The organism is Winogradskyella sp. 266wxhm (genome assembly GCF_058964685.1).
Window position 1 is genome coordinate 3339902 of the sequence record NZ_CM179559.1, and the last position, 115343, is coordinate 3455244.

The window sequence follows — 115343 nt, forward strand, 5'->3', positions numbered from 1 at the left end:
AAACAGCAAAATAATTTAAGTTCTAATCTTATAAAAGTTGGACAAAAACTTAAGGTTAGAAATTTTGATGACTCCAATAGTGAGAAATTATACCATTATACAGTCGCTAAAGGTGATACTTTATATAGCATAGCCAATAAAAATGGAGTTACTGTAGAGGCTCTAAAAGAATTAAATAGACTATCGAGTAACCTTATTAAAGTAGGTCAAAAACTTCAATTAAGGAGTAAAGAATAGCCTTTAAAAAAATAAAAAAATCATATCACCGTTTTAAGATAGATTTAGTTATTTTGCAAATCTATGATTAAGAGGATTCTTACCTTACATTTTCTACTATTAGCCGTGCCTTTATTCGCTCAATTAGGAGGTGAATCTACTTATCAATTTCTCAACTTAGTATCCTCACCAAGACAGGCTGCTTTAGGAGGAAAAATTATCACAAATTTCGATCATGATGTAACGGAAGGCCTTTACAACCCAGCTTCAATTAATTACGAAATGGGTAATCAGCTTGCTGTAAATGTTTCAAATTATTTAGGGGGAATAACTTACGGAACTGCAGCTTATGCCTACACTTGGGATAGACACGTACAGACCTTCCATTTTGGTGTCACTTATATAAATTACGGTTCTTTTGATGGTTATGATGTTAATGGTGTGTCCACAGGAACATTTACTGGAAATGAAGCAGCTATTTCATTCGGTTATAACTATAATATCCCTTTTACCGATTTTTATGTTGGAGCAAATGTAAAAATCATAACCTCTTTATTAGAACAATACAATTCCGTTGGAGGAGCTGTAGATATTGGTGCTATGTATATTAATGAAAAGTTAGATTTTCATGCGGCTTTAACCATTAGAAATATTGGAACACAATTTTCAACTTACGCAGGACAAAACGAACCATTGCCTCTCGAAGTTAATTTTGGAATGTCTCAAACTTTAGAAAATGTACCTTTACGCTGGCATTTAACCTTAGAAAATTTACAACGTTGGCCAATTTCGGTGGCTAATCCTGCGAGAGCAACAACGGACTTGGATGGAAACCAAACTCAAGAAAAAGTTAGCTTTTTCAATAAAGGATTAAGGCATCTTATTCTAGGAGCAGAACTCTTTCCTGAAGGAGGTTTCAATATAAGATTGGGTTATAATTTTAGAAGAGCCGAAGAACTTAGGATTGTAGATCAAAGAAATTTTTCTGGACTTTCAGTTGGTGTGGGAATAAAACTAAACAAGATGCGCTTTAGTTATACACATGCCAGATATACTAGCGCTTCTAACACAAGCTTTTTTGGGCTACAAATAGATTTAAGATAAATGAAGAAAATAGTTATTGCTATTGACGGATTTTCCTCTACAGGAAAAAGTACTATTGCTAAGCAATTGGCAAAGACCTTAAACTATGTTTATGTAGATACTGGTGCCATGTATAGAGCTGTAACGTATTATGCTCTAAAAAACGATTTTATAGGAGATGGCTTTTTTCATGAAGAGCAATTAATTGAAAATCTTGATGATGTAAATATTACATTTAAGTTTAATGAAACTTTAGGTTTTGCTGAAGTGTATTTGAATGGAGAAAATATTGAAAAAGACATTAGAACCATGGAGGTTTCAAGTTTTGTGAGTCCTGTTGCTACATTGTCTGAAGTACGACGAAAACTTGTAGAGCAGCAACAACTCATGGGAAAAGAGAAGGGCATCGTTATGGATGGAAGAGACATTGGAACCGTTGTTTTTCCTGATGCAGAATTAAAAATTTTCATGACAGCATCTGCAGAAACAAGAGCAGAAAGACGTTATAAAGAACTTTTAGAACGCGGACAAAAGTTGAGTTATGAAGAAGTTCTTGAAAATGTAACAACAAGAGATTATATAGATTCCACTCGAGAAGATTCTCCTTTAGTAAAAGCTGATGATGCTATAGAAATTGATAATTCAGGTTTAACTATTGAAGCACAAGTTCAAAGTATTCTTAACTTAATTAATCAAATGATAGAAAAATAAAAAGCGACCTAAAATAAATTAGACCGCTTTGTATAAAGATTTTCTTTCTTAATTAAATATTAGGAATCACTAATTCTTGATCAGGATAAATTAAATCCGGACTTTTTAGAATATCTGTATTAGCCTGGTAAATCTTTTGGTATTTTGAAGGATCACCATAATATTGCTTAGCAATTTTCCCTAAAGTTTCGCCAGAACTAACCGTATGTCTTGCATAAACTGATTCGTCTGCAACCTTAATATCAGCCATTATATCAGAAGGATTTTCACCACCAATACGTTTTATTTCGTCCCAAAGTAAGTTTTTTTCATATTGTGTAGCGGCTGTTCCCCAAACTTTTAGTTTTCCGTCAGTTTCTTCTACTTTACCGTTTTGGATGTTCAATTTTTCTCCTAAATCAAGAACATCTTGATATTTTGCTTTAACCATGATTTTATAGTTTTTAGTTTGTTTATATGTTACTCGTAAATATACCAATTTTAGCAGTATTTTTTAATCTACTCAACATCAAATTGATAATGTAACATTAAGACACCTAAAAAATGTTGAAGTCACAATATTTAATGTTTGGTTTTCAGTAAAATATATACTACTTTTGCACTCCTTTTTTAGCGGACTAGAGAAAGTGGAAAAGGAAACACATTTTTTAATTAATAACTTCTGTAAAGTTTTCCGTTAATCTTTCAAACAATACAGAATACAAATTTTTATTCAGCGCATGTCTGAAAAAGAAACAAAACAAGCTGAAGTTGAAGCAACTGAAGCAAAAGTAGCAGAGGCTCCAGTAGTATCTGAAGCTCAAGCAAATCCAGAAAAATTCTTAAAAGAATTCGATTGGCACAATTACGAAGAAGGAATTGAGCAAGTTGAAGACAAAAAATTAGAAGAATTTGAAAAGTTAGTATCTGAAAATTTCGTAGACACTTTAGATGATGAAGTTGTAGAAGGTGAAGTTATTCATATTACGGATAGAGATGCTATTATTGACATTAACGCTAAGTCTGAAGGTGTAATTTCTCTTAACGAGTTCCGTTACAATCCAGATTTAAAAGTTGGTGATAAAGTAGAGGTGTTAATTGACGTACGTGAAGACGCTACAGGTCAGTTAGTATTATCTCACAGAAAAGCTCGTGTAATTAAAGCATGGGATAGAGTAAACAAAGCTCACGAAACTGGTGAAATCGTAAATGGTTTCGTAAAGTGTAGAACTAAAGGTGGTATGATCGTTGACGTTTTCGGAATCGAAGCATTCTTACCAGGTTCTCAAATCGATGTGAAGCCAATTAGAGATTACGATCAGTACGTAAATAAAACTATGGAATTTAAAGTTGTGAAAATCAACCACGAATTCAAAAACATAGTAGTTTCTCACAAAGCGCTTATCGAAGCTGATATCGAAGAGCAAAAGAAAGAAATCATTGGTCAGTTAGAAAAAGGACAAGTATTAGAAGGTGTTGTAAAAAATATTACTTCTTATGGTGTGTTTATCGATCTAGGTGGTGTAGATGGTTTAGTTCATATTACAGACTTATCTTGGTCTCGTATCAACCATCCAAATGAGATTGTTGAGTTAGATCAAAAACTTAACGTTGTAATCCTTGATTTTGATGAAAACAAATCAAGAATTCAATTAGGTCTTAAGCAATTATCTAAGCATCCTTGGGAAGCTTTATCAGAAGAGGTTAAAGTTGGAGATAAAGTAAAAGGTAAAGTTGTAGTTATTGCTGATTACGGTGCATTTATTGAAGTTGCTGATGGTGTAGAAGGTTTAGTACACGTTAGTGAAATGTCATGGTCTACACATTTACGTTCTGCTCAAGATTTCGTATCTGTAGGTGATGAAATCGAAGCAGTTATTTTAACATTAGATAGAGAAGATCGTAAGATGTCTCTAGGTATTAAGCAATTAACACCAGATCCATGGACAGACATTACAACTAAATACCCTGTAGGTTCTAAGCACACAGGTATTGTACGTAACTTTACAAACTTTGGTGTGTTTGTAGAATTAGAAGAAGGTATTGATGGATTAATTTATATCTCTGATTTATCTTGGACTAAGAAAATTAAGCATCCATCTGAGTTCTGTAACGTAGGTGACAAGTTAGATGTTGTTGTATTAGAGTTAGATGTAGAAGGTCGTAAGTTATCTCTAGGTCATAAACAAACTGAGGAAAACCCTTGGGATAAATATGAAACTGAGTTTGCTGTAGGTACTTCTCATACTGCTGCTATTACAGAAATGGTAGATAAAGGAGCAACAATAGAATTTAATGAGGATATTGTAGCATTTGTACCAGCACGTCATTTAGAAAAAGAAGATGGTTCTAAACTTAAAAAAGGTGAAGAAGCAGAATTCAAAATCATTGAGTTCAACAAAGAATTCAAGCGTGTTGTAGCATCTCATACTGCTGTATTTAGAGAAGAAGAAGCAAATATCGTTAAGCAAGCTGTTAAGAAAGCTGAAGCACAAGCTGCTGAAGCTAAACCAACATTAGGTGATGCAAACGATGCTTTACAAGCTCTTAAAGATAAAATGGATGGAAAATAAAATCAGCTTATAGGCTGAATTTTCAACCTAAAATGATTAAAGCCTTTCAGAAATGAAAGGCTTTTTTTTGTAACAAACTGTTATTCAGAAGACTATATTTGTAGTACAATTCGTAAAATTGAGTTTGAAATGTTAAAAAAAAGTGTATTTCAGCCAAATAATTAGTATTTCATTAAAAATAAGTGTTAAATTTAAGTGAATACCAATAACCCAAAATATAATTTTAGAAATATGAACTAAAGCATCTATAACCCAAAATTTCAATAATATAAACCCTAAGATTTAACTAATAAGGCTCATTTTAACCCTAGTCTTAATAACAGTATAACCCAATAACCCAAAATCTTTATATTATGAAAAAAACTTTACTCTGTGTCGGGTTGTTTGTTGCTTTTGCAATAAATGCCCAAGATGGTAACACTATTGAAAATGCCATCGAAATTAATGGAACCAGTGTTTCTGTTAATATTCTAAATTACAATTCTGCCACAAATTCAGGTTTAACACCTGCTTGTGATACATCTGAAGATGTTTTTTATAAACATGTTGTTAGTCCTGGTGATAACAAAGTTCAGATAGGCATGGCAAGCCTTGGTCTTACATTAGTGGCAAATATTGATTATCAGATTTTCTTAGCTCCTAGTGATGATTTAGGGCAATTGCAAGAATTAGAATGTGATTCTTACAATATTGTTGCCTTAGTTGGAGGTAGCTTTGAGGTTGTTTTAGACAATGTTACTCCTTCTGATGCTTATTACCTAAGGGTTTATAAGAATAATCAAGCGCTTATTAATTTATCATCCTTATTAAGTGGTACATCAATTACTATGAATAGTGTATTTGATGCAACGCTTTCAAGTGTAGATGTTGAAGAGAATAATGTAAAAGTATTAGTTAGTCAAGATCAAATAAGATTGGTTAATAATACAAGCTATAACTCTTATCAAATCTATGGTTTAGATGGAAAAATAGTTCAGATAATAGAGACAGATGAAAACATTGCAGCTATAGACACATCTTATCTTAGTGATGGTTTCTATGTATTAAATTTAATTAATGAAACAGAAAATTACACTTACAAGTTTATTAAGTACTAATTAATAGTCAACTCAACAAAGTGTGTGAGAGGAAGTTCTATAAAAAAGAGCTTCCTCTTGTTTTATAGCTTACAAATCTAATTGGAAACCCTAACTTTTTGTTTTAACTTTGCTAATTAGTAACGTCCTGTAAGCATATGAGTAAAAAAGTCTTACTTAATTCTAAAGAAGTAAATATTACCCTTCACAGATTGGCTTGTCAACTCATTGAAAATCATGATGATTTTTCTCAAACAGTGTTAATAGGCATTCAGCCTAGAGGTACTTTTTTAGCAGACCGTTTGGCATCAATGCTAAAAGAAGAGTATAAAATAAAGGATATAAAATTAGGTCATTTAGACATTACCTTTTTTAGAGATGATTTTAGAAGGGGAGATAAACCTTTAGAAGCCAATACTACCGAAATAAATTTTATAGTTGAAGATAAAAACGTTGTCTTTATAGATGATGTATTGTATACTGGCAGAAGTATAAGATCTGCTTTAACAGCAATACAATCATTTGGAAGACCAAAGAATGTAGAACTTCTTACATTAATTGACAGACGATTCAGTAGACATTTACCAATACAACCAAATTATAGAGGAAGACAGGTAGACGCTATTGATAATCAAAAAGTGAAAGTCAATTGGGTAGAAAATGAAGGTGAAGATGCTGTATATTTAATTGATAAATAAAATTAACTGAGACTTCTAATTAAACAATTATGAGCGAATTAAGTGTAGACCACTTATTAGGAATAAAATATCTTACAAAGCAAGATATAGATCTTATTTTTGAAACTGCAGATCAATTTAAAGAAGTCATTAATAGGCCTATTAAGAAAGTCCCTTCGCTTAGAGATATCACTATTGCTAACTTATTCTTTGAAAATTCTACAAGAACAAAACTTTCATTTGAATTAGCAGAAAAAAGGCTTTCTGCAGATATTATTAATTTTTCAGCAGCTCAGTCTTCAGTAAAAAAAGGAGAAACTCTTATTGATACGGTTAATAACATTTTATCTATGAAAGTAGACATGGTTGTTATGCGTCATCCTAATCCTGGTGCTGGAATATTTCTATCTCAGCACGTTAATGCAAGTATAGTCAATGCAGGTGATGGAGCGCACGAGCATCCTACACAAGCCTTATTAGATTCTTATTCCATAAGAGAAAAGCTAGGAAGTGTTAAAGGTAAAAATGTTGTTATTGTTGGTGATATTCTTCATAGTAGGGTAGCACTTTCAAACATTTATGCTTTACAACTTCAAGGTGCTAATGTTATGGTTTGTGGACCAAAAACATTACTGCCAAAATATATAAAGGAATTGGGTGTTAAGGTAGAGACAAATCTTATGAAAGCCCTAGAATGGTGTGATGTGGCTAATATGCTTAGAGTTCAAAACGAACGAATGGATATTAGTTATTTTCCATCGACAAGAGAATATACTCAGCAATTTGGTGTCAATAAGGAGATTTTAGATAGTCTAAAAAAAGAGATTATAATCATGCATCCTGGTCCAATAAATAGAGGTGTAGAAATAACTAGTGATGTAGCAGATTCTAAACAAGCCATAATTTTAAACCAGGTTGAAAATGGTGTAGCTATTAGAATGGCTGTAATCTATTTGCTGGCGTCTAAAATAAAAAAGTAAGTTATGATTATAGATAGAGATGGAAATATTACAATCATTACTCAAGAAAAAGCTTCAGTAAAAACGTTGGTCAACAATATAGAACAGGCTTACGATAAGTATAAGAATGACCATCTTATTGTGAATTTATCGAGCTTGGATAAAATTTCTTTAGAAGATATTATTGAGTTTTTACGCCTATCTAACAATCATCGCGGTGATAAAAAATCGTTTGTTGTTGTTTCAGATAAAGTAGATTTAGATGAAATGCCAGATGAAATCATCGTAGTTCCTACCATGCATGAAGCTTACGATGTTATTGAGATGGAAGATATTGAAAGAGATTTAGGGTTTTAGTTTGAATAATGAGGCTATCATACTAAAAGAAGAGAAAATCTTAGATTTCATTTGGTTTTTTATTCTATTGATTGTTTTTGGCATAATTTCTATTCCATTCGAAGGGCTTTTTGAAAAAGAGGTTCATAATAAAGCTTTCGATTTTATAATGGCTTTTTTGTTTTTTTCGATTCTTTACATGACTCGTATAACTTTTATAGAAGGAGGATATATAGTTAAAGGAATAAAATTATCGTCATTTATCTTAAACAAACAAAAAATTCTAATTGCAGAGATAAAAGATGTAATAATTACCCAAGATCTTGAAAATTATTATGTGATTTCTGCAATTCATTATAATAATACTAGCTTTGAAATAAAGAAAATACCTAATAAGAATCCAGCACTCAAAGAGTTGGATTTAATTAGAACATATTTGAATTTAAATTCACATAAAAATTGAAACTCACCATTCTCGGCTGTCATAGCGCCACACCACGTACCAATACCAATCCTACATCTCAGGTTTTAGAGATAAAGAATCATATGTTTCTTATTGATTGTGGTGAGGGTACGCAAGTAGAGCTACGCAGAAATAAGATAAAGTTTTCAAGAATAAAGCACATTTTTATATCGCATCTTCATGGTGATCATTATTTTGGTTTGGTAGGTTTAATTAGCACATTTAGGCTGTTAACAAGAGAAACCGAACTTCATATATATGCTCCAAAAGGTTTAAAGGAAGTTATAACGTTACAAATGAAACTTTCGGATAGTTGGACTAATTATCCCTTAATCTTTCATGAATTGTCTTCCAAACAATCCGAATTAATTTATGAAGATGACAACGTTGAAGTACACACTATACCTTTAGACCATCGCATTTATACCAACGGATTTCTTTTTAAAGAAAAGGAAAATGATAGAAAAATTGATATTGAAGCAGTCACAGAAGCCAATATTAATGTGGCATATTTCAGAAAGCTAAAACAAGGAGCTGATGTCTTAAATGAAGATGGTGTTTTGATTGATAACAATACTGTTACAATGGATCCTAATCCTTCATTAAGTTATGCATTTTGCAGCGATACCGTTTACAACGAAGCAATTATTCCTATAATAAAAGAGGCTACAGTTCTATATCACGAATCTACTTTTTTAGAAAAGAATAAAATACTTTGTGCACCAACAAAGCACAGTACGGCTATCCAAGCTGCAACTATTGCAAAAAAAGCTAATGTAGATCATTTAATTCTTGGTCATTATTCTACGCGCTACAATGGTTACGACGAATTTAAACAAGAAGCACAGACGGTCTTTGAGAATGTACTTTTAGCCAAAGACGGTAAGTCTTTTGAGTTTAATTAAACTCACTAAGTTTTTGTACCCAGTCTATAGCTTCATCTAAACTTAAAGCTCTTTTTATTGGTATTGAGGCGAGTTGCTTTTCAATATTAGCATTTATAAATGTAGAATCTCTATAACTAACAATAGAAGCAGCTACTAAAATACTATCATCTTTATCAAAATACGACCATAAAACAGGGTCAATAGAGTAGGCATTTACTCTGTTAGCTATATAGGCAAGGGTTTTATGATGTCCATAATGTGCTCTAAGCGAAATAAGAACCTCTCCTAATTTGTTCCAATTAAAGTGTTCACCCTCATTAACTTCCATTATAAAAAAGTTGTCACATAAGTAGTAAGAACCAAAGTCAAGAATGACTTTTTTGTGTTGTATTGATTTGGAATAAGGGGAATCTTCAAATCGCATTTGTAAAAATTTTCTCTAAAATAGTCTTTTTTTTATCTAATCAAAAAATTGAAGTATCTTCGTAATACCATGGAAAAAGACCTCAGTAACTATAGAAAATCTTACGAAAAAGGCGAGTTATTACTTGATAATGTGCCAGATAACCCAATAGAGTTATTTAGAAATTGGTTTGTAGAGGTGGAGTCTAATTTTGATGTTGAAGAGCCTAATGCTATGACGGTATCTTCCATAGGATTAGATGGTTATCCAAAAAGTAGAGTAGTATTATTAAAAAAATATACTCACGAAGGATTTATTTTTTATACCAACTATAATAGTGAAAAAGGAAAAGCTATTGCAGAAAACCCACATGTATGTCTATCTTTCTTTTGGCATTCAGCAGAAAGACAAATTATAATTAAAGGTAAAGCCGAAAAAATTGCTGAAAATTTAAGCGATGGTTATTTTGAGTCTCGTCCCAGAGGTAGCCAACTTGGTGCTTTAGTTTCTAACCAAAGTGAGGTGGTAAAAAATAGAGAAGAACTAGAATCTAAACTTAAGGATTTAGAACTAGAATACGAGGGTAAGGAAATCGAACGACCAAAACATTGGGGAGGCTATATCATAAAGCCTGTAGAACTCGAATTTTGGCAAGGTAGACCCAATAGACTTCACGATAGAATACGATACAAACTACAAGAAGATTTCGATTGGAAAATTGAAAGATTAGCCCCTTAATTTTTTAACTAATATTCTGTGTTTTAATAGTCGTTGAAATGTTGTTTTTTAACGGTTAAACGCATTTTTATTATCCTGAATTATGTATTTCGTCGATGTTTTACATTTAAAATCGACGAAATGCATGTTTTTAATCGATTTTAACTTTTCTTTAACAATTTAGCAAATTTCCGCTGTTAAATTAGTAATCCCAAACCTAAATAACCTACTTATGAAAGTGACTAAACTATTGCCATTATTGGCTATTGTTGCCCTCTTAGGCCTTACATCTTGTTCTTCAGAAGATACTTTAGACGACCAAATGAATGCTATAGAAGTATCTGAAGCTCCTCAAGCCAAACAAATTGAAATTGAGATTATGGAGCTAATTAATAATTACAGAATTACCCAAGGATTAAATGCCTTAAATCAACATACCATAGTTAAAGCTGTAGCTTATACTCATACTGATTATATGATTGAGGTAAACAATGTATCTCATGATAACTTTTTTCAAAGAAAGCAAAGTTTAGAAGTTAATGCACATGCCAATTTAGTTACCGAAAATGTAGCTTACGGATTTAATTCGGCTGCTTCTGTGGTTAATGCTTGGTTAAATAGTCCAAGTCATAAAGAGAACATAGAAGGCAATTACACAGATTTTGACGTATCTGCCGAAATGAATAGCGAAGGAAAATGGTTTTTCACAAATATTTTCATTAAGCGATAAACCGCTATAAAAGTTGATTAATAGCCCCAACAGCCACAATGTGATTGTGGCTTTTTTATTTCTAATGAAATAAATAACTATGCTATTAAGATTGTAGACTTAATTAAAATTTATTTAAATTTCTTCTTTTAAAGTAGATGAAGATTTCAGATAGATTTAAAGGCTGTATTATGGGAGGAGCGATTGGCGATGCTTATGGGAGTTGTCATGAGAATGTTTTGCCTATTCAAAATTCAAAAGAAACATATTTCCTTTATGGTAAGCCTGAATCAGAAGATATGATTTGGGGTATTACAGATGATACTCAATTAACAATTGCTACTTGTGAGGCAATAACTGAAAATGAAAGTTTAGATGCAGAGATTTTTGCAAAAAAATATCTAGAATTTTATAAATCAAGAAAGCTAACAGGGTTAGGTGCTAGTACCCTTAAAGCCATGCAAGAGTTAGAGGTTGGTGGCCATTGGAGTCAGGTAGGTAGAAAAGGTGAATACGCAGCAGGTAATGGTTCTGCTATGAGAGTAGCTCCTTTAGCTTTTGAAACAAAAGTATCTAGAGATTTCATTAGAAATTTTTCAATTATAACTCATCATAATGATGAAGCTTATGTAGGAGCTTTATCTGTGTTTTTAGCAATTCAAGCCATTATAGAAGGAACTTGGACAGGCTTAGAAAATTTGTTAGAAATAATTATTGAGCAAATTCCTGATACGAGAGTAAGAGATAGGTTAATTACCATAAATAAATTGAACTGTGACGTAAATGAAGTAGGCAAATTAGGGAGTGATGGATATGTGGTAAACTCTATTCCATTAGCTATTGCTTATGCAAGCATGGTTCCAAAATTAGGTTTACATAATGTGTATAAACAGATTATTAGTTTAGGTGGTGATACAGATACTAATTGTTCAATTGCAGGTCAAATAGCAGGTGCATTTATTGGATATAGCAATATTCCTAGAGAACTCTTATTTAACCTAAAAGAGCTTAAAGAATATACATGGATAGATAAGACTATAGAAGCTTATCTTTCAAATAAAAATTGGTCATAACAAAAAAGCAAGCTCATGGCAAGCTTGCTTTAAAAAAACTAATTTGAGGAAGGTTATTAATCTTCCAAAATATAGAAGTAAGATCTTCGGTTGAGCTGGTGCTCTTCTTCCGTACATGTTACTCCGTTAGCACATTTATTTAATAATTGAGTTTCTCCGTAACCAATAGCACTTTCTATTCGCTCTGAAGCAATTCCTCTAGAGATGATATAGTCTCTTGTAGATTTTGCTCTTCGGTCAGATAATTTAAGATTGTAGTTATCTCTTCCTCGACTATCAGTATGCGATTCTATTTTAATCACCATTGTAGGATGCTTACGCATAACATCAACAATATTCTCAAGCTCATATTCTGCATCGGTTCTAATATTAGATTTATCAAAATCGAAGAAAATAGGGTTAATTACAATTTGATTGCTGACAATTAATGGCTCAAGATTTAAGTCAACATTATTAGATTTTTCGTTTTCCTCCGAAGTGGTAATTGATTTTTGATCATCTTTATAATCAGGCTTACTTCCAACTACAGTATAGGTTTTGCTACAGTCTATTTTAGGGAAAATATATTCGCCATTACTATTAGTGGTTACTTCATCAATGACCTTACCGGTTTCATCAATGAGTCTAACAGTAACTTCTTCTAATGGGTTATCAGTTCTTAAATCTCTGGCAATACCTTTTAATTTTTGTTGACATAAGTGTGAATTAAAGCTATAGATATCATCTCCACCTTTACCATTTGGTCTATTTGAAGAGAAATAACCAGATTGTTTGTCAGAATCTATAAAAAATGCAAAATCATCATAACCACTATTATAAGGTGCGCCAATGTTTTCAGGTTCTGAGTTGTCTCCTTTTAGGATATTAGATTTAAAAATATCTAACAAACCCAGATTAAGATAACCATCTGAAGAAAAGTATAAGGTACTGTCTTTGCTAACAAAAGGGAACATTTCTCGTCCTTCGGTATTGATTTTATCGCCTAAATTTTCAGGCTCTCCATAAGAACCATCATCATTTATTTTTACAGAATAAATATCGGTTTGTCCAAAACCACCTTCTCTGTCAGATACAAAATATAAGGTCTTATTATCGGCACTCAAAGCAGGATGACCTGTTGAGAAAACATCATCATTAAAAGGTAATTCTACAACATTAGACCAGGTTTTATTCACTAAGTTTGCTTTATATATCTTAAGGTGTGTTGTGCCTTCTTTGTCGTAATTTAACCTTTTGCGTTTGTTAACATTATCTCTGGTAAAATACAAGGTTTTACCATCATTAGTTATGGCAATAGAAGCTTCGTGATATTCAGAATTTATAGCTTCAGCTTCAAGCTCTGTAGGTGAACCATAGTTAATACTTTGACCATTTTCATTAACATCAACGACATATAAATCTAAAAAAGGTTCTTTATTCCAGTCATAAACTTTTCCATCACCTCTTGATGATGCAAAGTATAATTTTCCATCAGCTTGAAAAGAACCGAAATCTGAATTTTCAGAGTTAAATGGTAAGTTTTCTATATTTACTAGAATCTCATTTTTTGCTGTTAGCTTACTGTATATATCTGTCTCATCTGGGTTATAACCTTTTAGTCTACTATCACCTTGTTGAGCAGCACTTAACTCTTTAAACCATTTATCTGCCTCGTCATACTTACCAATACTTCTTAAAGATTGGATGTATTTAAACATATGTTCAGCATCTATTTTTTTATGTTTTTTTATGGCTTCACCATACCAATAAGCAGCTTTATCAGACTTGGAATTATTGTAATTTGCATCACCTAATCGAGTTAGCACGTGTTCACTGTCATCACCATTTTCTAAAGCTTTTTCATAAAGTTCTATGGCTTTTACATAACCATAGTTATCAAAAAACTTATCAGCCAATTTCGTTTGTGCAAAAGAAACTGACGAAGCAATAATTAGAAGTAAAGCTAATAGTCTTGTTTTCATAATCCGTTTCAATTTAGAAGTATCTTGGCGATTTAATTCGTTTGCTTTTAAAGACTTCAAACATTAAAAGAACCTCATGTGTTCCACCTGTGTAAGGTCTTATATCAGAAATAGGATATTCATATGCATATCCAACTCGTAGTTGTTTTGAAATTTGAAAATCAGCAATGCCTCCAATAGCACCAGCGTTATTATCAAATCTATATCCACCACCAATCCAAAACTTTTCATAGAACAAAAAGTTTGCCGAAGCATCAAAAGAAAGTGGCGCACCATTGGTTGCTTTTAATAATACCGAAGGTTTCAATTTTGTGTTTTCGCTAAGCGTGAAAACGTAACCACCAGTAAAATAATAACTGATTCTTTCTAAAGCCACATAGTCAAGAGTTCCGTTTTCACCTTTGTTGTAATCGGTATTTAATATTCTGGGAGCAGATAAACCAATGTACCATAATTGGTTGTGTAAATAAATTCCAGCTCCAAAATTTGGACTCCATCGATTAGATACATCTGCAAAGAATGGATCATTAATAACACTAGGGTCGTTTAGTAATTCTTCATCTAGAGTATAATGTGTAACACCACCTTTAATACCAAAAGCTAATTTTGTTTTTTCACTAGTCTTTATGGTATAAGAGTAATCAGCATATAAATAAGAGAAATTTTCATAACCTAGTTGATCATTTATAAAAGAAATCCCTAAACCCATATTTTCATTTCTCATAGGAGTATGTATAGATAGGGTTTGTGTCTCTGGGCCTCCTTCTAAGCCAACCCACTGGCTTCTATGTAAACCAACGATACTTAGTGTTTCTCTGCTTCCTGCATAAGCGGGATTTATAGAAATAGTATTAAACATGTACTGTGTAAATTGTGGAAGCTGCTGTCCGAAAACTGCAGAAACACACAAAAGGAGCAATACACTACTTATTAATTTATATAACTTCATCGGTTAAGTTTTAATTTGTTGCTACATAGATAGGACCTGTAAAAGGAGCCAATCCACTATTCTTTATATTGATGATATAATAGTATGTTCCAGTTGGGACTTTTCCAGAATTTCCTACAGATGAGCTATGCGACTCACCTCCCCAATCATTTTGATAATTACCAGACTTGTAAACTTCCGCACCCCAACGATTGAAAATCTGAACTTCAATTTCGAAACCACATTCTTCAATGGCAGAAACAGTAAAGAAGTCATTAAAGTTATCACCGTTAGCGGTAACAGTTTTAGAAATAACAACATTATCTGCAGAGCTACACGGTAATACTAAACACTCGTCATCTACACTAACAGTTACTTCAACTTCTGTCGGACATGGACCTTCAGTAATCGAATACCTAAAGATGTAATCACCAACATCAACAGAATTAGGATCAAAGTAGCTACCGTTTAATGTAGCATTTCCAGAAACTACTGTCCATGCTCCATTCATATCAAAATCTCCAGATAAGAGATTGAATAAATCAAATTCAATATCAAGAACACAACGTTGAGCATTCTCAGCTTGTATAACATTACTTATTTCAACAGTAATATTTTGTACAAACTCAGATTGATTTCCACAATCATCGGTAACAGTCCACATTCTTGTAATACTGTAATCTTCAAAATCATTAGTTTGAGTAGATGTTTCGTTATAATCAACATCAATATTATTAGAACAAGAATCTTGAAATACTAAACTTGGTACATTTGGAATTTCATCACATGAAACTGTAATATCTGAATCAAATGTAGATACCATTGCTGGTGGTGTAGTATCTTGAACTGTAATAATTTGAATATGAATTAACTCATTTCCACAGCTGTCACTTGCTATCCAAATGCGTTCTATAATATATTCGCCAATACAAGATGAATTTGAATTATCTATATTCTCAGAGAAATTCACAGTAGCAGATCCACAACTATCTGTTGCTGTTAAATTTGCAGCAGCTGGTACATTGTCGCATTCAACAATGATATCTGTAGGTAAATTTTCATTAAAAGTTGGCGCAGTAGTATCTTGAACAGTTATATTTTGCGTATGGCTAGTTTCGTTACCACAAGCATCCTGAGCAACCCAAGTTCTAATCAAAGTATAATCATTATCACAACTTCCAGAATTGATAGTTTCAGTCAATGTTACAGTAGCATCACCACAATTATCGGTAGCAGTTAAGTTTTCAGCATTTAATAAATCTTCACACTCCACAGTAATATCTGCTGGTAGACTTTCATTGAAAGTTGGAGCAGTAGTATCTTGAACTGTAATGGTCTGTACCAGAGCAGTAGTGTTTCCACAGTCATCAGATAAAGACCAAGCACGGTTAATTGTAAAGCTTCCAGGACAAGCGCCATCGACTATAGTGTCTGTAAATGTAGCCTCAAGATTAGAAGAACAGTTATCATTTTCATCGGTAACGTCACCTGTAATAACAAGGTCGTTGACATCCTGATCACATTCCAAGGTTAAGTTTGCAGGAACCGAGAAAGTAGGAGGCGTTGTATCTTCAGTAGTTATGGTCTGATCAGCAGAAGTAGTATTTCCACAAGCATCAGTAGCAGTCCAAGTTCTGATGATAGTTTTGGTATTTCCACATGCAGCGGTTTCTACGTCTGAGTATGAAATAGTTGGTGTAGCACAATAATCTGTAGCTGTAGCTTGACCTGTATTGGCAGGAGAAGTATCTTCTGTACATTCTATAGTTACATCTGTAGGAACAGTAAGAACAGGCGCAACGGTGTCTACAATAGAATATGTAGCCGTAACCGAGTCTGAATTTCCACAGTCGTCTGTAGCAGTAAATGTTACTGTAATAGCACCATTGGCACAATCCACAGAGGTACTGTTGTTATAGTTATTGGACCAAGTTACGTTACCACAACTGTCAGAAGCTGTAGCTCCAGCATTATTGGCAATCCAAGTCTCAAGCGTACCATCAGGTGTAACACCACACTCTATATCGATATTCTCGATATTTGAAGCATCGATAATAGGGGCAGTAGTGTCTTGAACACTTATGGTTTGCGTATGGCTAGTTTCATTACCACAAGCATCCTGAGCAACCCAAGTTCTAATCAAAGTATAATCATTATCACAACTTCCAAAATTGATAGTTTCAGTCAATGTTACAGTAGCATCACCACAATTATCGGTAGCAGTTAAGTTTTCAGCATTTAATAAATCTTCACACTCCACAGTAATATCTGCTGGTAGACTTTCATTGAAAGTTGGAGCAGTAGTATCTTGAACTGTAATGGTCTGTACCAGAGCAGTAGTGTTTCCACAGTCATCAGATAAAGACCAAGCACGGTTAATTGTAAAGCTTCCAGCACAAGCACCATCTACTATAGTGTCTGTAAATGTAGCCTCAAGGTTTGAAGAACAGTTATCACTTTCATCAGTAACGTCACCTGTAAAGACAAGATCGTTGACATCCTGATCACATTCCAAGGTTAAGTTTGCAGGAACAGAGAAAGTAGGAGGCGTTGTATCTTCAGTGGTTATAGTCTGATCAGCAGAAGTAGTATTTCCACAAGCATCAGTAGCAGTCCAAGTTCTGATGATAGTTTTGGTATTTCCACATGCAGCGGTTTCTACGTCTGAGTATGAAATAGTTGGTGTAGCACAATAATCTGTAGCTGTAGCTTGACCTGTATTGGCAGGAGAAGTATCTTCTGTACATTCTATAGTTACATCCGCAGGAACAGTAAGAACAGGCGCAACGGTGTCTACAATAGAATATGTAGCCGTAACCGAGTCTGAATTTCCACAGTCGTCTGTAGCAGTAAATGTTACTGTAATAGCACCATTGGCACAATCCACAGAGGTACTGTTGTTATAGTTATTGGACCAAGTTACGTTACCACAACTGTCAGAAGCTGTAGCTCCAGCATTATTGGCAATCCAAGTCTCAAGCGTACCATCAGGTGTAACACCACACTCTATATCGATATTCTCGATATTTGAAGCATCGATAATAGGGGCAGTAGTGTCTTGAACACTTATGGTTTGCGTATGGCTAGTTTCATTACCACAAGCATCCTGAGCAACCCAAGTTCTAATCAAAGTATAATCATTATCACAACTTCCAAAATTGATAGTTTCAGTCAATGTTACAGTAGCATCACCACAATTATCGGTAGCAGTTAAGTTTTCAGCATTTAATAAATCTTCACACTCCACAGTAATATCTGCAGGTAGACTTTCGTTGAAAGTTGGAGCAGTAATATCTTGAACTGTAATGGTCTGTACAAGAGCAGTAGTGTTTCCACAGTCATCAGATAAAGACCAAGCACGGTTAATAGTAAAACTTCCAGCACAAGCACCATCTACAATAGTGTCTGTAAATGTTGCCTCAAGGTTTGAAGAAGAACAGTTATCACTTTCATCGGTAACGTCACCTGTAATTACAAGGTCGTTGACATCCTGATCACATTCTAAAGTCACATTAGCAGGAACAGAGAAAGTAGGAGGCGTTGTATCTTCAGTGGTTATAGTCTGATCAGCAGAAGTTGTGTTTCCACAAGCATCAGTAGCTATCCAAGTTCTAACAATGGTCTTGGTGTTTCCACATGCAGCGGTTTCTACATCCGAGTATGAGATACTTGGTGTAGCACAATCATCTGTCGCAGTAGCCTGGCCTGTATTGGCAGGAGAGGTATCTTCTGTACATTCTATAGTTACATCCGCAGGAACAGTAAGAACAGGTGCTACGGTGTCAACAACAGTTATTGTTTGTACACCTGTTGTTATATTACCACAATTATCTGCAACAGTCCAAGTTCTTTCAATAACTTGTGTGTTTCCGCAAGTGTTGGTAATGCTATCAGATTCAGAAATAGTTACACCACTACATGAATCTTCTCCTTTTGCTAAACCAGTATTATCACTGGAAGTATCATCTCCACATTCTAAAGTAATATCTTCAGGTAAAGTTAAAATTGGAGGAGTGGTATCTTCGACAGTAATAACTTGATCAGCAGAAGTGGTATTTCCACATTCATCAGTAGCAGTCCAAGTTCTAACTATAGTTTTTGTATTCCCACATGTACCAGGTGTTTCATTATCAATTTGTGTGATAGTAACAGTACTACAGTGATCATTACCTGTAGCTTGACCTGTATTATTACTTGATGAATCGTCTGTACATTCAATAGTAATATCAGAAGGAATATTGATAATAGGTGCAATTGTATCTTCTATAGTTATGGTTTGTACAGCACTAGCAGTATTATTACAGCTGTCAGTAATTGTAAATGTTCGAGTTACAATTATTGGGCAATTATCAGTTGAAGTTATAACATCAATATAAGTTATATTTTCAATGCTAAAATCATCAGAGGCATTGTAATCTGAATTAGACTGAAATATAGATTGAACATCTGCTGATTCCACTGAACTATATGTGAATAAAGCATTGCTTTCTGTGATGTCTGAAGTGCTGCAACCTTCTATTGTGATTGTAGATGGTACAGATATTTCTGGGTTTTCTGTATCGTCAGCAGAAATAGTTATATCTAAACTAAACGTACAGTTATTAGAGTCTGTAACAAGAACAGTGTAATTTGATGCCGATAAATTATCAAAAATCCCATCAGATTGAGATGTTATACCATTATCAATAGAATACGAATACGGAGAAACTCCACCAGATGCTTCAATTATGAAATTTCCTGTATCATTTCCAGAACAATCTACATTAACTGTTTGTGTAACGGATGCAGAAAGATTTTCAGAAGGTTCACTAATTGTATTTTGAGCTGTAGTAATACAACCATTAGCATCAGTTATGGTAACAGAATAAGTACCAGCTGACAAGTTATTAATATCCTTACTTGTAGCTCCATTATTCCATGAATAAGTATAAGGTTGTGTTCCGCCAGAAACTGTTAAATCTATGGATCCTGTACTATCTCCTTTACATAATACATGAGATGGGTTAGTAGAAGCACTCAAAGTATCAGGTTCTGAAATAGTGATGGTTGTAGATTCTTCACATAAAGTAGTTTCATCCGTAACTGTTACAGTATAATCTCCAGCTGGTAAGCCTGAAACTGAAGGTGTTGTATCGGTTAAAGAATCCCAAGTATAAGTAAATGGTCCAGTTCCATTAGAAACTATAGCAGTAGCAGTACCATTACTTTCACCATTACAAACTACAGGTGTCGATGTACCAGAAATAGATAAATCATGGCAAGTACCTGAGTCTACTGATGCAGATTTTGATAATGTACAACCATTAGCGTCCGTTACGGTTACAGTATATGAACCGACAGATAAGCCTAAAATACTAGGAGTTGTTTCACCACCAGGACTCCATAAATATGAATAAGGAGGAGTTCCACCAGAAACTGTTGCCAAGATGATACCATCATTGGTAAGAGGTCCTAACAAATCTGTTACAAGTGTAGAAATACTTAAAGGACTATCTGGTTGGGTTATTGTAAATGATTTTTGAACAGAAGAACATACGGTTCCATCCATAGTAACCGAAACATCATAGTCTCCAGATGGTAAGTTGTTAAGCGTACTGCTTGTTACTCCAGAATCAACCTGACCTGTACTCCAAGTAAATGTATATGTAGCACTTGGATTGTAGGCTGAGGCAGCAGATACTGTTGCAGAACCTGTAGCTTCACCGTAACAAGATACATTATTTGTGTTATCTATAGTAACTTGAGTATCACAGGTGTCATTACATTCTATTACAATAGTTTCTATTATTTGACAGTTGTTTGCATCGGTAATAGTTACAGAGTGGTTTCCATTACTCAAATTAGTTACAGTAGCACTAGTTTGGCTATCAGCAGAATTACTCCATAAATAGGTGTATGGTGCAGTACCTCCAGAAACATTTATTGTTGCTTGTCCATTGTTACAACCTTGAGAGGTAGTAGCGTGTGTAATATTTATATTTGAACTTAGAGCACTAGATGGAGAAGAAATGTTTTGACTTATTGTAGCTGTACAACCATTAGCATCAGTTACAGTAACCGAATAATTTCCTTGTGCAATATTTGTTATATCTTGACTTGTAGCTCCATTATTCCAACTGAAAGTGTAAGGAGGAGTTCCTCCTTCAACATAGGTGTAAATATTGGCATCAGATTCGCCATAACAAGAAACGTCATTATAATCTTCAATTGAAATTTGTAAAGCTTCGGCTTCAGTAATTTGAGCATCAATTGTAGTAGAACATGCGTTTGAATCTAAAACTGTTATAGTATAATTGCCAGCAGCTAAATTTTCGAATAATCCACTAGTTTGATAACTTGTACCTCCATTGATAGAATATGAGTATGGAGAAGTTCCACCAACACCTTCAACACTAATACTTCCAGAAGTATCGTCATTACAATCAATATTTTCTATACTAATAATATTTGCTGTTAATATAGAACTAGGTTGTGATATTGAAACTTGACTAGTTGAAGTACAGCCATTTGCGTCTGTAACAGTAACTCCATAAGATCCTGGTGCTAAATTGTTTAAATCTTGAGAAGTAGCTCCCGTATTCCAATTGTAAGTGTAAGGAGCTGTGCCACCAGAAACCGTAAGATCAATAGAACCATCAGATTCACCATAACAGCTTACGTTTGAAGTTGAAAGTGATGTTACTAACTCTTGAGAAGGTTGATTTATAGTATAACTATCTGATATAGTACAACCATTAGCATCGGTAACAATTACATTGTAAGTACCTCCAAAAACGTTTGAAATATCTTCCGAAGTAGCAGTATTATTCCATTCATAAGAGTAAGGTGGAGTACCTCCTGTTACAGTTATATCTATAGCTCCTGTGTTTTCAAGTTTACATAGAACATCAGTTACTGTAGCGGTTAAATTCATACCAGTAAGAACAATAGGATCTAAGTTTATGTTTTCACATTGAGTGTAGCTACTTCTTACTCTAAGTGTATAAGTACCAGATGATCTGGAAAATATTGGTGAACTTTGAAATGGTCCATTGTTAAGACTATATTCAAACTCATCACCAACAGGATTAATAACTTCAATTAAAAAGTTGCCATTTGTAGGGTCACAGCCTATTTCTACTTCAGGTTCCGTAGGTTTATTAACATAGGTTAATGTAACAGTAGCTTCATCACAGACGGATGTGTTAGGTGCAGGAAGGCAAACACTATAATCAAAAGTGACGTCACCTGTAAAACCATCATTTGGTACATAAGTATATGTACCATCAGAGTTTAATTGAAACGATTGACCAGCAGGTGTAGGACCTGATACTAATTGATATGTTGAACCGGCAGGCACATTGTTACCTAAATCAATATCACCACTATATGTAGAATTTATACAATTTACATCATGGCTATCTATGGCATATTTTTGAAGTATAAAAAACTTACCATCTCCATGGTCTCTTGTAGCGGCAACAAACTCTATTTTAGTGATTTTTGAACCAATAGGCGCAATATCATTTAAATAAAATAGAGCTATACCTATAGTCTGTCCATTTTCATTACATCTTCCAGATTGCCAATAGTCAGAATTATTATAAGGACTACCAAAATTACAGTTTTGGTAATTACCAGCATTTCTTACAAATGTAGATCCTAATACTTGTTCTGGGCCACCACCATTAGGTGTTCCCCAAATTTCTATATAAAAACAGTTATTTCCACCTCTTTCGGTAACTGCTAAAACACTTCCTTCATTAGCAGGAATAGAAGGGCTGTAAAAGATTGTTTGCCTTTGAGCATCAGTTGATTGGATTGCGCCAAAGTTTGAACAAATATTTCTACCGTTAAAGTTAGAAGTAAAGTAATGGTTTAAGTTTTTATCCTGAAAAGCACTTATAGCATCAGTATTCCAACTTGCAAAACTACTGTTAACACCCAAATCACTTCCGTTTAGTTGAATGCCGTTTCTGTAATCTCCATCAGGACCTAATGTGGTCATTTCATAACTCGTAGGAACTACGAATGTATTATACATTGTACCATTTACGGTAACAGACTGTATAGTTGCAGGATCACTAAGGCTTGATTGTGTATCTTCCCACTGAAACGTAACGCCTGATTGGATTGATGGAGCTTGTTGTGCTAATATTAAATTAGGAGTAATAATAGAAAGCGCTATTAAAACAATCCAAGATACATTTACTATTGTAGCACAAAAGTATCTATTTTTCATACTTTACTTTTATAACATTATTTAATGTTGTATACCTAAGAATTAAGCAAACTAAATTCAGAATTAGATTCTGTGTATTAGATAGTTACTTAATCATAAGTACTGAAAATTTGTTTTGTAAAAATGTAGAGGGAAGCAATGTTAATGTAAATGCACAACAGAATGGATTAATATATTTTTGATTTGGGGTCATTTACATTAATTTTACATAACAAAAGAAATTATAACTTAAATCATACACAAACATTAGAGTTAAGGGGGCAAAATAATCGTTAAAACGGATATAAACAACCTTTTGTCGATAAAATTTGTGCTTAATCGATAATTTATGAAATCAGTAATCTTAGTAAGACACGGAAAATCATCGTGGGAATTTAATGTTGTCGATAGAGATAGACCATTAAAATCCAGAGGAATAAATGATGCTAATTTGGTCGCTCAAGAGTTCTTAAATAGGGTAGATTTGCCAGAAAAAATTTTTTCAAGTCCAGCCAATAGAGCATTAAGTACTTGTAAAATTTTTGCCAAACATTTAAAAATATCCGAAGATTCTATTCATGTTGATGAAGAACTCTATGATTTTTTAGGTGAGAATGTCACAAGATTTATTAAAAATATATCCAATGATTATGATACTGTTATGATTTTTGGTCACAATCATGCTTTCACCTCAATTTCCAATATATTTGGCGATAAATATATTGAAAACCTTCCCACAAGCGGTTTGGTAAAATTAAATTTCAATATTGAAAACTGGAAAGATTTAAAACAAGGCACCACGGAATACATCATTATTCCTAAGGAAATAAGATAATGACAAAAGACAAGAATATTTACATAAATAGAGAGCTAAGCTGGTTACAGTTTAATGCAAGGGTACTTCAGGAAGCGGCAGATAAGGAAGTTCCTCTTATTGAACGGTTAAGATTTTTAGGTATATTTTCAAATAACTTAGATGAATTCTTCAAGGTAAGATATGCAACGGTTAAACGTATTTATGAAGCAGGTAAAGCAGGAAAAGCAGAGCTAGGAGGTATTAGTGCAGGTGATCTGTTAGAGGAAATAACCAAAATTGTAATAGACCAACAAAGCGAGAGTATTGAGATTCTAGAATCGATAGATGAAGAGCTAAAAGGAGAAAATATTCATGTGATTAATGAAACTCATATTGCTAAAGATCAGCACGATTTTATACGTAATTATTTCTATCAAGAAATAAGTCCAGCTCTTGTTGTTATTGTGCTAAATGAAGATGTAGAATTACCACATTTAAAAGACACTACAGGCTATTTAAGTATAAAGATGTCTAACAAAAATGGTCCAGATCAATATGCACTTATTGAAATTTCAAAAGCTATGGATCGTTTTGTGGTTTTGCCAAAGAAAAATGGTGCTGATTACATCATCATGGTAGATGATATCATCAGGTATTGTTTAGATGAAATATTCAACATATTTGATTATGAGACGATAACATCTCACATGATAAAAATTACTAGAGATGGTGAATTAGAATTCGATAGTGATTTAAGTAAAAGTTTTATTGATAAACTTTCTGCAAGTGTAAAAGATAGACAGATAGGTGAGCCAATTAGATTTGTTTACGATAAAAGTATTGATGAAGACACCTTAAATTTTCTTTTAGAGAAGATGGGAATTGACTCTAAAGATAGTATTATTCCTGGTGGTCGTTATCATAACCGTAGAGATTACATGGACTTTCCTAGTCTTGGAAGAACAGATTTGTTGTATGATAAAATAAAACCTTTACCTGTTCAAGGGTTAAGTTTAGAGGAAAGTATCTTTAAAACCATTGCAAAGAAGGATTATTTGGTTTATGCACCATATCACACCTTTTCTTATGTAGTGAAATTCCTAAGAGAAGCAGCTCTTGATCCTAAAGTTAGATCTATAAAAATTACCATATACAGACTTGCCCAAATTTCTCATGTAGCCAGTTCTTTGATAAATGCAGCTAAAAACGGAAAACATGTTACGGTTTCCATAGAACTTAGAGCTCGTTTTGATGAGGAAGCCAATATTCATTACGCAGAACAAATGCAGGATGCTGGAGTTAATATGTTGTTTGGTGTTCCTGGTCTTAAAGTACATTGTAAAATGTGTGTTATTGAGCGCGAAGAGAATGAAAAATTAGTGCGTTACGGATTCATAAGCACTGGAAATTTTAATGAATCTACAGCTAAGTTTTATACAGATTTCACTTTGTTGACTTCAAACCAAAAAATACTCAAGGATGTCAATAAAGTTTTCAACTTTTTTGAAGTCAATTATAAGATCAATAGATACAAGCATATTATAACATCGCCGCATTATACTAAATCAAAATTATTTAGTTTAATCGATCACGAAATTGATAATGCTAAAAGTGGAAAACCAGCTTATATAAAGCTAAAGATGAATAGCATCAGTAGTTATAAGATGGTTGATAAATTGTACGAAGCAAGTAGAGCAGGCGTAAAAATTCAGATGATTGTTAGAGGTTTGTGCTGTTTGGTTCCAGGTATTGAAGGTATGAGTGAAAATATTGAGATAATTAGTATTATAGACAAGTTCTTAGAACACACACGTCTTTATATTTTTGGAAATAACGATGATCCAAAAATTTATATATCTTCGGCAGATTGGATGACTAGAAACATAGATAATAGAGTAGAGGTGAGTTGTCCGATTTATGATGAAGACATCAAGAAAGAGCTTCAAGATTTATTTGAAATTTGTTGGAATGATAATGTTAAGGCTCGTATTGTAAATGAAACACAAGACAATCAATATCGTAGAAACGATAAGGAAAAAGTAAGAGCTCAATTTGATACTTACGACTATTATTTAAAAAAATTAGAAGGATAACATGCTGAAGATTGAAAAATACGCAGCTATAGATATTGGATCTAACGCTGTAAGACTACTAATTTCTAACATAATCATTCAAGATGATGTATCAGTCATTTTCAAAAAGAACTCATTGGTACGTGTGCCCATAAGGCTAGGTGCTGATGTGTTTATGAATGGCGAAATTTCAGAATACAATCAAAATAGAATGATTGATACCATGCAAGCTTTTAGTTTGCTTATAAAATCTCATGGAGTCGTTCGTTATAAAGCTTGCGCAACTTCAGCAATGCGAGAAGCTAAAAACAGTGAACCTCTGGCACAAAAAATTGTAGATACCACAGGAATTAATATCGATATTATTGATGGTGAAGAAGAAGCAGCTATTATTGCAGCAACTGATTTACATGAGTTTATAGATGAAAACAAAACCTATCTTTATGTTGATGTTGGTGGTGGTAGTACAGAGTTTTCCATCATTCATAATGGTGAAAAAATAAAGTCTAGATCTTTTAAAATAGGTACGGTTAGACTGCTTAACGATATCGTAAAAAATGAAACCTGGCAAGAATTAGAAAAGTGGATTAATGAAAACACCAAGCAATACGAAAAAATAGACCTTATAGGTTCTGGTGGAAATATCAATAAGATTTTTAAAATTTCAGGAAAGGCAATCGGGAAACCTTTAACGTACTTTTATTTAACCAGTTATTATAAGACTTTACAAAGTTATTCTTACGAAGAGCGTATAACAAAGTTGAATCTTAATCAAGATAGAGCGGATGTTATTATTCCTGCAACAAGAATATATTTGTCTGCAATGAAATGGAGTGGAGCCAAGGATATTTATGTACCAAAGATTGGTTTGTCAGATGGTATTATTAAAAGTATGTACTATGAAACGGTGTCTAGCGTAGAATTATAAGATTACAGTTATCCTTTCGTCTAGTATTTCTGTACAAAAATCCGATTATTGAATTCAATATTATAATTTAATTTATATTCGCTTACTCAAGTCTTAATAAATTTTAAATGAAAAAATTACTATTCGCCCTTGTCTTCGTAGCTTTTACTGTTTCTGGTTTTTCTCAAGACGTAAGATATGGTGTAAGAGGCGCTCTCAATATTTCCAATTTAGATTTTGATCCTGATGCTGATTTTGAAAACAAACACCGTAATGGTTTTGCTTTTGCTGGTTTTGTTGATTATGGGTTTACAGAAGACATCTCTTTATTAACGGAAATACAGTGGTCTGCCGAAGGTGGTAAGGATGAATCGCTACGAGCAGATTATATTAAAATGCCTATACTTTTAAGATTTATGCTATCTGATCGATTTACTGTTGGAGTAGGTCCTCAACCAGCTTTAAAAACGTGGGAGGATAAAGATGGTTTTGCAACATTTACTTTTTCTGGTGTTGCAGGATTAGAGTATATGATTACAGATGAGCTTTTTATTGATACAAGATTAACTTTAGGTTTAAGTAATATCTTAGATGAAGATTTAACAGATACAAAAGCAACAAACCATGTTATTCAATTTGGTTTCGGAATTAAGCTATAATATTTTCAAAAACATATAACAGAAAAAGCCTCGATATTAATCGAGGCTTTTTGTTTATCCATGTATGGTTTCTTTTGTACCTAAGTCTCTCATAATTTCAGCTTCATATTCTAAAAGATTCTGCCATTTTTCATCAACCTCTTTACGTTCTCCATATTTTCTAGCAAAGTTTAAAAACATAGTGTAGTGGTTAGCTTCACTAATCATTAGTTTTCGGTAAAACTTGGCTAATTTTTTATCCTCTAGTTCTTCAGAAAGTAATCTGAATCGTTCACAACTCCTAGCTTCAATAAGTGCTGCGTATAATAATCTATGTACTAATTGTGTGGTTCTACTACCTCCTTTTGGAAAGAATTTTAATAACGCAATTACATAGTCGTCTTTACGATCACGACCAAGTGTCCAACCTCTTTCAAGTATCAGATCATGAACCATTTTAAAGTGGCTCATTTCCTCTTCAACTAAATCAATCATTTCTTGTACAAGTTCCGTGTATTCAGGAAAGCCAACAATTAACGAAATAGCTGTACTTGCTGCTTTTTGCTCACAAAAAGCATGGTCAGTTAGTATGTCCTCAACATTTTTCTCAACAATATTTACCCATCTAGGGTCTGTTGGTAATTTTAATCCTAGCATAATTATTTTTTAGCAGTTTGAATAAAATTTGATCGTCCCTTACTATTAATGGTCATTCTATGGTAAGACGTACGTTCTGTTTCTGGTATGGTATAAATGAAATCTATTGCCACATTGTTAGTCAGGCTAGGGTCATCATCTACCTGAACCGATTTTAATACAGCCAATTCATAAAAGTTATGTAGTTCAGAACCTTGCTCAAAATTAGATTTAAATCCGAAGACTTTATTAGCCTTCTTTTTATCAAAGCTTTTATTGTAAATGATTTTTCCGTTTTTTTCAACTAAAATATCAAACTTGAAGTTTCTATAATGAGTTTGATAGTTAATAGTGTCTTTTATTTTGGTGAAAAGAACACTATTAGACATATCAGAATAGCTCTTTATTTTTACATGAAATCCGTTGCTTAAAAGTGTGTCAACTTCACGCTCAATATAGGTTTCAGGAATATAAATATCCTTTTGAAAACTTACTGTTTTTTTGAATTCTTCAACGCTATCCGCTAAAGACTGATTAGAAGTTCTTCTGCCTTCACAACTTGTAAAGCCAATAACCACAATTAATAATAATCCAAGAAGTGCTCTCATATTAAATTTCGTTTATCAAAGATATTTTAAAAATTTAATATAGAAAGTTCTGAAGTATTATTCTCTGTTTTTAGAAATAACAGATAACTATAAAGCTCTTTTATTTAAGTTTTCATCAGGGAAATCTCTTGGTAAATCATTCGGCTGATCAAAAGATTTAGTATCGCTAAGCGCTTCCATAAATTTAATAATATCTGATATTTCCTGCTCAGTTAAGTTTAACGGATCACTAGATAAAGTTTGATGTTCTAAATTTAATCCATTTCCAGCTCCACCACCTTTGTTATAAAAGTCCATGACCTCTTCTAAGGTGTCAAAAACTCCATTATGCATGTATGGTGCTGTTAAAGCTATATTTCTCACTGTTGAGGTTTTAAATGCTCCTTCATAAAAAGAAGCGACTTCTTGTGTAAGACCATTGCTGTATCTGCCTTTATCGTCATCAAAAGCCCAAGGCTCTTGTTTATTATTAGGCACGCCTAAAACTTCAGCTTCGCTATCAATATAAAGCGGTGGTAAGTTTCCTGAAAATAATGGAGCAAAATGACAAGTTGCACAAGCTGCTTTGCCTGTAAAGAGATTAAAACCTCTTTCTACAGCTTTTGGTAATTGATCTATTTTATTTTGAAAATATTGATCTACAGGACTGTCAAACGTATTAAGTTGCATTACGTAAGCTGCTAGAGCATAGTCAATATCATTAAATTTGATTTGATTACTGTTTGGAAATGCTTTTTTGAATAAGTCCACATACGTTGGACTATTTTTAATTTTTTCTAAAATCTCTTTGTATGAAGAGTTGAATTCTTTTTCACTTAGTACCACATGTTCAAACTGATCCTCTAAGCGCTGCGCTCTTAAATCGTGAAAGTATTTTGTAGCATAAACTGAATAATTTAAAGTCATGGCATTACGCTCAAGGTGACCGCCATTACTAGAAGAACTCAATGTTTTTCCGTCGGTAAATGCTTTTTTAGGATCATGACAAGTTGCGCAAGACATGGTGTTTTTTTGAGATAGAATAGGATCGTAAAAGAGTAAACGACCTAATTCTGATTTTTCATCGTAAGTATCGTCTTTACTTAAACTAACATAATAGAAGTTATTCAGAAAATCTTTTTCAAATAAATTTTCTGAAGTATAATTAACAGCTTGTGGATATCTTGAAACTTCATCTATAGTTTCATAATTCAAAGCTAAGTGAATGTCTTTTATATTTTTATATAAAGGATTTATAACTTCTTTAATGAAAACCAAACGATTGAAATTTTCAAAGTCAGCTCCTTTAATAATCTTTAAACCTTTTGAAATAATATTTGAGTTTTTCTTTAATAACTCAATTTGATTTACATTGTTTAATTCTGGTTTATATAAGCCAGTGTATTTTTTTATAGTTTGTAAAACTTTGTCTGCATCTTCAATACCTTGCAGTGTTCCAGGTGTATCAAAACCTGTGATACCTAATGAAGCCAAACGAATTATGGATTGTCTAGTAGCTTCAAAAAATTGTCTATCGTTAAATTTTCTAATTTTAAGATAGGTATTGATTTTTTTGATGTTTTTTTCAAAAAGTTCAACTTCTTTTAAAAAGGCTTCTTTTTCATCTTTATTAGAAAAATCCGAACCAGCAATCATCTCATCAATAACTTGCAACCCGTGTGGTTCAAGTACTGTAAGATCGGAAACTTTTTGTTCTAATTTAGGTAAAGGAGCTCCATTGACAATTTTATCATAAGCTTCCTTGTCTGAATATTCAATAATATACTCTACACTTTTAAAAGCATCTCGTAAAGCTCTATAAGACTTATCTACATTTTGTTTGGACTGATTTTGGTTTACAAAACCATCAACACTTTCTCTAAAATTGGTTGATTCTTCAACTAAAAATTCTAAATCTTCTATAAATTCAGCGTTGATTTCACCTATTACATTTGGTCTATAACCTTTGTAATTATTGAGATCGTTAAAATTAGAATCTGACCATTGGCTAAAAAGAGAAAAAACAAATCCAAGCAACAAGCCAACTAAAACAATGTGAGTATTTATCTTCATAATATTATAAAATGAAATAAGCCGGATGATTTACTCATCCGGCTAAAATTTTCTAAAAAACTTACTTAATGATTACTTTTTTAGTAATGCCTTCGCTAGTTTTTAATAAATATGTTCCTGTTTGGATACCAGAAATATCTATTGATTTTGTGTTACGATATACACCAATACGCTTTCCTGTAATATCGTATAAAGCACAATCAGTAGTTTCGCTTAAGTATAAGATACGCTCTGTTGGATTAGGATAAATTCCAAATTTGTTTGAATCAAAATGAAACTCTCTACTAGATAACGTCGCTAATGCTGTAGGATCATCAAACCCAGTGATAGCAAAAGTTAATGAGTTATTGTATGGGAATGGGTTAGCACCATCTGGATGCTGAGAGTTTACCAATACAGATTTACCATCAGCTGTAGCGCAAGCACCTGTAATTTCTGCACCTCTAGGAGTTTGGGTTAAACGAATTAAATTATCAACCGTAGGGTTAGCAACATCCATGTCTAAAATATACATTTCACACATACGATCGTTAGGATATTCTGATGGAGTTCTACCAAAAGACGTTCCATTTAAATCTTCGTTGATTAACATATATGTTTTTGGTGTACCATCAACATCTACATAAAGCATGTTTAAACCATCAGGATTAGATAAGTGCTTTGTTGGATAGTTAGCAACATCAGGACTTGTTGTAAAATAAGGACCACCTTCAACAAAAATATTAACATCTCCAGTAGCAGGATCGTATTCTAAAACACGTCCGTAATAATCCCAATATGCAGCATCGTCAGGACCAGTTGCTCCTTGATCTATAGCTCTTTGAATATGGTGAGCAGCATAAACTCCACCAGCAGTAGCGTCATCAGACCAGCTAGAAGCAGGATTGTCTCTGCCAGTTTCAGTCATATATATTTTACCATTATTTTTGTTTATAGTAACCCATTCTAAGCGGTTGAACATTGTAGCACCAGCAGCAATAGCTAAATCTGTAAAGTTCAACATGTTTGAGAAGTTAGAGTTGTCTATTTCAACCCAAGGATCACCAGCATTATCATGCTTATAAACATAAGTTGTTCCAGAAGTAAAATCACCAGGAGTATCTGCAACGAATTTTGTAAATAAACCAGGAGTTGCATCTGCACCCATATAAACTGTTTGGTTATCATTAGCAATTGTACCACCTTCAAATGGTTGACGTCCCCAATTATATTGTTTGCGTATTGCTTTAGAAGCTCTTGGGTCTATTTCTACCATCCAGTTGAAGTTTTGGTATTTTGGAATCGTTTGGAAGTTAGCCATCTCAAACTCTGTGTATTTAATAGTGTAGTCACTAATGTCTCTTACACCATTACCACTATCGTAAACGTCATTATTACTATTTCTAAACCATTCTTCAGCAGACCAAACACGACCATCAATATTAGAGTTAATACCTCCACAGTTCATCCCTGTTTCACCAACAGCAGAAAAATCTACATTAAAGAAGTCACCTTCACGACCATCACTTAAAGTTTGTGGAATAATATATAATTCATCAGTAGAAGGGGTTCTACCTAATAAGAAGGTAGTCATTCCACCACCATCACCGATTTTGTCATCAGCAATAATCATTTCGTGATTTACAGAAGCCCAACCAATAGCATTAGGATCATCTACACAGTCTTCAGCTGTTAAAGGAGTAAAACCGATAAAATCGTGCCATTGCTTAGCAGGTACTTCTTCATTAAGCCCTGTTTGTACCATATCTTCTCCACCAATAAATAATACTTGGAGTTGAAAAGGAGAAGGAGGAACTACTACTGTTGTAGCATCCCAATCTGTGTCAACCATAGTGGTTGGAAATTGACTCTGTGCTATTGATACTAAACCAAATCCGCACATCATCAAAGAAAGTAACTTACGTTTCATTTTAAATAGTTTTGTGATTAAATAAATTGGTTAATAATTAATGACTTAAAATTACTGGCGCTTTGTAAAGTCATTTTAAAAGCTATTTAAAATAATTGCAAACGAAACATTAAGGATGTGTTTTAAACATTATGAGAATGACCTATTATTAATTAGATAATTTACCTTTTAGTAACAAAGATTTTTTAAATTATTTAGTGTTGAAATTCTATAAACCCAATAAATACAAGTGATGTGAATTGAATTTAATGCTATGCCATTTTTTTTAACATTTATAAACAAGTGAAAGTTTCCTCTTATTTAGACATGTTATAAACAAGCGATTATCTCAAGTTATTCTTAAGAATAATAAACGGAATACCATCTTTCATCCATTGTTCAACATAGCCAAGTTTTGGAATTACTTCAAATGCTAAGGAGCCTAGAATTAAATCTGTATCACCATCTTTATCGTAGTCAGCGGCATCCATAACTACCCAACGGCCTTTATTTACTTCAGGAAAAGTGAAGTTTTGAAACGTATTATTTCCTGTGTTTTCATAATAAACAAAACTTTCTTCAGGTGTATTTACCCAATCTGGAAAAAAAGAAATCGCAGCTATATCCTTGTCGCCATCTCCATCAAAGTCATTGACTATGGCATTGTACGCTCCATTATGTTGAATGAATAACTCTTGTTTGAATTTGTTATTTCCATCATTCAAATAAATATAGATGCCATGCCAGGGCTTCATTATAGGTTTGTAATCTGCATTATCACCAGCTGTGTAAATGATATCCAAGAAACCATCATCATTATAATCTATAAGATCCATAAAACTTCCTCCCATAGATGGCGAAAATTGAAGTACTCGGTCTCTTTTAAAATTGGCCTTACCATCGTTGTAATAAATATCAATGCCTTCATCGGCTTGAGCAAATAGTGCTACAATATCTAAAAAGCCATCGTTGTTCATATCTCTCATATATGATTTTATAGCGCCAGGCTTTGCTAGTAAGGTTTTCTTAGTGTAAGAACTATCATTTTGAATGAAAACAGACAACGCACCTGTCCATTTTCCAAATTCTGAAACTACAATATCCATTTTTCCATCACCATTTAAATCTCCATAATCACTATGCACAGGTCTTTGTAAACCTTTTATAGGAACAGTTGATTTTATTCCAGATTTTTTTGGCAAGGTGGCAATTAACCCTTTTGGCGCATCGGTAGGAGAAAAACTACCCATTACGGTAAGCCAGAAGGCGTCATCTGTATCATAAAGGCTTACAGCACCTTCTTGTACATTTCCAGAGGTTAATAATTTTAGGTTACTAGAAAAAATGGAAAAACTTTTAGTAAAAGCATCACCTAAATAAATTTGACCGTTTTCTGAAAATTCTGCCATAGTAGAACTTGGTACATTTACTTTTTGATCTGGAATTATTGTGGTAAACTGCTTGAGTTCTTTTTTAATTATCTTTTTTGGTGGCAACGCTAATTCGTTTGGAGCATTATTTAAATAATAATCTTGAATCTTTTTCCAAGATAAACTATCCAAGGTTTGTTCGTTTGGAAATAATCCACTGGCTTTTACCAACTCACCACCTTCATTATTTTCAAAAAGGGCTTTTCTTTCATTGGCATTTTTATAAATGCCATACATGTAACCCATTCTTGGCAGCATATAATCTTTCCATATGTCTACAGTTAACATTTCAGGCTCTGGGTATTGATGACAGGCTTTACAATATATTTTTGAAAGCTGTTCTCCACTTAAATCGTCTTGTTTAGTGGTTTCTATTATTTCGTTGGAAGGTATAGAGTAAGTGTCATTACTATTATTTTTACAAGAAACGAGTAGTGTAGATAAAACAAGGATGAAGTAAACTTTATTCATTTGGTATTCAAAATAGAGATTAGTATAGTCATACTAATTTCAAAAAAAAGGGTATGCTTTATAATACCTTATTGTTACTATTTTATTAAGCTTAAGTAGGAATAAAATAAAAGTACCTAAATGTCTAACCCAAACGTTTTTTTGAGTAGTTCAATGTTTGGGTTTTTCTCCTTTAGTTTTTCGTACTTCTCTCTTGGTGTAAAGGCATATTTTTTAGCGATTTCTTCATTAACTTTTATATCTAATTCTAGATCGTAGTTAAGAAGTGTTTTCTTTAAATAAGCCATTAGAGGAAATTGAGCACGCTCTAACTCAATTTTATTTGTATTGTTGGAGTAGGTAAGATGAATCGTAGTTCCTTTTAGCTTAGGTGTATCCATTTGTAATATGGAAGCCATAATTTTTTCACCTTTCTTATCCATTTTAGCTGTGTAGGCTTTCCAAGCTTTTAGCAATGCTTCTTGGGTAACTGGTTCTTTTGGTAAATCGTCTTCATCAATAACAACATCCATCTGTCGTATTTGATGCTCTTTCTTTTCCCTTATACTTTTTAAAGAGAGACCAGAAGTAACTTTGCCAGGTTTATTGATGGATATCTTTGGTATTGTTGTAGGTTCTGAAACAGAGTTCTGAACTTTTTCAGGCTGCTTTTTAACAACTTCCTTGTTTGAGATATCTTTAGATATTTTTGGTTGAGCTTCTTCAGGTTTTTTTACAGGAATAGGAGTAATACCTTTTGCTGTAAAATAAGAAGCAGGAATTATGAAGCCCTTATTTTTTTTTTGCTCCATCAAAGGTGATAGAGGCTAGCTGCATCAATGTGAGTTCGACTAAAAGCCGTTGATTTTTACTCGATTTATATTTTAAATCACAACTGTTGGACAAATCAATACCTTGCATCAAAAAGGTATGTGAGGTCTTTTGGCATTGAATCATGTATTTTTCCTTAGTTTCTTCACCTACTTCTAAAAGTTCAAGCGTTGCTGGATTTTTACAAACCATTAAATCTCTAAAATGGGAAGCTAATCCTGCGATGTAATGATGACCGTCAAATCCTTTAGACAGTATAGTGTTGAATTGTACTAACAACTCAGGAATTTTATTTTCTAAAATTAAATCGGTACTTGTAAAATAAGTCTCGTAATCTAGTACATTAAGATTTTCGGTAACGGCTTGTCTTGTTAGGTTTTTTCCAGAGAAACTTACTACACGATCAAAGATTGAAAGCGCATCACGCATAGCACCATCTGCCTTTTGAGCTATAATGTGAAGTGCATCATCCTCAGCAGTAATATCTTGTTCTTCTGCAATGTATTTTAAATATTCTTTAGCATCTGAAACCGTAATGCGTTTAAAATCGAAAATCTGACAACGCGATAAGATGGTTGGTATAATCTTATGTTTTTCAGTAGTTGCTAAAATAAAAATACAATGCTTTGGTGGTTCTTCTAAGGTTTTAAGAAAAGCATTAAAAGCCGCTTGAGACAACATGTGTACCTCATCAATAATGTACACTTTGTATTTACCAACTTGTGGCGGAATACGAACCTGATCGGTTAGGTTTCTGATATCATCAACGGAGTTGTTAGAAGCCGCATCCAATTCAAAAATATTGAAAGCAAAATCTTCGTCCTCGCTAGTGTTACCGTCACTGTTTATCATTTTAGCCAAAATACGAGCGCAAGTGGTTTTACCAACACCACGTGGACCAGTAAATAATAAAGCTTGAGCTAAATGATGATTTTCAATAGCATTCAGTAAAGTATTGGTAATAGCCTGCTGACCTACAACATCCTTAAAGGTTTGTGGTCTGTACTTACGTGCCGATACTACGAAATGTTCCATTGATAAATTAGTGAATTACAAATTTAAGAATAACCTATAAATAGGCGTTTTTGATATTTAATATTTAATATGAGTTATTAACAATTTATGTACATTTGCCGCCACGCAGATTGCCTTATCGTTCCGATAATTATCGGGAAGGAAAGTCCGAACACCATAGTGCAATCATAGTGGTTAACAGCCATCCATCGAAAGGTGAGGAAAAGTGCAACAGAAAGTATGTACAGGTAATGCTGTAGTGAAATCAGGTAAACTCTATGTGGTGCAATGTCATGTATACCAACGCTCGAGGGCTGCACGTCCGATTGTTGGAGGGTAGACAGCTAAAGTTTGCTGGTAACAGTAAATTCAGATAAATGATAAGGGTTAAGACCTTTGTGGTTTTAATACAGAATTCGGCTTATAGATTTGCTTGTCATTAAAAAACCCTTTACTGAAATAGTAAAGGGTTTCTTTTTGCGTTTAAGATTTTTTTATTCTGCATAGTAGCTTAAATCTGGACGAATTTTAGCTTCTACTTCATTGTATTTAGTAGCGAGCTTAATAACTTCCCAAAATGTAGCTTGGCTTTCATCTCCTAAAAGTTCATCATCATCTTTACCGTCTTGTGCTATGGCTAACTCACTTTCACCAGCTACAGAGACCATATAGTAACTTTCTTCGCTACCAAAACCGCTGTGATATACCTCATATCCATTTTTAACACCTTTATTTTCAAACATCTCTTTAATTTTTGCCATGCCTTCATTCATTGCTTTGGCGTTTTTGGGTGCGTAATACAAAAAGTGATATTCCCTTTCGTTTTTGTCTTTGGTATCATAGCCTTCTGGCATGTATGATAACTCAGGAATGAAATGTATAATCTCGTTACTATGAGAGTCATAGCATTCGTCCATTTCCCCAAACATTTTGCCCATTTCTTCTTTTCCAATTTTCTTAGCAAGGTCTTCCATTGGGTTGGTATCTAACTCAGCCATGTTCTTAATAGGAGATACATAAACGTATCGACCATCTTCCACACTAATAGTTGTCCAACTCATACCTTCAATCTTATTCTCCTCACAGCTATTTTTTAGCTTTAGTGCTAATTCTTCGTATTTTGGCATCATTTCAAACTTTACATTGTCTGTATGTACAACAAACATTGTAGGTTGCGCTTCTTCTTGTGAATTTGAAAAGTTTACAGTAAAAACTGTCATTAAGAGAACTAGTAATCCCATTTTTAAATTCTTCATAATAATTTGATTTAATTGGTTAGTAATATGTTTAATAGCAAGCACTAACAAAGAGGTTAATTAAATCGTAGATAAACAGGACTAGTTTATTTATTTAAAAATCAGAAGTTTATACAGCTAATTTAATAAAAAAATAATTTTAGGATTTATACTACAAATTGAAGTGTTTTAGAGTAGTATGCTTTGGTTTGAATTGAAGAGTAAAAAAGATATCGTTTTAGCTAAAAAAGCTAAACACATTACCACCATAACTTTTAGAATGGCTGTAATGATTTAATTGACTTAAATCGGTGTGTTTAGAATGTTCAACAATTAGAAGACCATCTTCTTCTAAAAGATTATTTTCAAAAACCAATTCAGGAATTTTAGAAAAAACATCTAATTCAAACTCATAAGGAGGGTCAGCAAAAATGATAGTATGCTGTTGTTTTGAATTCTCCAAGAATTTGAAGACATCACTTTTTATAGTATTGATGGGAATTTCAAAAGCTTCAGCAGTTTCATTTATAAATTTAATACATCCAAAATTGTCGTCTACAGCAGTGATTGCTGTGGTACCTCTTGAAGCAAACTCATAACTAATGTTTCCGGTTCCAGAGAATAAATCTAAAACAGAGATATCATCAAAATAATACTGATTATTCAAAATATTGAATAGAGCCTCTTTTGCCATATCTGTTGTTGGCCTAACGGGTAACTTCTTTGGTGCGGTAATTCGCCTTCCTTTGTATTTTCCTGAAATTATTCGAATCAAAACGAATTTAGAATTAAATAATGATGATGAATTTTGGTATCATCAATACTGTTTGAAAATTTAAAATTATATTTTGTGGTGTTAAACTCAACATGTCTTACATAAGTGTAAAGTATGTTGTATAACTCATCATGTTCATCAATTAACCCACTAAGTTTTATGGGAGAGGTTTCTACATTAAGTTTTAATTGTTCAAAAACAAATAAGATATAGTATATAAAATCTTCTTTGCTGTGATATTCAAATACATTGAATAACTGCAGTTTGTTGTAAGTAACAACAAGCAATTCTAATGTAGTTTTGTTACAATTGATATAAACAATAGGTGTTTCTGTAACGTCGTTCTTTTGTAAAACAGAATTGATTAATACACTAGCGGAATGCTTGTAAATAAATTCGCCAAAGGTTTCAAAAATGTAATTGTTGATGTTTACATAAGGTATGTAAACATTAATACTATCATTTACGGCAATATCATCTTCGGTGATAAAATCTGTTTTAAGAATTTTAGCGTTAAACTTTAGATAATCTGCTTTATTATTTTCGTTATATATTTCTTTAGGAACAAGTGATGATAATTCGTTTTGGTGTATAACAGAAACAGAATTAAAATCTTCGGAAAAAATGGTGTTGCTGCTTAATTCAGCTTTTAAATGATTTAAAGTATTGTAAGGTGTAGATTTTTGCTCAAACTCAATAGTATTGAGATATTCTACAGTATTTGTAGTTTGGTTTAGTATACAAAAAGAAAGCCCATTCAAATGTATTTGAATGGACAGTTCTTTAATATCTTTTGGTTTCAAATTTACTCTTTGTTTGTGTAGCTCTTTGGCCAGTTTCCTTTTGTGAATACTTCTTCCATAGAACCTACTTTAAGCGTTGGTCCGTTAACACCATCAACAGAAACTACCTGCTTTTCTTTTTCTACTAAGTAAGGCTCTTGGTCGTTTAAGATAACAGACTTTTCTACACTAGCTTCAAATACAGGGAATTCATCTAGTTTACCTGCTTTTAATGTAAACTTAGCTCCTTCTTCACCAACACCAACGTTCATCATCTTTTTGTAACGGTCACTACCTTTAAATAATGAATCTTTTACAGAGAAATAACTTAAGGTATCTATTAAAGTAATTGTTTTAAAAGTTTCAACACCTTGAAAACGACGTGTAGCTTCTTCATCTAATACTAATGTGTCACGTCTTTGTGTAATTGGCACTTTAGCAGTATCAATAAACTTTATTAAGTTATCAAAACTATCAGTGTATTCACCATTAACTTCTTTATAGACTAATTGAGAGTCTCTAATATCTATTAATCGATCGATAGCTACTGCAAAACGTTTTTTCTTTAATTGGTTGAATTGAATCTCTTCATAAACGGACATGAAGGTTAAATAGCCTAAGAATATAATTAATGCCCAAAGCAAAAGGTTAATGACTGGTTTTAATTTTTTAGGAACAAATTTGTCAATTAACCAAACAATACCAATGGTTAATAGTATAATAACTACAACTGCAATAATTACGTTTAACATTTTCTTTTTTATTAATTAGGTCTTATCGCAAATCTACAATTTTTTTTTGTTCGTAAAAACTATCTAAATAAAAATCATTCAAAAATAAATTGTCAATAACTTATGATTTTGGAAAATATATAATAATGCTATCTTGCTTCATATTTATTACTCTATGATTTCTAATGCATCAGCATTTTACTCACTTTTAAAATCAAAATTTCCATTTGTACCCACATCTAAACAAGATCAGGTACTTATGCAATTATCTCAATTCATTTTTAGTAATGATAAGAATGCTATTTATCTTTTAAAAGGATATGCAGGTACAGGAAAAACCAGTATTATAGGTACTATTGTTGCTAATTTATGGCAAGCAAAAAAAAATGCTGTTTTGTTGGCGCCAACAGGTAGAGCGGCTAAGGTGATCTCAAATTATTCCCAAAAAGAAGCTTTTACCATTCATAAAAAAATATATTTTCCTAAAAAAGAAAAGGGAGGCGGTGTAAAATTTGTAATGCAACCCAATAAGCATAGAAATACAATTTTTATTGTAGATGAATCTTCTATGATTCCTGATGCTCCATCAGATTCCAAGTTTTATGAAAATGGTTCGCTTTTAGATGATTTAATGCAATATGTGTACTCTGGTCATCAATGTAAACTTTTACTTATAGGTGATGTTGCTCAGTTGCCACCAGTAAAATCAGATTTAAGTCCTGCGTTAGATCCTAATGTTTTAAGCTTACACTATAACAAAGAAGTTATAGGAATTGAGCTTGATGAGGTTGTAAGACAAGAACAAGACTCTGGTATATTAGAAAATGCAACGGAATTAAGATCTGTATTAGAATTTGATTTTTATGAAAGTTTCAAATTTAATGTAGGTCCATTTAAAGATATAGTAAGGTTGATTGATGGGCATGAAATAATGGATGCTATTAATGATGCCTACAGCAGTGAAGGTTACGAAGAAACGGCTATAATTGTTAGGAGTAATAAAAGGGCAAACCTATATAATAAGCAAATAAGGGAACGTATTTTATTCAACGAAAATGAATTGTCAGCCGGAGATTACCTTATGGTGGTTAAGAATAATTATTTCTGGATAAAACCAACAACCGAAGCTGGTTTTATCGCTAATGGAGATATTATTGAAGTATTAGAAATATTCAGTATCAAAGAATTATACGGGTTTAGATTTGCCGAAGTAAAAATTAGAATGGTAGATTACCCTAGAATGCGACCTTTTGAAACCGTTTTACTTTTAGATACTATAGATGTTGAAAGTGCATCTTTAAGTTACGAAGATTCCAATAGATTATATCAGGAAGTAATGAAGGATTATGAGAATGAAACCTCAAATTATAAAAAGTTTTTAGGTGTAAAAAACAATAAATACTTCAATGCATTACAAGTGAAGTTTTCTTATGCTATAACATGCCACAAATCTCAAGGTGGACAATGGAATACCATTTTTGTAGAGCAACCTTATTTACCAGATGGTATGGATAAAGATTATATCCGTTGGTTATACACTGCTGTAACAAGAGCCAAAGAAAAACTATATTTAATTGGTTTTAAAGACGATATGTTTACCGAAAACCATTTGAACTGATAAGCTAAATAGCATAAGGCTTTCATGAGCCATATGCATATAAACTTTATAAAAAGTTAAAACATAACAAGACAAAATCATCCTAAAACAGTATTTTTGAATTCAGATAAAGTCGAAATATGAAGATTATTTCCATGATTCCTGCACGGTATAGTGCGTCACGTTTTCCAGGTAAATTAATGCAAAATTTAGCAGGAAAATCGGTGATTTTAAGAACTTATGAAGCTACTGTGGCTACAGAACTTTTTAGCGAAGTCTATGTGGTTACCGATAGCGAAATTATTTATAATGAAATTGTAAATAATGGAGGCAAAGCCATTATGAGCCAAAAAGAACATGAGTCTGGAAGTGATAGAATTGCTGAAGCCGTAGCCAATGTAGATTGCGATATTGTGGTAAATGTTCAGGGAGACGAGCCCTTCACAGAAAGAGAAAGCCTTTTTAAAGTTCTAGAAGTTTTTAAAGGAGATGCAGAAAAGGAAATAGATTTAGCTTCACTTATGGTTGAAATAACTGACTGGGATGAAATTAATAATCCAAATACAGTTAAGGTTATTGTAGACCAAAATAATTTTGCACTTTACTTTTCACGCAGTCCAATTCCTTTTCCACGAGATAAAAATGTAGGTGCACGTTATTTTAAACATAAAGGTATTTATGCATTCAGAAAACAAGCGTTGTTAGATTTTACGGTATTGCCGATGCAATTTATAGAAGCTACCGAAAAGATAGAATGTATTCGTTATCTAGAATATGGTAAACGTATAAAAATGGTAGAAACTGAAGTACAAGGTGTGGAAATTGATACACCAGAAGATTTAGAAAAAGCCAAGCGTTTGTGGAAATAGATTACAGTAACATAAAAGTAATTGGCTTTGATGCTGACGATACACTTTGGGTCAATGAGACTTATTTTCGTGAAGCAGAAGAAAAAGTAGGCCAATTATTATCCCATTATGAAACCCCTAATAAAATAGACCAAGAACTATTTAGGTTGGAAATAAAAAATTTACCAATTTATGGTTATGGAGTTAAAGGGTTTGTGCTTTCTATGATAGAATTGGCTATTGAACTATCTAATGGGCAAGTTTCAAACGAAATTATTTCAAAAATACTTCAAATAGGTAAGGATATGATAAACAAACCTATTGAGTTGTTAGATGGAGTAGAAGACGTATTAAAATCACTTTCCAAAGATTATAAGCTTATTGTAGCAACAAAAGGAGATCTTTTAGATCAGGAACGTAAGCTAGAAAAATCAGGTTTGCTCCAATATTTTCATCATATTGAAGTTTTAAGTGAGAAGCAAGAATCTAATTACGAGAAGCTTTTGAAGCATTTAGATATTAATCCATCAGAATTTTTAATGGTTGGTAACTCATTAAAGTCAGATATTTTGCCACTTGTAAATATTGGTGCAGAAGCTATTCATATACCTTTTCATACCACTTGGCTTCATGAAGAAGTTACAAAAAACGAAACTGATGGTGTGGAGTATAACACTATAAAAAGTTTAACAGAAATTTTAAAATATTTCAAACCGACTAAATAGAACTAAGTTCTTATTTTTGAAAAAGATATTAAAAAGTAAATGACATACAAAAATTATCCAATGGTGTCCAGAATTGTCTTTGGACGTGGAAGTTTCAATCAACTTGATGAGATTCTTGCGCCAAAGCGTAAAAACAGACAGGCTCCATTTATATTTTATGTAGATGATGTCTTTAAAGGCAATCATTGGTTAACGTCTAGGATAACACTGTCTTATAAAGATAAAATTGTTTATATACCTACTGAAGATGAACCTAAAACATCTCAGATAGATCAACTGGTAGAAGATATTATTTTAGAATATAGTGAATTGCCTTCTGGAATTATTGGTATTGGTGGTGGTATTGTAATGGATATTGCAAAAGCAGTTTCATTAATGCTAACCAACAAAGGGGAGTCAAAAGATTACCAAGGTTGGGATTTAATTAAACATCCTGCGGTATATCATGTTGGTATCCCTACAATATCTGGAACAGGAGCTGAAGTATCTCGAACAACAATACTCACGGGTCCAGAACGTAAACTGGGTATTAATAGTGATTACACACCATTCGATCAGGTAATTTTAGATCCAGAGCTTACTAAAGGAGTTCCTAAAGACCAGTGGTTTTATACAGGCATGGACTGTTTTGTTCACTGTGTTGAGTCCTTAAACGGAACATATTTAAACGCTTTTAGTCAGAGTTATGGTGAAAAAGCCTATGAACTTTGTAGGGAGATTTTTGTTGAAGATAAATTAAGCGAGGAAGAGTCTCAAGATAAATTAATGATGGCATCCTGGCATGGTGGTATGAGCATTGCCTATTCTCAAGTAGGAGTAGCACATGCTATGAGCTATGGGTTGGGATATTTGTTGGGTGTAAAACATGGTATTGGTAACTGTATTGTTTTTGATCATCTAGAGGAATTTTATCCTGAAGATGTGAAATTATTTAAAGAAATGAAGTCTAAATTCAACATAGAATTACCACAAGGAATTTGTGCAGATTTAGATGAACATCAGTTAAATATTATGATTGAAGTAGCTTTAAGCTTAGAGCCACTTTGGGAAAACGCTATTGGTAAAAATTGGAAAAAAATAGCTACACCAGAAAAATTAATGGAGCTTTACAAAAAAATGTAAGATGCATTGGTTAGCCAAATTCATCTATTTTAAGCTTTTGGGTTGGAAAATTGTAGGAAATACAAACTTTTCAAAAGATGCGCTTAAGAAAGTTGTTATTATAGCTGTTCCTCACACGAGTTGGCATGATTTCTATATTGGCGTTCTGCTCAGAAAAGCTGTAAATATTAAGGTGAATTTTGTAGCTAAAAAAGAATTGTTCAGGTGGCCGTTTGGTTATTATTTTAGAGCCGTAGGCGGTAGAGCTTTGGATAGAACTTCGGGACAGAATAAAGTAGAATCCATTGCAAAACTTTTTGAAAATGAAGAAGAATTTAGGTTAGCATTGGCACCTGAAGGTACACGGAAAAAAGTTGAAACATGGAGAACTGGCTTTTACTACATTGCTAAAACAGCAAACGTTCCTATCATTATGTTTACGCTAGATTTTAAAAACAAACATAATAAAGTCTCTGAACCATTTTATCCAACAGATAATATGGAAGCCGACTTTAAATTTATGAAGTCATTTTTTGAAGGTGTAGAAGGAAAGGTAAAAGCTTATAGCTGAGACTTTGGCATGAGATTTGAATATTATATTATGCAATGAAACATAAAGTAAACTCTATATAGTCCCTAAAAAGAAACATTGCCTCAAAAAGCTATCAAATTTATTTTGGTAGCTTTTTTTCTGCCATATACTTATCGAGAAGATAGTTGGTTTGAGATTGCAATTTAGTTCTGAAAAATTTAGTCCCTCCAAGTAATAAGCCTTTGAATCCCATAGCTTGCTTTGCCCATTTGTGCAGATCAAAGTTGTCTGTATGCTTAATAATAAGTCCATCTTTAAATTCAAATTCGGCATCAATTTTATTATGAACTTTTCTTCCTGTTTTGCTAAAAGTATACATAGCTTCCCAGTGTGCAGAACCTTTATTAGCATCTGTTTTTATATCAGAAAAAGTTACTGTAAAATCTTTTCCTTTTTGAGATTCGCACAACATAAGCCACATAGCCTTGGCGCGTTCACCTTTTAAAATACCAAAAGCAGGATCTTGAAAAATGATATCGTCATGATAGTATGACACCATTTTTTTAGCATCTAAATTGTTAAAAGAATCATAAAATTTAAATATTAAATCACTCATTATCAATTTATTGTGAAATAAGAGTCGATTTTTTAAAACCCACTTATTCATAATTGCGTAGGTAAAGTACAAACAAAAAACTTAAAATCATGAAAAATCAAAATGTAATGAGAAATCGAAAACTGAACTTAACCTTAACTATGGTAATGGCATTATCATTATTTGTAACATCTTGTAGTGATGACGATAGTAATGATGGTGGTATGAATAATACAAGTGTAGAACTTTTTGCCTCAAATAATTCTAATGGTAATATTACTGTTTATGACTTTTCTTCTGGAATGAATGGTTCCTCAAGAACTTTGCTTACTGCATCAACTGCAGCTGATGGTGTTTATTATAACAGTAGTTCTGAATCTGTTTTTCAAGCCTCAAGATCTGGAAACAATTTAGAAGGTTTTATGAATATTGATGATATTTTAGATGGTTCTTCAATTAGTGTAGGTATCACTGGTACAAGTGATATGATGAGTCCAAGAGAAGTTGCTGTAAATGGAAATCTTTTCGTTGTGGCAGACAATGCAGATGTAGATGGCGATACTAATACTCCTGACGGTAGGTTGTATATCTACAACATGAGTGGTGGAAACTTTACTTTAAGAAACGTTATTACAACAAATTTTAAACTTTGGGGAATTACCTTTAACGGTAATGATTTATATGCTGTGGTAGATGCAACAAATGAGTTAGCTGTGTTTACCAATTTTCTATCTAATACATCAACAACTACACTTAGTGCTTCTAAAAGAATTGCTATAGAAGGTATTGTTAGAACACATGGTATTACTTACGATGCTGGTTCTGATGTATTGGTGATGACTGATATTGCTTTAGCGTCTAACGGACAAGATGATGGAGGTTTTCACGTGATTGAAAACTTTACTAACAAACTTAACTCTACAGCTAATGGTGCAACATTAGCAATGTCTAGCCAGATTAGAGTTGCTGGTAGCGCTACAATGTTAGGTAACCCAGTAGACGTAGCTTATGATGCTGATACAGAAACAGTATATATTGCTGAAGCTGGTAACGGAGGCGGAAGAATATTAGCCTTTAATGATATAGGCTCTGGAGGAAATTTAACTCCAAGCTTTAATAGCGCGCTGGCATCGGCTTCGTCGGTGTACTTGTCTAGCAATTAATAATAATGATTGAGTTTTTAAATTTAAATTGCTATGAAGAAGAGGGCTTCCTTTAATTAGGAAGCCTTTTTTATTCTATAACAATTTTATTTCTATAGCCTATATCGGTGCGTTTATCAAATAAGAAATCAAAATAAATAGCATCACCAGCTTTACCTTCAACCATTACTTTCGTTCTTCCTATCTCTTGGTTCTTTTTGTTGTAAGCCTTAGCTATAAGTTCTTTGCTAAAATCCTTTTCAAAAATAATGTATAATATAAGCTTGTTGTTATTACCTACAGGTTGACTTTCTATGTCATAAACACCTTTCTTTAAGCCTTTGTTTAATAGTTCTTCAGAGAAAATAATTTCGCAATCTAAGGTTTTGTCTACACCATCAGAAACTCCATCAAAAAATTCCGTAGCAGATTCGCCGACAACTTCGCCACCTCGATTTATGCCTTCTTTAGCTTTATTAGAAATTCTATCACAGGATAAAAAGAGTATTAACGTAATTGTAAGTAATAATCTAAAATATTTCATTCTGAAAGTGATTTAATTTATAGTTATAAAACTACAATTTTAGAAGTAATTAATTAGTATAACGCTTTACTTTATCAATCAACTTTGTAATTTTTGAATAGATAAATTCATTGGTCTTCACATAATAAAAGGCAATAAAACAAACTGTTAATAAAAATAGAATTGCGCCAATTATCGCTTGCCATGGTACAAGTGTTCTTCCTATAAATCGATTGAGTCCTAAACCTGTATAACTTCCATAAATAATTATAAAATGAATGACATAGATGGATAAGGTTTTTTGTCCAATCTTTAAAATAACCGGTTGCTTAATATAGTTTTCGAACAGATAGAAAATAGCAAATATGACTAAAACGTTTCCAAGTCTGGTAAAGAGGTAATTGTAGTTTGCGGCATCTAGTAATAATTTAAAATCTGTAATATAAGATAAGCTTGTTAGTATATCAGATGATAGCATTATAAGAACAATACCAACAACAAAAAAACCTGAAACAATAGCGAGCTTAAATTTTGGACGCTCTAAATATCTGTAAAATAGAGTGGCTATAAACGCACCAAAAGCTACATAACCAAACCAAGGAATAATATTAAAAATAGAACCATTGGCTTTAGATAAATAGTTGGAAAATACCAGAGGTACATTAGGCAATTCTAAAAACCGATATAAGGGTTCTGTAATAAAAATAGTAACTCCAAAGAGCAACATTAATATAGAAAAAATTAGTGTCTTTTTAAAAGTAGCTTTATAAACTAATACGACCATGATTAGAGATAAACCAATGCATTGTAATACATCAACTACTAAAAAATAGGTGTGAAATTTTCCAATAAGCCATTCAAACAATGGAATTCTAAGTGAGTAACCTATAGCAATAAGCATAAGACCGCGTAACAAGCCTTTACGCATGCGAATTTTCTCTGTGCCTTTATGTTTAGCCTTTATTAAGAGATAGGAAAATATTAAACCCGAAATAGTAAAAAATGTTGGAGCTGTAATACCTCTAAAATATTCCCAAGTACTGTAAGCTATATCGTTAGGGTCTCTATACGAAACATCCATCAACGTATCTATAAAATGCCCTTGTAGCATCATAAGGATGGCAAATGCTCTTACAGCATCAATAAAATATAAACGATTTGCACTCAAGTTATAGTTAGTTGGTATACAAATGTACTATTTACTTGGAAATATAAAAGTTGAAAGTTTTTGGATTCTGAGCTTATCGGTTTTAACTATGATTTTATTAAGGAATTGTAAGCGAGTACTATTGAACTTTAATGAGCTAGTTCATTAAAGTTCAATAGTTATTAAATTAATTTATTACACTTGAAAATCAGTTACAAGAAGAATTATAATAGTTAACAATAGTTTCTAAATCTTCTTTTTTTAGCTCTTTATTTTTAATTTTATTTTGTAAACTAGGGCAATCTTTAAAGTAGTCAGCAGCTCTATTTTTAAAAGATTTTGTAAGACTTACTTGGTTAAAGACTTCTGGTTTTTCACCTTCCTTTAAGAGCATTATCTCGTTATGGTCTAAAAAATAAACAGGTGAATATAAAGCTGTACTATTAGGAACACTAGGGTGAGCTGGAAACATCATATTTCCTCCACTTTGAACTAAAACTGTTCTTCCAACTAACCTCAATTTTCCATCAACTATAAGTTCAACAAAACCTAATTTAGTCTGTTTTTTATTAAGGTATACAGGGATGTATTTAGCTTTTTTTGTTTTAGTAATTTTCTTTTTGCCTTCTTTCTCTTTATATTCTATCGTGAAGATAATATAATCTACTTTATCTGGTGTATACTTTGATTTCTTTCCTTTTTTACTTGTTCTAAATTTTACTTTTTCTTTCTTCAGATTAACAGTTTTACTCATCATTGTTAAGTTTGCTTCTCCTTTTAAAACAGTACCGTTTTTTAAATAAACTTCCGCTTCAGTCCATCCATATTGAGCCATTAATTGTTGTGAAAAAATAAATATTATCAGAATTTGTATTGTTTTTTTAATCATAAATAAGTTTGTTTTTAGTTCCTAATTATTGTCAGCTTTAAGATATTGTTTTGTTTTAATGACTATATCAATTGATAACCGAAGTTGTTTTTTTTAATTATAAAAATCAAAAGTTTAAATAGTATTGTCTATATCTGTCATATTTTAAAACAACGTATACCCCAAAATTAAAGACATAGAGTTGTAGTCTGAAGTCCAATCATTATAATAGGTCAACACGTTTCTTCTTGTGTGTAATCTGCACTCAATACTAAATTTATCAAGCAATTTATAGCCTATGCCAAATCCAAGATTACTAGAGGATTTAATATCTAAGTTAGACCTGTTTTCATATTCAATAACCGAACCATCACTAAATAAGTCTACAACCAAAGAAGCATTTATAAATATCTTAGAGTTCTTATTAAGGAAAAAGTAATGTCTTATACCAATAGGTAACTCAATAGAAGTATAATCTACTTCTACCTTTTGTGTTACAAAATAAGCAGTAACATCTGTGTCTGTTTTAAAGTAATGATAAGTCGGTTCTATAATAATAGCCCATTTATTTTTGTGGAAAGGCATTATCATTTCGGCTTCAACACCTAATCTAAAGGTAGTTTGTTCACCAAAATCAATATACGATGTGATTGAGTAACCGTTGATTGAAAGAGATGTTTGATTGACACCTAGTCTGGCGTTTAGATTAAAGAGATCTTTTTTCTCTTTATTTTCAAAGTTTGTAAATGTTTCGTTATTGCATTTATTGTATTTCTCAAAAAACTTAACCAAATCGCTTTTTCTGTAATGTAAATTCTTAATAGTGCCCATACCAATTGATGAGCATTGAAGATTGTTTATCAATTGTTGTTTGTATTGGTTGTTTTCTGTGATTTTATCAGATTCATTTAGAAATTCTTTGTAAACAAGTTGCTCAACATTTTTGTCTTCGGTACTAAAAAAATAGCGACTAACTTCAGCATTGATATAAGAATATAAATTGGCTTTGCCTTCTATGAGTACTTGTAAAAACAGAGTCTCTTCTTTAAAATCAGGTAGGTAATTTCTGTTTAAATCTTCGTTTCTAGAGCTAGAATAATCTATATCAACGGTATGTCTGCTGTATTTAAATCTATCATATACACCAAACTCTTTTACAGAATTAATTGTTTCTTTTTTATTTTCAGAGGTTTCTGTTAATTTATAGGTAAACCCGTCTGGATTAAATTTTAAATCTACATTTCTTATGAGGCACTCTACCTTTTCATCCGAGTTTGTTATAAAGTAACCTTTTTCAAATTTGATTTGGGAAAAAGAAAATAGATTGATAAAAATGATAAGAAAGAAAGTTAAGGTGTATTTCATGGCTAATAGCTGTAACTTTGTTGTTGTATTGTGTTTGGTTAGTTTTTGATAAAAAATATTGGCAATATAGGTTTTAAAGAATGAAAACTAAAGATTTACAAGTTAATAAAGTAAGAAATTACCAACAATATTTTTGAGATATAAAATTTATGAAAGCATTAGAAAATATACTTGCAGAATTCTCATCCTTAGCCTGGGGTTTACCATTACTTATTTTACTGATTGGAGGTGGACTTTATTTAATTGTGCGTTCACATTTTTTGCCCTTTCGGTATTTAGGGCATGCGATTAATGTACTTAGAGGCAAGTATGACGACCCTAACGATCCTGGTCAGATATCGCATTTTCAAGCGTTAACTACGGCGTTATCTGCTACAGTTGGTATGGGGAATATAGCAGGTGTTGCTGTGGCTATTTCTGTTGGTGGTCCTGGTGCAGTATTTTGGATGTGGGTGAGTGCGGTTATTGGTATGAGTACTAAGTTTTTTACATCAACTTTAGCTATTTTATATCGCGGAAAAGATAGTGCAGGTGAGGTGCAAGGTGGACCAATGTATTTTATCACCGAAGGCTTAGGTAAATCATGGAAGCCATTGGCTGTGTTTTTTAGTGTTTGTGGATTGGTTGGTGCGCTTCCTGTGTTTAATGTTAATCAATTAAAGCAGGCGATAAACGATATTTTATTAGTTCCAAATGGTGTTGAAGTTAATCTGTATACCAATATAGGAATAGGTTTGGTTTTAGTGTTTATAACTTCATTGGTTATTCTTGGTGGTATAAAACGAATAGGTTCTGTAGCGTCTAAGTTAGTGCCGAGTATGGTAGTACTATATTTTGTTTTGGTGGTTGTTATTTTGATTTCGCATAGCGACGTGCTTCTTGATTATTTAATCTTAATTTTTACAGATGCTTTTGCTGCGAATAATTTTAAAGGAGAACCATTTCTAGGAGGTGCTTTAGGCGCTTTGATTCTTCATGGTATAAAGCGAGGTGCTTTTTCTAATGAAGCTGGTATTGGTACTGCGCCAATGGCACATGGAGCTGCAAAAACAGATGAGCCTGTTAGAGAAGGTTTGGTTGCTATGCTAGGACCTGCAATAGATACTTTAGTAGTTTGTACATTAACAGCATTAGCTATACTGGTAACAGGAGTTTGGCAAACTACAGATAATAATGGAGTAAGTCTTACAGCTTCTGCTTTTGCAAATGTTATGCCTGTTTATGGCAAGTATTTGCTTTTAGTTTGTATAGCTGTTTTTAGTATGAGCTCTTTATTCTCTTATTCTTATTATGGTTCAAAATGCATGTCTTTTCTATTTGGAGCAAAAAACAAACATTACTATAATTATTTTTATATTCTAAGCATTATCCTCGGAGCAATCACAAGTTTAAGTATGATGATTAATCTTATTGATGGTGTATTTGCGCTTATGGCAGTACCAACAATGTTGGCTACTATTATTTTGGCGCCAAAGGTTATAGTTGAAGCTAAAAGGTATTTTAAAAGTATTAAAAATTAAGGCTTACTAATCGAAGACTTAAACTGAGCAGGAGTCATCAATTCCATTTTTTTGAATTGTCTGTTAAAGTAACTGGTGTTGTTAAATCCAGATTTAAATGCGACTTCAGACATTCTTAAATCTTTAGCCTCTTTTATCAGTTTTTTGGAAAACTTAATCTTTTCGGAATTAATATAATCTATTGGCGAAATACCTAGTGTGTTTTTAAATTGCTTGTGAAAATGAGAGGTACTCATATGAGCCTTTTCAGCCAATAAATCGACAGAAATATCTTTATTGGTAAGATTGTCTTTTATAAACTTAATGACCGTTCCAATTCTGGTGTCATTAAAAATATTATTAGAGTCATTAATGATTAAGGATTTTGCTTTGGTTTGAAGTAACCTTACGATGAGTTCCTGAATCATTAAATCTAATAATACATCTTTAGATTTATTATTGTTAGTAAAGGTATAAGTCAATCGTTCAATAAGATGATTGACATCTACATTATTAATAAGGTGCGAAGCGGAATCATCAATATCCCAATTATTGTTTTCATTTTCTATTGCAACATTATGATTGAACTTTTCTACGACTTCTTCAATTTTGTTGGCATCAATTCCTAATGCCAAACACTGTGTAGGTTTGTCTTCAGTCGCTAAAGGAAAGTCAATAACCATTTCTTTATTAGTTGGCATTACTACCGATTCTCCTGGGAAAAAATCAAAAGCTTCAAAACCGTCAATATGCATAATTTTCTTTCCTGTAAGCATACTTGCTATAATAGGAAAATCGAAAGTTAAAGACACTTTTTCAGCATAAGCGTGAGTTTCGTAGATATTCAACTCGGCATATTCTGCATTGTAAGTAGTTCTATTTTCTACTAATGTAGTGAGTTTTCGGTTGTTTCTGTGATGACTTAGTAATGTTGCCATATTCAATAATACGAAATTTAATTTCTAAAAAGTCTTAATTATCGTTAATAATAGATATGTTCAAAAATATAATAATTATGTTCAATTTTTTTAGAATTTGATAAAATAACTTTATCAAAACTAAGTAATAGTTAATTTTTTCAACTAAATAATAATAAATTAATAAACAAACAATTTAAAGGTATGAGTTATTCTAAACCACAATTTAAAGACAAATATTCCAATTTTATAGACGGAAAATTTGTACCACCTGTAGGTGGAGATTATTTTGAAAACACGTCTCCTATTGATGGGAGTTTAATTGCAAAATATCCTCGTTCTCAAAAGGAAGATGTAGAAAATGCAGTTGCGGCTGCTAATGCGGCAAAAGAAGCTTGGGGAAATACTTCGGTAACTGAGCGTGCAGCACTTTTAAATAAAGTAGCAGATATTATAGAAGAAAATTTAGAAGAGTTTGCTTTGGTTGAAACTTGTGACAATGGTAAGCCAATTAGAGAAACTTTAAATGCAGATATTCCTTTATGTGTAGATCATTGGCGCTATTTTGCGGCTTGTATTAGAGCAGAAGAGGGTAGTGCGACAGAGTTGGATGCTAATACACTTTCCATGAATATTAAAGAGCCACTGGGTGTGGTTGGTCAAATTATCCCATGGAACTTTCCATTATTAATGTTATCGTGGAAGTTGCCTCCTGCTTTAGCAACAGGTAACTGTGTAGTGTTAAAACCAGCAGAGCAAACACCGTCTTCAGCAACTTTATTAATGGAGAAGATTGCAGATGTTTTTCCTCCTGGTGTCATAAACATAATTCATGGTTTTGGGCCAGAAGCTGGTAAGCCGTTAGCCTCAAGTTCAAAGATTGATAAAGTAGCCTTTACAGGTGAAACTACAACAGGGCAATTAATAATGCAATATGCCTCTAAAAACCTAAATCCTGTAACAATGGAATTGGGCGGGAAATCTCCAAACATTTTCTTTAACTCGGTTATGGATGCAGATGATGAGTATTTAGACAAAGCTATAGAAGGTGCTGTATTGTTTGCGTTTAACCAAGGTGAGGTTTGTACATGTCCTTCTCGTATTTTGGTTCAAGAAGATATCTACGATAAATTCATGGAGCGTGTTATTGCTAGAACTGAAGCAATAGTGCAAACAAGCCCATATAGTACAGACTGTATGGTTGGTGCTCAGGCTTCAAACGATCAGTACGAAAAAATTCAATCCTATATTAAAATAGGAAAAGATGAAGGTGCTAAAGTTTTATGTGGAGGTGAAGCGAATACAGAAGGTGATTTGGCAAATGGTTACTACATAAAACCAACAATTCTGGAAGGTCATAATAAAATGAGAGTTTTCCAAGAAGAAATTTTTGGACCTGTAGTTTGTGTGACAAAATTTAAGGATGAAGCTGAAGCTTTAGAAATAGCAAACGATACACTTTATGGTCTAGGAGCTGGCGTTTGGACACGCGATGCGCACCAATTATATCAAATACCACGAGCTATTAAAGCAGGTCGTGTTTGGGTAAATTGTTATCACGCTTATCCTGCACACGCACCATTTGGTGGCTACAAAAAATCTGGATTCGGTAGAGAAAATCACCAAATGATGATGAGTCATTACAGACAAACAAAGAACATGCTTATCTCTTACGATAAGAATAAATTAGGCTTCTTTTAATGGTTGATTAGTAGCTTTAAAGGCTGGATTATATATTATAGTTCGGCCTTTTTTATTACATTATAATATGAAAAGAGTAGAAATTACAGATAAGGCAGTTGAAATTGTAAAGCAATTAAAATCTAAACACGGAGATTTGATTTTTCATCAAAGTGGAGGTTGTTGTGACGGATCCGCACCTATGATTTTTGAAAAGGATGATATGTATTTAGATGAGAGTGATATTTTTCTTGGTGAGGTTGAAGGAATTCCTTTTTATATGAACCAAGATCAGTTTGAATATTGGAAGCATACACACTTAACAATCGATATTACTAAAGGAAGAGGGGCAAGTTTTTCTTTAGAGATTCCGTTAGGTCTAAGGTTTATTATTCATTCAAGAATATTAACTGAAGAAGAAGACGAATATTTTAATCCTAAGTTAACTTAAGAACACATAAATATTTTCTTACAATGGAAACCTCTAAAATTTATGATTTTAGAGGTTTTATCATTTTAATAAATTTACATGCTTAAATATTGTAATCTTTCAATTTTAAACACGAGTATTTACGGTATTTTTAATTAATTAAGATTATTTTACTTTGTTTGTTGCTAAAATAGTATATTTATGCTAAAATAATATATATGATAATTGATCTGTGTCCAAATTGTGGTTCTGACCAATACATTAAGAGTGGTGTTGTAAAAGAAAGACAACGCTATAAATGTAAAAAGTGTGGTTATTTTTTTACCGTAAATAAGATGGGAAAGAAAGTTGACGACTATTATGTAAACAAATCATTGCAGCTTTATTTAGAGGGTTTAACCTATAGAGAGATTGAGCGTATTTTGGGTGTCTCTCATGTTAGTGTGATGAATTGGGTGAAAAAATATAATATCAAACGTCCTTATAATTCTAATTATCACCCTACTTATAAAATACTAAATGCTCATGAGCTCGGTAAATTCTTTCAGCAACCTGAAAATATAAAAGGAGCAGGAGTTGTTGTAACTGAGTTAGGAGATAAATTTATGCTTATAAAATGGGAGAGATTCAAGGATTAGTATAGTATTTTAACAATTAAGTATATTAACTTTTTGTTAAGCATTTGTTTTTTAGAGATTAGTGGTGCACACAAAACTAATATTTAATAACTAACTAATTTCTAAGCTTTATGAAAAGACTTAATTGTTTTATAGTGTTATTTGCACTATGCTTCTTTTCTGGGTTTTCCCAATCAGAACCTGAAACAGGTTATGGGAAAGGTTACAGAATTAATTTTAACGACGACGGTACTAAGTACATGAGATTTATTTCTTGGGGACAATTTTGGGCACAATATAATGGTGATGCTCCAGATGGTACCGAACAATTATCACTTAGTGTAAGAAGAGCTAGAATTCTAAGCTGGATAAAATTCAGTGATAGATTTTCTCTAGTTACTCATTTTGGACTTAATAGTTTAAATGGTAATAATACTGGTCCGGTTGGTAAAGATGCTAGCGCTCAACTATTCTTCCATGATTTTTGGGGTGAATATAAGGTCGCTAAAGATTTTTATGTAGGTGCAGGTCTTCACTATTGGAACGGTATTTCTCGTTTAAATAATCAGAGTACATTAAATATGTTGACCTTGGATAATAATAGATCTTCATGGTCTACTATAGGTCTGTCAGATCAGTTTGCACGCCACATAGGTGTTTATATTAAAGGTAAACTAGGAAAAGTTCAGTATCGTTTTGCATTGAACGAAGCAAACACAAATACTTTAGATAATGATGCTTCTTCAAGAGATGTTGGTACGGCTACAGTTTATAGAGGAAGAGAGGTGCTTGGAGCTGATGAGGCTGGAAAAGTTATTCAGGGTTATGTAGATGTTAATTTATTGGACCAAGAATCTAACGCTTTACCATACAAAGTAGGAACATACTTGGGGGCTAAAAAAGTGTTGAATGTGGGTGCTGGTTTCTTCAGTCATCCTAACGGTGTAGTGCTTCCTAATGGAGAAGGTGATGATGTCCTTTTGTTTGCAGCTGATGTTTTCTATGATGCACCAATTGGAGAGAATGGATCGGCAATTACAGCCTACGCTACTTATCAAAATAATGATTATGGTGAAGATTTCATTTTAGGACCTTATACAACTGGTAATATGATTTATAGTCACGTTGGTTATGTACTGCCTGGTGATAAAACAAAAACAAGATTCCAACCTTATTTGGCTTACTCTACAAGAGCAATAGATGTTATCGATGACAATGCTAATGAATTTAAACTTGGAGCAAATGTATACTTCACAGGTCATCATTCAAAATTGAGTTTTGAATATGCTAACAGTAAAGTTGGTGATGCAGATGCAACAGGAATATTTACAGTGCAAGCTATGATTTTCTTGTAAAATCGGGCTCAAGAATTTATTTAATAATAACTAACTAAATATTAATTATGAGTGAAAAACAACAACACGCAACAGCGTACTGGCGAGAAAACCTCAGATACTTAATTGTATTGTTAACAATATGGTTCGTGGTGTCTTATGGATGTGGTATTTTGTTTAAAGATGCCTTAAACGAATTTAAACTTGGTGGTTTCAAACTAGGCTTCTGGTTTGCACAGCAAGGTTCAATTTATGTATTCGTGGTTCTTATTTTCGTTTACGTAAGATTAATGAACAAATTAGATAAAAAATACGGTTTCGACGAGTAACCCTTAACTAAAAAAAAATCAAAAAAGATTATGAGTGTACAAACTTGGACATGGATATTAGTAGGGCTTACTTTCGCTCTATATTTTGGAATAGCAATTTGGGCTAGAGCAGGCTCAACAAAAGAATTTTACGTTGCTGGTGGTGGAGTTTCTCCTTTAGCAAACGGTATGGCAACTGCTGCAGATTGGATGAGTGCCGCCTCTTTTATTAGTATGGCTGGTATAATTTCTTTTGCAGGTTATGACGGTTCGGTTTATCTGATGGGATGGACTGGTGGATATGTGCTTCTAGCTTTACTTTTAGCACCTTATTTAAGGAAGTTCGGTAAATTCACAGTGCCAGATTTTATAGGTGACAGATATTATTCTAACACTGCAAGAACAGTTGCGGTAATTTGTGCTTTAATTGTGTCATTTACCTACGTTGCTGGTCAAATGAGAGGTGTGGGAATTGTATTTTCTCAGTTCTTACAAGTAGATATTAACCTTGGTGTTATCATTGGTATGGCAGTAGTATTGACTTTTGCATTGTTAGGAGGTATGAAAGGGATTACCTATACACAAGTAGCTCAATACTGTGTTTTAATATTTGCGTTTATGGTGCCGGCTTTCTTTATTTCTATGCAAATGACAGGAAATATAATTCCTCAAATAGGTATGGGAGGAACAGTAGAAGGTGGTGAATTCTTGTTGGATAAATTAGATAAACTTCACACCCAACTAGGTTTTAACGAATATACGAGTGGGACAAAGTCAACTTGGGATGTATTTGCTATTACACTAGCTTTAATGACTGGTACTGCTGGTCTTCCACACGTAATTGTACGCTTCTTTACAGTTCCTAAGGTAAAAGATGCACGTAAATCGGCAGGATTAGCATTATTGTTTATAGCTATACTTTATACAACAGCTCCAGCTATTTCAGTTTTTTCTAGAACAAATTTAATTGAAACAGTAAGTAATACTGAATATACTGAAATCCCTGAGTGGTTCAAAAACTGGGAAAATACAGGTCTTATTGCTTGGGCAGATAAAAATGGAGATGGAAAAATACAATACGTTAATGGAAGCTCTATAGATGGTAAAAAGCCAGTTTACACTGATGCAAGAGGGGAGTATGGTCAGCGTATGATCTCTAACGCTAACACTTCTGCAAACGAACTTTATGTGGATAGAGATATTATGGTATTAGCAAATCCTGAAATTGCTAAATTACCAAATTGGGTTATTGCATTAGTTGCAGCTGGTGGGTTGGCTGCAGCTCTATCCACCGCAGCAGGTTTATTACTTGTGATCTCAACATCTATTTCTCACGATTTAATTAAAAAGCAATTAAAACCAGACATTTCTGATAAAGGTGAATTAATGTGGGCTCGTATTTCAATTTTTATAGCAATCTTAATTGCTGGTTATTTTGGAATTAATCCACCAGGTTTTGTGGCGGCAGTGGTTGCGCTGGCCTTCGGATTAGCGGCAGCATCATTCTTCCCAGCGATTATTTTGGGTATTTTTGATAAGCGTATGAATAGCCAAGGTGCTATATCTGGTATGGTTGTCGGAATTGTATTGATGTTGTTTTACATGATGAAATTCAAATTGAATATGTTTGGTGGAGGAACTAGTGAAGATTGGTGGTTTGGAACATCTCCTGAAGGTTTTGGTACCATTGCTATGTGTGTGAATATTGTTATCTCTGTAGTTGTATCGAGATTAACAGCAGCACCTCCTCAAGATGTTCAGGAAATGGTTGAAAATATTAGGATTCCTTCTGGTGCAGGAGAAGCATCAGCACATTAATATTTAGTTTTTAATTAGTACTGAATAAAGTTTTATTCAGAAGGTATAATCAGCATTACTTTGTAGTGCTGATTTTCCTTATATTAGTATCAAGAATATACTTATGAAAAAACGCCATGAACAAAAGCTGATAGTTCTCTCTATAGCTTTGTTTTTAATTTTTAATGTGCCTTTTGTATTGATTTTCAGTATTGATGGCCAGTTTCTTGGTGTACCTGTATTTTACTTATTTATTTTTTTAGTGTGGTTAATATCATTGATTATTTCTTACATTGTTTTAAAACGTCACTATGAGTAATTATGCATTGGTAGTCATAATTGTAGTGTATTTGGCAGTGTTGTTCTACATTGCCTTTCTTGCTGAAAGAAAGAAACAGAGCAAGTGGGTTAATAATCCTTATGTATACACCTTGTCCTTGGCGGTTTATTGTTCCGCTTGGACGTATTATGGAAGTGTAGGTATAGCAGCAAATTCTGGTGTTAATTTTTTACCGATTTATCTAGGGCCTGTAATTGCAGCTCCTCTGTGGATTGTAGTACTTCGAAAAATCATAAGAATATCAAAGCAACACAAGATTTCCTCTATTGCGGATTTTATTTCATTACGCTATGGTAACAATCGTTTTCTCGGTGCTTTGGTTACTTTTACATGTCTTTTAGGAACACTTCCTTATATCTCGTTACAGTTAAAAGCGGTATCTGAAACTTTTGAAATAATGTCTGATGAAACCAGTTATGTTTCAACTTCGGCTATAGACGATTCTACGTTTTATGTGGCTTTACTTCTTGCTGTATTTGCTACATTTTTTGGAACTCAAAAAACAGATGCTTCTGAAAAACATAAAGGTATTATTGCATCAGTGGCTTTTGAGTCGATATTAAAGTTGGTCTTTTTCATTGCAATAGGTGTATATATAACCTTTTATTTGTTTGATGGTACAACGGATATTTATGATCAAATTTCTAAAACCGATAATTTTAAAGCCTTAACGAATATTGATGGACTTAAGGGAGGATTTAATTGGTTTTTTACTTTAGGATTATCTTTTATAGCGGTTTTTCTATTGCCAAGACAATTTCAAGTTGCTGTATTAGAAAATAATAGAGAAAAACATTTAAAGAAAGCCATATGGTTGTTTCCATTGTATTTACTACTGTTTAATCTTTTTGTAATATTTATTGCTTGGGCAGGAAAGTTAACCTTTGGGGACTCGGCAAATGCTGAATACTATACTTTATTACTGCCGCTTCAGCATGACAATTCTTTTTTAGCAACTCTTGTGTTTTTGGGCGGCTTTTCAGCTGTGATATCAATGGTTATAGTTTCTACTTTAGCACTTTCGACTATGGTGAGTAATAACTTGGTGATTCCTTATGGTTTCTTGGATAAATTCATTAGAAATCAACCTGAAAGAAATTCAAAATACATAAAAACCATTCGTAGAATATCAATTTTCACAATAATTATATTTGCTTACTTTTTTTATATATCGTTTTCCAAAGAACTGTCGCTTTATTCTATAGGTCTTATCTCTTTTGTTATTATTGCTCAGTTAGCTCCTTCGTTTTTCATTGGATTGTATTGGAATCGAGGCTCTTCTAAAGCTACGATTATTGGGATGATAGTGGGTTTGTGTGTAACCATTTATACTTTGGTGCTTCCTTTTACTCTTGAAGCATATACGGGTACTGATGATTTTGTTCAAAATGGGTTGATGGGAATTTCACTATTAAAACCTCATGCCTTATTTGGAATTGATTTTTTAAGTCCACCTATGCATGCGTTTTTCTGGAGTATTACAATTAATACGCTGTGCTATTTAACATTTTCGTTGACTTCTAAGGGGAATTATAGGGAAAGAAATTATGCTGAAATGTTTGTGGATAGTAGAAATTTCACAACATTACAAGATAGTGCCTTGGTTTGGAAAGGTGAGGCTTACGTCGCTGATATTAAAAATGTTTTAGTGAGATTTTTGGGTGAAAACAGAGCTAATCGAGCGCTAAAAATATTTTTTACCAAATACGATTTACCTCAAGATACCCAGTTAGCAGATGCTAGATTGATTAATTTTTCAGAAAAACTATTGACAGGAAGTATAGGTTCGGCTTCTGCTAAAATACTGATAGCGAGTGTTGTGAAAGAAGAGCAAATAAGTCTTGTTGAAGTGTTAAAAATACTCGAGGAGTCTAAAGAGAATATAGTGAGTAATAAAGCTCTTTTAGAAAAATCAGAAGAACTGTCGCAGTTATCTTCAAAATTAAAAACTGCTAACCAAGAACTGATTACTAAGGATAGGCAAAAGGATGAGTTTTTAGATACCGTGGCTCATGAGCTAAAAACACCAATAACAGGAATTAGAGCAGCTACGGAATTACTTATGGATGATGAGGAAATGCCTAAGGATATCAAAAATCAGTTTTTGAAAAATATTCTTCAGGATTCTGACCGTTTGGGGAGATTAATCAATAATATCTTAGATTTTGAAAAGCTTGAAACAGGACGTCTGAATTTAGATTTGTCTCGTCAAGATATTTCAAAAACAATAGCAAAGGCAATATCAAGCTTAAAACATATAGCAGCTAAAAAGGAAGTTGAAATCATAAATAAGAATCCACACAGTTTTAAACTTGATTATGATGAGGACAGAATCTTGCAAGTTCTTACAAATCTTTTGTCTAATGCAATTAAATTTACAGAAGCTAAAAAGGGAAAAATTATAGTAGATTACAAGTTAGCTAACGAATTTGTAGAAATCTCAGTAAGCGACAATGGTAAAGGGATTCCGAAAGAGGATCACGATTATATATTTGATAAATTTTACCAATCGCAACATCAAAATACAATAAAGCCTCAAGGGAGTGGATTGGGCTTGGCAATTACCAAACAAATAGTAGAAAAACATCACGGAAAAATATGGGCTAAAAAAGGGTTAAAAAAAGGTGCAATGCTTGTTTTTACGTTACCTTTTAAGTAAATTGTCCCCACGTTTATATGAAGAAGAAAATTTTAATTGTTGATGACGAACCTAATATAGTGATGTCGTTAGAATATACTTTCAAAAAACAAGATTTTGAAGTGTATATTGCAAGGGATGGTAGTGAAGCACTAGAGATATTAAAGCATGAAATACCAAATGTGGTATTGTTAGATATCATGATGCCAAATGTAGATGGTTACCAAACCTTAACACAAATAAAAAATAATGACAGTCTTAAGGATACTAAAGTTGTATTTTTAACTGCAAAAAATAAGGCTTCAGACATAGAAAAGGGTTTAAATTTAGGAGCCGATAAGTATTTAACTAAACCTTTTTCAGTAAAAAAAATAGTTTCAGAAATATTGGAACTTGTAGATTAGAATTCAGTCTTTTAGGTTATTAAATATTGGTTTTGTGTGCAAACAAACAGTATTTAATTAAAATGAAAAGACAATGAAGTTTCGTATCAACCCTTTAGCATCAGATATTATAATTAGTATCTATGTTGTAGCTACGCTATACCTTAGGTTTAAGTTCGAAAATCAAACTCCAATTAGCCCAATCTTATCCATCGTTATGGGTATTTGTTTTGTGGTAATCATTTGGGCGTTGATTAAATTGAAAGTACTTAATCCTAATTGGTTCGGTTTGTTTAATTCCAAAAAATCGTAGCTATGCCATATCAAGATTTCTACAGAAAAAGTATAGATCAGCCAGAGCAATTCTGGAAAGAACAAGCCGATCAATTAGAGTGGTTTAAGCAACCAAAAACTATTTTATCTAAAGATTCACATGACTATTTTCAATGGTTTGAAGATGGAGAACTTAACTTAAGTTATCTGTGTATAGACAAACATATTAAAGATGGTTTTGGTGATCAAGATGCTGTTATTTATGACTCTCCAGTAACACACACTAAGCAACATATTACTTTTAATCAGTTGCATGAAGAGGTTTCTAAACTAGCTGGTGGATTACAGAGTTTAGGCCTGAAGAAAGGTGATACCTGTATTATTTATATGCCTATGATTCCGCAGGCATTATATGCAATGTTGGCTTGTGTAAGAATAGGTGTAATACACTCAGTTGTTTTTGGTGGTTTTGCACCGCATGAATTAGCTATTCGTATAGACGATTGTAAGCCTAAAGCAGTAATTACCGCATCAAATGGTATCGAAATTCAACGTGTTATTCCGTATAAACCTTTTGTTGATGAGGCTATAAAACAAGCTGAAAGTAAGCCTGAACATGTTATTGTGTTTGATAGAGAACAAAACGTTGAAATTCCAAAGCAAAATTATGATGTGGATTATAAGACATTGGTAGAGAAATCCTCTTCAGCAGAAGCGGTGTCTTTACCAGCAACACACCCTTCTTATATTTTATATACTTCAGGAACAACAGGAAAACCAAAAGGTATTATTAGAGATACCGGTGGTTATGCTACGGCGTTAAAATTCTCTATGAAATACGTGTACGGAGTAGATGAAGGTGATACTTATTGGGCAGCTAGTGATGTGGGGTGGGTAGTAGGACATAGCTATATTGTTTATGCTCCATTACTGAATAGAAATACAACTATTTTATTTGAAGGTAAACCTATAAAAACACCAGATGCCTCAACATTTTGGAGAGTGATTTCAGAACATAATGTAAAAGTGATGTTTACAGCTCCTACAGCAATTAGAGCAATTAAAAAAGAAGATCCTAACGGACACATGATAAAGCGTTTTGATTTGTCATGTTTAAAATATCAGTTCTTAGCTGGTGAACGTTGTGATGTAGCAACACTAACGTGGACTCACGAAAAATTAAACGTTCCTGTAATTGATCACTGGTGGCAAACCGAAAGTGGTTGGCCTATGTTAGCTAATATGGTTGGTGTACAATTACAGGAAGTAAGGCCTGGTTCAGCAAGTTTCCCTGTAAGTGGTTATGATATTCAAATTTTAAATGAAGAAGGGCACGAATTAGAAGCAGGAGTAGAAGGTTACGTTGCTGCTAAATTACCATTACCACCAGGAACATTAATGAATTTGTGGGGTAATCCAGAGCGTTTCAAATCAGGATATTTAGATAGATTTCCAGGTTATTATTTTTCTGGTGATGGAGGTTATAAAGATGAAGATGGCTACGTGTTTATCACAGGTCGTGTAGACGATATTATTAATGTTGCTGGTCACCGTTTATCTACTGCTGAAATGGAAGAAATTGTTGCTTCTCATAAGTCTGTTGCGGAATGTGCGGTATTTGGTGTCCACTGTGATTTAAAAGGGCAAAAACCTTTAGGTCTTGTTGTTTTGAAATCGGGATTAAATGATGATGAGGCTAACGTTCAAACAGAAATAATTAAAGAAGTAAGAAAAGAAATTGGTGCTGTAGCTTCATTTAAAGATGTTTACGTTGTCAATCGATTACCAAAAACAAGAAGTGGGAAAATTCTTCGTAAATTACTACGAAATATTGCGGATGAACAACAATATAACATTCCTTCAACAATAGATGATGTGGCAATTATAGACGAAATAAAAAATGTTTATGCCAAAAATCATGTTGGAATTCATTAACAAAATCTTAAATAACTAAAATAAACATATCTAAATCATGAGTAATTATCATATTAAACACTTAGAAGAATATTATCAAGTCTACCGTAAGTCAGTCAGAAATCCTGAGGTGTTTTGGGAGGAAATAGCAGAAGAGCACTTTATGTGGCGTAAAAAATGGGATAATGTTCTTAGTTGGGACTTTACTAAACCTGAGGTAAAATGGTTTGAAGGTGCGCAACTTAATATCACTGAAAACTGTATCGACAGACATTTGTACACACGTGGAGATAAAACGGCTATCATTTTTGAACCTAATGATCCGAGTGAAAAAGCAGAACACATCACGTATAGAGAATTACATGAACGCGTTTGTAAATTTGCTAATGTTCTAAAAGCACAAGGTATAGGAAAAGGGGATAGAGTTTGTATTTATTTACCTATGATACCAGAATTAGCGGTTTCAGTCTTGGCCTGTGCTCGTATTGGTGCTATACATTCTGTGGTTTTTGCAGGATTTTCATCTACTGCATTAGCGACACGTATAAACGATTCTGAATGTAAAATGGTCATCACTAGTGATGGGTCATATCGTGGATCTAAAACAATAGATTTAAAGGGTATTGTAGATGAAGCTTTGGAAGAGTGTGAGTCTATAGACAGTGTTTTAGTCGCTAAGCGCATCAATTCAGAAATCAGCATGAAAGATGGTCGCGATCATTGGTTGCAGCCCTTGCTAGATGAAGCACATCATGAATGTGAACCAGAAATAATGAATGCTGAAGATCCATTATTTATTTTATATACATCAGGCTCTACAGGAAAACCAAAAGGAATGGTGCATACTACTGCTGGTTATATGGTATATACAGCCTATACATTTAAAAATGTGTTTCAGTATAGAGAAAAAGATGTGTATTGGTGTACGGCAGATATAGGCTGGATTACAGGACATAGCTATATAGTTTACGGACCGTTATGTAATGGTGCAACAACCATAATGTTTGAAGGTGTGCCTAGTTATCCAGATTTTGGGCGTTTTTGGGAAATTGTAGAAAAACATAAAGTCAATCAATTTTACACGGCGCCAACAGCTATTCGTGCCTTAGCTAAAGAAGGTGTAGATTATTTAGATAAACATGATTTATCATCATTAAAAGTATTGGGAACTGTTGGTGAGCCAATTAATGAGGAGGCTTGGCACTGGTATGATGATAACGTAGGAAAGAAAAAAGCACCAATTGTAGATACTTGGTGGCAAACTGAAACAGGAGGTATTATGATTACGCCAATTGCTTTTGCTACACCAACAAAACCAACGTATGCGACCTTACCATTTATCGGAATTCAACCAGCATTAATGGATGAGCATGGACAAGAAATAAAAGGAAACCAAGTTGATGGTCGTTTGTGTATAAAATTTCCTTGGCCTAGTATGGCGCGTACCATTTGGGGCAACCATCAACGTTATAAAGACACCTATTTCTCAGCGTATGATAATAAATACTTCACAGGTGATGGAGCATTAAGAGATGAAGTAGGGTATTATCGTATTACAGGTCGTGTGGATGATGTTATTATCGTTTCAGGACATAACTTAGGTACTGCACCAATTGAAGATGCTATAAACGAGCATCCAGCAGTAGCAGAATCTGCAATTGTAGGTTTCCCACATGATATCAAAGGAAATGCATTATATGGATATGTGACTTTAAAAGAAACAGGTGAAAGTCGTAACCATGATAACTTACGTAAAGAAATCAATCAATTGATTACTGAGCAAATTGGGCCTATTGCTAAGTTGGATAAAATTCAGTTTACCAATGGATTGCCAAAAACACGAAGTGGAAAAATTATGCGTCGTATTTTAAGAAAAATTGCAAGTAAAGATACTAGCAATCTTGGTGATACAAGTACATTGTTGAATCCAGAAGTTGTTCAGGAAATAATGGACAACGCTTTGTAGAGTTTAATTAACTCAACTGTTTGTAAAAAAAGCGCCAAAGCATTTTATGTTTTGGTGCTTTTTATTTTATTCCTTTTATCTTCGCCTCAAATTAAAATTCCTATGCTTAAAGCTGTTTTATTCGATATGGATGGTGTTATTGTAGATACTGAGCCATTGCATCGAAAAGCCTATCATCAAATGTTTAAAGATGTTAACATTGAGGTAGATGAAGATCTGTATTCGTCTTTTACCGGACAATCTACGATTAATATTTGCAAACGATTGGTGGATCGATTTGGTTTAAGTCAAACGCCTGAAGATTTAGTAGCTTTAAAACGTAAAAATTATAAGGACTATTTTGAGAATGATGGTTTGGAGCTTATAGATGGTGTTTTAGAGAGAATTAAAGACTATCATGCTAATGGAGTTAATTTGGTTTTGGCTTCTTCGGCATCAATGACAGGAATTAATCAGATTTTTGAAAGATTTGATTTAAATCAATATTTCAGTGCGAAATTTAGTGGAGCTGATTTGGAAAAATCAAAACCGCATCCTGAAATATTTTTAAAAGCTGCTGCATCCACAGGTTTTGATAAGTCTGAATGTATGGTGATTGAGGATTCTACCAATGGTATTAAAGCAGCAAAAGCAGCAGGTATTTATTGTGTGGCTTTTAAAAGTCCTCACTCAAAACATCAGGATTATCATTTAGCGGATAAGGTAATTTCAAGTTTTAAGGAAATTAGTTATGCTAATATAGTTGATGCTATTTAGTTTTATTGACTATACTTCTCCTGTAATTGGTCAACAACATTAGCAATTTTTTCATCCATTAATTTTGAAGTGATAACGTTTGGTTCAGCCTGACGAACATCACAATTTTTAATAACGCAGCGTTCGCAAGTTACACCGACTTCAGCTTTTGGTATGGATTTGCTCTCGGCAAAAGAAACTTTCCTTTTGAACTGATTGTTGATTTGAATACCAATACTAACACTTCTATAACGATTGGCAACAAACGGATCTGTAGTTGCTGAAGACATTACCAAATAGGTTTTTTCTTCATTTGGATAGTTAGATATTTGAATATCAAATTCATGGTCTTTATTTGAAGCACTTATGCTTTTCAAAACTTTCATAGATACCCAACGTCTACAATAATGCTCGTCTGTTTCGTTAGCATGAGGAGATTGTTGTTTTGATAAGTGTAACTCTTTGTTGAGTTTAAAATCATTAGTGCCCTTCTGATGAGAAAAACGTAAAAAGAATAAACTTTTTAAGTTAAAATCTTTCGGTAAAATATTGGTTAGTCTTTGGTAAATAGACTCTGGAGAAGCGTTGTAGTTTTTTATAATACGCTCAAAATCTTTTGCTTTAAAAGACTTTTTTGAAAATAAAAGCTTTAGGTCGTCAACTAATCTTGTTCTAGGTATTATCAATGCTCCTGCAAAATAAGAGGCATAAAAATTATTTAAAACCTGATCGAAATTTTCAAACTTAATCCAAGAAAAAGTGTAAAGTCGTTCGCTTATCTTTAAATAATTATAGGCAATTTCTTTAGCATATATAAATGTGCGTTGCGCATCGTCAATATGTTTGGCTAGTAAAAGCGTTTTTGATTTTGGAATAAAAACAGAACGTAGATTATCTAATTCTGTGTGCGAAGCTAATTCTGTATTGTTGATTTTATAACTGTACTCTTCAACTAAAATATCTTCAAGCTCTTTAGATTTTAAAGGTTGGGTTAAGTCAACTTGGTAGGTTTTGGCAAATGCCAAAACCGCTTCTTCCATAGTGTCAATGTAATTATTGTTGGCTTCTTGAAAAGATCTCACAGAGGCTAAATAAAAACTCTCCTTACTGAAATTGTAGTTTTTAGCAATTTCTATTATGGTACTTATAAAAGCAGTAACCTTTGTAGGCGCATTTGAAATAATGTCTATCATAGTGCTTTCCTGAATGCCAAATAGCTCTAAAGGAATCTCTTTTAAGATTTTGGATTGTAGAATTTCACCAATAGGAGCAAGGTTTTTATCTAGTTTTAACGATACTAATTCGTCATAAGGCACTTCAAGATGTTTAGAAAGTAATGCTATTTTATCTGGTTTAGGATATTTTTTTCCCTTCTCTATTTCATTTAAATACGACTTAGAAAGTCCTGATAATTTTGAAAGTCCAAATAACGACAACTCTTTATCTGTGCGGATTTGCTTCAGTTTTAATCCGAAAATTAACTTGATATAATCTTGTTCCATAAATACAAATATAACACTAATTGCGAACTTATTTAAAAAGCGAAAAATAATTTTTAGCGAACGTTCGCTTGTTTTTTTAAAAAATTGGTTGTAACATTGTTTCATCAAAAAATAACAGTATGGAAATTTCAGTAACCACTCAGCAGAACATTACATTTTCACCACAAGTGAAAAACGTTTACCCACAATTGTTAACCGAAGAAGCTTTGGAGTTCCTTTCAGCTTTGCACCAAAAATTTAATTCTAAACGTTTGGCCTTATTAGAACGTAGAGAAAAACAGCAAGAAATTTTTGATAAAGGCGCCTTTCCTTCATTTCCGGTTGAAACAAAATCTATTAGAGAATCTGATTGGACAGCAGCACCAATACCAGAAGATCTTTTGGATCGCAGAGTAGAAATTACTGGTCCTGTAGATCGTAAAATGGTGATTAACGCACTTAATTCTGGTGCAAAAACTTTTATGGCAGACTTTGAAGATAGTAATGCACCATCTTGGGCAAACAATCTTGAAGGACAACAAAACCTTATAGATGCCAATAATAAAACCATTGAATTGATAGACGAAGCTAGAGGAAAGCATTATAAATTAAATGATGAAACAGCTGTGCTTTTGGTGAGACCTAGAGGTTTGCATCTTAACGAAAGTCATTTGCTGATTGATGGGGAAGAGGTTTCAGGAAGTTTATTTGATTTTGGATTATATGTGTTTCATAATAGTAAAACATTAATGGATAGAGGTTCTGCACCATATTTTTATTTGCCAAAATTAGAGCATTATCTAGAGGCTAGATGGTGGAACGAGGTTTTTGAATTTGCACAAGGTTATCTAGAAATTCCAAACGGAACTTTCAAAGCGACCTTACTTATTGAAACGATTACAGCAAGTTTTCAACTCGATGAATTTATCTATGAACTTAAAGAACATATTGTTGGATTAAACTGTGGACGTTGGGATTATATATTCTCATATATTAAAAAGTTCAGAAATCACGATGGATTTGTAGTGCCAAACCGAGATCAGGTAACCATGACAACACCATTTATGGCTGCATATTCTAATTTGGTTATTCAACGTTGTCATAAACGCGGTATTCATGCCATGGGAGGTATGGCAGCACAGATTCCAATCAAAAATAACCCTAAAGCTAACAAAGCTGCTTTAGAAAAAGTAAGAGTAGATAAAGAAAGAGAGGCTAAAAACGGACATGATGGTACATGGGTGGCGCATCCTGCTTTGGTAGAAGTGGCCATGTTAGAGTTTGATAAATACATGCCAACACCAAACCAGATTTTTAATAAACGAGAAGACATTAATATAACAGAGGAAGATCTGGTAGAGATGCCTCAAGGAACAATAACTGAAGCTGGCATACGCAAAAATATTAATGTTGGTGTTCTTTATATGGAGGCATGGTTAAGAGGTTATGGTGCAGTGGCACTTTACAATCTTATGGAAGATGCTGCTACAGCAGAAATATCAAGAACTCAAGTGTGGCAATGGTTGAAAAATGAAGCTTATTTAGAAGATGGTAGAGTTTTTAATAGAAATTTATTTGATGATCTTTTCGATGATGAAGTTGAAAAAATAATACGTGAAGTAGGTGAGGGAAAAATTAAAAATACAAAATTTTGTGATGCTATTAATCTCTTTAAAAGATTGGTGGCACAAACCGAATTTGAAGAGTTTTTAACGCTTTCGGCATATAAACAACTATAATATAAACAACAAATCCCGCGAATGCGGCAACATTCAAACGGGACTCATATTTAATAATCGTTAATTACAAATTTATGAAAAATTTATCAGAAACTAAGTACAGTTCTGCATTACAAACCGTGAAAGACCTAAAACAAAAGTACGGTGACACGTGGAATGCAATCAATCCTGAAAGTGCAGCAAGAATGGCTGCTCAAAACCGATTCAAAACAGGATTAGACATAGCTAAATATACAGCAAGCGTAATGAGAAAAGATATGGCAGCGTATGATGCAGACAACTCTCAATATACACAATCTTTAGGGTGTTGGCATGGTTTTGTAGCGCAGCAAAAAATGATTGCAGTGAAAAAGCATCACAAGACGACTGATAAAAAATATTTGTACTTATCTGGTTGGATGGTTGCGGCCTTACGCTCAGAATTTGGACCATTACCAGATCAATCTATGCACGAAAAAACAGCTGTACCAGCATTAATTGCTGAGATTTATGATTTCCTCCGTCAGGCAGATGCCATAGAGTTGAATGATTTATTTAGAAGATTAGAAAATGGTGAGGATGTTCAAGCAGAAATAGATAATTTTCAGACTCATGTTGTTCCAATTATTGCAGATATTGATGCAGGTTTTGGAAATGAGGAAGCAACATATTTATTGGCAAAGAAAATGATTCAAGCTGGTGCTTGCGCTATTCAGATAGAAAATCAGGTTTCTGATGCTAAACAATGTGGTCATCAAGATGGTAAAGTAACGGTTCCTCATGAAGATTTTATTTCAAAGCTAAATGCGGTTCGTTATGCCTTTTTAGAATTAGGTGTTGATGATGGTATTATTGTAGCAAGAACAGATTCTGAAGGAGCGGGACTAACCCAAAAATTACCTGTGAGTAAAGAGCCAGGTGATTTAGCTTCAAAATATCTCGCTTTTGTAGAAGCTGAAGAAGTGGCTATTGAGGATGTAAAAGAAGATGAGGTATTGCTAAAACGAGACGGAAAATTGACAAAACCAGTGAGACTACCTAATGGTTTATATAAATTCAAAGATGGATCTAATATTGATAGAGTAGTGCTAGATTGTATTACGAGTTTGCAACATGGAGCGGACTTGTTATGGATTGAAACTCCAACACCAAATGTGAAGCAAATTGCTCATATGATGAATAGAGTTAAGGAAGTTGTTCCGAATGCTAAATTGGTTTATAATAATTCTCCATCATTCAACTGGACCTTAAATTTCCGCAATCAAGTATTTGAAGAAATGCTAGCTGAAGGTGAAAACATGACAGCTTATGATAGAAATAACTTAATGGATGCACAATATGATGGAACAGAATTATGTCATCGTGCTGATGAAAAGATACGAACTTTCCAAATTGATGGAGCAAGAGAGGCAGGTATTTTCCACCATTTAATTACGTTACCAACATACCACACAACAGCTTTACACATGAACAATTTAACAGAAGGTTATTTTGGAGATGAAGGTATGCTGGCTTATGTAAGAGATGTGCAGCGTCAAGAAATTAGAAAAACAGTGTCTTGTGTAAAACATCAAAGAATGGCAGGCTCAGACCTTGGTGATGATCATAAAACATTCTTTGCAGGTGATAATGCATTAAAAGCTGGAGGTTCTAAAAACACGTCTAATCAGTTTGAGACTGAAGCAGCACCCAAGAAGAAAAAATTGACAGCTGTAGCGTAAAGCTTTAAGATAATTTAAATTGTTAGAAGAGGATGTGATTTAATTCTTTTATTTATTTTAATTAGTTAGGTTGAGGCACACTTATTTGCAAAGTGTGCCTCTTTTTATAATAAACCTCTTCGTTCAGGTTTTAATAAATCTTTCAATTTTAAACTCCCATTTTTGTTAAGAATGGATACCAATTTTAAGAATAGGAGTGCAGTGATATAAGCATCTCCTGAAGCAGTATGTCTATCGTGAAGTGGAATTTTAAAACGCTCAGCTAATTCGTCTAGACTAAAATGAGCTTTACTAGTATCTAGTCTGGTTTTATTGAATAGATGGCTAGTGTCTAAAGATTTATTCTTCAGTTTTGGTAACTCCATACGTTTTAAAGCATTGTTTATCATAGCAATGTCGAATGCGGCATGATGTGCTACTAAAACACTATTTTCAACATAATTTAAAAATTCAATGATGGCATTTTCTTCCTCAACTTTATTGAGCTTACCTTCTTTCAATAAACCATGGATTTTTACAGTTTCAGAATTGAAATGTTCTTGTTCTAAATAATATTCAAACTGATCTGAAACTCTAATTTTTAGGTGAATTATCGCAATACAGCCAATAGATAAAATCCTATCATTTTTTGGATCTAAGCCGGTAGTTTCGGTATCAAAAACTATAAATCTTATAGCTTCTAGGTTTTCTTCAGAATTCTTGAATTTTGAAGTATAATCTTCCCAAAATTTGGGATATGATTTTCTACTAAACCAACCCATATTACATCAATTGATTAAGCTTAAAACGCATTTTTATCAATTCTTGGATAGCTTTAACAGCTTTAAAACTTCGTTTTAGTTTCAATCGATCGCTTTTACTCAAGTCCACCAAATTTATAAAGCGACCAGAGTCAGAATTGGCAAGACCTTGTTCTGTTCTAAAGCGCAATAAGTCTTTGAAAGCTTCTATGCAGAATAAATAAGTGTCTTTGTTTTCGGGTTCTAATTCTATTAATTTTTCATAACGATTAACAGTGTTATTTACAGACTTAATATTGTGAGATAAAATGAGTAGCCGAGCAGCATCAACCAAAGGCATCATTGCCCTAGCTTTAATATCAAATTGATCTTTGTGTTCACCATTATCTTCAACTAAAAACTGTCTGAAGAAGCTCAATGGAGGTGGGTTTTGTAGTGCATTTCTGCCTAAATAACTCAAGAAAATTGAATTATGTTCAATGGTTTCAAAAATATGTTCAGATAGTTTTTCGACCAATTTTGTATCACCATATACATAATCGTAATCAAAGAAAATAGTGCAGAGCATTAAATTGTCTTGATCTGGTGTGGTAATCCAACTTTTAAATTGCGCTTGCCACTCTGAAACCGAATTGCACCATTTAGGATTGCTACCCATCATATGTGCAGGGCACAATTCAAATCCAACTATACTCAAAGCTTTATTGATATGTTTTGAAAGCTCTAAAAAATATGGTTTTACGGTTTCATTTTTTTCTTTAGAAACATCTTCATAAACCAAAGCATTATCTTGGTCGGTGAGCAGTAATTGTTCTTCACGACCTTGACTTCCAATGGCCAGCCAAGCAAAATTTACAGGTGGCTTTTTGTTCATTTTATCAATAGACAATTCAATTACTTTTTGCGTAATAGCATTATTAATAGCGGAAACCATTCGGGCCACAAAGTCAATTGGAATATCTTGTTTTAGGTAACGCTGAAGCAAGTCTTCGGTACGTTCTCTTATATTTTTGAGCTGATCAACAGCTGTACTTCGTTTTATTTCTTTTACTAAAGATGACGCATTATTTTCTCTTAAAACAATAATATCATATTCAGAAAGTATACCTGTTAGCTCAGAATTTGTAGTACCATCTTTTGTAATACAAAGGTGAGTAATTCTATTTTTAAGCATTGCAATTTGTGCTTCTGAAACACTTATATTCTCTGGAAATGTTTTTACAGGAGAAGACATAATGGCTTCGACGGTTTGCTGAATATCCACTTTTCCTGTTGCGATTTTTGTTCTTAAATCTTTGTCAGTTATTATACCTACAGGCTTCTTGTTTTCAACAATAACAATTGAACCAACATGAGCTTCGGTCATTATAGATGCAGCTTCTTTTATAGTTGAGTTTAGGCTACATGTAATTGGATTTTTGGAATAGTCTGCAGATTGTAATTCAGGGAGATTTAGAGAACCATCTAATTCTAGCTCAGTTCTAGTTTTATTTCTGTCTGAAGGTTTTACATTAGAAACAAAGCTTTGCATTAAAAATTTTGAAGCATCACTATTAGTTGTGATGAATTCGTTCAAAATTTCTGATGATATACTATATAACACACTTTCTTCAATAGCTTTGGCGTCTAGAATATAAGTGCCTGTTCTGATTAGTGCTCTTAGACCAAAAATATCACCTTCGTCACACTTATCAACTAAAGTGTTTTCTTCAGAATAAAGACCAATCGCTCCATCTTTGACAACATAGAAATTAGACTCAATACTTTGATTTATAGAGAAAACTGTTTGATCTTTTTCAACATAAATCACTTCCACAGCTTTAGAAATAGCGAACAGTTGTTCGCGAGAAAGCATATTGAAAGGCGGAAAACCTTTTAGAAAGTCATAGATGCGTTCAGCAATGGTATTCATCTTAGCAATTTAGCCAAAAATTGAATTTGGCTAAATGATATCCATCATATAATTGCTAAAATATTATAGTTTTTGCTAACCTTCGAAATCAAAATCGTCATCTCCGCCACCATTTTGACCTCTTCTCGAACCTTCTCTTTTATTCAATTGTTGATTGAATCTATAGATAAAGGATAGGTTGATTTGGCGCTGTCTCCACTGAGATTCGTTATATCTAGTAAAGAAGTCTGTAGTTGTTAAAGCTTGACGTTTTCTTGAGTTTAATAAGTCTCTTACGTTAAGAGATAACGTTCCTCTATTGTTTAAGATTTCTTTACTGAAAGCTAAGTCTATGGATAAGATACCATCTGTATCTGATTGAGCATCTTGTCTGGCACCTCTGTAGAAAGCGTTAGTTTGCCAATCTATTTTCCATGGCATAGTAACTTTAGAGCTAAATCTAGCGAACCAGCTTGTATTTTTTGTACTATAATCTACACCGTTGAATTCACCTTCAGTTTCGAATTGAAAAAAGTTAAAACTAGAATTTAATCTAAGCCATTTTGCAGGGTTGTATAAGAATCCTAATTCTGCACCAGTCCTGTTATTTGTTGAAAGGTTTACAGGTATTGTTCTAATAATATCTATGCCATCAGATGTTTGTTGACCTGTATTTTCTTCAACTCGCTCAAATGAATCCGTTTCATGTTGATAGTAAATAGAACTTGTTAATGTAAATATCTCCCAACGTCTAAGATACCCTAAATCGAATGTACTTGAAAAAGCAGGTTCTAAATTTGGGTTCCCTTGAAAAACGTTAGTTCTACTAGATCTAGAAGGGAATGGGTTGATAAACCAACTGCGCGGACGGTTAATTCTTCTATTATAACCTACAGTTATACTTTCTTCGCTGTCTGAATCGCTACCACCTAAATTATAGATTAAATTAACTGTAGGGAAAAGGCCTAAATAGTTGTTATTGAAATCTGTTTCAATAGGAAAACCAAATTCTTCTACAAGTTCTTCATCTGTTAATCTAGAATCTATTGTTCCTTTAAGTTGTGTATGTTCTAAACGTAACCCTAATAGGAAAGAAAATTTACCAAACTTATTACCATACTGAGAATAAATAGCATTTACATTTTGATCATAATCAAAAACATTGGTGTAAACATCATTAACTTCTAAGTCGCCATTAGCTAAATTTTCTTGTTCAAGAACATAATCAGTAACCTCATTTTCAAAATTACCTCTATAACCTGCTTCAAAACGAGAGTCTTCACCTAATGGTAAAACATAATCAGCTTGGAGTAAATATTCCTTTTGATCTTCGGTAGTAGTTTCTTGTTCGCTTTGTATACCAGTAGGATTTGTTTGGTTTGTAAAAATGTAATCTTCATTATAATTTGTAAAACCTTCTTCTGAAGAATTTTCAAATTGAAAATCAGCTGTTAATTTATGGTCGCTGTCCTCGCCAAAACGTTTCACGTAGTTTAAAGCTACTTGATATCTATTGTCTTGTTCAGTTTGTTTTTCGCGACGTAATGTTTCTTCTACAATGCTACCATCATTAAAACGTTCACTACTATTTAAGGATAAATCTGCATCGCTACCAAGTCTATAGAAAAAGCTACCTGTTAAAGAAGACGATTCACTTAGAAAGTATTCCATACCTATGTTGGCATTATAATTTCTATTGAGTCTTTCTACCTCTTGATCTTCACGAATTCTTCTAAACTCAGGCTCTACAAGATTGTTATCTTCATCAAGTTGATCAAAATACGTGATATCATTAAAACTATTTCTTGGCGCATCAAAATAACGCCACCCAAAGTTAGAGAAAAGGTTATATTTCTCTGTACGGTAATTTATAGCAGCAGAAACCCCTAGATTATCTGGATTACCAATAGTAAGATTTACAGATCCGTTAAATCCTAAAGTTTCTTTTTGACGAAGAATGATATTTAAAATACCAGCAGTACCTTCAGCATCATACCTTGCAGAAGGTGAGGTAATAACTTCTACACGTTCTATAGCTTCTGCGGGAAGTTGACTAAGAATATTGCTATCTCCAAAACCTGCCATTGCTGATGGTTTTCCGTTAATAAGAATTCTTACGTTTTCGTTACCTCTCAAGCTTATAGCGCCATCAATATCAACAGCTACAGACGGAACATTATTAAGTGCATCACTTACGGTACCACCAGCTGTAGTTAAGTCCTTACCAATATTGTATACTTTTTTGTCTAATTTTATTTCTACGGTTGTACTCTCAGCGACAATTTCAACTTCATCTAAGGATTCTATATCTAAATCGAGAGCAACAGTACCGAGATTGATATCTTCAGAAATGGTTTTGTTATAGTAGTTTTTAGTTTTATATGAGATATACTCTACCGCAATATCGTAAACTCCAGATTCTAAGTCTACATTAAATTTTCCTTCACTATCAGTTATACCACCAGTAACGGTTTTGTTATCAGATTTACTCGTAAAAGTAATAGTGGCATATTCTAAAGGGTAGTTAGAGCCTTGCTCTACTACAGTACCTTTTACTGTGACGTCTTTCTGTGAAAAAGAGAAATTAAATACAAGTAAAAGCAAAAAAGGTAAGTATATTTTCATAGCGGTTTTTTAATCGCCACAAAAATACACTTACCCTTATTGTAATCGGTTAATCTTTTGTTAAAGCAGAATTGATTTCTTTAATTCGAAATAGTTAAAAGCAATAGTAACCTAATTCTCAATTGTCTTTGTCTTTTCTTTTTTTACGTTTTTTTTTCTTTTTATCTTTAATAACGTCTTTTTCATCAAAGTCACCTTTAATCATTTCTTTGATTTTTTTCATGTCATTTTCCGAAATGAGTTCTTCCAATTCTTTAAAGTGAGTTTCTTCTAACTTTTTAATAGCTTCTTTTCTATCAAGGCTGTGCTCAAATTGTGTTTTGAAAATAGCGATCTTAGCTTCGAAAAAACTATAGATCTTCTGTTTTAATATCTGTTTTTGAAAATCATCAGCTTCTAAAGTGGAAAGGAAGTTTAGAACATATTCTTCTCTACGCTCTTCCATTTCACGCTCTCTTTTTTCTATTTCTTGCTCGGTAGGTTCAGTATTTGCAGGTACTCTGCCTATATTTCTAGAGCGTTGTCCTAATGCAGAAAGACTTGTTAACAAGAATAAGAATAATATTGTTTTTTTCATACTTATATAATTTTTGAAATCAATTCTGGCGGTCTTCCTACAACAGCTTTTTCTTTATTTACTACTATAGGGCGCTCAATTAATTTAGGATTATTAATCATAGCTTCGATAACTTCGTTGTCACTTAAATCTTTGCCTTTAAACTCAGATTTCCAGATGGCTTCATTTTTTCTAACAAGTTCTAAAGGGCTTATTCCTAGTTTTTCTACTATAGATTTAAGTTCTTTAGCATCAATGTTTTCTTCTAGGTATTTAATGGTTTGAAATTCTTTTCCTGAAGATTCTAATATAGCTAGCCCTTGTCTAGATTTTGAGCATCTTGGATTGTGATATATTTTTATCATCTCCTTAATTTTATAATTATTGTGCCGTATCTTTTTGTCCCATCATCATAAGATAAGATTTTAAAAATGGTTCAATATCCCCATCCATTACGGCATCTACATTACCAGTTTCGTGTGTGGTGCGTACGTCTTTAACTAACTTGTAAGGATGCATTACATAATTTCTTATTTGGCTTCCCCATTCAATTTTCATTTTGCCTGCTTCGATATCTTCTCGTTGAGCCATTTGTTTCTGAAGTTCAATTTCGTATAGCTGAGATTTTAGCATTTGTAATGCTCTGGCTCTGTTATCGTGTTGTGAGCGTGTTTCTGAACATTGAATTTGTATACCTGTAGGCTTGTGTAATAACTGAACTTTGGTTTCAACTTTATTGACATTTTGTCCACCAGCACCACTTGATCGCGCCGTTGTAATTTCGATATCTGCGGGATTTATTTCAATCTCAATAGAATCATCTACTAAAGGGTAGACATATACGGAAGCAAAACTAGTATGACGTTTTGCATTACTGTCAAAAGGTGAAATACGAACTAGTCTGTGAACACCGTTTTCGCCTTTTAGCCAACCAAAAGCATAGTCGCCTTCAATCTCTAAGGTTACGGTTTTTATACCAGCAACATCACCTTCTTGGTGGTTAAGCTCTTTTACTTTGTAACCACTTTTTTCAGCATACATTAGGTACATACGCATAAGCATGCTTGCCCAATCACAACTTTCGGTTCCACCAGCACCAGCAGTGATTTGAAGAACAGCACTTAAACTGTCTCCTTCTTCAGAAAGCATGTTTTTAAACTCGAGCTTTTCAATAGCGTTTATTGCTTTATTGTAGCGGTTTTCAACATCTTCTAGAGTAGCTTCCTCTTCTTTATAGAACTCATAAATGACCTCTAAATCTTCATAAAGTGTTTTTGCAGCATTAAAATCATTAACCCAACTCTTTTTTTCTCTTAGGGAACGCATAACCTGTTCGGCTTTTTTAGAATCGTTCCAGAAGTTTGGGTCAAACGTTTGCTCTTCTTCGTTGCTTATTTCGATGAGTTTGGCATCTAAGTCAAAGATATTGCCTAAGTGCATCTAGGCGGGAATTAAGATCTTTTATTTGATCTGATGTTATCATAGTCTATTTTAATTTATACAAATATAATAGGCCTTATTTAAGTGCCATAATTTTGAATTGTTTTTTTAGAAATTCCGTAGCTTTATCACAAAAGTAAAAGAATGATAATAGATTTAAGAAGTGATACTATAACCAAACCAACACCTATGATGTTGGATGCTATGATGAATGCAAAAGTTGGTGATGATGTGTACAAAGAAGATGCTACTGTGAATGAATTGGAAACGCGTATTGCTGATATGTTTGGTATGGATGAAGCCTTATTTTTTCCAACAGGAAGCATGGCTAATCAAGCAGCATTGAAACTACATACAAATCCTGGTGAACAGGTTATTTGCGATAAGTATGCACATATTTATAATTATGAAGGTGGTGGAGCTTCTTTTAATAGTGGGATTTCGTGTAAATTGATTGATGGTCATAGAGGGATGTTTACAGCAGATCAGGTTGAGGAATCTATTAATCCACCAGATTTTTATCATAGTCCATTGACATCATTGATAGAAATTGAAAATACAACAAATAAAGGTGGAGGTGCTTGTTGGGATTTTGAAGAGCTGAAAAAAATAAGAAAGGTAGCAGATAAACATCATCTTGGTTATCATTTAGATGGAGCAAGACTTTGGAATGCAATGGCTGTCACTGGTGAGGATCCAAAACTTTATGGTGGATTATTCGATACTATATCTGTATGCTTAAGTAAAGGTTTAGGGTGTCCGATAGGTTCTGTTTTAGTAGGTAAAAAAGAACTTATGAAAGGAGCTCTTAGGGTTCGTAAAATTTTAGGAGGTGGTATGAGGCAAGTAGGATATTTAGCAGCTGCAGGACTTTATGCTTTAGACAATCATTTGGATAGACTTTCTGAAGACCATAAAAAAGCAAAGGAAATAGGTGATCTCTTAGAAACATTTTCTTGGATAAAAAAAGTAGAGCCTATAGAGACCAATATTGTTATTTTTGAGTTGAATGAAAAGGTGAATGAAGATATATTCTTATCTCAGTTAAATGAAAAAGGAATAAGAATTATAGGAATGGGAAGTAATAAATTACGTATTGTAACACATTTAGATTATACAGATACTATGCATTACTGCTTATTTGATGAACTAAAGAAACTAAAGGTTTTATAATTTTTGAAAATTCGATTTAACTCATCATTTTTATGACTTTGCAACTAAGTATTATTATTCCCGTATACAATTCTGAGGAATACATAAATACTTGCATTCAAAGTATATTGAAACAAGGTTTAAGTCCTAAAGAATATGAAATCATAATTGTAAATGATGGTTCAACTGATAGTTCTGAAAAATTAATAGAAAAATATTCAAAGAGATTTGAAAATATTAAAGCCTTACACAAAGAAAATGAAGGAGTAGGAAGTGCAAGAAATAAAGGTCTGGAAGTTGCCAACGGAAACTACATTTATTTCATAGACCCTGACGATTACTTAGTAGGAAATGTTTTGGGACAATTGGTAGAGACTGCAAAAAATAACGATTTAGATATATTGACTTTCGAATCTAAATCAACAAAAAGTACTTTTGAAGATAGTACTTTTTCTGAAAAACTTTATTTAAATATAATACTTAATGGCTTAGATTATATAGCAAATCATAAAGTTAAAAATGAGGTTTGGTGGTACTTAATAAAAAAAGATTTTTTATTAAAAACTAATATTAAGTTTATTGAAGGTCGCTGGATGGAAGATGCAATCTTCACAATACAATTATTTCTCAAAGCTTCAAAAATAGCCCACCTCCCTTTTAAAATACATAGACATTATTTATCCAAAAACTCAGCAATGACAAATAGAAATAGTTCTCATTATATCAAAGTCATTGATGATAACAGAAATGCAGCAGTAGTTTTTGAATCAATAATTAATGATGTAGAAAATCAGAGTTCTAATTTTAGAACAATTGAAAGACTTAAAGTGAAACAGCAGTCATTTGTCTTTTTTATGATGATAAGAATGTTAAAATCCAAAATGAAATTATCTGAAATTAAAAAGGTTATTCAAGACCTGTCAAATACCAGTGCTTATCCTTTAGATAAGTTTCCAGGTAAGGATTATGAGGGTTTGCAATATGTTATTTTAGCTAAGTTTTTAAGTAATCAGCACATGTTTTACATGACTTTTAGACTTTTAAATCCTTTTATTCGGTAATAAATAGGTAAAAAAAAGAGACCCAATTTTGGGTCTCTTGTTAATATTATTTTTAGGTGTAGAAAATGATTTCTACCACCACCAGCACCAGTTGTAAGAAGGTTCGTATTCACATAATTCACCTCCTAAAGAACTTTCACCACTTACCACTTCTAGTACTCCACGCTTATATCCAGGACCTATATTGATATCACAGTCAGTTCTAAACTTAGTGTAATAACAGTTACCTACATAAACATAAACATAATCACCGAATGTTCCGTTCCAGTTAACACCACTTAAATCAATTGTGTCACCATGACCTACTACTTGATCATAGATTTTTACTGCATAACAAGTGTTTTCGTAACGTTGGTAAATTTTAACTCTATAGTTGTAATACCAATCCCATTCAAGAGTTAAGTCGGTAACTTTACCAAGACAGTCTTCACAAGAATCAGCTTCAACTTCTTTAGTTACGATTACTGATTGTTTACCATCTGGTACAAGTACTATTGCCATTTGCTCACCACAGCTAGGTGTAAAACCAGCACCTTGAGATAAAGCTAAGCTCTTTAATTCATGTGCTTGAGCAACATCATTTCCGTCGTCATTCCAGTTACCTGTTGGGTCACTTAAATAAACACAATCGTAGCAAACAGAATCGTCAATTAATAGCCAAATAGCATATTGAACATGTCCAAAATTATATGCTCCAAGTCCATTTGGACTTTCCTCACCAATAATAGTTTGATTTAATAACCAGTTTACTTTATCAAAGTTTTGAGGCTTTTCAAAAACTCCTTCAGGTAAGTCTCCGTAAGTAGAATAAACGTCAAAGTCAACAGTCTCGTTGTTATTTAAACTTAAATCCTGGTCAGCACACCAAGCAGGTATGTTAGTTCCAGATAAGTAACCTGAGTTATCGTTGATAGTTAAATTAAAGTAAGCGTCAGTCCCAGGTTTTGCAGTTGTAGTTACTGTAACTTGGCTAGGAAGCATTGCTTCAATAGTATCAATACTACAAGCATCTGATCCACTATTGTTATTACTTCCACCGCCATAGTATCCGCCGTAATAACCTGTTTTAGCAGTAGCTAATTCATTAGAGGTTTTTATTAATTTTTCACTGTCTTTATCAAAGACTAATTCTTTTTCTTCTAAAAGTCCATCAGAAATGACGTTACCATCTTTAAAACGTAATTCAGCTTGATTTTCATTTTGTTGGTTGTCAACTGATTCGCTTTGACATGATGCCATTATGAATAGCACCATTAATAAACATAATTTAAGTAATTGTTTCATAAATTGAAATTTGGTTAATAGCATTATTAATGGGTCAAATATATGTGCAAAGATTTTTCCGAATTTAAAATTTAGATAAACGGTATAACTATTAGGTAGGATTCACAGTCAAATCATTTCGTCGACTAAAAATGCATTTTTACGACTATTTTATTGAATATATAATAAGTTAAGGTATCTGAAAATCAGAATGTAACAAAAAAAAGGCATCTCTTTATTTTGAAAGAGATGCTTTTAAAGTTTTATAAATGAGTCAATTATTTAAACATATCCATACCAGGAATATTAGGCATTCCTTCTTTTGCTACTGCAGCAATTTCAGATTCATTGACGTTTGTAGCTTTTTCAATGGCCTTGTTAATTATAAGAATGAGATAATCTTCAAGCATTTCTTTATCCTGTAATAAATCTCCATCTATCTCAATAGACTTTAGGGCTCTATTAGCGGTAATAGTAACTTTTAGCTTATCGTCATTACTAGATTCGTCAATTAAAACAGTATTTAAGCGTTCTTTAGTTTCTTCAACTTTTTTCTGAGCTTCTTTAAGTTTACTCATCATTCCCATCATATCTCCAAACATAAAATTTCAATTTTAAATTAATACAATACAAAATTACTAAATTGCGCCACTTTTTGAATAAATATTTCCTAAAACAGTGTATGGGTAAATTAGAAATTAAGCCACCAATAGCAAAAAAGATTCCTCATCAATTAGAAAAGCATGGAGACGTCAGAGTAGATGATTATTTTTGGATGAAAGACAGAGAACATCCAGAGGTGATAGATTATCTCAATGCAGAAAATGACTATTGCGATTCTGAAATGGCTCATACCAAGCAATTTCAAAAGGATTTATTTGAGGAGATGAAGGCCAGAATTAAAGAAGATGATTCTTCGGTGCCTTATAAATACAATGGTTATTGGTACATCACAAGATTCGAAAAAGGTAAAGATTATCCAATATATACTCGTAAAAAGGAGTCATTGGATAACCCTGAAGAATTGATGTTTGATTGTAACAAAATGGCAGAAGGTCACAGTTATTTTAAGTTGGCCGGAATTAGTGTAAGTCCAGATAATAAACTTGTGTCATATGGAGTCGACACTACAGGAAGAAGAAATTATACTGTAAAAGTAAAACGTTTAGATACGCATGAAGTATTTAATGATGATATTGAAAACACTACAGGTTCTTCAAGTTGGGCTAATGACAACAAAACATTGTTCTATACTAAAAAAGATGAAGTAACTTTAAGAGCATATCAAATTTATAAGCACAAGTTAGGTGAAACTGAAGACGAACTAGTGTTTGAAGAAGGTGATGATACTTTTGGTGTTGCGGTTTACAAGTCTAAGTCTAGAAAATATATCATTATTGCTTGTTACAGTACGTTAACAAATGAATATCATATTCTTAATGCAGACAAACCCGATGAGAAATTTCAGGTATTTCAAGAACGTATTAGAGGATTAGAATATAGTATATCGCATTACGATAATCATTTTTATATCCTAACGAATAAGGATAAAGCTTCCAACTTTAAATTAATGAAAGTTGAAGAAACCAAAACTAAGATTGAAAGTTGGACAGAAGTTATTCCACATAGAAAAGATGTATTGCTAGAAAATATAGATATTTTCAAAGATTATTTAGTGGTAAGCGAAAGAAGTAATGGCCTTAACGAAATCCGAATAATGAGATGGGATGGAGCAGAGGATTACTATTTGCCGTTTGATAACGAAACCTATACAGCGTATACAGGTACAAATGTCGATTTTGATACAGAATTACTTCGTTATGGTTACAATTCACTAACAACACCATCTTCTGTTATTGAATTTAATATGAGAACCAAAATAAAAACTGTTTTAAAAGAACAGGAAGTTTTAGGAGGAAAGTTCAATAAGGATAATTACACTTCAGAACGTATTTGGGCTACTGCAAATGATGGTGCTAAAATTCCTATGTCTTTGGTATATAGAAAAGACATTAAAAAAGATGGCAATAATCCATTATTGCAGTATGCTTATGGGAGTTATGGTTCTACAGTAGATCCTTATTTTTCTACAATTAGATTAAGCTTATTAGATAGAGGTTTTATCTATGTTATTGCTCATATTAGAGGAGGTGAATATTTAGGTCGTGGCTGGTATGAAGATGGTAAATTATTACAGAAGAAAAATACGTTTTCAGATTTTATAGCATGTTCAGTTCACTTAATAAAAGAAAAGTACACGTCGTCTAAACATTTGTATGCCATGGGCGGAAGTGCAGGTGGCTTATTAATGGGAGCTGTAATTAATGAAGCACCAGAATTATATAATGGAGTTATTGCAGCAGTACCATTTGTAGATGTAGTAACAACTATGTTAGATGATTCTATTCCATTAACAACGGGAGAATATGATGAATGGGGAAATCCTAATGATGTACTCTATTATAATTATATGAAGTCGTATTCACCTTACGATAATGTTGAAGCTAAAAATTATCCAAATATGTTGGTAACAACAGGTTTGCATGATTCACAGGTGCAATATTGGGAACCTGCAAAATGGGTGGCTAAATTAAGAGAGTTGAAAACAGATTCTAATAAACTATATTTAAAAACAAACATGGATGCTGGTCATGGTGGTGCTTCAGGACGTTTTGAAAGCCTAAAAGAAGATGCCGAAGAGTTTGCTTTTTTATTAGACTTAGAAGGAATCACGGATTAATTCAAAAAAAAATGTTACTTTTGCGAGGTTTTAGGTGTCAAAACAAGTAACTTGATTACCGATAAATAGCATTTATGGACAAAAACAAAAATGTATTTGATAATGTACTTCAGCTAATTGGAAGTACACCTCTTATCAAACTGAATCGAATGACAACCGAAATAGACGGTGAGTTTTATGCAAAAGTTGAAGCATTTAATCCAGGTCATTCATCTAAAGACAGAATCGCTTTACACATTATTGAAGAGGCCGAGCGTCAAGGTATCTTAACTCCAGGCGATACAATCATAGAAACTACATCTGGTAACACAGGTTTTAGTATCGCAATGGTAAGTATCATCAAAGGATATGAATGTATTTTGGCAGTAAGTTCAAAATCTTCAGCAGACAAAATAGACATGTTAAAGTCTATGGGAGCTAAAGTTTACGTTTGTCCAGCACACGTAAACGCTGATGACCCTCGTTCATATTACCAAGTAGCAAAGCGTCTTCACGAAGAAAATAAAGGTTCAATATACATCAATCAATATTTCAATCAATTAAATATTGATGCACACTATAACAGTACAGGTCCAGAAATTTGGAATCAGACAAATGGTGAAATTACGCATTTGGTGGCATGTAGTGGTACAGGTGGAACTATCTCAGGTATTGCAAAATACTTAAAAGAGCAAAACCCAAATGTAAAAATCATTGGTGTTGATGCTTATGGTTCTGTTTTGAAAAAGTATCATGAAACTAGAGAGTTTGATGATAAAGAAATTTATCCATACAGAATTGAAGGTTTAGGAAAAAACCTTATTCCTACAGCTACAGATTTTGATGTTATAGATAAGTTTATAAAAGTTACTGACGAGGAAAGCGCACATACAGCAAGAGAAATCTCAAATACTGAAGGTTTATTCGTAGGTTACACTAGTGGTGCAGCAATGCAAGCAGTAAAACAATTAAGTGAAGAAGGCGAATTTAAGCCAACAGATAAAGTTGTGGTGGTTTTTCCAGATCACGGTTCAAGATACATGAGCAAAGTGTACAATGATAAGTGGATGGAAGATCAAGGTTTTTTCGATAGTAAAAATAAAGTACACACAACAATAGAGTACGTAAAGTAAGACTACTAACTATATCTAAAACCTATCTCAATGCATGTTGCGATAGGTTTTTTTATGTTTAAAACTTGGTGGATAGTTACTTTAAATAAATTATGCTGTGATAATATTATTAATTAATTTTGCAGCAACTAACAAGATTAAATTAACAATAAATTAATGGTTTATTTACTTGCTTTATTTCAGGTAAAAAAGCATTAATAGCAATTTTAACGCATGAAGGATTTATTTGAAAAGATTTATAGAGATAAAGGACCACTTGGTAAATGGGCTGCTCAGGCAGAAGGCTATTTCGTTTTCCCAAAGCTAGAAGGTCAAATTTCTAATAGAATGAAGTTTCAAGGTAAAGAAGTTATTACTTGGAGTATTAACGATTACCTTGGATTGGCGAATCATCCGGAAGTAAGGAAAGTTGATGCAGAAGCAGCAGCACAATACGGATCTGCTTATCCTATGGGCGCACGTATGATGTCTGGCCATACAGATCTTCATGAACAACTACAAAATGAACTTGCTGAATTTGTTAGTAAAGAAGCTGCTTATCTTTTGAATTTTGGATACCAAGGTATGGTATCTACAATCGATGCTTTAGTATCTAAAGACGATATTATTGTTTATGATGTTGATGCGCATGCATGTATTATTGATGGTGTGCGTTTACACATGGGTAAACGATTTACATACAAACATAATGATGTTGAAAGCTTAGAGAAAAACTTGGAGCGTGCAACTAAAATGGCAGAGAAGACTGGTGGTGGAATCCTAGTGATTTCAGAAGGTGTTTTTGGTATGCGAGGAGAACAAGGAAGACTCAAAGAAATTGTTGAACTAAAGAAAAAATTTAATTTCAGACTTTTTGTTGATGATGCGCATGGTTTTGGTACGCTAGGAGCTACAGGTGCTGGAGCAGGTGAGGAGCAAGGAGTCCAAGACGATATTGATGTGTATTTTGCTACGTTTGCAAAATCTATGGCGAGTACAGGTGCTTTTATTGCTGGTGATAAAGAAATCATTGATTACTTAAAGTATAATTTACGTTCTCAAATGTTTGCCAAATCTTTACAAATGCAACTTGTTGTAGGTGCATTAAAACGTTTAGATATGTTGCGTACAATGCCAGAGTTAAAGAAAAATCTTTGGACAATTGTAGATGCATTACAATCTGGTTTAAAAGAAAGAGGTTTTGATATCGGTACAACTCAAAGTTGTGTAACTCCAGTATATTTAAAAGGAAGTATTCCTGAAGCTATGGCACTAGTTAAGGATTTAAGAGAAAATCATGGAATATTCTGTTCTATTGTGGTTTATCCTGTTATACCAAAAGGATTAATCTTGCTTAGAATGATTCCTACGGCAACACATACTTTAGAAGATGTTAGAGAAACCTTAGATGCTTTCGATGCTATTAGAGAGCGTTTAGTGAATGGAACTTACAAGAGAATGTCTGCAGCTTTAAATGCAGCAATGGGAGAGTAATTAAAATATTATTATTTGACATATAAAAAAGCTACCGTTACGGTAGCTTTTTTTAATTTAAGTTTTTTCTAAAGGTTTTACGTCTTTTATAAACTTCGGGGCCAAAGTGTTTCCATATTTTGTGGATGGCCACATTGTCTTCAAGTTCAGGTGTTCTATAACAGTTTTGGATACCTTTGCTTTTAAAGATGTCATAGTATTCATTAAAAATAACAGCATGTACACCTTTGTTTTGATATTCAGGATGAATACCTATTAAGTAAAAAATAACGTCTTTACTGTTCTTTTTCGCTTTTAATATATGTGTGAATCCAAATGGAAATAGTTTACCATTAGCTTTTCTCAACGCTTCAGCAAACTTTGGCATAACAATAGCAAAACCAATAAGCTTTTCATTTTCATCAACGACAAATTTTATATATTCTGGGTTAACAAAACTGATGAACTTTTTCTTAAAATATTCCTTTTGAATATCTGTAATTTCAACAAAAGAGGACAGTGAAGAGTAAGACTCATTAAACAAATCAAACATCTTATCCGCCCAAGGCATTACCTCTTCGGTTTTTGTGAAAGAAAGTGCTTTTAATTTATAACGTCTTTTGATTAAGGCTTGAGCTTTTCTAAAACTTTCAGGATCTACATTGCTAAATGGAAACCTGCTTTCAGAATATTCTTTTTCAATTTCATAACCAAGCGCCTTATAGTGGTTTACATAGTATGGATGATTATACCATGTTATCATACTTGCAAGGCTATCGAATCCTTCTGTTAAAACCCCAACCTTATCTAGGTTAGAAAAGCCTACTGGTCCTTCAGCATAATCTAGTTGGTGTTCTTTACCAATATTTTCAACGGTTTCTAATAATGCTTTGCTAACTTCGAGATCGTCGATGAAATCAAACCAGCCAAAACGCATTTTCTTAATTTGCTGTTTATTTATTTCTAACCAATTTACAATAGCTGCAACTCTACCAACAATTTCATTACCCTTATATGCTAGGAAAAACCGAGCTTCGGCATCATTGAAAATAGGATTTTTATCTTTATCAAAGGTTTCTAATTCTTGCTTTATAATAGGAGGAACCCAATATTTGGAATCTTTATAGATTTTAAAAGGAAACTTTACAAAATCCTTTAAGTCTTTTTTAGAGACTGCTTCTTTAATTGTAATCATAAAAATTAATTATAGTTGAAGACTAATTGTCGAAACCATCTAGTACTTTAACTTTTTCTTCTTTTTTCTTCTTTTTCTTTTTTCGTTTCTTTTTGAAATTTCCATCATTACCATTGCCATTATCAATTTTCTTATCTTGATGGAAATCTAACCTGTAAGAAGCCCCAAAAGCAATATTGAACACAGAAGGAGTATCTTTAGTATTGAAGGCTATATTGGCGTCTAATTGAAAATCTCTAGTCCATAGATAGGCACCACCGAATCTAAATATATTATCTGCATAAAAATCACTTTTAATACCTTGAGCTTCTCCAAAAATAACCCATTGAGGAGTAAAAGAATGTGTTAGAGTCAGAATATATTGAAAGTCTGAAAATTCAGAACCAATTCTATCTTTTATTAAATTCATTACAAATACCCATCCTCCGTTAAAATTATTTTGTGTGGCTACCATTATTTTAGGACTGAATCCTTCAACATCTGGAGCTGTATAAGGATTATTTTTTGTATCGAAATTAGCACCTGCATAAATAGAAACAGCTGGAATTAATGATTTCCATTGGAACTTTCTATTGGCGTGATAACTATATAAATTAGGTTTTGCTTCTTCTGCATTTTTGTAAGGATCATAAATAAGATATTTTGCACCTAGAGTAAAGTTCTTCATGTTTGAACGAGGATCTTCAACAGGTATTACAGCATTGTTGTTAGTAAAAGTATCATTCTGATAAACACCGTCTAAGGATAATTCTAGTTCTTCAAAAAGTAAACCGTACCTAATAGCAAAATCAAATCCAAATCCACTTACCTCATAATTTAGTGGCACATGTTCTTCATTTACGGTAAAAGCTCCTGCTTCTAATTGAACAACACCTGTTCCGACAGAAAAAGCACTTTTAGAGACGCCTGGTCTGTTGGAATTGATAACCTCCGTATACTGTGCATAGACATAACTAAATGACAATAAAATAAGTAGAGAAAAAAATGATTTGAGTGTTTGCATTTTCTTTTGGTTTAAAATCAAATATAGATATTTTATAGTTTTTTTAAGGAATAATAACGGATTATAAATACGTATAATTGTATTTTTGATAATTATTAGAGAATATGATACAAGAAGCTTCGGCCATGGGATTATTGAGAACCATTTTAATTATCTTACTCATTTATTTTGGGATAAAAATATTATCTCGCCTTTTTGCTCCAGTACTTATGCGTTTTGTTGCTAAAAAAGCACAAGAAAAGTTTGGTCAGCAATTTGGAGGATTTCAAAATCAAGCAAATCAAAAACAACAGCAAAAATCTAAAGAAGGTGAAACTGTAATTGACAAAATGCCAAATCAGAATAAACAATCAAATTCTGATGTTGGAGAATATGTCGATTACGAAGAAATTGATTAATTTTCCACTTTAATGATTTAAGCCAACTTACTACATGTCATTTTCTTTAAAACGATTTTTACCACACATCCTAATGATTATAGGTTTTGTGGTACTTTCCCTAGCATATTTTAGCCCAGTTTTACAAGGTAAAAAGATATTTCAGAGCGATATAATGCACTACATTGGTATGGCGCAGCAACAAAAGGAATTTGCTGAAGCTACAGGTGAAGAAACCTATTGGACTAATAGTGCTTTTGGTGGAATGCCAACCTATCAGCTCGGTGCAAAATACCCTCATAATTATATAAAGAAGTTAGATTTAACTTTAAGATTTTTACCAAGACCAGCAGATTATCTGTTCTTATATTTTATAGGTTTTTACATCTTACTGTTATCACTAAAAGTAGATTTTAAATTAGCTGCTCTTGGAGCAATAGCTTTTGGTTTTTCAACGTATCTTATTATAATTCTCGGAGTAGGTCACAATTCAAAAGCCCATGCTATTGCGTATATGCCTTTGGTTTTAGCAGGAATCGTATTGGTATTTAGGAAAAAATATATTCTAGGATTCTTACTTACCGTTGTAGCTTCTGGTTTAGAGATTGTGGCTAATCATCCACAGATGACTTATTATTTGCTGTTTTTAATTATAGTTTTAGGAATTACGTACTTAATAGATGCTTATAAAAAAAGCGTTCTACCTCATTATTTTAAATCTGTTGGATTATTGGCTTTAGCAGGAATTATGGCAGTTGGTCTAAACGCTACAAGTCTTATGGCAACTCAACAATACGCTAAAGAGAGTACAAGAGGAAAAAGTGAACTCACTATAAATCCTGATGGGAGTAAAAAGGAATTGACTTCGGGCTTAAATAAAGACTACATTACAGAATACAGCTATGGAATAGCAGAGACCTTTAATCTATATATCCCAAAATTTATGGGTGGAGGTAATAGTGAGGATGTTGGTAGAGACTCTGAAACCTATAAAGCATACATCAATTTAGGTGCTTCACCAATGGACGCTTTAGATGCTTCTAAAAACGCACCTATGTATTGGGGCGACCAGCCTATAGTTGAAGCGCCTGCCTATGTTGGTGCAGTTATTATTTTTCTTTTTGTTTTAGGATTATTCCTTGTGAAAGGTAGGTTGAAATGGTGGCTAGTTGGTGGCACTATACTTTCATTACTATTGTCTTATGGGAAAAATCTAGGTTTCTTAACCGATTTTTTTATTGACTATGTGCCATTATATAACAAATTTAGAGCGGTAAGTTCTATTCAGGTTATTTTGGAATTGTGTATTCCTGTACTCGGAATTTTTGCTTTGGTACGTTTGTTTAATAATTCCAAAACCAATGAAGAAAAGCTTAAAGCATTAAAAATTACAACCATAATAACTGCAGGTTTAGCTGTTGTATTCTTATTATTCAAATCGGTTTTATTTGATTTTGAAGGACTAAGAGATGATCAGTATATTGAAGCTTATGGTAGACCTTTTATCAATGCCGTTATTGAAGATCGTATGTCGTTGTTTACAACAGACACTATAAGAACATTGATTTTAGTTTTGCTTTCTGCAGGTGCTATTTACTTATTTTTAAAGAAAAAACTTTCTGAGAATCTTACGGTTGTTGTTTTTGCGGTCTTAATCCTTTTTGATTTAGTGACAGTAGATAGGCAATATGTAAATAACGATGATTTTATATCTGCTATTAGAGTTGATAGACCTTATCAGGCCACTGCGGCAGATAAAGAAATTTTAAAGGACAAAGCTCACTTTAGAGTTTTAGATATGTCTTCTCAAGGACAAAGCCAACCAGGAAGAGCAGCTTATTTTCATAACTCTTTGTTCGGATATCACGCAGCCAAATTAGGGCGTTATAACGATTTAATGGAGTTTCATATTTATAATAACAATATGAACGTTTTAAATATGCTGAATACCAAATATATCATCGCTGAAGAACAAGGGCAGGTATTTCCTTATACCAATACTGATGCTAATGGTAATGCTTGGTTTGTGTCTAGTTTAAAACAAGTAGAAAATGCCAATAAAGAAATAAAATTATTGGATAGTCTTGATACTAAAAATGAAACTATAACAACACAGTCTACAGCTGAGAAATCAAAAACATTTATTATTGATTCAACAGCTTCAATAACATTAAAAGAGTTTAAACCAAATTACCTTAAATACGAATCAAATAATTCAAATGATGGTTTTGCTGTATTCTCAGAAATCTATTATGGTGAAGGTTGGAGTGCTTATGTTGATGGTGAACTAATGCCTTATATAAGAGTAAATTATGTGTTAAGAGGGATGGAAGTGCCAAAAGGAAGCCATATCATAGAGTTTAAGTTTGAACCGGAAGTTGTAGAAACCGGAAGTAAAATAGCATTAGCAAGTTCTGCTGTTTTTGGGATTTTATTGCTGTTGGGAATATATTATGGTTTTAAAATTAAGAGAGAAGAATAATAATACACCTTGCTTTTGCAAGAATAAAATCCCTTCCCTTTGGGAAGGTTAGGATGGGCTTAAAAGTACTCATAATCACATATTACTGGCCACCAGCAGGTGGGCCAGGTGTACAACGTTGGTTGAAATTTGTAAAATATTTACCAGATTTCAATATAGAGCCAATTGTCTATTGCCCTGAAAATCCTAATTATCCGATTGTAGACGATAGTTTAATTTCTCAAATTCCAAAGGATATAACTATTCTAAAACAACCTATTAGTGAACCCTATGGCTTAGCTAATGTATTTTCTAAAAAGAGTTCAAAAAAGATAAGTTCAGGAGTTATACCAAAAGCAAAAAAACAATCTTTTTTAGAAAAGTTGATGCTCTATGTAAGAGGTAACTATTTTATACCAGATGCTCGTAAGAATTGGATAAAGCCTTCGGTAAAATTTCTTTCAGAATACATCAAAGAAAATCACATTGAAACTGTTATCACTACTGGTCCTCCACATAGTTTGCATCTTATTGGTCTTCATTTGAAAGAAAAATTGAATATAAAATGGTTAGCAGATTTTAGAGATCCTTGGACGACGATTGGTTACCATAAAGATTTAAAACTTACTAAATCATCTCAAGAAAAACATAAGGCACTAGAATCGGCAGTATTAAATAAGGCTGATCAAATTTTAGTTACAAGTTTTAATACTCAAAAAGAATTTAGTACAAAAACAAACCAACCCATTACTGTTATTACAAATGGCTATGATTCACATTCCGTAAGAGTAGAAGGGAAGGATGAATTGTTTACATTCTCGCATATTGGGTCGTTATTATCTGAGCGAAATCCTAAAGTTTTGTGGGAAGTATTTTCAGAACTTGTTGCTGAAAACAAAGAATTTTCAAAATTGTTTCAGTTGAAATTAATAGGAGTCGTAAGTGATGATGTTATAGAGTCTATTTATAATTACGGTTTAAAAAATCACTTAAATATTGTTGGCTATGTTAGTCATAACGAAGCGATAAAACTTCAGATGCAATCCCAAATACTATTACTGATTGAGATAGATTCTGAAGACACAAAAGCTATTATTCCAGGAAAGTTGTTTGAATACATGATTTCCGAAACACCAATTTTAGCTATTGGTCCTGAGGAAAGTGATATTCAGAAAATAATTGCTTCAACCAACACAGGGAATTACTACAGTTATAATCAGAAAAGAGAACTTAAACTTCAGGTTTTAAATTATTTTGATACGTATCAAAATAATAGTTTAGAGGTTAATGCTATTGGTCTTCAACCTTACAGTAGAAAAGCACTTACAAAAAAATTGGCAGACTTGATAGTAAGTATGTAATTTAAAGAAATAGTTGTAATTTGTATAGCTATGGGAATTGTTCTAAACCAATCATTAAAAAACACAGTAAGTACATATTTGGGTTTTGGTATTGGAGCCATTAATACACTGTTTCTTTACACTAATTTTTTAACGGACGATTACTACGGTTTAGTAGCATTTTTACTTTCTGCGGCTAATATTATGATGCCATTTATGGCTTTTGGTGTTCATAATGCCATAATAAAATTCTACTCTTCCTACAAAACCAAAAACAGTATCAATAGTTTTCTAAGTTTGATGCTTTTTTTGCCTTTAGTTTTTATTATTCCGGCTACAATTATAGGCTTCTTTGCTTATGATTTTATTGGTAATCTCTTGGCTAATGAGAATATGATTGTAAAAAGTTACGTATGGCACATTCTTATTTTGGCTGTAGCTATGGCTTATTTTGAAATCTTTTTTGCTTGGACTAAAGTGCAGATGAAAACCGTGTTTGGTAACATGATGAAGGAAGTTTTTCATCGTGTTTGTATTATGGTTTTACTTTTTGCAGTTTACTTTAAATGGCTTACTGTTCAGCAATTTATTAACGGTTTGGTAGGTGTGTATTTGCTAAGGGTTTTAATTATGAAATTGTATGCCTATTCTGTAAGATTTCCTAAGCTTAAATTTCAGAAAATTGAAAAGCTTCCTTCTATTTTAAAATACTCAGGATTAATGATTATAGCTGGCTCTGTAGCTATGCTAATTTTAGATATAGACAAGTTCATGATTGGTATTATGGTCGATGATATTGGGCAAGTAGCCTATTACAGTGTCGCCATTTTTATAGCCACAGTTATTGCCGTACCACAGCGCGCCATGCACCAAATCATGATGCCTTTAACAGCGAAATATCTTAATGAAAAAGATCATATTGCTTTAGAAGATTTGTATAAACGAAGCTCTTTGAATTTGTTGGTTATAAGCGGATTTATCTTCCTTCTAATTATATTGAATATCAATAAATTGTATGAGATTCTTCCAGAACAATTTACCGGAGGACTATTTGTAGTTTTATTAGTAAGCTTAGCGAAGCTGTATGACAATATTTTAGGAAATAATAATGCTATACTTTTTAATAGCGATTATTATAGAATGGTTTTATTTTTTGGGGTTTTATTGGCTGTACTCGCTATTATTTTAAACTATATTTATATTCCTCTTTATGGCATTGAAGGATCTGCAATAGCAACATTTTTAGCGGTTGCAATTTACAATACAGTGAAATTGATTTTTGTAAATAGTAAATTTAAGATTCAACCCTTCTCTTTTGCTTCAGTGAAAATTCTCTTGATTTTAATGGTATTTTTATTAGGGTTTTATTTTTGGGATTTCCCGCTTCATCCTATATTTAATATTGTAATAAAATCACTGCTCATAGGTGTTTTATATTTCTGGATTATTCATAAGCTGAATATTTCAGAAGATATTTCTCAGCAAATAAAAAAGTATCTAAAACTTTAGATACTTTAATAAAACGAGAAATCCCGTAAGGTGCTCTGAGGCATACATCATACGGGACTTCTACTAACCAACCAAAAAAATCATATTTTTATATCTTAACCTCTTGTTCTTCTAGAGCTTGATCTTGTAGAACTTTGGTTGCTTTTTCTACTATTGCTAGATCTTGAACTCACAGACGAGGAACTTCTTTTACTTTGAGAAGAACTTCTAGGTTTTACGCTTTGTGTTCTTGCTTTACTATATGTACGAGAATTGCTTGTACTTGGTTTTCTAACTGTTGTACTTTTTCTCGTATTTGTATTATTAGACACTGTACCTCTATTAGAGGTCACATTTCTGTTTGAACTTCTATTAGTTACGCTACTAGTACGCTGTGTTCTGTTTTGGCTAGAAATACTTCTATTATTTCTAGACGTTGTAGCATTTCTGCTAGTTGTAGTTCTCGATGGAGTTGTTGCTCTAGAGTTTGAACTACGTGTACTAGAAGATCTTGATACTCCTGAATCATTGTTTCGAGAGCTTCTTGTTGTAGCAGTATTGCTTGCTAAACGTGTGTTTCTACTTCTAGTGATCTCAGTATTTCTACGTGTTACAGTACGTTGTACTTCACGCTCTCTACTATTTCTAGGGGTTTGTGCATATCTGTTACTATTGTGAGTTTCTCGTCTTACAACAGTTGTGCTACCACGTCTTCCATTGTTAACAGTTACATATCTTACGTTATTTGTGTAAGGTCTGTAGTAAATATGTCTTACAGGTGTGTAATATCTTCTGTAAGGGTTTACACTAATCATACAGTAATTTACTGGTGGTACAACATAGAATCTGTGCCAAGGTCTGTAAACATAAGCTCTATTATATATGTTTATATAACCATCATATCTCCAAAAAACATTATTTCTATAATACACATGTAATCCACCTATTCTGCTAATTCTGTTAAAACTGTTGTATGTAATGAAAATATCACCTATTTGGTTTACCCTTCCGTAGTAATCGTAATAGATTGGTGTGTTTTCAACTTGAATAATAGCACCAAAACTATCGTATTGTACATAAGGATTATAATCATAACCTGAGTTAAAACTTAATGAAAAGCCAGGTGTATTAATACCTACACTAACATCTGGTCCGTAATTCGGAATATAAAAATCAAATTGACCATCTCTATAAACCGAAAACTCGATGCCTCCTTCAGTGAATATGAAAGAATTTCCATAACCTTTCACATAATTATTAGTTGAAGCATTGGCTTCAGTTGTAGTTGTGTTGGTTGCGAATGCAGTAGTGCTAAAAGCCACTAAACTTGCAAATAAAAATAGAATCCGTTTCATAATAATAGGTTTTAAATTAAATACGCTAATTATAAAACAAACAGCGTGCCAAAGTTTGGAGGTGTTGTTTTGTTGTTTGATTTTCAGTTATTTAAGTGTTTTAGATATTGTATTTTGATTATTATTGTGTTTTAAGTGTTATTTTTAAAATGAATTAAGATTAGAACAACAATGATTAAAAAAACGATATTACTATTTATAGTTGCAGGAATAGGATTCTTTAATACAAAAGAAGTTACAACATATCAAACCAAAGAAAATATTGGCTATTACGATGAGTCAATTTCAGACTCCGATGATTACATCCAAGAGCGTTGTGTTTTAGACTTATATTATCCTAAAAAAGAAGAAAATTACGCCACAATTATTTGGTTTCATGGTGGTGGATTAACAGGTGGAAATAAATTTATTCCCGAATCATTAAAAGAAAAAGGTGTTGCGGTTGTCGCTGTAAATTACAGACTAAACCCAAAAGTAGAAGCTCCAGCATATATTGAAGATGCTGCAGCTGCAGTAGCTTGGGTATTCAAAAATATTGAAAGTTATGGAGGAGATCCATCTAAGATATTTGTTTCTGGTCACTCGGCTGGTGGTTATTTGGCTAGTATGGTTGGCTTGGATAAATCTTGGTTAAAAAAGCACGATATTGATGCCAATAGTATTGCAGGTTTAATTCCTTTCAGTGGACATACTATAACACATCTTACGGTTAGGAAAGAGCAAAATATTCCCGAAAAGCAACCTTTGATAGATGAGTATGCTCCTTTATTTCACATCAGAGCAGATGCGCCACCATTAATGTTGATTACAGGTGATAGAGAATTAGAAATGTTAGGTCGATATGAAGAAAATGCATATCTCATGCGAATGATGAAAGTTGTAGGTCATAAAGAAACAACCCTATACGAACTTGATGGTTTTGATCATGTTGGAATGGCTTATCCTGCTTTCCCTTTGTTGTTAAAAGAAGTCAAACGAATTTTAGAAATGCAAAAACCCTGAAATGTTTGGGGTCACATTCAGGGTTTTTAGGACACTAAATCTAGTTTAGTGCGTTCAACAAATAATTAAAATCTCAAACTTTAAGTTTTTTCTGTTTAACGGTTTTACCATTCTTTCTATAATAGTAGTATTCATCATCGTTATTCCAGTTATCGTCCCAGTTATCTTGTTCGTCATTTTCAAAATAGTATGTTGTACTACCAGAGTTTCCATTGCCTCTATTGTTTTGATTCACGAAACCTCTTGTTCCAATAACATCACCATGTCTGTTATAAAGAATTTGTAAACCGCCAACTTGTTTTAACTGTCCGTTTCTATAACTCATGTAAACAGTTCCAGCACGTTTAATTCTTCCAGAACTATCATAGTTAAGAAACACATTTCCGATTCGTCTTACACGACCATATCTGTCGTGAGTAACCAAAACACCACCATCATGAGCGTAGTTTACACCAGGAGCTCCATAAGTTCTATTAGTGCTTCGTCTAGTTCTTGACGTTGTGCGTTTATAGTAGTAATTATCGTTTGAAGATGTTGTATAAACATCTGTATTAAAATCGAAACTACCATCAGCAAAGATTAAGAACTCTACACCACGTTCTACAAATGAAATAGGTTGTGTATAACGATAGCGTGATGTAAGATCTAAATCTTGGCTAGTTAACCCGAATGAATTCGGGATTTCCGCTGCGGTTACGGTTGTTAATCCCATTAACATACTCGCAAAAAGTAAAGTAATTTTTTTCATAACTAAATAATTTAGATTTGTGCCTACTCATTTTTAGCTTTTCGGCTTACGCTATGCAAGGGTATTTTCAATTAGCGTGCCACTTTTTTAAGTAAAAGATATTCAGTGTTCTATGTTTTGGTTTTTAGTTTGTGAAGTCGTGATTTGAATTTTTATTCTGAAAGAGATCAACTTATGTATTGTAAAAATTGTTAATTTTAGATTCCACAACTAACCAAAAATGAGCATACCAAAAGAAACCTGTAGGAATTGTGAGCAACCTTTACAAGAAGGTTATAGCTTTTGCCCTAACTGCGGACAGAAAACCAATGAAGAACTTACCCTTGGTGTTCTGTTCTACAATACCATTAGTAATTACTTTTCTTTTGATGCTAGGTTCTTTAAGAGTTTTATTCCTTTAATGTTCAGACCAGGCTATTTGGCTAAGGAGTTTATAAAAGGGAAGCGTTTAATGTATTTGCATCCTGCGCAGATGTATTTGTTTATTGCCGTTATCTTCTTTTTTGTTTTCAATTTTTATGTGAGAGATAGTAGAGCTGAAATAGATAAGGGCATGCAGAGCATTATCGAAAAAAGAGAAAATAAAGATTATAGTTTTTTTGATAAAGATAGTGCTAGGGTAGCAGCAGACTCAGTAAAAATTCAAAAGCTCATAAATCCACTAAAAGCAAACAAAGAAACTTTAGGATTGTCTGATGAAGAAATAAAAGCATTAGATTCTTTAGCCATAATTAATGTAGATGATAAGAAAAATATAAACACGTCATTTACATTTAGAGAGCAAGAATTAGATTCTTTAATAGCAATCGGTGCACCAAATGAAACACTATATAAATCCATGGGAATGGATGATGATGCGGGATATTTCAAAAGAAAACTCTATGCTCAGGCATTAAAGTTTTATAAAACAATGGGATTAGGGCAAATCTATCAGACGTTTATTGATAGTATTCCTTTAGCTATGTTTTTCTTATTGCCAATTTTCGCTTTTCTATTAAAGATTTTCTTTTACAACAAAGGTAGATATGCACATCATTTAGTATTTAGTTTCTACTACTTTTCGTTTTTATTTACAGTATTTAGTATTGTTTTCGCTGTTAATCGTTGGGTTTTAGATATTCCAGATGTTATAGATTGGCTTATCGCTTTATCTACATTTTTCTATTTGTTTTTTGCAATCAATAAATTTTACGAACAACATTGGATTTTGAGTTTTATAAAAAGTAGTGTTGTAAGCTTTTTATTCTTGCTGTTTGTTCTGCCGTTCTCTTTTGTTATCCTAGGGTTTATAGCGTTTTTATTTTATTAGGATTTAGGAGTTTCGGCATGCCAAATAGGGACATTTAGAAAGTCACTGAGTACATGAGCGTCATCGATTATAGATTTTAAATTACCATGATCTACAACGTTTTTACGAGAGCCATCCTCTAAAACTAAGTTGAGTTCAAAACTTCCATAAGAACCATTTTTACTACTAATAGTTTCTCCAATGACTTGAATTGCGATAATTGATTTTATAGGAAATTGTTTTTTAGAGTTTTCATCTCTCTTAGAAGGGTCGACTTTATAAGTTTTGTAATAAAGTCCTAATTGTTTATCAAAAACTCTTGGCATAGCTGAGAAATAATAAATAAGGCTTCCTGTGGTACTAAAAACAGCACCAAACATAAACATAATCCAATTTGAAGGAGTTGTGCTTATTACAGAAAGACTAATTATTACAACGATCAGCCCTACGATTACAAAAATACCAGCAAAAAGAATACCACCAAATGATGGACGATAAGTATATTTCCAAGGTGTTTTTTGAATTAGTTCATGCGTTTTAAAATTAGAACCACCAGGTTTTAAAGGAGAAATAGCTACGCTTTTCTTAAGTGAAGTATCTGTGAAATCAACAGCTTTATTTTCTCTAGCTTCAATAACTTCTTTATGAAAACCTTTTGGTAAATCCATCTTACAACTTTTCTTTAAGGTATTCGCCTGTTACCGAATTTTTATTAGCAACTATTTCTTCAGGTGTTCCTGAAGCTACGAGTTGGCCACCATGTTTTCCACCTTCAGGACCTAAATCTATAATATAGTCAGCACATTTTATCAAATCAATATTGTGTTCAATAACTATGATAGAGTGACCTTTTGCTATTAAAGCTCTAAACGACTTTAGTAATTTTTGAATATCATGAAAATGTAAACCTGTTGTAGGCTCGTCAAAAATAAAAAGTGCATTATCACTTTTGCTACCTTTACCTAAAAAGGTCGCTAGCTTAATACGTTGTGCTTCACCACCAGAAAGGGTAGAAGAAGACTGCCCAAGAGTAACATAGCCCAAACCAACATCCTGAAGTGGTTGTAGCTTATTCTTTATTTTTTTCTCTTTATGACTTTCAAAAAATGTAATAGCATCATCAATAGTCATATTCAAGATGTCGTCGATAGATTGTCCTTCAAACTGCACTTCTAAAACTTCTTTTTTGAAACGCTTACCGTTACAGGTATCGCAAGTAAGATGTACATCGGCCATAAATTGCATTTCAATAGTTACTTCACCTTCACCTTTACAGGTTTCGCATCGGCCACCATCAACGTTAAAACTAAAATGCTTGGCTTGGTAGTTTCTGATTTTACTCAGTTTTTGAGAAGCAAACAACGCTCTAATGTCATCATAAGCTTTGATATATGTTACAGGATTTGAACGAGAGGATCTTCCAATAGGATTTTGGTCTACAAATTCTATATGTTGAATATTACTGAAGTTGCCTTGTAATTCTGTGAATTGACCTGCTTTATCACTGAAACCAGTTAGCTTTTTCTGTATGGCAGGAAAAAGAATTTTCTTGACTAAAGTACTTTTTCCACTACCAGAAACACCTGTGATTACAGTAAGCATTTCTAGCGGAAAAGTAACATCGATATTCTTTAAGTTATTTTCACGAGCACCAATCACTTCAACATGATATTTTGAAGTTTTACGTTTTTTTGGTACTTCAATTTCTAATTTCCCATTAAGATATTTAGCTGTTAAAGTATCTGATGCAAGTATAGCATTGTAATCTCCAGCAGCAACAACTTCGCCACCAAAAGTACCTGCTTCAGGACCAATATCTATGATAGCATCAGCTGCTTTCATAATGTCTTCATCGTGCTCAACAACGATAACTGTATTTCCTAAATCTCTGAGTGATTTTAAAACATTTATAAGGCGTTCAGTATCTTTTGGATGTAAACCAATACTTGGTTCGTCTAAAATATACATAGACCCAACAAGGCTACTTCCAAGGGATGTGGCTAGGTTGATACGTTGACTTTCTCCACCAGATAATGTATTGGAACGTCTATTTAGCGTTAAATAATTTAACCCAACGTTAGATAAGAATTCTAATCGCGTATTGATTTCGGTAAGTAATCGTTTTGCAATTTGAGCATCGTATTCATTCAATTCTAATTCCTTGAAAAACGTACTTAATTCATTAAGAGGTAAATCTACCAAATCGGTAATTGTTGCATTTCCGACCTTAACATAATTTGCTTCCTCTCTTAATCGTTTGCCTTTACAAACATTACATTTCGTTTTGCCTCGATAACGCGATAGCATAACTCGGTTTTGAATTTTGTAAGCTTTAGATTCTAGTTCAGCAAAGAAATCATCCAAACCTTCAAAATGCTTATTGCCTTTCCAGATTAATGCTTTGTTTTCATCACTTAATTGGAAATAAGGCTTGTGGATTGGAAAATCGAATTTATGAGAATTGTTTACCAATTGGTCTCTATACCAACTCATGCTTTCACCTCGCCAAGGAAAAATAGCGTTTTCATAAACAGATAACGCTGTATTTGGAATTACTAAGTCTTCATCAATACCAATAACATCACCATAACCTTCACATTTAGGACAAGCTCCGTAAGGATTATTAAAACTGAACAAATGCGCATTAGGTTCAAGAAAAGTCATCCCATCTAACTCAAACTTATTATTGAATGTTTTTTGTTTTTTATCGGCTAGCGATTCTATAATACAAGTGCCAACTCCTTCAAAAAAGGCTGTTTCAATAGCATCTGCTAAGCGATTAATAAAATCCTCATCGTGTTTGTAAACAATTCTATCGACTACTAAGAATAAGTTTTTATCCGACTTAATATCTTGTTTTAAAGCGTCATCAATCCTAAGAACGTCATCCTTCAGTTTTACACGAGCATAACCTTGTTGTTGTAAGGTTTGTAATTTGTTTTCAACAGTTCGTCCTTCTTCAAGAATGATAGGAGCAAGCAGTAATAGTTTAGAACCTTCTTCAAATTCTTTTATATAGTCTAAAACATCTTTAGTTGTATGCTTTTTTACTAAATCACCAGAGATAGGTGAGTAGGTTTTTCCAATACGAGCGAATAATAACTTTAGGTAATCATAAATCTCAGTAGTGGTGCCAACTGTAGATCTTGGATTTGTAGAATTTACTTTTTGTTCAATAGCAATTGCAGGAGCAATACCTTTAATATAATCTACTTTAGGTTTGTTTAATCGTCCTAAGAACTGACGTGCATAACTCGATAAACTTTCCACATAGCGTCTCTGACCTTCAGCATAGAGTGTATCAAAAGCTAAACTAGACTTTCCTGAGCCAGACAAACCAGTTATAACAACTAATTTATTTCTGGGAATAACAACATCAACATTTTTTAGGTTATGAAGTGTAGCACCTTTTATGATGATGTTTTCTTTTGGGTTAACGTCTAAAACAGTAGTGTTCATAGGATTTATACAAAAATATTTCACAAAGATACTACAACTATTTTATCTATTAAAGGAACACTTTATCCGACAAAATGTTAAATTTTAGTACTAAATTTTGTTTTTTCGGAATGATTGTTGTTATATTTGGAACATAAACATTTAAATTACAACTGCGTATACTATAAAATTACTTTAATTAAAAAAAGCTAAAAACCCCAAACTTAGGACCGCTTCTAAGTATTAAAGTAATTATTATGGAAAAAGAACTTATCCCTGACGCAGTATTGGTTAGCAATTACATAAAAGGAGACGAGTGTGCTCTTGCAGTTTTAATTGAACGCCACAAACAAAAAATCTACAGTTTTATATTTTCTAAAGTTTATGACAGAGATATTACGGAAGATGTCTTTCAAGATACTTTTATCAAAGTGATTAAAACTCTAAAACGAGGAAAATATAATGAAGAAGGTAAATTTTTACCTTGGGTAATGCGAATTGCTCACAATTTAGTTATTGATCATTTTAGAAAAAACAGTCGTATGCCTAAGTTTGATAATGCAGGTGAGTTTAGTATTTTTTCTGTGTTAAGTGATTCTAGTCTAAATGCAGAAAAAAGCATGATTAAAGATCAGGTAGAATCTGATGTTAGACGTATCATTGAAGAATTACCAGAAGACCAAAAACAAGTACTTTTGATGCGTATGTATAATGATATGAGTTTTAAGGAAATATCAGAACGTACGGGAGTTAGCATTAATACAGCATTGGGTAGAATGCGTTACGCCCTCATCAATATGAGAAAGGTTATAGAGCAGAATAATATAATTTTAACAAATTGATACAATAAAGTATTTGAAGTTACGTTTTTGCTATATAATAACCCATAAATTATTAAAATGGCAAAACTTTACTCTAACCCTTCCCCAAAAAATGATAAGTTATTACCAAAGGATGAAACTATAAGTTATCTTTTGAATTACTCTAAGGCTTTAAGTGTTATAAGTTATAATAAATTGAAGTTTGAAGCACTTCTTAATTAAGTTGAAAGGAAACCCTAATTTGTAAAAGAATTAGGGTTTTCTGTTAACAATAACTCTTCGTAATTTTGAGTAGTAATATACTCTTCTCTAAGATCTCTTAAGTAAAGAAGTACTTTTTCTTTTAAAGGGTGATTGTCTTTGAGGCAGTTCTTTATATCCTCGTCATAGACCGTAACAAGAATATACCAATGTCCTTTTCTTGATGAATAGCTGTTTTCAAATAATTTGGAATTTCCATTACTTTCTCTTTTAGCATCAGCTATTACAAATGGTAAATTTATGGTTTCATCTGTTCTTTCGGCTTCGTAGTAAGATAGATAAAGTGTCTCGCCTTCAAATTCAAAAGGTACATTATAGCCTACATTTTGATCGTTTAGCTTATATTTTTTATTGATGTAATTATAAAATTCCTTTTCATTTTTAGGGTCTTTAAAAATGAATGCCATCTCTCTAGGCATTTTCTTTTGGAATTTCCGTCCTTGCATTACCTTGTAGTCTACATTCTTGAATTTAGGCGCAACTTTTACGGGAATGCAAGATGTTATTAATAACATGCTGGCAATAATTATTACTTTTTTCATTGATTGATTGTTTTGCAATTCCTTATCAATAATTATACCATTAAAGAGTTATTTCTTCTTTTTGTAATAATCATCTAAAACAGATTTTCTACCAATAGTTTTTGTAATGATGTCTTTATCTAAATCCCAGCCTCTAGCAGGTGAATACTCTCTTCCGTACCATATGATTTGAAGGTGAAGATCATTCCATAGTTCTTTTGGGAACAAACGTTTGGCATCTTTTTCGGTTTGAACCACATTTTTTCCATTACTTAAGTTCCACCTATACATTAAGCGGTGGATGTGTGTGTCTACAGGAAAGGCAGGAATTCCGAAAGCTTGAGATAATACAACAGCAGCGGTTTTGTGGCCAACAGCTGGTAATGCTTCAAGTTCCTCATAAGTTTGAGGGACTTCACCATTATGTTTATCTATTAAAATCTGTGATAAACCATAAATACCTTTACTCTTCATAGGCGAAAGTCCAACAGGTTTAATAATTTCTCGTATTTCCTCAACACTTAGCTTTATCATGTCGTAAGGGTTATCGGCACGCTCAAAGAGTAGTGGAGTAATTTGGTTGACACGAACATCGGTACTTTGTGCAGACATTAATACGGCAATCAATAGTGTGTAAGGATCTTTGTGGTCTAGTGGGATAGGGATTTCTGGGTATAGTTGATCTAGTGTATTTATTACAAAATTGACTTTTTCTTCTTTGTTCATTGAAAATTTTCTTAGTTCTTCAAAATTAATATTCTTGATACAAATTATATCCAAAAGATTGAGAATTCTTAGATTATATAGTTAACAAAAGTATTACTTTGTAGTCAGTTAAGTCATACATTATGAGATTACTATTAATTGTAAATAGAGTTGATGAAGCTCATGGCCTGGTGAGAATTGTTGTGTTTCAAACTAATTATTTTATCAAACATTATGGTTATGAAGTTGAATTATTGATTTTAGACTCTAAGTCAAGATATAAAGAAGCACATTACGATATTTCAAAAAAAGCAAAACTGAATTATTTTGAAGCTAAAGGTGGATTTGATTTTTTTTATAAAGTCCAATTTATAAATAGTATGATAAATAATATTTCACCTGATGTGATTATGGTGTGTATTGATCATTTATTTGGATTAACATTACCATATTTTATTAAAAGAGCATCACCTTTAATTTATCAGCGTCATAGTACAAAAAGTATAAATATAGATAGGATTTCTAGAGGTTGGAAAGTTAAATTAAATAATAAAATTAAGCAGATTCTAATTTCAAAAGCTGGTGCAGGCTATGATAGTTTTGTGATTCTGTCAGAGCAGCATAAAAAAGATTGGAAGCATTTAAAAAATATTCATGTAATAAACAACCCTGTTACTATTGATAGTTTTGGCGAAACAGCTGATTTAAAGGCTAAAACTGTAGTGGCTATAGGAAGGCAGGATTATGTAAAAGGGTATGATATGCTTTTGGATGTTTGGAAGAAAGTACAAGAATCTCACCCTGATTGGAAATTAGAGATTTATGGCAAAGTCAATAAAAGTCTAGGCTTGGAAGAAAAATCTAAACGCTTGGGGCTTGATCAAAGTATTAAATTTTACAACCATACGTCAAACATAAAAGAGGTGTATTTAAAATCCTCAATATTAGTTTGTAGTTCTAGGATAGAAGGTTTTCCGCTTGTATTTATTGAGGCGATGTCTTTAGGAGTGCCTGTTATTTCTTTTGATTGTCCTTATGGCCCTCGCTCTATAATTAATCATGATGAGGATGGTTTGTTGGTTGAAGCAAATAATATAGATAAGATGGTAGAGTCGATTGAAAAACTTATTACTGATGAAAAAACAAGGAAGTATTACGGCAAAAATGCTAAAGTGAATGCAAATAGGTTTTTACCAGAAAAAATATATGACCAATGGGATTTATTATTTAAAAGTGTATTAAAACAAAATGATTAGGAATAAGAGGTTTAACTAATTTATAACAGGCAGTAATTTTTGAAGCCTAATCATTCATTGTATTTTTACAAAAACAAATTTAAGCATTATGACGCATTTAAAAGTAGGTGATAAAGCACCAGATTTTACAGCAAAAGATGAAAAAGGAAATACAGTCTCATTAACAGATTATAAAGGCAAAAAATTAGTGGTTTTCTTTTATCCAAAAGCAAGTACTCCGGGTTGCACTGCGGAAGCTTGTAATCTTAATGATAATTATGAGCGTTTTAAAGCAAAAGGTTATGAGATTTTAGGAGTCAGTGCAGACAGTGCTAAGCGACAAACTAATTTTAAGAATAAGTATAGTTTTCAGTATCCGTTATTGGCAGATGAGGACAAAGAAGTAATTAATGCTTTTGGGGTTTGGGGACCAAAGAAGTTTATGGGACGTGAGTATGATGGTATTCACAGAACAACATTTGTTATCGATGAAAATGGTGTTATAGAGGATGTTATTACCAAAGTAAAGACTAAAGCGCATACAGATCAGATTTTAACTGATTAATCATAAAAAAAAGCGACTTATTTAAGTCGCTTTTTCTTTTTATAATTTCAATTTTTTTTGAATTACTTGTGCATCACTTCTTCAGATTCCCAGCCAAATAGACTCTGTTCTTTAATTAGTTTTGCAATACCTGTTGGTAACATACTTTCCCAACCAGGTTCATTGTTCACAATCATTTTAAGAACTTTTCTGGAGAATACGGATAGGTTAGAAGCATCAAAATCGGTAATATCAACAACTTTACCATTGTATTTAAAGAACTTATAAAGCTCCTTCATACGTGGGTGAACTTTAAGGTTTTCACTTGTAGTTAAGCTACCATCTTCATTTTCCATTGGGTATAAGTAAACTCTAAGATCTTTGTAGAATAATTTACCAAAGGCTTCAAGAATACCACCACTAAGATGACGGTAATATTTCTCATCAAAAATATCTACCAAGTTGTTTACACCCATAGCTAATCCCATTCTATTTTTAGAATATTGAGAGAAGTATTCAACAAGTTTGTAATACTCTTGGAAGTTGGAAATAAGTACCGTGTGACCAAGTGAGCACAATAAACGCGCACGATCCATAAAATCTTGCTCATCAATTTTTCCTTCTGCTCTTAGGTTAGATAATGTAACCTCAAAAATAACTTGAGTTTTCTCTTTATCAACCTTATTTTCTTTAATAAACATTTCATATGATCTCTCAAACATATCAACGTTTACTTTTGTAACAGGCCTAAAACTACCTCTCAATGCTAAGATGTTCTTTTTGTAGAGTACTCTAGCTGGAAGTACATTATTTCCATCAGGCGCAAACATTACGGCATCTGTCATACCATTTTTAACAAGTTGTAAACTCATTAAACGGTTATCTACATTCTTAAAAACAGGACCAGAGAAGTTAATTGTATCAATTTCTAATTGGTCTTTTTCTAAGTGATCGTATAAGTAGCGTAATAATTTGCGAGGCTGATTATATTTATAGAAAGCACCATAAATTAGGTTGGTTCCTAATTTACCAAGCGTTTCCTGTTGTAAGCGTGCATCGTTTTCTTTAAAACGTATATGAATCACAATTTCACTGTATTCGCCTTCTGGCTCAACTTGAAATTTAATACCAACCCAACCATGACCTTTGTATTTTTTAGCAAAGTCGATAGTTGCTACTGTGTTGGCATAAGAAAAGAAAATCTTATTTGGATTTTGATCTTTGGAAATACGCTTTTCCATGAGGTTAACTTCGTGATTCAGCATCTTACGAAGTCGTGCTTCTGTTACATAGCGTTTATCATCTTCAATACCATAAATGGCGTCACTAAAATCCTTATCGTAGGCAGACATAGCTTTGGCGATAGTACCAGAAGCACCACCTGCTCTAAAGAAATGTCGAACAGTTTCCTGTCCTGCACCAATCTCGGAAAAAGTACCGTAAATATCTGCGTTAAGATTTATACGAAGTGCTTTATCTTTTAGCGATGGAATATTTTCTATTTCGTAATCACCTTTATACGTTATGTCCTTCATAGACCTTGGGTTTACATCGTTTTCGCAAAGGTATCAATTTACTATTGCAAACAAAAAAATAAGTTTATTTTTGTTTCAAACTTAACAGTGTTGAAGATTACATTTTTGGGTACTGGTACATCGCAAGGAATTCCTATTATAGGAAGTACTCATCCTGTATGTTTAAGTGATAATCCAAAAGATAAAAGGTTACGTGTTTCTGTTTTGGTTGAGTGGGACGACTATACTTATGTGGTGGATTGCGGACCAGATTTTAGACAACAAATGTTAAGGGCAAATGTGTCTAAAATAGATGGTATTGTTTTTACGCACGAGCATGCAGATCATACCATGGGACTAGATGATATAAGGCCATTTTTCTTCAGGCAAGGAGATATTTCGTTGTACGCGCACAAACGTGTTTTTGAAGCTTTGAAAAAGCGTTTTGATTATATTTTTACTACTGAAGATAAATATCCAGGTGTACCAAGTGTTATTCAAGAGGAAATCAAAAATGAACCATTCTTATTAGGAAATCTTGAAGTAGTTCCTATAGATGGACTGCATCATAAACTTCAGGTTTTTGGGTTTAGATTTAAGGATTTTGCGTATTTAACAGATATGAAAACTGTACCTGATGATGAAATTTTAAAACTGAAAGGTGTCGAGGTTTTAGTGGTTAATGCCTTACGTGAAGAACCTCACATGTCACATTTTAATTTAGAAGAAGCTTTAGCGTTTATAAAGCGTGTAAATCCAAAAAGAGCCTATTTAACTCATATTAGTCACTTAATGGGATTTCATGATGAGGTACAACAAAAGCTACCAGAAAACGTTTTTTTAGCATACGATAATTTACAAATTACCCTATAGATATGAAGAGTAGAATTTTTATGTATTTATTTATTTTTTCGGTTTTATTGATTGTTTTTCAATATGTGAATTCAAAAAACATTATCGATAAGTATGAAAAAGATATAAAGATATTTAAATCTAAAATAACTGATAATGAAAAGGAAATTGCTGAACTACAAGAGCAAAATTTTGAGCTAAATTATTTTAATATCGATAGAAATGAAGATGCTCTAACTTATTTTGAAGCACAAGGCTATGATACGGATCAGTTGATTCCTGCAATTATTGATGGATTATATGCTATGAACGATTATGAAGGGGAAGAACACCCAATAGTGCCTTATGTATCTATGACGGACTCTAAACTATTGATTAATAAAGTCAGGGTTTTAAATCATAAATGGATTATTGCCAATTTTACAGATGGTGAATTTTGGGGTGAAATTTTTGTGACCTATAGCATAGATGAAAATAATGACCTTAAATATAAACTGGTTGAATATTTTTTGTATCCTAAAGTTGTGGGTTAACCCCGTTTTTCTAACCAATTTCTAAAGTCATAGAAGTTTTGTGGTGCTACACCATGTCCGACAGGATATTCTGAATATTTATAATCAATATTCAGAGCTTTTAAAAATTCAGGTGCTTTTCTTGCCCAATCTATAGGAATAACTTGGTCTACTGAACCATGAGAGCAAAAGAAGCTAAGATGAGCTACATCTTTTTCATCAATACTATTTGGAAGTATATCGTCATTAACATAGCCACTAAGCGCCACAACATTCTTCACTTTTTCAGGATAATTTAAAGCCACGGCATAGCTCAAAATTGTGCCTTGACTAAAGCCTAAGAGTGTTACATTTTTTGAATTTACAGGATAAGTTTCACAAGCATAATCAATAAATTCTGAGATTAAATCTACAGATTGTTTAGCTTGTTCGTTATCGCTCCATTTTCCTTTTTCAGCATCAAAATTTATAGCATACCAAGCGTTTCCATAGGGTTGCATAGCGTAAGGAGCTCTCAGTGATATAATAAAAAGCTCTTCAGGTAATTCTGTAGCAAATGAAAACAAATCGTTTTCATCGCTTCCATAACCATGACACATTATTAAAAGTGGTGCATTTTCCTTTAAGCTAGATGGTCTTGTGATATAGTGTAAATTAGCCATAATTATTGACCTATCGATTTAAATACATTCTGAAAAAGGTTACCGAGAATAGGGATTTTATTCATTTTACCAGAAACAGCTCCTGCAATTCCATATACTAAAAGAACAGAAAAGAAAATCCACCAAGAAAGTGTAATATTCCAGTTGTTAAAATAGCCAACAATATAGCCCATGCACATAAACAAAAGCCATAGTCCAAGCCCTTGTCTTATATGAAAAGAGATAAATGTATTTCTTTTATCTTGATTTGTAAAAAACGCAATTAAAACACCAATTAAGGTTAAATATGCAATGATTCCGTAGGTTTTACCTTCTTTAACAGAGTTGTCATTCATTATTTAAGAACGATTTTGTTATTTGCAATTATACCATAGGTTTCTCCAGTAAGTTGCATGCCTAAGAAAGCTGAATTTTTAGACTTGGATGTAATATCAGCTTTACTAAATTGATATTTAGCATCAGGATTAAACAAGCTCAAATTAGCTTCTTCACCTTCACTGATAGTAGTTTCAGTAATGCCAAATCTTGACTTTCCTTGTGTTAAAAGCGCGATGCTTTTTTTGGTAGTAAATACAGTTTGTAATGCACCAAATGCAGATTCTAAACCAATAGTACCATACTTAGCATGATCAAACTCTACTTTTTTATGTTCAATATCAATAGGGTTATGGTCTGAAGTCACCATATCAATAGTGCCATCTTTTAAGCCTTCAATTAAAGCCTCGCAATCATTTTGTGTACGCAATGGTGGCAGAACTTTATATCTGGTGTCAAAACCATCTAGATTATCATCGGTAAGTACTAAATTATGAATAGCAACACTACAAGTGACGTCTAACTTTTTAGCTTTAGCTTCTCTTATTAATTCTACAGATTTTGCTGTTGAGATTGTTGGAATATGAAGTTTTCCTTCCGTATATTCTAATAAGAATAAATCTCTAGCAACTTGTAGTTCTTCCGCTAAAGCAGGATTGCCTTTCAGTCCTAACTTTGTACTGTTGATGTGTTCGTTAACAACACCTAGTCCAGAAATCTTAGATTCTTGAGGAAATGACATAACTAAACCATCAAAATTGCTAGCATATTGCATGGCAATTTTCATAAGGTTAGGATTAGATACTGGTTTTTGATAATCGTAAAACGCAACCGCTCCAGCATTATTCATATCATAAAGCTCTGCTAAATCTGTGCTATTACTAGCTTGTGTTAAAGCTCCGATAGGATAAAGACTTACAGCGTTATTTCGTGCTTTCGCAGCTACAAAAGTAATGTCTGCAAAACTGTCTATAATAGGGTTAGAGTTTGCATTGAGTGCAACAGATGTAAATCCAGCGTAAGCAGCTGTTTTTAAACCGTTATCTATAGTTTCTCTATCTTCAAATCCAGGTTCGCCAAAAGAGACACTGCTATCAAACCAACCTTGCGACACATGCAGATTGTCTAGCTTTATTTCTTTGTAATTGTTGGGATTAGATATGCGTTTCGAAATCTTTGTAATACGACCTCTTTCAATTAAAATATCAACCGTTTCATTGTGAAAATCACTTTTAGAATCAACGATGGTTGCAGATTTTATGAGTGCGTTCATTTAAGATATTTTAGAATAAGCATTTCAATAATTAAAAATGCTAATGCAAAAATAACAAACCATTTCCATAGCGCATTAACATTTGAGCTACTTTTTATTGTGTTTATGGTATTGGCTAAGCTAGAATCGGAGTTAACATTCTCAATATCCGATAAATCGTTATAAAACAATTTGCTTTCTTTTCTGTTGTAATTAAAGCTCAAATGCTCAAGCAGAACTTCTTTGTTTTTTACATCATAAATTCCTGCTGTTTCAGGAAAATCACCAGTTTCAATAGCAACAGATTTACTATAGGTTTTTTGTAATGGAATTATAGAATTCTCAGTATTTGATAAGGTTAAAATATCATCTTGTCCAAGAGAAACATTAACCGCTATAGTATTTCTATCTCCTATGGTGTAGTACAGTTTTGAAAGTTGTAAACTCTGAAGTCCCATATTGTATAAAACAGGTACTATAAGTTGTGAGTTTTTAAAGTTAGAATTATCAGAATTTAATGGTGAAGAAAATGCATACATATTATCATTTCCCATTAAAAAAGAAGCTCCATCTTCATACGCTAATACACTGTTAGATTTCGAAGCAAAAACATAAGACATTCCAACTTTAGGATATTGAAAATTCGTCACTTTAGAATAGAATGCGTTTGCTAAAAGCGGATGGTCATAATTAATACTTGTAATTCGTTTTTCGTTATTTGAAATAGAAGAATAATTTGAAATTAATGAATTTGCAAATGTTTGATTGTAAGAATTTAAATTAACTTCTTTTGAAGGGATAATTAAAATATGACCTCCGTTGCTTTTAAAACTGTTTAAAGCAGAAATAAGTGCGTTAGATATATTATCAATCTCATTAAGAATGATAAAATTTTGATCTGGAATTACATTAAAATTCAGGCTTTCTAATTTGAAGCTTTTAAACTCAAATTCATCATCAGTGTAGATACGTTTTAGAAATGCATCTTCGGCATTTCCGTTAATACTCAAAACCTTAATTTTTGGCTTTTCATTGATGTTGAAATAGAACGTATTGTCGTACTGTAAACTAGCGTCATCAATTACAATTTTTCCGTTTACAGAAGTGTTGGGAATAGTAAAAACTGTTTTAGCTTTATCTTCAATACTAACTGCACTTTTAGCTAATAAGTCGTCACCATTAAATAAAGATACGGTTACATTATCTTCAGGTTCAAACGGGTTAGAAAGCACAGTAGTAATATCTAAAGTTTCAGGAGTGGTTTTGGAAATATAGGCACTGTCAATACTTATGTTTGATACTAAATTAGATTTTGGTTGTACCAAATTCAGATTGACTAGACTATCATTTTCAAAATTCAAAGGATTGTCTTTTTGCTGAAAATCCGAGACCATCAGTAAATTCTTGGTTGCCGAACCATTATTAGAAAAGAGTTGTTTTCCTTTTAAATAAGCCGCCTCATAATTGAGTTGTGTTGGTGAGTAGCTCAGTTCAATTAAGTCTTTCTTTAAAGCTTTTACAGAGGTATTTCTGTAAGTAGCTTCATTAGTGAACAAACTTATTTTTTCATCTTCAGGAAAGGTGTTGATGATATCCTGAATTGCTTCGTTGAGTAGTGAGCCATTACTGCCTTGAGCTTGCATGCTAAAGGAATTGTCTAAATAAATGACCGTTTCTTGGGTATCATTAAAATCTTCTGTGTTAGGAATAAAAGGCTGCGCAAAAGCGATAATAGCACATGCTAAAAGCAACATTCTCGTTAAAAGCGTCAACCATTTTTTTAACTGTGAACTTTTTCGGGTTTGAAGTTTTACAGCTTTTAGAAATTTTACATTGGTAAATTCAACTTTTTGAAAACGACGCAGTTGAAAAAGGTGAATAAGAATAGGAATTATCAGTAAAAATAAAGCGTAAAGTAATTCTGGGTGTTTAAACTGCATTCCTGTAATTCGAATTATTTTTATTGTCTATAAAAGCAAAATAATATCAGTTTGAGCGCAGTCGAAAACTTAGAGAATAAAATACATTAAGCATTTCGACTGCGCTCAATGTGACAACAAAACTGAATCCTGCTTTTAGTTAGCTCAAATATAGAAAATGCAAAGCGATAACAGCATTTTGCTTTTGAGAAATTTAACAGAAAAAGAAGTAATCCGTCATAGACAGCATATTCTGCTTTTTAAAATAGGCTCTAATCTCGCGTTGCGCATCTTCATTGGCAACAGTAACAATACTTTGAGGTTGTTTGAGTTGGGTTAGGTAATCAAAATTTAAAAGCTCTTGGTCGTAGATGTGTTTCCCAATTTTTTTAGGATTATTGCAAATCCAGTAAAACGGGACTTTGTTTTTTAGCAAAAGTTTAGCAACGGTTTTTCCTTTAGCTCCAGCTCCCCAAATTGTGAGTGGTCTAGACTTGTCATAATCTAATTCAA

98 protein-coding genes, 1 other RNA gene and 1 pseudogene (2 of these 100 running past the window's edge) are annotated in these 115343 nt (G+C 32.9%); 56 read left to right on the plus strand and 44 right to left on the minus strand.

Annotation, left to right across the window (positions count from 1 at the left end):
* From AC2H4K_RS15075 to cmk, 3 genes are all read left to right on the plus strand, one after another.
* Positions 1-237, plus strand: partial view of a LysM peptidoglycan-binding domain-containing protein gene (locus AC2H4K_RS15075; RefSeq protein WP_281139706.1) — the 3' end only. The gene continues 540 nt to the left of window position 1, outside the view; 237 of the gene's 777 nt are visible here — the last part of the coding sequence; its start codon lies off the left edge, out of view; its stop codon occupies positions 235-237.
* 63 nt (positions 238-300) lie between these two features.
* Positions 301-1320 (plus strand): type IX secretion system protein PorQ, encoded by a 1020-nt coding sequence (gene porQ, locus AC2H4K_RS15080; RefSeq protein WP_281139705.1) that lies wholly within the window; start codon positions 301-303, stop codon positions 1318-1320.
* Positions 1321-2010, plus strand: coding sequence for a (d)CMP kinase (gene cmk / locus AC2H4K_RS15085; RefSeq protein WP_281139704.1), 690 nt, complete (start codon positions 1321-1323; stop codon positions 2008-2010).
* Positions 2011-2062: 52 nt separating this feature from the next.
* Here cmk and AC2H4K_RS15090 read toward each other — a convergent pair whose 3' ends face one another.
* Entirely contained in the window at positions 2063-2440 is a 378-nt protein-coding gene (locus AC2H4K_RS15090; protein WP_281139703.1) for a LysM peptidoglycan-binding domain-containing protein, read from the minus strand.
* A gap of 289 nt (positions 2441-2729) precedes the next feature.
* On the opposite strand from AC2H4K_RS15090, the gene rpsA reads away from it, so the two are divergent.
* From rpsA to AC2H4K_RS15125, 7 genes are all read left to right on the plus strand, one after another.
* Positions 2730-4562, plus strand: a complete 1833-nt coding sequence (gene rpsA / locus AC2H4K_RS15095) for a 30S ribosomal protein S1 (protein ID WP_281139702.1) — start codon at positions 2730-2732, stop codon at positions 4560-4562.
* Between the two features lie 353 nt (positions 4563-4915).
* Complete coding sequence (locus AC2H4K_RS15100) at positions 4916-5659, plus strand: T9SS type A sorting domain-containing protein (protein ID WP_281139701.1); 744 nt, start codon at positions 4916-4918, stop codon at positions 5657-5659.
* A gap of 137 nt (positions 5660-5796) precedes the next feature.
* The gene (pyrR, locus tag AC2H4K_RS15105) at positions 5797-6336 is read left to right on the plus strand and encodes a bifunctional pyr operon transcriptional regulator/uracil phosphoribosyltransferase PyrR (protein WP_281139700.1); all 540 of its coding nucleotides are present in this window, start codon (positions 5797-5799) and stop codon (positions 6334-6336) included.
* Between the two features lie 29 nt (positions 6337-6365).
* Positions 6366-7295: an aspartate carbamoyltransferase catalytic subunit gene (locus AC2H4K_RS15110; protein ID WP_281139699.1), complete on the plus strand. Its 930-nt coding sequence runs from the start codon at positions 6366-6368 to the stop codon at positions 7293-7295.
* 3 nt (positions 7296-7298) lie between these two features.
* On the plus strand, positions 7299-7631 hold the full coding sequence (locus AC2H4K_RS15115; RefSeq protein WP_281139698.1) for a ribonuclease Z: 333 nt from the start codon (positions 7299-7301) through the stop codon (positions 7629-7631).
* A gap of 1 nt (position 7632) precedes the next feature.
* Positions 7633-8073 (plus strand): hypothetical protein, encoded by a 441-nt coding sequence (locus AC2H4K_RS15120; protein WP_281139697.1) that lies wholly within the window; start codon positions 7633-7635, stop codon positions 8071-8073.
* Positions 8070-8978, plus strand: a complete 909-nt coding sequence (locus AC2H4K_RS15125; protein WP_281139696.1) for a ribonuclease Z — start codon at positions 8070-8072, stop codon at positions 8976-8978. The genes AC2H4K_RS15120 and AC2H4K_RS15125 overlap by 4 nt, the downstream gene beginning before the upstream one ends.
* Here AC2H4K_RS15125 and AC2H4K_RS15130 read toward each other — a convergent pair.
* A complete protein-coding gene (locus tag AC2H4K_RS15130; RefSeq protein ID WP_281139695.1) occupies positions 8971-9384 on the minus strand; it encodes a hypothetical protein in 414 nt (137 codons plus the stop codon). The genes AC2H4K_RS15125 and AC2H4K_RS15130 overlap by 8 nt on opposite strands.
* A gap of 69 nt (positions 9385-9453) precedes the next feature.
* Between AC2H4K_RS15130 and pdxH the strand changes: the two genes are divergently transcribed.
* The 3 genes from pdxH (at position 9454) to AC2H4K_RS15145 (ending at position 11862) form a co-directional block, all read left to right on the plus strand.
* Positions 9454-10101 carry a pyridoxamine 5'-phosphate oxidase gene (gene pdxH / locus AC2H4K_RS15135; protein ID WP_281139694.1) on the plus strand — a complete coding sequence of 216 codons (648 nt, stop codon included), beginning with the start codon at positions 9454-9456 and terminating at the stop codon, positions 10099-10101.
* Between the two features lie 211 nt (positions 10102-10312).
* Positions 10313-10810, plus strand: a complete 498-nt coding sequence (locus AC2H4K_RS15140) for a CAP domain-containing protein (protein ID WP_281139693.1) — start codon at positions 10313-10315, stop codon at positions 10808-10810.
* 137 nt (positions 10811-10947) lie between these two features.
* Entirely contained in the window at positions 10948-11862 is a 915-nt protein-coding gene (locus tag AC2H4K_RS15145; protein ID WP_281139692.1) for an ADP-ribosylglycohydrolase family protein, read from the plus strand.
* A gap of 56 nt (positions 11863-11918) precedes the next feature.
* Here AC2H4K_RS15145 and AC2H4K_RS15150 read toward each other — a convergent pair whose 3' ends face one another.
* Genes AC2H4K_RS15150 through AC2H4K_RS15160 form a run of 3 tightly spaced genes read right to left on the minus strand, consistent with a single transcriptional unit; the run spans position 11919 to position 22972 of the window.
* Positions 11919-13823: an OmpA family protein gene (locus AC2H4K_RS15150; RefSeq protein ID WP_281139691.1), complete on the minus strand. Its 1905-nt coding sequence runs from the start codon at positions 13821-13823 to the stop codon at positions 11919-11921.
* A 13-nt stretch (positions 13824-13836) separates the two neighbouring features.
* Complete coding sequence (locus tag AC2H4K_RS15155) at positions 13837-14772, minus strand: PorP/SprF family type IX secretion system membrane protein (protein WP_281139690.1); 936 nt, start codon at positions 14770-14772, stop codon at positions 13837-13839.
* Positions 14773-14782: 10 nt separating this feature from the next.
* The gene (locus tag AC2H4K_RS15160) at positions 14783-22972 is read right to left on the minus strand and encodes an HYR-like domain-containing protein (RefSeq protein WP_493742574.1); all 8190 of its coding nucleotides are present in this window, start codon (positions 22970-22972) and stop codon (positions 14783-14785) included.
* A 328-nt stretch (positions 22973-23300) separates the two neighbouring features.
* On the opposite strand from AC2H4K_RS15160, the gene AC2H4K_RS15165 reads away from it, so the two are divergent.
* The 4 genes from AC2H4K_RS15165 to AC2H4K_RS15180 all read left to right on the plus strand — a co-directional run bounded on the left by AC2H4K_RS15165 (position 23301) and on the right by AC2H4K_RS15180 (position 27385).
* The gene (locus AC2H4K_RS15165; protein ID WP_281139688.1) at positions 23301-23786 is read left to right on the plus strand and encodes a SixA phosphatase family protein; all 486 of its coding nucleotides are present in this window, start codon (positions 23301-23303) and stop codon (positions 23784-23786) included.
* Positions 23786-25840 carry a polyphosphate kinase 1 gene (gene ppk1, locus AC2H4K_RS15170; RefSeq protein ID WP_281139687.1) on the plus strand — a complete coding sequence of 685 codons (2055 nt, stop codon included), beginning with the start codon at positions 23786-23788 and terminating at the stop codon, positions 25838-25840. Before AC2H4K_RS15165 ends, ppk1 begins: the two co-directional genes overlap by 1 nt.
* Position 25841: 1 nt before the next feature.
* Entirely contained in the window at positions 25842-26747 is a 906-nt protein-coding gene (locus AC2H4K_RS15175; protein WP_281139686.1) for a Ppx/GppA phosphatase family protein, read from the plus strand.
* Positions 26748-26854: 107 nt separating this feature from the next.
* Positions 26855-27385: a porin family protein gene (locus AC2H4K_RS15180; protein ID WP_281139685.1), complete on the plus strand. Its 531-nt coding sequence runs from the start codon at positions 26855-26857 to the stop codon at positions 27383-27385.
* 54 nt (positions 27386-27439) lie between these two features.
* On the opposite strand, the gene AC2H4K_RS15185 is transcribed toward AC2H4K_RS15180, so the two are convergent.
* The 6 genes and pseudogenes from AC2H4K_RS15185 to dnaX all read right to left on the minus strand — a co-directional run bounded on the left by AC2H4K_RS15185 (position 27440) and on the right by dnaX (position 36294).
* The gene (locus tag AC2H4K_RS15185) at positions 27440-28021 is read right to left on the minus strand and encodes a MiaE family protein (RefSeq protein ID WP_281139684.1); all 582 of its coding nucleotides are present in this window, start codon (positions 28019-28021) and stop codon (positions 27440-27442) included.
* A 2-nt stretch (positions 28022-28023) separates the two neighbouring features.
* The gene (locus AC2H4K_RS15190; RefSeq protein WP_281139683.1) at positions 28024-28608 is read right to left on the minus strand and encodes a hypothetical protein; all 585 of its coding nucleotides are present in this window, start codon (positions 28606-28608) and stop codon (positions 28024-28026) included.
* 87 nt (positions 28609-28695) lie between these two features.
* Positions 28696-30660 (minus strand): cytochrome-c peroxidase, encoded by a 1965-nt coding sequence (locus AC2H4K_RS15195; RefSeq protein ID WP_281139682.1) that lies wholly within the window; start codon positions 30658-30660, stop codon positions 28696-28698.
* Between the two features lie 61 nt (positions 30661-30721).
* A complete protein-coding gene (locus AC2H4K_RS15200) occupies positions 30722-32569 on the minus strand; it encodes an alkaline phosphatase PhoX (RefSeq protein WP_281139681.1) in 1848 nt (615 codons plus the stop codon).
* A 323-nt stretch (positions 32570-32892) separates the two neighbouring features.
* Positions 32893-34449 carry an FG-GAP-like repeat-containing protein gene (locus tag AC2H4K_RS15205; RefSeq protein ID WP_281139680.1) on the minus strand — a complete coding sequence of 519 codons (1557 nt, stop codon included), beginning with the start codon at positions 34447-34449 and terminating at the stop codon, positions 32893-32895.
* A gap of 116 nt (positions 34450-34565) precedes the next feature.
* Positions 34566-36294, minus strand: a pseudogene (gene dnaX / locus AC2H4K_RS15210) (DNA polymerase III subunit gamma/tau).
* Positions 36295-36396: 102 nt separating this feature from the next.
* Here dnaX and rnpB point away from each other — a divergent pair.
* An RNA gene (rnpB, locus tag AC2H4K_RS15215) (RNase P RNA component class A) lies at positions 36397-36713 on the plus strand.
* Positions 36714-36767: 54 nt separating this feature from the next.
* On the opposite strand, the gene AC2H4K_RS15220 is transcribed toward rnpB, so the two are convergent.
* The 4 genes from AC2H4K_RS15220 to AC2H4K_RS15235 form a co-directional block, all read right to left on the minus strand.
* On the minus strand, positions 36768-37529 hold the full coding sequence (locus AC2H4K_RS15220) for a hypothetical protein (protein ID WP_281139679.1): 762 nt from the start codon (positions 37527-37529) through the stop codon (positions 36768-36770).
* A gap of 217 nt (positions 37530-37746) precedes the next feature.
* Positions 37747-38280: a 16S rRNA (guanine(966)-N(2))-methyltransferase RsmD gene (gene rsmD, locus AC2H4K_RS15225; protein WP_493743074.1), complete on the minus strand. Its 534-nt coding sequence runs from the start codon at positions 38278-38280 to the stop codon at positions 37747-37749.
* A complete protein-coding gene (locus AC2H4K_RS15230; protein WP_493742575.1) occupies positions 38280-39086 on the minus strand; it encodes a DUF3822 family protein in 807 nt (268 codons plus the stop codon). The genes rsmD and AC2H4K_RS15230 overlap by 1 nt, the downstream gene beginning before the upstream one ends.
* A gap of 2 nt (positions 39087-39088) precedes the next feature.
* Positions 39089-39817 (minus strand): hypothetical protein, encoded by a 729-nt coding sequence (locus tag AC2H4K_RS15235; RefSeq protein ID WP_281139677.1) that lies wholly within the window; start codon positions 39815-39817, stop codon positions 39089-39091.
* Positions 39818-39971: 154 nt separating this feature from the next.
* Between AC2H4K_RS15235 and AC2H4K_RS15240 the strand changes: the two genes are divergently transcribed.
* From AC2H4K_RS15240 to AC2H4K_RS15260, 5 genes are all read left to right on the plus strand, one after another.
* Complete coding sequence (locus AC2H4K_RS15240; protein ID WP_281139676.1) at positions 39972-41414, plus strand: ATP-dependent DNA helicase; 1443 nt, start codon at positions 39972-39974, stop codon at positions 41412-41414.
* Between the two features lie 134 nt (positions 41415-41548).
* Complete coding sequence (gene kdsB, locus AC2H4K_RS15245; protein WP_281139857.1) at positions 41549-42262, plus strand: 3-deoxy-manno-octulosonate cytidylyltransferase; 714 nt, start codon at positions 41549-41551, stop codon at positions 42260-42262.
* Positions 42253-42966 carry an HAD family hydrolase gene (locus AC2H4K_RS15250; RefSeq protein WP_281139675.1) on the plus strand — a complete coding sequence of 238 codons (714 nt, stop codon included), beginning with the start codon at positions 42253-42255 and terminating at the stop codon, positions 42964-42966. The genes kdsB and AC2H4K_RS15250 overlap by 10 nt, the downstream gene beginning before the upstream one ends.
* A gap of 39 nt (positions 42967-43005) precedes the next feature.
* The gene (locus tag AC2H4K_RS15255) at positions 43006-44088 is read left to right on the plus strand and encodes an iron-containing alcohol dehydrogenase family protein (protein WP_281139674.1); all 1083 of its coding nucleotides are present in this window, start codon (positions 43006-43008) and stop codon (positions 44086-44088) included.
* A gap of 1 nt (position 44089) precedes the next feature.
* Complete coding sequence (locus AC2H4K_RS15260; RefSeq protein WP_281139673.1) at positions 44090-44638, plus strand: 1-acyl-sn-glycerol-3-phosphate acyltransferase; 549 nt, start codon at positions 44090-44092, stop codon at positions 44636-44638.
* Positions 44639-44738: 100 nt separating this feature from the next.
* Here the strand turns inward: AC2H4K_RS15260 and AC2H4K_RS15265 are convergent, their stop codons facing one another.
* Entirely contained in the window at positions 44739-45215 is a 477-nt protein-coding gene (locus AC2H4K_RS15265) for a nuclear transport factor 2 family protein (protein WP_281139672.1), read from the minus strand.
* Positions 45216-45304: 89 nt separating this feature from the next.
* On the opposite strand from AC2H4K_RS15265, the gene AC2H4K_RS15270 reads away from it, so the two are divergent.
* Positions 45305-46357, plus strand: coding sequence for a hypothetical protein (locus tag AC2H4K_RS15270; protein WP_281139671.1), 1053 nt, complete (start codon positions 45305-45307; stop codon positions 46355-46357).
* A 70-nt stretch (positions 46358-46427) separates the two neighbouring features.
* Here the strand turns inward: AC2H4K_RS15270 and AC2H4K_RS15275 are convergent, their stop codons facing one another.
* The 4 genes from AC2H4K_RS15275 to AC2H4K_RS15290 all read right to left on the minus strand — a co-directional run bounded on the left by AC2H4K_RS15275 (position 46428) and on the right by AC2H4K_RS15290 (position 50239).
* Complete coding sequence (locus AC2H4K_RS15275) at positions 46428-46880, minus strand: hypothetical protein (RefSeq protein WP_281139670.1); 453 nt, start codon at positions 46878-46880, stop codon at positions 46428-46430.
* Between the two features lie 49 nt (positions 46881-46929).
* On the minus strand, positions 46930-48027 hold the full coding sequence (locus AC2H4K_RS15280) for a heparan-alpha-glucosaminide N-acetyltransferase domain-containing protein (protein ID WP_493742576.1): 1098 nt from the start codon (positions 48025-48027) through the stop codon (positions 46930-46932).
* Between the two features lie 187 nt (positions 48028-48214).
* Positions 48215-48895, minus strand: coding sequence for a hypothetical protein (locus tag AC2H4K_RS15285; protein ID WP_493742577.1), 681 nt, complete (start codon positions 48893-48895; stop codon positions 48215-48217).
* A 144-nt stretch (positions 48896-49039) separates the two neighbouring features.
* Positions 49040-50239 (minus strand): porin family protein, encoded by a 1200-nt coding sequence (locus AC2H4K_RS15290; protein ID WP_493742578.1) that lies wholly within the window; start codon positions 50237-50239, stop codon positions 49040-49042.
* A gap of 149 nt (positions 50240-50388) precedes the next feature.
* Here AC2H4K_RS15290 and AC2H4K_RS15295 point away from each other — a divergent pair, with 149 nt between their 5' ends.
* Positions 50389-51759: an alanine/glycine:cation symporter family protein gene (locus AC2H4K_RS15295; RefSeq protein ID WP_493742579.1), complete on the plus strand. Its 1371-nt coding sequence runs from the start codon at positions 50389-50391 to the stop codon at positions 51757-51759.
* Here the strand turns inward: AC2H4K_RS15295 and AC2H4K_RS15300 are convergent.
* Positions 51756-52676, minus strand: coding sequence for an AraC family transcriptional regulator (locus AC2H4K_RS15300; protein ID WP_493742580.1), 921 nt, complete (start codon positions 52674-52676; stop codon positions 51756-51758). The genes AC2H4K_RS15295 and AC2H4K_RS15300 overlap by 4 nt on opposite strands.
* Positions 52677-52859: 183 nt before the next feature.
* Here AC2H4K_RS15300 and AC2H4K_RS15305 point away from each other — a divergent pair, with 183 nt between their 5' ends.
* From AC2H4K_RS15305 to AC2H4K_RS15360, 12 genes are all read left to right on the plus strand, one after another.
* Positions 52860-54356: an aldehyde dehydrogenase family protein gene (locus tag AC2H4K_RS15305; RefSeq protein ID WP_281139665.1), complete on the plus strand. Its 1497-nt coding sequence runs from the start codon at positions 52860-52862 to the stop codon at positions 54354-54356.
* A gap of 67 nt (positions 54357-54423) precedes the next feature.
* Positions 54424-54786 carry a DUF779 domain-containing protein gene (locus AC2H4K_RS15310; protein WP_281139664.1) on the plus strand — a complete coding sequence of 121 codons (363 nt, stop codon included), beginning with the start codon at positions 54424-54426 and terminating at the stop codon, positions 54784-54786.
* A gap of 197 nt (positions 54787-54983) precedes the next feature.
* The gene (locus tag AC2H4K_RS15315; protein ID WP_281139663.1) at positions 54984-55403 is read left to right on the plus strand and encodes an IS1/IS1595 family N-terminal zinc-binding domain-containing protein; all 420 of its coding nucleotides are present in this window, start codon (positions 54984-54986) and stop codon (positions 55401-55403) included.
* Between the two features lie 110 nt (positions 55404-55513).
* Entirely contained in the window at positions 55514-56737 is a 1224-nt protein-coding gene (locus AC2H4K_RS15320; RefSeq protein ID WP_281139662.1) for a hypothetical protein, read from the plus strand.
* A gap of 47 nt (positions 56738-56784) precedes the next feature.
* Positions 56785-57045, plus strand: coding sequence for a DUF4212 domain-containing protein (locus AC2H4K_RS15325; protein ID WP_281139661.1), 261 nt, complete (start codon positions 56785-56787; stop codon positions 57043-57045).
* A gap of 30 nt (positions 57046-57075) precedes the next feature.
* The gene (locus tag AC2H4K_RS15330; protein WP_281139660.1) at positions 57076-58842 is read left to right on the plus strand and encodes a sodium:solute symporter family protein; all 1767 of its coding nucleotides are present in this window, start codon (positions 57076-57078) and stop codon (positions 58840-58842) included.
* A 290-nt stretch (positions 58843-59132) separates the two neighbouring features.
* Entirely contained in the window at positions 59133-61820 is a 2688-nt protein-coding gene (locus AC2H4K_RS15335) for a sensor histidine kinase (protein WP_281139659.1), read from the plus strand.
* Between the two features lie 17 nt (positions 61821-61837).
* Positions 61838-62203, plus strand: coding sequence for a response regulator transcription factor (locus AC2H4K_RS15340; RefSeq protein WP_281139658.1), 366 nt, complete (start codon positions 61838-61840; stop codon positions 62201-62203).
* A gap of 73 nt (positions 62204-62276) precedes the next feature.
* Positions 62277-62495 (plus strand): hypothetical protein, encoded by a 219-nt coding sequence (locus AC2H4K_RS15345; protein ID WP_281139657.1) that lies wholly within the window; start codon positions 62277-62279, stop codon positions 62493-62495.
* A 2-nt stretch (positions 62496-62497) separates the two neighbouring features.
* Positions 62498-64390 (plus strand): acetate--CoA ligase, encoded by a 1893-nt coding sequence (locus AC2H4K_RS15350; RefSeq protein WP_281139656.1) that lies wholly within the window; start codon positions 62498-62500, stop codon positions 64388-64390.
* Between the two features lie 37 nt (positions 64391-64427).
* Complete coding sequence (gene acs / locus AC2H4K_RS15355; RefSeq protein WP_281139655.1) at positions 64428-66335, plus strand: acetate--CoA ligase; 1908 nt, start codon at positions 64428-64430, stop codon at positions 66333-66335.
* Between the two features lie 102 nt (positions 66336-66437).
* Positions 66438-67091, plus strand: a complete 654-nt coding sequence (locus tag AC2H4K_RS15360; RefSeq protein WP_281139654.1) for an HAD family hydrolase — start codon at positions 66438-66440, stop codon at positions 67089-67091.
* 2 nt (positions 67092-67093) lie between these two features.
* On the opposite strand, the gene AC2H4K_RS15365 is transcribed toward AC2H4K_RS15360, so the two are convergent.
* Positions 67094-68572 carry a helix-turn-helix domain-containing protein gene (locus AC2H4K_RS15365; RefSeq protein ID WP_281139653.1) on the minus strand — a complete coding sequence of 493 codons (1479 nt, stop codon included), beginning with the start codon at positions 68570-68572 and terminating at the stop codon, positions 67094-67096.
* 119 nt (positions 68573-68691) lie between these two features.
* Here AC2H4K_RS15365 and aceB point away from each other — a divergent pair, with 119 nt between their 5' ends.
* Positions 68692-70290, plus strand: coding sequence for a malate synthase A (gene aceB / locus AC2H4K_RS15370; protein ID WP_281139652.1), 1599 nt, complete (start codon positions 68692-68694; stop codon positions 70288-70290).
* Between the two features lie 74 nt (positions 70291-70364).
* Positions 70365-71990, plus strand: coding sequence for an isocitrate lyase (locus AC2H4K_RS15375; RefSeq protein WP_281139651.1), 1626 nt, complete (start codon positions 70365-70367; stop codon positions 71988-71990).
* A 104-nt stretch (positions 71991-72094) separates the two neighbouring features.
* On the opposite strand, the gene AC2H4K_RS15380 is transcribed toward AC2H4K_RS15375, so the two are convergent.
* From AC2H4K_RS15380 to prfB, 6 genes are all read right to left on the minus strand, one after another.
* Positions 72095-72751 (minus strand): 3'-5' exonuclease, encoded by a 657-nt coding sequence (locus AC2H4K_RS15380; protein ID WP_281139650.1) that lies wholly within the window; start codon positions 72749-72751, stop codon positions 72095-72097.
* A 1-nt stretch (position 72752) separates the two neighbouring features.
* A complete protein-coding gene (locus tag AC2H4K_RS15385) occupies positions 72753-74642 on the minus strand; it encodes a DUF294 nucleotidyltransferase-like domain-containing protein (RefSeq protein WP_493742581.1) in 1890 nt (629 codons plus the stop codon).
* A 75-nt stretch (positions 74643-74717) separates the two neighbouring features.
* Positions 74718-77246 carry a TonB-dependent receptor gene (locus AC2H4K_RS15390; protein ID WP_281139648.1) on the minus strand — a complete coding sequence of 843 codons (2529 nt, stop codon included), beginning with the start codon at positions 77244-77246 and terminating at the stop codon, positions 74718-74720.
* Positions 77247-77364: 118 nt separating this feature from the next.
* Complete coding sequence (locus tag AC2H4K_RS15395; RefSeq protein ID WP_281139647.1) at positions 77365-77823, minus strand: hypothetical protein; 459 nt, start codon at positions 77821-77823, stop codon at positions 77365-77367.
* A 2-nt stretch (positions 77824-77825) separates the two neighbouring features.
* Positions 77826-78167, minus strand: a complete 342-nt coding sequence (gene arsC / locus AC2H4K_RS15400) for an arsenate reductase (glutaredoxin) (RefSeq protein WP_281139646.1) — start codon at positions 78165-78167, stop codon at positions 77826-77828.
* Between the two features lie 16 nt (positions 78168-78183).
* Positions 78184-79285 (minus strand): peptide chain release factor 2 gene (gene prfB, locus AC2H4K_RS15405; RefSeq protein ID WP_281139645.1). Its coding sequence is split into 2 segments (ribosomal slippage): positions 78184-79221 and positions 79223-79285, totalling 1101 coding nucleotides; the frame shifts between segments, so codons are not numbered across the junction.
* Positions 79286-79386: 101 nt separating this feature from the next.
* Here prfB and AC2H4K_RS15410 point away from each other — a divergent pair.
* Both AC2H4K_RS15410 and AC2H4K_RS15415 read left to right on the plus strand, forming a co-directional pair.
* Positions 79387-80415 carry a threonine aldolase family protein gene (locus AC2H4K_RS15410; protein ID WP_281139644.1) on the plus strand — a complete coding sequence of 343 codons (1029 nt, stop codon included), beginning with the start codon at positions 79387-79389 and terminating at the stop codon, positions 80413-80415.
* Between the two features lie 32 nt (positions 80416-80447).
* Positions 80448-81455: a glycosyltransferase gene (locus tag AC2H4K_RS15415; RefSeq protein WP_281139643.1), complete on the plus strand. Its 1008-nt coding sequence runs from the start codon at positions 80448-80450 to the stop codon at positions 81453-81455.
* A gap of 72 nt (positions 81456-81527) precedes the next feature.
* Here AC2H4K_RS15415 and AC2H4K_RS15420 read toward each other — a convergent pair whose 3' ends face one another.
* Complete coding sequence (locus AC2H4K_RS15420) at positions 81528-82739, minus strand: hypothetical protein (RefSeq protein WP_281139642.1); 1212 nt, start codon at positions 82737-82739, stop codon at positions 81528-81530.
* Positions 82740-82996: 257 nt separating this feature from the next.
* Complete coding sequence (locus AC2H4K_RS15425) at positions 82997-83320, minus strand: YbaB/EbfC family nucleoid-associated protein (protein ID WP_281139641.1); 324 nt, start codon at positions 83318-83320, stop codon at positions 82997-82999.
* An 80-nt stretch (positions 83321-83400) separates the two neighbouring features.
* Between AC2H4K_RS15425 and AC2H4K_RS15430 the strand changes: the two genes are divergently transcribed.
* The 3 genes from AC2H4K_RS15430 to capB all read left to right on the plus strand — a co-directional run bounded on the left by AC2H4K_RS15430 (position 83401) and on the right by capB (position 88043).
* Entirely contained in the window at positions 83401-85458 is a 2058-nt protein-coding gene (locus AC2H4K_RS15430) for a S9 family peptidase (protein WP_281139640.1), read from the plus strand.
* A 74-nt stretch (positions 85459-85532) separates the two neighbouring features.
* Positions 85533-86570 (plus strand): cysteate synthase, encoded by a 1038-nt coding sequence (capA, locus tag AC2H4K_RS15435; RefSeq protein WP_281139639.1) that lies wholly within the window; start codon positions 85533-85535, stop codon positions 86568-86570.
* A 213-nt stretch (positions 86571-86783) separates the two neighbouring features.
* Positions 86784-88043: a cysteate-C-fatty acyltransferase gene (gene capB, locus AC2H4K_RS15440; protein ID WP_493742582.1), complete on the plus strand. Its 1260-nt coding sequence runs from the start codon at positions 86784-86786 to the stop codon at positions 88041-88043.
* A gap of 52 nt (positions 88044-88095) precedes the next feature.
* Here capB and AC2H4K_RS15445 read toward each other — a convergent pair whose 3' ends face one another.
* A complete protein-coding gene (locus AC2H4K_RS15445) occupies positions 88096-89217 on the minus strand; it encodes a GTP cyclohydrolase (protein ID WP_493742583.1) in 1122 nt (373 codons plus the stop codon).
* Between the two features lie 22 nt (positions 89218-89239).
* Entirely contained in the window at positions 89240-90220 is a 981-nt protein-coding gene (locus AC2H4K_RS15450) for a transporter (RefSeq protein ID WP_493742584.1), read from the minus strand.
* Between the two features lie 104 nt (positions 90221-90324).
* On the opposite strand from AC2H4K_RS15450, the gene AC2H4K_RS15455 reads away from it, so the two are divergent.
* Genes AC2H4K_RS15455 through AC2H4K_RS15470 form a run of 4 tightly spaced genes read left to right on the plus strand, consistent with a single transcriptional unit; the run spans position 90325 to position 95907 of the window.
* Positions 90325-90618, plus strand: a complete 294-nt coding sequence (locus AC2H4K_RS15455) for a DUF4834 family protein (RefSeq protein ID WP_493742585.1) — start codon at positions 90325-90327, stop codon at positions 90616-90618.
* A gap of 34 nt (positions 90619-90652) precedes the next feature.
* The gene (locus AC2H4K_RS15460; RefSeq protein ID WP_493742586.1) at positions 90653-93079 is read left to right on the plus strand and encodes a YfhO family protein; all 2427 of its coding nucleotides are present in this window, start codon (positions 90653-90655) and stop codon (positions 93077-93079) included.
* Positions 93080-93132: 53 nt separating this feature from the next.
* Entirely contained in the window at positions 93133-94419 is a 1287-nt protein-coding gene (locus tag AC2H4K_RS15465; protein WP_493742587.1) for a glycosyltransferase family protein, read from the plus strand.
* A 30-nt stretch (positions 94420-94449) separates the two neighbouring features.
* Positions 94450-95907 (plus strand): oligosaccharide flippase family protein, encoded by a 1458-nt coding sequence (locus AC2H4K_RS15470; RefSeq protein WP_281139632.1) that lies wholly within the window; start codon positions 94450-94452, stop codon positions 95905-95907.
* 95 nt (positions 95908-96002) lie between these two features.
* Here AC2H4K_RS15470 and AC2H4K_RS15475 read toward each other — a convergent pair whose 3' ends face one another.
* On the minus strand, positions 96003-97241 hold the full coding sequence (locus AC2H4K_RS15475; protein WP_281139631.1) for a hypothetical protein: 1239 nt from the start codon (positions 97239-97241) through the stop codon (positions 96003-96005).
* 171 nt (positions 97242-97412) lie between these two features.
* On the opposite strand from AC2H4K_RS15475, the gene AC2H4K_RS15480 reads away from it, so the two are divergent.
* The gene (locus tag AC2H4K_RS15480; RefSeq protein ID WP_281139630.1) at positions 97413-98243 is read left to right on the plus strand and encodes an alpha/beta hydrolase; all 831 of its coding nucleotides are present in this window, start codon (positions 97413-97415) and stop codon (positions 98241-98243) included.
* 73 nt (positions 98244-98316) lie between these two features.
* On the opposite strand, the gene AC2H4K_RS15485 is transcribed toward AC2H4K_RS15480, so the two are convergent.
* Positions 98317-98991, minus strand: coding sequence for a hypothetical protein (locus tag AC2H4K_RS15485; RefSeq protein WP_281139629.1), 675 nt, complete (start codon positions 98989-98991; stop codon positions 98317-98319).
* Between the two features lie 220 nt (positions 98992-99211).
* Between AC2H4K_RS15485 and AC2H4K_RS15490 the strand changes: the two genes are divergently transcribed.
* Positions 99212-100300, plus strand: a complete 1089-nt coding sequence (locus tag AC2H4K_RS15490) for a DUF3667 domain-containing protein (RefSeq protein WP_281139628.1) — start codon at positions 99212-99214, stop codon at positions 100298-100300.
* Here AC2H4K_RS15490 and AC2H4K_RS15495 read toward each other — a convergent pair.
* Both AC2H4K_RS15495 and uvrA read right to left on the minus strand, forming a co-directional pair.
* Positions 100297-100947 carry a hypothetical protein gene (locus tag AC2H4K_RS15495; RefSeq protein ID WP_281139627.1) on the minus strand — a complete coding sequence of 217 codons (651 nt, stop codon included), beginning with the start codon at positions 100945-100947 and terminating at the stop codon, positions 100297-100299. The two genes, AC2H4K_RS15490 and AC2H4K_RS15495, sit on opposite strands and share 4 nt — an antisense overlap.
* Position 100948: 1 nt before the next feature.
* On the minus strand, positions 100949-103738 hold the full coding sequence (gene uvrA, locus AC2H4K_RS15500; RefSeq protein WP_281139626.1) for an excinuclease ABC subunit UvrA: 2790 nt from the start codon (positions 103736-103738) through the stop codon (positions 100949-100951).
* A gap of 236 nt (positions 103739-103974) precedes the next feature.
* Between uvrA and AC2H4K_RS15505 the strand changes: the two genes are divergently transcribed.
* A complete protein-coding gene (locus AC2H4K_RS15505) occupies positions 103975-104559 on the plus strand; it encodes an RNA polymerase sigma factor (protein ID WP_281139625.1) in 585 nt (194 codons plus the stop codon).
* Positions 104560-104616: 57 nt separating this feature from the next.
* Positions 104617-104760 carry a hypothetical protein gene (locus tag AC2H4K_RS15510; RefSeq protein ID WP_281139624.1) on the plus strand — a complete coding sequence of 48 codons (144 nt, stop codon included), beginning with the start codon at positions 104617-104619 and terminating at the stop codon, positions 104758-104760.
* A gap of 14 nt (positions 104761-104774) precedes the next feature.
* Here AC2H4K_RS15510 and AC2H4K_RS15515 read toward each other — a convergent pair whose 3' ends face one another.
* Together AC2H4K_RS15515 and AC2H4K_RS15520 are read right to left on the minus strand one after the other, a co-directional pair.
* Positions 104775-105341, minus strand: coding sequence for a hypothetical protein (locus tag AC2H4K_RS15515; protein WP_281139623.1), 567 nt, complete (start codon positions 105339-105341; stop codon positions 104775-104777).
* Between the two features lie 48 nt (positions 105342-105389).
* Positions 105390-106046: an endonuclease III domain-containing protein gene (locus AC2H4K_RS15520; protein WP_281139622.1), complete on the minus strand. Its 657-nt coding sequence runs from the start codon at positions 106044-106046 to the stop codon at positions 105390-105392.
* A gap of 122 nt (positions 106047-106168) precedes the next feature.
* Here AC2H4K_RS15520 and AC2H4K_RS15525 point away from each other — a divergent pair, with 122 nt between their 5' ends.
* Positions 106169-107281, plus strand: a complete 1113-nt coding sequence (locus AC2H4K_RS15525; RefSeq protein ID WP_281139621.1) for a glycosyltransferase family 4 protein — start codon at positions 106169-106171, stop codon at positions 107279-107281.
* Positions 107282-107369: 88 nt separating this feature from the next.
* Positions 107370-107825 (plus strand): thioredoxin-dependent thiol peroxidase, encoded by a 456-nt coding sequence (bcp, locus tag AC2H4K_RS15530; protein ID WP_281139620.1) that lies wholly within the window; start codon positions 107370-107372, stop codon positions 107823-107825.
* Positions 107826-107887: 62 nt separating this feature from the next.
* Here bcp and AC2H4K_RS15535 read toward each other — a convergent pair whose 3' ends face one another.
* Positions 107888-109339, minus strand: coding sequence for a TonB-dependent receptor (locus tag AC2H4K_RS15535; protein ID WP_281139619.1), 1452 nt, complete (start codon positions 109337-109339; stop codon positions 107888-107890).
* A 90-nt stretch (positions 109340-109429) separates the two neighbouring features.
* On the opposite strand from AC2H4K_RS15535, the gene AC2H4K_RS15540 reads away from it, so the two are divergent.
* Positions 109430-110191, plus strand: coding sequence for an MBL fold metallo-hydrolase (locus AC2H4K_RS15540; protein WP_281139618.1), 762 nt, complete (start codon positions 109430-109432; stop codon positions 110189-110191).
* 20 nt (positions 110192-110211) lie between these two features.
* Positions 110212-110703: a hydrolase gene (locus AC2H4K_RS15545; RefSeq protein ID WP_493742588.1), complete on the plus strand. Its 492-nt coding sequence runs from the start codon at positions 110212-110214 to the stop codon at positions 110701-110703.
* Here AC2H4K_RS15545 and AC2H4K_RS15550 read toward each other — a convergent pair.
* The 5 genes from AC2H4K_RS15550 to AC2H4K_RS15570 form a co-directional block, all read right to left on the minus strand.
* Complete coding sequence (locus tag AC2H4K_RS15550; RefSeq protein ID WP_281139616.1) at positions 110700-111344, minus strand: alpha/beta hydrolase; 645 nt, start codon at positions 111342-111344, stop codon at positions 110700-110702. The two genes, AC2H4K_RS15545 and AC2H4K_RS15550, sit on opposite strands and share 4 nt — an antisense overlap.
* A gap of 2 nt (positions 111345-111346) precedes the next feature.
* Positions 111347-111679 (minus strand): hypothetical protein, encoded by a 333-nt coding sequence (locus AC2H4K_RS15555; RefSeq protein WP_281139615.1) that lies wholly within the window; start codon positions 111677-111679, stop codon positions 111347-111349.
* Positions 111679-112932 carry a dihydroorotase gene (locus tag AC2H4K_RS15560; protein ID WP_281139614.1) on the minus strand — a complete coding sequence of 418 codons (1254 nt, stop codon included), beginning with the start codon at positions 112930-112932 and terminating at the stop codon, positions 111679-111681. The genes AC2H4K_RS15555 and AC2H4K_RS15560 overlap by 1 nt, the downstream gene beginning before the upstream one ends.
* Positions 112929-114851: a BatA domain-containing protein gene (locus tag AC2H4K_RS15565; RefSeq protein WP_281139613.1), complete on the minus strand. Its 1923-nt coding sequence runs from the start codon at positions 114849-114851 to the stop codon at positions 112929-112931. The genes AC2H4K_RS15560 and AC2H4K_RS15565 overlap by 4 nt, the downstream gene beginning before the upstream one ends.
* Positions 114852-115044: 193 nt before the next feature.
* Positions 115045-115343, minus strand: partial view of a glycosyltransferase family 2 protein gene (locus AC2H4K_RS15570; protein WP_281139612.1) — the end only. The gene runs 709 nt beyond the window's last position; the window shows 299 of its 1008 coding nt (coding positions 710-1008); its start codon lies beyond the right edge, outside the window; it ends in the stop codon at positions 115045-115047.

Excerpts from the sequence above, each read along its gene's own strand:
- AC2H4K_RS15420 (WP_281139642.1), bottom strand. The coding sequence starts at position 82,739 with ATGAAACAATTACTTAAATTATGTTTATTAATGGTGCTATTCATAATG.
- AC2H4K_RS15455 (WP_493742585.1), top strand. The coding sequence starts at position 90,325 with ATGATACAAGAAGCTTCGGCCATGGGATTATTGAGAACCATTTTAATT.
- AC2H4K_RS15330 (WP_281139660.1), top strand. The coding sequence starts at position 57,076 with ATGAGTGTACAAACTTGGACATGGATATTAGTAGGGCTTACTTTCGCT.
- AC2H4K_RS15175 (WP_281139686.1), top strand. The coding sequence starts at position 25,842 with ATGCTGAAGATTGAAAAATACGCAGCTATAGATATTGGATCTAACGCT.
- pdxH (WP_281139694.1), top strand. The coding sequence starts at position 9,454 with ATGGAAAAAGACCTCAGTAACTATAGAAAATCTTACGAAAAAGGCGAG.
- AC2H4K_RS15190 (WP_281139683.1), bottom strand. The coding sequence starts at position 28,608 with ATGAGAGCACTTCTTGGATTATTATTAATTGTGGTTATTGGCTTTACA.
- AC2H4K_RS15155 (WP_281139690.1), bottom strand. The coding sequence starts at position 14,772 with ATGAAGTTATATAAATTAATAAGTAGTGTATTGCTCCTTTTGTGTGTT.
- AC2H4K_RS15220 (WP_281139679.1), bottom strand. The coding sequence starts at position 37,529 with ATGAAGAATTTAAAAATGGGATTACTAGTTCTCTTAATGACAGTTTTT.
- AC2H4K_RS15180 (WP_281139685.1), top strand. The coding sequence starts at position 26,855 with ATGAAAAAATTACTATTCGCCCTTGTCTTCGTAGCTTTTACTGTTTCT.
- capB (WP_493742582.1), top strand. The coding sequence starts at position 86,784 with ATGAAGGATTTATTTGAAAAGATTTATAGAGATAAAGGACCACTTGGT.
- AC2H4K_RS15275 (WP_281139670.1), bottom strand. The coding sequence starts at position 46,880 with ATGAAATATTTTAGATTATTACTTACAATTACGTTAATACTCTTTTTA.
- kdsB (WP_281139857.1), top strand. The coding sequence starts at position 41,549 with ATGATTCCTGCACGGTATAGTGCGTCACGTTTTCCAGGTAAATTAATG.
- AC2H4K_RS15445 (WP_493742583.1), bottom strand. The coding sequence starts at position 89,217 with ATGATTACAATTAAAGAAGCAGTCTCTAAAAAAGACTTAAAGGATTTT.
- AC2H4K_RS15290 (WP_493742578.1), bottom strand. The coding sequence starts at position 50,239 with ATGAAATACACCTTAACTTTCTTTCTTATCATTTTTATCAATCTATTT.
- acs (WP_281139655.1), top strand. The coding sequence starts at position 64,428 with ATGAGTAATTATCATATTAAACACTTAGAAGAATATTATCAAGTCTAC.
- AC2H4K_RS15410 (WP_281139644.1), top strand. The coding sequence starts at position 79,387 with ATGATAATAGATTTAAGAAGTGATACTATAACCAAACCAACACCTATG.
- AC2H4K_RS15380 (WP_281139650.1), bottom strand. The coding sequence starts at position 72,751 with ATGGGTTGGTTTAGTAGAAAATCATATCCCAAATTTTGGGAAGATTAT.
- AC2H4K_RS15340 (WP_281139658.1), top strand. The coding sequence starts at position 61,838 with ATGAAGAAGAAAATTTTAATTGTTGATGACGAACCTAATATAGTGATG.
- arsC (WP_281139646.1), bottom strand. The coding sequence starts at position 78,167 with ATGATAAAAATATATCACAATCCAAGATGCTCAAAATCTAGACAAGGG.
- AC2H4K_RS15140 (WP_281139693.1), top strand. The coding sequence starts at position 10,313 with ATGAAAGTGACTAAACTATTGCCATTATTGGCTATTGTTGCCCTCTTA.
- AC2H4K_RS15360 (WP_281139654.1), top strand. The coding sequence starts at position 66,438 with ATGCTTAAAGCTGTTTTATTCGATATGGATGGTGTTATTGTAGATACT.
- AC2H4K_RS15300 (WP_493742580.1), bottom strand. The coding sequence starts at position 52,676 with ATGGCAACATTACTAAGTCATCACAGAAACAACCGAAAACTCACTACA.
- AC2H4K_RS15450 (WP_493742584.1), bottom strand. The coding sequence starts at position 90,220 with ATGCAAACACTCAAATCATTTTTTTCTCTACTTATTTTATTGTCATTT.
- AC2H4K_RS15200 (WP_281139681.1), bottom strand. The coding sequence starts at position 32,569 with ATGAAACGTAAGTTACTTTCTTTGATGATGTGCGGATTTGGTTTAGTA.
- aceB (WP_281139652.1), top strand. The coding sequence starts at position 68,692 with ATGGAAATTTCAGTAACCACTCAGCAGAACATTACATTTTCACCACAA.
- cmk (WP_281139704.1), top strand. The coding sequence starts at position 1,321 with ATGAAGAAAATAGTTATTGCTATTGACGGATTTTCCTCTACAGGAAAA.
- rpsA (WP_281139702.1), top strand. The coding sequence starts at position 2,730 with ATGTCTGAAAAAGAAACAAAACAAGCTGAAGTTGAAGCAACTGAAGCA.
- AC2H4K_RS15520 (WP_281139622.1), bottom strand. The coding sequence starts at position 106,046 with ATGAACAAAGAAGAAAAAGTCAATTTTGTAATAAATACACTAGATCAA.
- AC2H4K_RS15235 (WP_281139677.1), bottom strand. The coding sequence starts at position 39,817 with ATGTTAAACGTAATTATTGCAGTTGTAGTTATTATACTATTAACCATT.
- AC2H4K_RS15315 (WP_281139663.1), top strand. The coding sequence starts at position 54,984 with ATGATAATTGATCTGTGTCCAAATTGTGGTTCTGACCAATACATTAAG.
- AC2H4K_RS15555 (WP_281139615.1), bottom strand. The coding sequence starts at position 111,679 with ATGAATGACAACTCTGTTAAAGAAGGTAAAACCTACGGAATCATTGCA.
- AC2H4K_RS15495 (WP_281139627.1), bottom strand. The coding sequence starts at position 100,947 with ATGGATTTACCAAAAGGTTTTCATAAAGAAGTTATTGAAGCTAGAGAA.
- AC2H4K_RS15515 (WP_281139623.1), bottom strand. The coding sequence starts at position 105,341 with ATGAAAAAAGTAATAATTATTGCCAGCATGTTATTAATAACATCTTGC.
- AC2H4K_RS15325 (WP_281139661.1), top strand. The coding sequence starts at position 56,785 with ATGAGTGAAAAACAACAACACGCAACAGCGTACTGGCGAGAAAACCTC.
- AC2H4K_RS15260 (WP_281139673.1), top strand. The coding sequence starts at position 44,090 with ATGCATTGGTTAGCCAAATTCATCTATTTTAAGCTTTTGGGTTGGAAA.
- AC2H4K_RS15415 (WP_281139643.1), top strand. The coding sequence starts at position 80,448 with ATGACTTTGCAACTAAGTATTATTATTCCCGTATACAATTCTGAGGAA.
- AC2H4K_RS15475 (WP_281139631.1), bottom strand. The coding sequence starts at position 97,241 with ATGAAACGGATTCTATTTTTATTTGCAAGTTTAGTGGCTTTTAGCACT.
- AC2H4K_RS15390 (WP_281139648.1), bottom strand. The coding sequence starts at position 77,246 with ATGAAAATATACTTACCTTTTTTGCTTTTACTTGTATTTAATTTCTCT.
- AC2H4K_RS15470 (WP_281139632.1), top strand. The coding sequence starts at position 94,450 with ATGGGAATTGTTCTAAACCAATCATTAAAAAACACAGTAAGTACATAT.
- AC2H4K_RS15375 (WP_281139651.1), top strand. The coding sequence starts at position 70,365 with ATGAAAAATTTATCAGAAACTAAGTACAGTTCTGCATTACAAACCGTG.
- AC2H4K_RS15395 (WP_281139647.1), bottom strand. The coding sequence starts at position 77,823 with ATGAAAAAAACAATATTATTCTTATTCTTGTTAACAAGTCTTTCTGCA.
- AC2H4K_RS15145 (WP_281139692.1), top strand. The coding sequence starts at position 10,948 with ATGAAGATTTCAGATAGATTTAAAGGCTGTATTATGGGAGGAGCGATT.
- AC2H4K_RS15545 (WP_493742588.1), top strand. The coding sequence starts at position 110,212 with ATGTATTTATTTATTTTTTCGGTTTTATTGATTGTTTTTCAATATGTG.
- uvrA (WP_281139626.1), bottom strand. The coding sequence starts at position 103,738 with ATGAACACTACTGTTTTAGACGTTAACCCAAAAGAAAACATCATCATA.
- pyrR (WP_281139700.1), top strand. The coding sequence starts at position 5,797 with ATGAGTAAAAAAGTCTTACTTAATTCTAAAGAAGTAAATATTACCCTT.
- porQ (WP_281139705.1), top strand. The coding sequence starts at position 301 with ATGATTAAGAGGATTCTTACCTTACATTTTCTACTATTAGCCGTGCCT.
- AC2H4K_RS15285 (WP_493742577.1), bottom strand. The coding sequence starts at position 48,895 with ATGATTAAAAAAACAATACAAATTCTGATAATATTTATTTTTTCACAA.
- capA (WP_281139639.1), top strand. The coding sequence starts at position 85,533 with ATGGACAAAAACAAAAATGTATTTGATAATGTACTTCAGCTAATTGGA.
- AC2H4K_RS15350 (WP_281139656.1), top strand. The coding sequence starts at position 62,498 with ATGCCATATCAAGATTTCTACAGAAAAAGTATAGATCAGCCAGAGCAA.
- AC2H4K_RS15130 (WP_281139695.1), bottom strand. The coding sequence starts at position 9,384 with ATGCGATTTGAAGATTCCCCTTATTCCAAATCAATACAACACAAAAAA.
- AC2H4K_RS15320 (WP_281139662.1), top strand. The coding sequence starts at position 55,514 with ATGAAAAGACTTAATTGTTTTATAGTGTTATTTGCACTATGCTTCTTT.
- bcp (WP_281139620.1), top strand. The coding sequence starts at position 107,370 with ATGACGCATTTAAAAGTAGGTGATAAAGCACCAGATTTTACAGCAAAA.
- AC2H4K_RS15295 (WP_493742579.1), top strand. The coding sequence starts at position 50,389 with ATGAAAGCATTAGAAAATATACTTGCAGAATTCTCATCCTTAGCCTGG.
- AC2H4K_RS15460 (WP_493742586.1), top strand. The coding sequence starts at position 90,653 with ATGTCATTTTCTTTAAAACGATTTTTACCACACATCCTAATGATTATA.
- AC2H4K_RS15110 (WP_281139699.1), top strand. The coding sequence starts at position 6,366 with ATGAGCGAATTAAGTGTAGACCACTTATTAGGAATAAAATATCTTACA.
- AC2H4K_RS15265 (WP_281139672.1), bottom strand. The coding sequence starts at position 45,215 with ATGAGTGATTTAATATTTAAATTTTATGATTCTTTTAACAATTTAGAT.
- AC2H4K_RS15510 (WP_281139624.1), top strand. The coding sequence starts at position 104,617 with ATGGCAAAACTTTACTCTAACCCTTCCCCAAAAAATGATAAGTTATTA.
- AC2H4K_RS15205 (WP_281139680.1), bottom strand. The coding sequence starts at position 34,449 with ATGAATAAAGTTTACTTCATCCTTGTTTTATCTACACTACTCGTTTCT.
- AC2H4K_RS15385 (WP_493742581.1), bottom strand. The coding sequence starts at position 74,642 with ATGAATACCATTGCTGAACGCATCTATGACTTTCTAAAAGGTTTTCCG.
- AC2H4K_RS15345 (WP_281139657.1), top strand. The coding sequence starts at position 62,277 with ATGAAGTTTCGTATCAACCCTTTAGCATCAGATATTATAATTAGTATC.
- AC2H4K_RS15270 (WP_281139671.1), top strand. The coding sequence starts at position 45,305 with ATGAAAAATCAAAATGTAATGAGAAATCGAAAACTGAACTTAACCTTA.
- AC2H4K_RS15305 (WP_281139665.1), top strand. The coding sequence starts at position 52,860 with ATGAGTTATTCTAAACCACAATTTAAAGACAAATATTCCAATTTTATA.
- AC2H4K_RS15465 (WP_493742587.1), top strand. The coding sequence starts at position 93,133 with ATGGGCTTAAAAGTACTCATAATCACATATTACTGGCCACCAGCAGGT.
- AC2H4K_RS15160 (WP_493742574.1), bottom strand. The coding sequence starts at position 22,972 with ATGAAAAATAGATACTTTTGTGCTACAATAGTAAATGTATCTTGGATT.
- AC2H4K_RS15365 (WP_281139653.1), bottom strand. The coding sequence starts at position 68,572 with ATGGAACAAGATTATATCAAGTTAATTTTCGGATTAAAACTGAAGCAA.
- AC2H4K_RS15490 (WP_281139628.1), top strand. The coding sequence starts at position 99,212 with ATGAGCATACCAAAAGAAACCTGTAGGAATTGTGAGCAACCTTTACAA.
- AC2H4K_RS15115 (WP_281139698.1), top strand. The coding sequence starts at position 7,299 with ATGATTATAGATAGAGATGGAAATATTACAATCATTACTCAAGAAAAA.
- AC2H4K_RS15480 (WP_281139630.1), top strand. The coding sequence starts at position 97,413 with ATGATTAAAAAAACGATATTACTATTTATAGTTGCAGGAATAGGATTC.
- AC2H4K_RS15165 (WP_281139688.1), top strand. The coding sequence starts at position 23,301 with ATGAAATCAGTAATCTTAGTAAGACACGGAAAATCATCGTGGGAATTT.
- AC2H4K_RS15485 (WP_281139629.1), bottom strand. The coding sequence starts at position 98,991 with ATGAAAAAAATTACTTTACTTTTTGCGAGTATGTTAATGGGATTAACA.
- AC2H4K_RS15525 (WP_281139621.1), top strand. The coding sequence starts at position 106,169 with ATGAGATTACTATTAATTGTAAATAGAGTTGATGAAGCTCATGGCCTG.
- AC2H4K_RS15430 (WP_281139640.1), top strand. The coding sequence starts at position 83,401 with ATGGGTAAATTAGAAATTAAGCCACCAATAGCAAAAAAGATTCCTCAT.
- AC2H4K_RS15100 (WP_281139701.1), top strand. The coding sequence starts at position 4,916 with ATGAAAAAAACTTTACTCTGTGTCGGGTTGTTTGTTGCTTTTGCAATA.
- AC2H4K_RS15425 (WP_281139641.1), bottom strand. The coding sequence starts at position 83,320 with ATGTTTGGAGATATGATGGGAATGATGAGTAAACTTAAAGAAGCTCAG.
- AC2H4K_RS15505 (WP_281139625.1), top strand. The coding sequence starts at position 103,975 with ATGGAAAAAGAACTTATCCCTGACGCAGTATTGGTTAGCAATTACATA.
- AC2H4K_RS15185 (WP_281139684.1), bottom strand. The coding sequence starts at position 28,021 with ATGCTAGGATTAAAATTACCAACAGACCCTAGATGGGTAAATATTGTT.
- AC2H4K_RS15090 (WP_281139703.1), bottom strand. The coding sequence starts at position 2,440 with ATGGTTAAAGCAAAATATCAAGATGTTCTTGATTTAGGAGAAAAATTG.
- AC2H4K_RS15335 (WP_281139659.1), top strand. The coding sequence starts at position 59,133 with ATGAGTAATTATGCATTGGTAGTCATAATTGTAGTGTATTTGGCAGTG.
- AC2H4K_RS15240 (WP_281139676.1), top strand. The coding sequence starts at position 39,972 with ATGATTTCTAATGCATCAGCATTTTACTCACTTTTAAAATCAAAATTT.
- AC2H4K_RS15565 (WP_281139613.1), bottom strand. The coding sequence starts at position 114,851 with ATGCAGTTTAAACACCCAGAATTACTTTACGCTTTATTTTTACTGATA.
- AC2H4K_RS15550 (WP_281139616.1), bottom strand. The coding sequence starts at position 111,344 with ATGGCTAATTTACACTATATCACAAGACCATCTAGCTTAAAGGAAAAT.
- AC2H4K_RS15560 (WP_281139614.1), bottom strand. The coding sequence starts at position 112,932 with ATGAACGCACTCATAAAATCTGCAACCATCGTTGATTCTAAAAGTGAT.
- ppk1 (WP_281139687.1), top strand. The coding sequence starts at position 23,786 with ATGACAAAAGACAAGAATATTTACATAAATAGAGAGCTAAGCTGGTTA.
- AC2H4K_RS15150 (WP_281139691.1), bottom strand. The coding sequence starts at position 13,823 with ATGAAAACAAGACTATTAGCTTTACTTCTAATTATTGCTTCGTCAGTT.
- AC2H4K_RS15195 (WP_281139682.1), bottom strand. The coding sequence starts at position 30,660 with ATGAAGATAAATACTCACATTGTTTTAGTTGGCTTGTTGCTTGGATTT.
- AC2H4K_RS15535 (WP_281139619.1), bottom strand. The coding sequence starts at position 109,339 with ATGAAGGACATAACGTATAAAGGTGATTACGAAATAGAAAATATTCCA.
- AC2H4K_RS15310 (WP_281139664.1), top strand. The coding sequence starts at position 54,424 with ATGAAAAGAGTAGAAATTACAGATAAGGCAGTTGAAATTGTAAAGCAA.
- AC2H4K_RS15255 (WP_281139674.1), top strand. The coding sequence starts at position 43,006 with ATGACATACAAAAATTATCCAATGGTGTCCAGAATTGTCTTTGGACGT.